Consider the following 88,041-nt stretch of genomic DNA (forward strand, 5'->3'; position numbering starts at 1 on the left):
ATGTATGGGTCCCCGCCTGCGCGGGGACGACAGTCGAGGGGCGGGATGCTGACCGCGTTCGTTCGGCTGGCTCGATATCGCGGTGTCCGAAAATTCCCGTCGTCCCTGCGCAGGCGGGGAGCCATAACCACCGCACCGGCGGTTACGCGATGACGTTGCAACGCCCTGCCTCGACAGGAGAGCGCGGGATGTATGGGTCCCCGCCTGCGCGGGGACGGCTTGTGTGGCGTCGGGCTCACCCCAGCCGCCAGCCGGCCTCGGCTGCAAAGCTCTGGTAGAACTCCAGATCGTAGGCTTTCTCCGGGTCCTGCCGCACCCTCTCGTCGAGGCGGTGGGCATCGTCGCCGACCAGGATACGCCAGCGCTCGGCCTTGACGCCATCGAGGATAACCGTTGCGGCCTCGGCCGCGGTCATCGGTGCATCCTCGCGGAAACTCCGCGCCCGCTCGGCTGCAAAGGCCTGCACGTCCTCATCCGACATTTTCGACGAGTCGACGCCGGCCATGCCAAGGCGCGTACGCGCCAACGCGATCTCGTTATCGGTGAGGCGTTCGGACCCGGTGCCGCTCTGGATCTTGCGCGAGTTCGACAGGATCGAAGTGCCGATATGACCGGGCATCACCACCGAGCATTTGATATGCGGCGCGTTCAGCCGCAGGTCGTTGATCAGCGCTTCGGTGAACCCCTTCACCGCGAATTTAGCCGCGCTATAGGCGGTGTGCGACTGCAGCATCCCGATCGACGCCCAGAATCCGTTGACGCTGGAGGTGTTGACGATATGGCCCTCGTCGGCCTTTTGCAGCATCGGCAGGAAGGTGCGAACGCCGAGATAGACGCCGCCCCAGCAGATATTGAAGGTGCGCTCCCACTGCTCGCGGGTGTTGGTGAACAGGCTGCCGCCGCCGCCGATGCCGGCGTTGTTGACCAGCAAATGGATGTGACCGGTGGCCTGCTGCTCGACGACCTCGTCGCGAAATCGCAGCAACTGATCCTCAATCGAGACGTCGGCGACGTGGGTGGTGATGCGAAGGCCTTGCGGCAACCGCTCAACCTCGCAAAGCCGCCTGGTTTCCGCCATCGCGTCGGCGGAGACGTCGCACATCGCGACATTGCACCCCTCGGCGACGAGCAGGCGCGCGAGTTCGCGGCCCATGCCCGTGCCGCCGCCGGTGATGACAGCGATTTTTCCAGCAAAATCCTTCATGCGAGATCGCAGGCCTTTCCGTCCCGATCAATTGAATTTGGCCGGAGCGGGAGAATTTGAAAACCTGCCGACCGTGGTTCCAGACTGATATCACATCGTTCCCGAGGTGTCCTGCTCGCTATCGCACGAGAAAGGGTGCATGCGGCCGGCGCAGTATGATTGCAGCCGGGACGGCCTGCAAAGATACGCCGAATCAGAGTCAGGGCCGTCAAAGCCCCGCACCGGCCATGCCTCGCCATTGCCACTTATTCCCGAATAGCGTTTGATAGCGCCGTATGACATGCGCTGGCGGGGCTATGGGATGACCGAATATCGGGCATATTTCGTCGGGACCGACGGACATTTCGTGAGGTTCGCGGGACTGTCTTGTTCGGGTGATTCAGAAGCAATCGAACAGGCCCGACAACTGGCGGATGACCAGGAAATAGAACTCTGGAGCGGGGATCGCTTCATTATCCGGCTGGCACGCAGCCAGATCCGGCGCGATCCATCTTGACAGGCCGATCAGTTCCGCGTGGTTCAAGCGGCGCAACGGCCCAACGGCGCGCACCGCGTATAAAGGATTTTGCCGGTGTCGCTGAAACGGAAGTGTATCCGCACTGGCCGGCCCTCGAAGCTCTGGTAATCCAGGGTCACGCCGTCGGTTTCTGCGGACACGTCATCCATGGCAAAGGATCCGGGCGACGGATGCGCCAGCTTGGGCCGCCAATAGGCTTCCAGCGCCGCGCGTCCGGTCAAGCTCTGGGTTCCGTGGCAGGCGCATTCGATGGTCGCGGCTTCGTCATACAGGTCCAGAAGCACATGGACGCTGCCGCTCCTGCATGCGTCCAGCCAGTCGACGACCGTCGCTACAGGATCGGATTCCTCCCTGGAAATCGACATTTTGTCCACCTAACATCCACGCCTTGCCCCGGGCGCGGACTTAGATGGTTAATCATGAACTGGCGCTGAACCCGGTATTCAGCAGCCGTTGGATTAGGTCGGCAAGGCGGCAATGTGCCGTAACCCCTCACCAGCCGGCCAGAGAGATGGTGCTGTCCGAATTGACGGCATAGGTAACAGGCGAACTTCTGCGCTCGCGGCTGTGCGTCGCCACCCTGGACTTGGCGATTTTCTTCGACCGGGCAACTGGCAAATCGCCGGGAGTATCTGCTTTTGCCGAACGCGCCGCCTTGGCTGAACTCGGCACAGGATCCACGCTGCGCTCGACCAGGCGCGGCTCGACGATGTCCGCCGATCCGCGGAGACAGGCTTTGGAAAAGAAAGGCCAATGCTGGTCTGCGCAGGAGTCCCGGCGGGCGACAGCCGCCGGTACAGGGGCTGTCACGACGCCGTCCGATCGCTGGACGGCTCTCGCACCCAATCCCAGTTGCGCATCCGCGATCAGCGGGAAAGCCACCACCGATATCAGCGCGATTGCGCGGATAACATCGTTTCGGCCAATGCTTGGTAGCGCTTTCATCACATTGCTCGACGTCGTTGACGATGCATCTCAACCGCGCCGCCGTAAGTTGGTTCCCGGGATAATCCGGCAGGCGGCGCGAGATTTTACAGCATCACGTTCGTTCCCTGCCTGTTATATTTCGGGAAAAACATGCAAACCGCTGGAACGATCCGGTGCTCGGGAAGTTCGGCTTCTTTACCCAGAAAACGGAGGCGATCTTGAAACGAATATTGATCACAGGCGCGCTGCTGGCGTCGGCTCTTTCGATGTCGACCATGGCTCTTGCCCAGAGCGGAGTGGCGGGCGGAGCCGTCGGAGGCGCCATCGTGGGCGGAGCCGTCGGCGGTCCCGTCGGCGCTGCGGTGGGCGCTGCGGCCGGTGCTACCGCGGGCGGCATTGCCGAGGACGCGCGGCCGCGCTTCCGCAGCTATGTCGTCGAACGCAAACATCCGTCCTACCGCTATCAGAACGAAGTGCGGGTGGGAGCGGAACTTCCGAGCAACGGCGTCACCTATTATGAGGTTCCAAGCGATTACGGGACCACGCAATACCGCTACACCGTGGTCAATGATCGAACCGTGCTGGTCGATCCGGGAACGCATCGGATCGTTCAAGTCATTGACTGAGCAATCTGCGACCAAGCGCTCTGCGTGACGGAGGGCCGCCCGGCCGGGGCGGCCCGCTTGACCGAAACTCCGCCGGAAAAATGCTGTGCCCATCATCCGCTATGTCTGTCTCGTTGGCTCACTTCTGTTGGGGATGCTTTTTCTGCTAGCGGACCAGGACAAGCCTCCGAACTCACTGACCCCGGATCGCTGGACGGTGATGGACTCGCTCCGCGCCATGGCGCACCTCGGAGAACCGGTTCAAGGACGCCTCGGACCGCAGCATTTCATCCGGTCTGAAACGGTCAAGCCTGATCCGGTTGCGGAAATTACGGACCGGGAAAGGCCGGCAATGATGAATGCCCAGGCGAGCATGGACCCGCCCAAGACGGCAAGACCATCGATAGCGGCCAAACCGCGAAAACAGAAGCTGGCAACCCGGCAGGCTCGGGTCCGCACCGCCGCTGCAGAAAACGCCCAGCGAGTACCTTTCGATAGCTTTCGGCGGCCGTACTGGTAGTTTGCATGATTGGATCCGGCAACCGAACAGCGACAGGTGTACCATGACTGACCGCTTTCAGCTCACGACCCTCATCGCCACGGCGATTAGGGAATGCCGGCTCGACACACTAAATCAGAAAGGCGCTCCACACGAGCCGAATCCCAATGATATGGAAGAGGCACATTGTGTGGCCAAGGCCGTGCTGGCAGCGTTGACCGACGCGGGTTACGAGATATCTCCGAAATAACCCGGGGTCAGCCGATTTCCAGTTCGGCGGCCGCGGGCGGCAAGTTGCACCGGACAAGCGTCCGGCCGTCATTGCGCCAGAACTCGAACGTTCCGCCCAACGCCCGCACCCTCTCCCGCATTCCGGTCAGACCGCGGCCGATCACAGCGTCGGCGGCCATGCCGACGCCGTTATCGGAAATCTCCACAAGCACCTGACCGCCGCTGACCTTCGCCACCAGCCGCATTTGCGTGGCATGGGCATGGCGCAGCACGTTTGTTATTCCCTCCTGCAGAACCCGGTAGACCGTTTGCGCCACGACGCTGTCAACGGAGCCGAGCGCGGGGTCGATGTCGAATATCACCTCGATACCTGCGACCTGCGGCCGAAAATTGCGCAGCAGTTTCCGGACGCTGGATTCCAGTCCCAGTTCCTCGATATGCAGGGGCCGCAGCCGGTCCAGAATTCGCCGGTTGGTGGATTGCAAGGCTTCGACGGATTGCAGGGCTTTCTGCGACGGAGAATCGGCGTTGTCGTGATCGGTCCCGCCACTGTCCACCATCGCGATGACGTTGGCGCGGATTGCAAACAGCAACGGGCCGAGTTCGTCGTGAAGCTCGCGCGAGATGTCCCGCCTCTCTTCGTCCTGGATCGAAACGATCTTACGCAGCAGATTGCGATTTTCGTGATTAAGGTGCGTCAGGGTCGCGGCAAGTTCATTGGCCGCGTCACAGCTCACGCGAATTTCCGGAGGGCCCGAGCAGGCGATCCTGCCGGTGTATTGGCCGTCACGAAGCCGGGCCAGCCCGGCGCCGAGATCGCGCAGAGGCTTCAAGGCGGCATCCACCGTCAGAAAGGTGATCGACAATGTCAGAACCGTAAGCACGGTGCCCGCCGCAAGAATGGCCAGGAAGCCGACCCATTTCTCATAGATATCAGCCCCCATGTCCGGCTCGAACACCAGATTCCCGACACGCCTCCCTTCGATCACGATGGGACTGGAACGCGCGGTTTCAGGCAGCGCCAGCAGGCGGACAAACCATGCCGGAACTTTTGCCCGGCCGCCGCCGACGTAGTTTTCCGGCCGGGATAGCGAAGCGCCGGCAGGCCGGAACTTGATGACGTCGGCGTTCGACGTATTCAACTCGCCAACGAACGCATCCAGCGTCGCTTGCGGATTTGCCGACACGCTCAACGCCCGGTTCAGCGCGGCAGCGATCTGTTGCGAAGACCGTCCCGCCGGCTCGTTTTCGTCGGCAAGTTGATCGGCCGCAAAAATCCGCAGCAGGACCAGACCCGTGACCAGGGCGGCCAGAAACATCGTGCAAAGAAAAATGCACAAACGGGTTCGAAGTGAGTATGTTGTCCACATGCGGATTATTGTAACCTCAAATGCGTTTCGACGCCTGTTCAAGCATCGATAAATACATACCTGTCGGAGACACGGTTGAACCCGATCCGCGATTGCGACGGCATTCATGAAGATACTTATTGTTGACGACCACCCCATGATCGTTTCCGGCTGTCGCTCGTTGTTCGCGTCGGACGCTTCGATAAAGATCGAAGAGGCGAGCGATGAGAAATCCGGTCATCGCGCATATCTTAGCAAGCGTCCCGATGTGACGATTATCGACATCAACCTCCCCGATTTGTCCGGATTCGAACTGATGCGGCGGATTCGGAAGGAAGATCCGGCCGCGAAGATTATCATGCTTAGCATGAATGACGATCCGGCATTCGTCGTCCGCGCCGTCGAGCTCGGCGCGCAAGGTTATGTTTCAAAGGGCGATGATCCGCGTCTGCTGATGAAGGCCGTCAGGAAGGTCGCCGCAGGCGAAAATTTCATTACGCCGCATCTGGCCGAAACCATCACATTTTCGGCGGCAGCGATCCGGGCAAGTCCGGCTTCGCAGATGACGCCGCGCGAACTCGAAATATTGCGGCTTCTGGCGCGCGGAGACAAGATTGTCGAAGTGGCCGACGCCCTTGAGATCTCCTACAAGACGGTCGCCAACACGACTTCGCTCCTGAAGCAGAAGCTCGGCGCCAAGAACCATTCCGACCTCATTCGGATCGCGGTCGAGATCGGGATGGATTAGGCGGCTACCATGGATCGTCCGGCTGGTACGCCAGCGCGCTTCGTGCGCTGCTGAGCGGTAACAGGCGGCTGAAACGCCTGCCGTCCGACCGCTCATACGTTCGCAAAACCATCAGTTCCAATTTGCGGACCGGAGCCCGTTCGACCCGCTTGCGAGGGACGGATCTGGTTTTCGGCGGCGTCGGCTCACGTTGCGCCACGCGAAAAGGTTCGGCGGCAACCCGCGCCGACGTTGCGATGTGCTGTTCGAGGGAACGTGACGGTTGGGCTGGCCGCGAGGGTTCGATTGCCGGTATTGCCGGTAAAGACGCTGGAATTTCGGCGCTCGCCAGTTCGGCTGATGCCGCCGGAACCGATGCTGTTAATTCAGGAGCCGCTTCAGCCTCAACCGGCCTCACGAGCGGCATGCGTTTCTTCGCGGCAAATTGCTGTGTGCTCGTTTTCGATGTCCTAGGATTGGACTGCCAGGGATCCGGCGGCGTAACCAGCCAATGCAGTCCGACGAGATAGCCGCCCAGCGTTACGACGATCGCAAGCATATATCCTAGCAACCCGGGCATGGCGCCTACCTCTGTCGGCATCAACAGGATCGGATGAGCGCGGCGCGGAAACGGCCCCCGCTCATCTGGACATCAATGGTGATGGCGATGTCGACCGCGTGACCAGCCGTAGTGGTGGCCGTGCCCGCGGCCCCATCCATAGTGATGGCCGCGGCCGCCGCGGCCCATATGACCGTGGCCATGGCCACCTTTAACCTGGATTACCGTGTCGGGGGCAAGCGCGTCTGCTGCAACGCGGGGCATGGCGGATGCGGCGGTAGCCACGACGGTGAGCGCTGCGACGACGAGACTTGCTCTGATCAATCGGTTCATGGGGATTCCTCCACCGCACACCGCGGCAATTAGCACAAGTTCCCAGGTAGTTTTTTGTTCCGGGAGCTTCGGCAGCGCTGCCTGCGTATTAAAACGGGTTTCGCGCTTGCCGTTTTTTCCCGATTATTTTCTTGCTCCGGGAACTTTAGCAAGAACCGAAAATTAGCCAGCGACGAACCGGCTTGTCGGTTTCCATCAAAGAGGACATCTCGATGAAGAATTCACTGTTGGGCTCCGTAGCAGCCCTTGCTTTGATAATCGGGGCAGGCTCTGCGTTTGCCCAGGGCACCGGCATGAAGGACGCTCCTGCGGCAGCGGCGCCGAAAGCCGATAGCGCCACGCCGTCACGCGATAGCGCCGCGCCCGCGCGCGATAGCGCCGCGCCCGCGCGCGACAGCACGACCTCCACGCCGAAGGCCGAAACCGCGCCTCCGACGAGTTCCTCGAAGGGATCGGCCGCCGAAACCGCACCGGCTTCCGGCGCGAAATCCGGAACAACCGCTCAAGACAAAGGAGAGCCGAAGGGATCGAAGGCTGCGAACGACACCAAGTCCGGAACCAGCCCGGCAACGACCAGCAACGCGAAGGATGCCAAGAATCCGACGGCTGACAGCAAGTCACCCGGCAGCGACGCCAAGACCACCGGCAACGCCGCAACTTCGGCGACAGCAGCGCCGCCGGCGGAAAAGCGCAGCCAGATCACCTCCGCGATCAAGCAGGAGAAGGTCGAAGAGGTCACCAACGTCAATTTCAATATTTCGGTCGGCACAGCAGTGCCTTCATCGGTGCGCTACCACCCGCTGCCGTCGCGGATCATTGAAATCTATCCGGAATGGCGCGGCTACGACTTCATCGTGGTGCGCGGCAAATACATCATTCTTCGGCCGCAGACCCATGAGATCGTTTACATCATCGAGGGTTAGGCTCGCCTAGGCTTGCACCCCACCGACCGAGACTACGCCCCGCCCGGCAATCCACACTCCCCACGGGCGGGGCTTTTTTGCTTCCGGCTGGCGTTGCGTCGGCACCGCGATTGCGACTATTAAGGTGGCGGCCCCGCCCCGCGGCCAAACGCAAGCCTCGCACCGAAATCAAACCATAGCAGCGCGATGACAGTCTGGTGGGCCGCAGGCGTTCTTTATCAAATCTATCCGCGCTCATTCCAGGACTTAAACGGCGATGGAATCGGCGACCTCCAGGGTATCATCGACCGGCTGCCATACCTGCGCGCGTTGGGTGTCGACGCGATCTGGCTGTCGCCGATTTTTCCCTCGCCTATGGCCGATTTCGGCTATGACATCGCCGACTACACAGGCATCGATCCGACTTTCGGCACGCTGGATGATTTCGACCTGCTGGTGAGATCGGCCCATGCCAGCAACCTGAAGGTCATACTGGACCTGGTCCCGAATCACACCTCGGACCGGCATCCATGGTTCATTGAAAGCCGCCGTTCGCGAGATAATCCAAAGCGCGACTGGTATCTTTGGCGCGAACCGCGTGCCGATGACGGCGCTCCTAACAACTGGATGTCCGAGTTCGGCGGCAGCGCGTGGACGTACGATACCCGCACGCAGCAATATTACTACCACGCCTTCCTCGCCGAGCAGCCCGATCTCAACTGGCGCAATCCGCAGGTGCGTCAGGCCATCTACGACGTGATGAGGCTGTGGCTGCGGCGTGGCGTCGACGGCTTTCGCGTCGACGTCATCTGGCATTTGATCAAGGACGCCGAATTCCGCGATAATCCGCCCAATCCAGACCTTCGACCGGGCCGGCCGCCGCACGAGGCGCTGCTGCCCGTCTATTCCACCGACCGGCCCGAAGTGCTCGAGGTGATCGCGGAAATGCGGCGCGTGGTCGACGAATTCGACCATCGCGTGCTGATCGGCGAAATCTACCTGCCGGTCCAGCGCCTCGTCGCCTACTACGGCAGCAATCTGAGCGGCGCGCATCTGCCGTTCAACTTTACCCTGCTCTCGGCGCCGTGGAACGCGCGCGGCATCGCAACGCTGATCGACGATTACGAGCGCGCCCTTCCTGGCGGCGCGTGGCCGAACTGGGTGCTGGGCAACCACGACCGGCCGCGGATCGCAAGCCGGGTCGGCCGCGCGCAGGCGCGCGTGGCGGCGATGCTGTTACTGACCTTGCGCGGCACGCCGACGATGTATTACGGCGATGAGATCGGTATGCAGCAGGTCGCCATCGCCCCCGACCAGGTGCGCGATCCCTTTGAAAAAAACGTTCCGGGCATCGGCGTCGGACGAGACGGTTGCCGGACGCCGATGCAATGGGATGCCGGTCTGCACGGAGGATTTACGACGGGTACGCCCTGGCTGCCGTTGGCCGGGGACCATCCGCATCAGAATGTCGCGAGCCTTGCCGCCGATCCCAATTCCATCCTGAAGCTTTACGGGGCGCTGATCGATCTGCGAAAGAACATGCCCGAACTGACATCCGGAAACTACACCGCGGTCGCCGCCACCGGAGACCTGCTGGCATACCGGCGCGAGCATGATGGAAAAGCTCTTTTGGTGGTTCTCAATTTCGGCAGCGAATCCTGCGCAGCAGCGCTCGACGCAATCGGGCGCAAGGCCGACATAGTGCTATCCACGAATCTGGATCGTAGCGGCGAAGCATTGTCCGCGAGCGTCGATCTGCGCGGCGATGAAGGCCTGATCATACGGCTGGGATCGGCCGGTCATTCGGGGTGATTGACGTTGACGCCGTCGATATCGGTCCGCTTCAGCAGATAATCCAGCCCGCCGACCCTATACCATCGATAGGCGTACGCCTCGAGCATCACGGTATGCCTGCCCTGATCGTTGGCTTCGCTGTGATCTTCCGACAGCAGGTTGATCAACTGCCGGCCTCGGTCATCTGAAAGTCCGACCGAGAACGACGCCTCCTTCGGCTTTTCGTCGAGATTATGCACAAAGACCACTGAATTGTTGCGCCAGTCGTATCGCATGGCGAAAACGGCGGGATCGCGCGTGGCGATGATGCGGAAGTCGCCCCAGCCGATTTCCGGCACCTCCTTGCGCATGCGGATGATGCGTTCGGTCCAGTTCAGCATCGAGTTGGGATCGCGGCGCTGCTTGGCGACATTGACGTGCTGATAGCCGTAAGGACCCTGGTCGATGACCGGCGAGCAAGGCTTGTCGCTTTCGGTGAACCCGCCATGCGGTTCGGTCGACCATTGCATCGGCGTGCGGGCGCAATTGCGTTCGGGCAAATCGAGGTTGTCGCCCATCGCAATTTCGTCGCCGTAGCGGATCACCGGCGTACCCGGCAGCGTGCACATCAGGCTGTAGGCAAGCTCCAGTCGCCGCCGGTCGCCGCCCAGCATCGGCGCAAGGCGGCGGCGGATACCGCGGTCGTAGAGTTGCATGTTCTTGTCCGGGCCGAAATTCTTGAACACCAGCTCCCGTTGCGCCTTGGTAAGGCGGCCGAGATCGAGTTCGTCGTGGTTGCGAAGGAACAGGCCCCATTGGGCGGTTGCGGGACGCGGTTTGGTCTGCTTCAGCGCCGCCGCGAGCGGCCGCGAATCCGCCGACGCCATCGCATAGAACAAATGCTGGTTGACGTGGAAATTGAACATCATGTGCATGCGGTCGCCGGTTTTGCCGAAATATTCCATATCGGTTTTGGGCAGAACGTTGGCTTCGGCCAGGATGATCGCATTGCCTTGCCGCCATTGCAGGAATTCACGCAGCGATCGCAGCATGTCGTATTGCTCGACCGGCTTCCGCACGTTCGGGCCTTTGGTCGCGATCACGAACGGCACCGCATCCATCCGGAAACCGGAGACGCCGAGTTGAATCCAGAAACCCATGATCTTGAGGATCTCGGCCTGAACGTAGGGGTTCGAGGTATTGAGATCGGGCTGGAAATCATAGAAACGATGGAAGAACCAGGCCTTGGCTTCCTTGTCGCGCGTCCATGTCGATTTCTGCACGCCGGGGAACACCATGCCGGTATTGGCATTGGCGGGCCGCTTGTCGGACCAGACGTACCAGTCCCGATACCGAGAGTCCGGCGAGCTGCGCGCTTGCCGGAACCATGGATGCGCATCCGAGGTGTGGTTGACCACGAGATCGATAATGACGCGGATGCCCCGTTGCTGGCAGCCATGGGTGAATTCCACGAAGTCGCCCAACGTGCCGTATCGCGGATCGACGCCGTAATAGTCGGAGATGTCGTAGCCGTCGTCGCGTCCCGGGGACGGCTGAAACGGCATCAGCCAGATCGCGGTCACGCCCAGCCCGTGAAGATAATCAAGACGCCGCGACAGACCTTTGAAATCGCCGACCCCGTCGCCATCGGCGTCCATATAGGTCCCAACCGACAAGCAATAAAATACGCCGTTCTTGTACCAGAGGTCGTCAATCATGAACGGTACCGGTGAAGGAAATTCGAAATCGTTCAACAGCGTGACGGGCAACCGGTTCCAGTGCCCGATCCGGCACGGACTCATCGGCGGAACTTTTAACCCATTGCAACATTTTCCCGATGGCTAATTACAGCCGCTGGGAGTTAAACGATGGAGCAAGCATTGAGGACGCCGACGCAGGCGGATATTGTTGAACCGTCCATATCAGGGGTGTCCTGGGCTGCGGTGCTGGCCGGCGGGACAGCCTCCGGCGCGCTGACACTGGTTCTGCTTTCGCTGGGCACGGGACTGGGATTATCGGTGGTTTCGCCGTGGGGAAATTCGGGCGTTTCCGCAACGACATTCAAAATCGGGACGGGCCTGTATTTCATCGTGATGGCGATGATTTCATCGGCGATCGGAGGCTACCTCGCAGGGCGCCTGCGATCGAAATGGGTGGGCGTCCATACCGACGAGGTTTATTTCCGGGATACCGCGCACGGCTTTCTGGCCTGGGCATTTGCATCCGTCATCGGCGCGATCTTGCTGGCCGGTCCGGCAAGCTCGCTGATCGGCGGGGCGGCATCCGGAGCAACGCAGGCCGCGGCCAATGCCGCTCAGGCTTCCGGACCCATGGATGGTTACGTCGATACCCTGCTGCGTTCCGACAATCCGTCCGCCTCCGCAAATCCCGCCGATTCCCGCAGCGAAATGATGCGGCTGTTCACCACCGGCTTTCGCAACGGTAGTGAATTCAATCCCGCCGACCGGGCTTACGTGGCCAAGGTGGTGTCGGCACGTACCGGTCTTAGTCAGGCGGACGCCGAGAAGCGCGTCACCGAGGTCACCGCTCAGGTCAAATCCGACCTCGACAAAGCCCGCAAGGCGGCGGCGCAGTTGGCGTTATGGCTGACGGCCTCGCTGTTGATCGGCGCATTCTCCGCCTCTCTGGCGGCAACCGAGGGCGGCGGCATTCGGGACGGCACCTGGGGCAAGAAACTGCTGCGTCGCTGAAACCAACCGAAAGGAACAGATCATGCCGATTCTTCTATGGCTCGTGGGTATTCCGATTCCGCTCATCCTGCTCATCCTGCTGTTGCGCTGAGCAGCTCATCATTGCGAGAAGCAGCGACGAAGCAATCCAGTCCCGCGCCTGCGGCTCTCGGTTGCTTCGCGCCGCCGCAATGACGAGGCGATAACACGCATTCTGCTTCAAACCTGCGTCGACGATGGTTCAGGCGTCAGCCGATCTCGATGCCCGGCTTCCGGCATTATCGGCCACGACCATGTCGCGTGCGCGCGCCGGTTCAGCACCGGCGAGATGCCCGTTCAACGGCACCGATAACCGGCAAATCAAACCCTCGGAACGCCAGTCGAAATCCGCGCGGCCTCCGAGTTGGGACTCGATGCTTGCAATCACGCTCCTCGTTCCGAACCCCCGCGAGATCGGTTTTTGCACCAGGGGCCCGTCGCTCTCTTCCCATGCCAATGTAAGGGTATTGGCGTCGCTTTCCCACCTGATGGAGAGGCGGCCTGACAAGGTGGAAAGGGCGCCGTATTTCGCCGAATTGGTGACCAGTTCGTGCAGAGCAAGCGCCAGGGTCTGCGCCGTCGCCGGCTGCAACTGGATCTGGGAGCCGTCGCGGGCGACCTGATGGCCGGTCGAATAAGGCGCGAGTTCCTCCTCGACCAGCTTGCCGATCTCCGCGCCCTGCCAGCTCGACAGCGACAGGACCGTATGCACCCGCGCGAGTGCACTGATCCTTCCTTCCACCGCGCGCACGTAAGCCTTGACGCTCTCGCCTCGCGTCAGGCGAACGATCGACTGCGCCAGCGCCAGTGCGTTTTTCGCGCGATGGTCGACTTCCCGCGCAAGCAGGTTCTGACGCTCCTCGGCCTGCTTACGTTCGGTGATGTCGACCGTAACGCCGCTGACCCGCACCACCCGGCCGCCCTTGTCGACCGTCGCAGCGGCAGTGCCGACACACCAGCAAACCCCGCCGTCGGGCCGCAGAATGCGGAATTCTGCTTCATATGTAGTTACACCCTTGGCGAACTGGGCCATGGCCTTGCGCAGTTCGTCGATATCGTCCGGATGAAGCAAGGCCTGAACGTTTGCCGGCGTGACTTCAAACGTTTGCGGATCGACTCCGAAGATACGGAACTGGCCTTCGTCCCACATCCAGTCGCCATTGACCCAGTCCCAATCCCAAGATCCCATCTTGCCTGCTGCGATCGCAAGGCTACGGCGCTGCTCGCTCTCGATCAGCCTTCCGTTCGATTCCTCCAGCTCCGCGGTGCGCGCGCGCACGCGATCTTCAAGCTCGGCGTTGAACCGCTCGAGCTGCCGGGTCTTGCGGTACAGCTCGGCGAAAACCTTTACCTTTGCGCGCAACACCTCCGGAATGACGGGGACCGGGACGTAGTCCACGGCTCCCATCTCATAACCGCGCAGCCGATCGATGTCGCTGACCTGGATCGCGGAGATGAAGATCATCGCCGTCTTCTGAAAACGCGGATGCTCGCGAATCATGGCGGCAAGTTCGAACCCGTCCAGCTCGGGCATGCAGACGTCGACCAGGATGACCGCCACTTCGTTCTTGAGCAGGCATTCCAGCGCCTCCCGCCCCGAGGTGGCGACGACGAGATTCTCGTCGAGCTCCTTCAGGATGACTTCATAAGCAAGCAGCTTCGCCGGTTGATCGTCGACCAGCAGAATGTTGACTTTCTCGTGGTCTGTCATCTTGCTCACGTCAGCGGTGCAGCCACATACGGATAGCGAGCAGCAACTGTTCGGTGTTGACCGGCTTTGCCAGGTAATCCGAAGCGCCGGCCTCCAGGCATTTCTCCCGGTCGCCTTTCATCGCCTTGGCGGTCAGGGCGATGATGGGCAGCCGGCGAAACGCCGGATTTTCGCGAATGACGCCGATGGTCTGATAGCCGTCCATCTGCGGCATCATGATATCCATCAGAACAATGGCGATCTGGGGACTGGATTCGACCAGGGCCACCGCCTCGCTGCCCGTCGTGGCGGTGAGAACCTTCATGCCGCGGCGTTCCAGCACGCTGCTCAGCGCGAAGATGTTGCGGGCGTCGTCATCCACCAGCAACGCGGTTTGTCCGACCAGATCCTCGTCGGAGCTGTTGAGTTTTTCCAGCATGCGCTGCTTTTCGATCGGCAGCTCCGTTATCACGCGGTGCAGGAACAGCGAGGTCTCGTCCAGCAGACGCTCGGGCGATTCCACGCCCTTCACCACGATGCTGCGCGCCATCGTGTGCAATTCGGCGTCTTCTTCCACCGAAAGCTCGCGTCCGGTGAAGACCACCACCGGGACATTGGACAACGAGTCATCGCTGCGGATCTTGTCGAGCACATCGAACCCGCTCATGTCCGGCAGACGCAGATCGAGAACAACGCAGTCGCACGGGTTATCGCGCAACGTCGACAGCGCATCCGCGCCGGTCCCGGTTGTGACGATCTCGATATCGTTGTGATCGAGCAATTCCCTGATGCTCATCTGTTCCGCCGCGTTGTCCTCCACGATCAGCAGCCGCTTGCGGCGGGGCTTGGCGTACTCCTTGATCTGGGACAGCGCCGCGCTCACGCCTTCGGTGGTGGTCGGTTTGCTGACGAACGAAAACGCGCCGCGCGCTAAGGCGTGCTGGCGATCCTCGTCCAGCGTGATGATCTGCACCGGAATGTGCCGGGTAAGAGGGCTGTGCTTCAATTGGCTGAGCACGGTCCAACCGAGCATGTCGGGCAGGAACACGTCGAGCGACACCGCCGTGGGCTGGAACTGCTTGGCCAGGTCCAGAGCTTCGGCGCCGCGCGCCGCGCTCAGGACCTTGAATCCCTTGTCGCGCGCCAGATCGATCAGCACCCGCGCATAATGCGGATCGTCTTCGACGATCAGAAGAATCGCGTCCCCCGGTTCGAGATTCAGCCGGTCGTCGGGCAGTTGCTCGACGACCCGCTCTTGCGCGGCGACCTGGAGCGCCGGCGCAGCGGTGTACGGAACCGCCGCCTGGGTTCGCGGCGCCACCGTCGGTCCGGAATATTTCAGCGGAAGATAAAGGGTAAAGGTGCTGCCTTTTCCCGGCGTGCTTCGCAGGTGTATTTCGCCGCCCAGCAGGCTTGCAAGCTCGCGGCTGATCGCCAGCCCGAGGCCGGTGCCGCCATATTTCCGGCTGGTGCCCGCGTCCGCCTGCTGGAAAGCCTCGAAGATCAGCTTCTGTTTTTCCAGCGGAATGCCGATGCCGGTGTCGGAAACCTCGAATGCGACCACCGCCGGCGAATGGTTCAAGACCGGATGTTCGGCGCTCCAGCCGCCGACTGCGGCTGACACATTGAGGCGGACACCGCCCTCGGCCGTGAACTTGAATGCGTTCGACAGCAGGTTTTTCAGCACCTGCTGCAGCCGCTTCGAATCGGTAACGATACTCCTGCCCAGATTGGGATCGACCTCGACATTGAAGGACAGCTGACGGTTTTCGGCTTCGTGCCGGAACGGGCGTCCAACCGTATCCAGCAGGTTGCCGGTGAGGATTTCCTCCGCATCCACCGTCACGGTCCCGGATTCGATCTTGGACAAATCGAGGATGTCGCTGATCAGATTGAGCAGGTCGGTGCCCGCGCCGTGGATCGTGCGCGCGAATTCGACCTGCTTGGGCGACAGATTTCCGTCGGGATTTTCCGTGAGCTGCTGGCCCAGAATCAATATGCTGTTGAGCGGCGTCCGCAGCTCATGCGACATATTGGCCAGGAATTCGGACTTGTATTTCGAAGTGAGCGAAAGCTCGGTTGCTTTTTCTTCCAGCGCGCGCCGGGCCTGTTCGATTTCCTGATTCTTCCGCTCGACTTCGACGTTGCGTTCGGCGAGCTGTTGAGCCTTCTGTTCGAGTTGCTCGTTGGTCTGCTGCAGCTCTTTTTGTTGCGTCTGTAATTCTCCCGCCAGTTGCTGGGATTGTTTCAGCAGGCCTTCGGTCTGCATCGTCGCCTCGATCGAGTTGAGCACGATGCCGATGCTGTCGGTGAGCTGCTCGAGGAAGGTCATCTGCGAGGTCGTGAACGAACTGACCGACGCGAGTTCGATGACGGCCTTGACCTGGTTCTCGAACAGCACCGGCAGCACGACGAGGTTTTTCGGCACGACCCGCAGCAGCGCGGAATTGATCGGGATGGTCTCGGTCGGGATGTCGGAAACCAGCCGCTGGCGCCTGTCCATCGCGCACTGCCCGACAAGGCCTTCGCCGAATTGCACGAACTGCTGATGCGGATGGATCGCATCGCCGGCATAGGCGGAAAGCAGGCGCAAATGCGGGCTGTCCTCGTTTTCGACCTGATAGATCACCCCGATATGGGCGTTCACCAGCGGCGTCAGCTCGGTCAACAGCAGCCGGCCCACCGTGGTAAGATCGCGCTGGCCCTGCAGCATGTTGGTAAATTTAGCCAGGTTGGTCTTCAGCCAGTCCTGCTCGGTGTTGACATCCGTCGTGAGCCTCAAATTGCCGATCATCGTATTGATGTTGTCTTTCAGCTCCGCCACTTCGCCGCGGGCGTCGACCTGGATCGACCGCGTCAGGTCGCCCTTGGTGACGGCGGTCGCGACTTCGGCGATGGCGCGGACTTGCGACGTCAGATTGGCCGCGAGCAGGTTTACGTTGCCGGTCAGGTCCTTCCAGGTGCCGGCCGCACCCGGCACGTTGGCCTGGCCGCCGAGCCGGCCTTCGACGCCGACCTCGCGCGCCACCGAGGTGACCTGATCGGCGAAGATCGCGAGCGTATCGGTCATGTTGTTGATGGTTTCGGCGAGCGCGGCGACCTCGCCCTTGGACTTCACGGTGAGGTTCTGCTTGAGGTCGCCGTTGGCGACGGCGGTAACCACCTTGACGATGCCGCGGACCTGTTCGGTAAGGTTGGCCGCCATGAAATTCACGGTGTCGGTCAGGTCCTTCCAGGTGCCGGCGACGCCGGGCACCTCGGCCTGTCCCCCGAGCTTGCCCTCGGTGCCGACCTCGCGCGCGACGCGCGTCACTTCGCCGGCGAAGGCGTTGAGCTGGTCGACCATGGTATTGATGGTGTTCTTGAGTTCGAGAATTTCGCCCTTCACGTCCACCGTGATCTTGCGCGACAAGTCGCCGCGCGCCACCGCGGTGGTCACCTCGGCGATGTTGCGCACCTGGGTGGTGAGGTTGGCGGCGAGAAGATTGACGTTGTCGGTCAGATCCTTCCAGGTGCCGCCGACGCCGGGGACCACGGCCTGCCCGCCCAGCCGACCCTCGGTGCCGACCTCGCGCGCCACGCGCGTCACTTCGGCTGCGAACGAGCGAAGCTGCTCGACCATGGTGTTCAAGGTGTCCTTCAGCAGCAGGATTTCACCGCGAACGTCCACCGTGATCTTTTTGGACAGGTCGCCGCCGGCGATGGCGGTCGCAACCTCGGCGATGTTGCGGACCTGCGCGGTCAAATTGGACGCCATGAAGTTGACGTTGTCGGTGAGGTCCTTCCAGGTGCCGGCCACCTCCGGCACCTCGGCCTGGCCGCCGAGCTTGCCTTCGGTTCCGACTTCACGCGCCACGCGCGTGACTTCCGACGCGAACGAGTTGAGCTGGTCCACCATGGTGTTGATGGTGTTCTTGAGTTCGAGAATTTCGCCCTTCACGTCCACCGTGATCTTGCGCGACAAGTCGCCGCGCGCCACCGCGGTGGTGACTTCGGCGATGTTGCGGACCTGGGCGGTGAGATTGCCCGCCATCGAGTTCACCGAGTCGGTCAGGTCCTTCCAGGTGCCGGCGACGCCGGGCACGTTGGCCTGGCCGCCGAGCCGGCCTTCGGTGCCGACCTCGCGCGCCACCCGCGTCACCTCGCCGGCGAACCGGTTGAGCTGATCGACCATGGTGTTGAGCGTTTCCTTGAGCTGCAGGATTTCACCGCGGACGTCGACGGTGATCTTGCGCGACAGGTCGCCGCCGGCGATGGCCGTGGCCACCTCGGCGATGTTGCGGACCTGGCCGGTCAGATTGCCGGCCATCGAGTTGACCGAGTCGGTCAAATCCTTCCAGGTGCCGGCGACGCCGGGCACCGCGGCCTGGCCGCCCAGCCGGCCTTCGGTGCCGACTTCGCGCGCCACGCGCGTCACTTCCGAGGCAAACGCATTGAGCTGATCGACCATGGTGTTGAGCGTCTCCTTCAATTGAAGGATTTCGCCGGACACGTTGACGGTGATCTTTTTCGACAGGTCGCCCTGCGCCACCGCGGTTGCGACCTCGGCGATGTTGCGGACCTGGCCTGTCAGGTTGGAAGCCATCGAGTTCACCGAGTCGGTGAGGTCCTTCCAGGTGCCGGCGACGCCGCGCACCAGCGCCTGACCGCCGAGCTTGCCTTCGGTGCCGACTTCGCGCGCGACACGCGTCACCTCCCCGGCGAAGCCGTTGAGCTGATCCACCATCGTATTGATGGTGTCCTTCAGCTCCAGAATTTCGCCGCGCACGTCGACGGTGATCTTTTTCGACAGGTCGCCATTGGCGACCGCGGTCGTCACCTCGGCGATGTTGCGGACCTGGCCGGTCAGGTTGCCCGCCATCGAGTTAACCGAGTCGGTCAAGTCCTTCCAGGTGCCGGCCACGCCGAGCACGTTGGCCTGGCCGCCGAGCCGGCCTTCGGTGCCGACCTCGCGCGCCACCCGCGTCACCTCGCCGGCAAAGGCGTTGAGCTGGTCGACCATCGTGTTGACGGTTTCCTTGAGCTGCAGAATCTCGCCTGAAACGTTCACGGTGATCTTCTTGGACAGGTCGCCGCCCGCGATCGCGGTGGCCACCTCGGCGATGTTGCGGACCTGCGAGGTCAGGTTGCCGGCCATGGAATTGACGCTGTCGGTCAGATCCTTCCAGGTGCCGGCAACGCCCGGCACCGCGGCCTGACCGCCGAGCTTGCCTTCGGTGCCGACCTCGCGCGCAACCCGCGTGACTTCCGAGGCGAAGGCGTTGAGCTGGTCCACCATGGTGTTGATGGTGTCCTTCAGCTCCAGGACCTCGCCCTTCACGTCCACCGTGATCTTGCGCGACAGGTCGCCGCGCGCAACCGCGGTGGTGACCTGCGCGATGTTGCGCACCTGCGTGGTCAGGTTGCCTGCCAGCAGGTTGACGTTGTCGGTAAGGTCCTTCCAGGTGCCGGCAACGCCGGGCACGATGGCCTGACCGCCAAGCTTGCCTTCGGTGCCGACTTCGCGGGCGACGCGCGTCACTTCCGAGGCGAACGAGCGCAACTGGTCCACCATGGTGTTGATGGCTTCCTTCAACTGCAGAATCTCGCCGCGCACGTCGACCGTGATCTTCTTGGACAGATCGCCGTTGGCGACCGCAATGGTGACTTCGGCGATGTTGCGAACTTGGCCGGTCAGGTTGTTGGCCATCGAGTTCACGCTTTCGGTGAGGTCTTTCCAGACGCCGGTGACTTCGGGGACCTGAGCCTGACCACCGAGCTTGCCCTCGGTGCCGACCTCCCGGGCGACGCGCGTCACCTCGGAGGTGAACACGCTGAGCTGCTTGATCATGGTATTGACGATGTTGGCCGACTGCAGAAATTCGCCGCCCAGCGGGCGGCCGTCGACATCGAGTTGCACGGTCTGCAGCAGGTCGCCTTGGGCGACGGCGGCCACGGCGCGGGTCACTTCACGCGTGGGCCAGAGCAAGTCGTCGATCAGCGTATTGACCGACCCTTCCATGTCGGCCCAGGAGCCGCTGGTAAGGCCGAACCTGACGCGCTGCCGGGTCTTTCCTTCGCGGCCGACCACTTGACCGACGTGCTCCAGCTGCTGTGCCATCCGCTGGTTGGCGGAGACGATTTCATTGAACGTATCGGCAATCTTTCCCTCGATGCCGAGATGGTTGCCGGTCATCCGTACCGAAAAATCGCCGCTTCGCATCGCCTGCAGGGCCTGCAGCAGGTCCTGCGATGGATCTGGCTTTGCGAAGGATTTGTTCTTAGCCGTGCGGCGCGTGGTCGGAGTCGTGGTAGGACCGAGATCGCTCATGGATTTCCCCTGGGACCGATGCGCCCGAATCCGAGCGTTTTGCCATAGAAACGACTGCGGACTCGCAGATCAAGTGGGAAAAGTTGGCGCAGGTAGGCCCCAATTGAACGCGGTTACGTCAAATCTCCGGAAAGGCATTTGTTCCGAACTGCGACAAATATTAATGGGGCAATACCAAGCGGCCGCTTAGCCTGAGAGGCTACCATAATGTCGGGGCGAATGTGGGACTATGCGAGGGCAACGCGCCATACACCCCGCACCGTCGTGCGTTCAACGTGGAATTATCCACTGGCCAACGTGTTGCTGATCCGCGTGACGATGCCATCCCATCGGCGTTTTTCGGCCGCCGGATAATTGATCAATACACAATTGGCAAAGCGGCCCGCGAAATTGCAACGATTGTACCAAATCATGCCGTTACGAAAGCTGGAAACGACGAAAAACCGTCCAGTGATCCGCTTATAGACGATATCGGAGGGAGGATTCTTCCGGGCCAGGAAGGTTGCCGGCGAATAGCCGGTGTCGTTCGGTATCGACTGGATGGTCAGGTTGGCGCGCCGGTCCGCGGTCAGGAAGCGCCGCCCATATCCCGTCTCCGGTTTGCCCGCTTCTTCCGAGAAAACGGTTCGCGGAATATCGGCGCCGGCTCCGGTTTCCGGCACCACGTATCGCTGCCATCCGGCCGGCTGCGCTGCCGCCGCGATGGGCGCCAATGTCAACGCCAACGCCGCAAAACAACATTGCATTTTCATGATCGCCTCTCCGCCTGTGCACGCGATGAAAAGCGGAATCTCGCCAGTCGACATTGCCTCCGCCAAGCATTGAAAGGCCGTAGATCCCTACGGCCTTCTCTCTCTTGTTCACATCGCGCCTTACCAGCGCGGGCCGACACCAACGCCGACGCCTACACCGCCGGGACCGACGCCGACGCCGACGCTCGGTCCGCCGCCGTAATATCCGCCGTCATAGCCGCGGCGTTCGATATAACGCTCGCGCGGCGCATAACCGTACGAGTCCTCTACGACCACGCGGCGCGCGCCACGTTCGCGCCAGCACCGTCCATCTTCATTGCAAACCATGCGAACATTTTCGATGCCGTTGTCCGGAATAACGGCCGGCCCGCTGGACAGCGGAGCAGCCATCGCCGCGGTCGAGCACATTGCGCCAACGCCGATCGCCAACGCGATGATGATCTTCTTCATCCTGAACTCCTCTTGGTTGCCTGTGGGATGTGTAACCTGCAGGATTGCCGAATGTTCCCGACGGACATGGACTTCCCTGAACCGAGGCAAACGAGACGGTGCGTGCCGGTTCATTGATGCGATCCGGCCCCGCCGTGGCTCGATGCCGGAAATTCCCCGCAAACCAGCGGGGCGCGGGGCGCCGGGCCGCGGCAACATATGCAGGAACGGGCAGGAACCGGTGCAGGGCGACGGCGTTTGCCCCCGGATCCCCATTGGCTCCTGGAGGCTACTTGAACCGAAGAGACCTACTCCGTGCTTCGGCTGTACTGCCGTTGGCGTCATTGGCGCGCGGGGTGCTGGGGCCGGCAGGGGCCCAGCCGCTGGCTTTTGATCGATCGATCGTTCGCCAGATGGCGCGGGATGCCGCTGCCAAACCGTTCAAGGCGCCCGACAGCAAGCTGCCGGATAACCTGAAAGACCTCGACTACGATCGCTACCGCGCCATACGCTTCCTGCCCGAGCGGGCGCTATGGCGCGGCGAAAAGCTGCCGTTCGAGGTTCAGTTTTTTCACCGCGGGTTCTTTTATGCAAACCGGGTCGATATTTACGAAGTTGCCAACGGTCAGGCGGCGAAAGTCGTGTATCAGCCCGATGCCTTTTCGTTCGGAGACAACACACCGCCCAAGCCGGGCGTGGACCTTGGCTTTGCGGGGTTTCGGCTTCACGCCCCGATCAATCGATCCGATTATTATGACGAGGTATGCGTCTTCCTCGGCGCGAGCTACTTCCGCGCCGTCGCCAAAGGCCAGTTATACGGACTTTCGGCACGGGGTCTATCCATCAATACCGGCGAAGCCAAGGGCGAAGAATTTCCGCTCTTCAAGGCATTCTGGATCGAAAAGCCGGGCGCGAACGCGACCTCGATCGTGGTCCACGCATTGCTGGACAGCGAGAGCGCGGCAGCGGCCTATCGCTTTACCATAAGGCCGGGCGGCACCACGATCTTTGACGTGGAAATGGCCGTTTATCCGCGGGTCGACCTCGAACATGCCGGACTCGCGCCGATGACCAGCATGTTCTTTTTCGGACCGAACGACCGGATCGACGTCGACGACTTCCGGCCCTCCGTGCACGATTCGGACGGCCTTGCGATTTTCAACGGCAGGGGCGAAGAGTTATGGCGTCCTCTCAACAATCCGAAGGATCTCCAGATCAGCACTTTTTCCGATCTCAATCCACATGGCTTCGGATTGATGCAGCGGCAAAAAGACTTTCTCGCCTATCAGGACCTCGAGTCGAGTTTCGAGCGGCGCCCGAGCCTTTGGGCCGAGCCGATCGGCGACTGGGGCGAAGGCTCGGTTCAACTGATCGAGATACCAACAAAGGAAGAGGTTCACGACAACATCGGCAGCTTCTGGCATCCGAAAATGCCTTTGCAGGCGAAAGGCGAGCATACCTATACTTATCGGCTGCACTGGGGGCCCGATACGCCCAAGCTTTCGGCATTGGCGCGCTTCTCGCGCACGAGCATCGGCGCGAAGGGCGAGGACAACAAGATATTCGTGCTCGATCTGATCGGTGACAAACTGAAATCGGTCGATCCCAAGAGCGTGCGCGGTCTTGTCTCGGCGGAAAAGGCCAAGGTCCAGAACATCGTCACCCAGCCCAACCCCGCGACCGGAGGCTGGCGGCTGAGTTTTGAACTACCGGTCAAGGAAAAGATCCCGATCGAGCTTCGCGCGTCGCTGATGCAGGGCGACGACCCGATCTCGGAGGTTTGGGTTTACCGATGGACACCCTGACCCGCGCTGCAGGGCCTGAAGCCTCCATCCAGGATCGGCGAGACGAATTCCTTCCGCCGGAAGCGCCGATGGCGATGTCGACGCAGGCGCTGCGCGATTTTCGCAGACAGAACCGTGTCACGAAATCCGCGCCGGTCCGCCTTTTGATGCGGCGTGCCTATATCTTCGGTGGAACGGCGGCGCTGACGTCGGCGGGCTGTTACGAAATGTACGACGTTCTCAAGGTCGGCGGCATCACGATCCTCGAATCGATGGTGCTGATGATGTTCGTTCTGCTGTTCGCATGGATCGCATTCTCGTTCATGTCGACATTGGCCGGCTTTTTTGTGCTGTTGTTCCGGATGCGCGATCCGCTCGGCATCGATCCGAAGGCCCCGCTTCAACCGATACGCAGCAGGAACGCCATGCTGCTGCCGACCTATAACGAAGACCCTTATCGGATCATGGCCCGGCTGCGGGCCATCTGCGAGTCGATCGAACAAACCGGATATGGTCCGCAATTCGACTGGTTCGTTCTCAGCGACACCACCGATGCTTCGATCTGGATCGCGGAAGAGCGATGTTTCCTGAACCTTCGCCGCGATCTCGATGCAGGGCGAGTGTTCTATCGCCACCGGCCACAAAATACCGCGCGAAAGTCGGGCAATATCGAGGATTGGATCAAACGGTTCGGCTCGGGCTATGACCATATGATCATCCTCGACGCCGACAGCCTGATGACGGGCGACACCATCGTGCGGCTGGCCGGAGCCATGGAGCGTAATCCCGCGGTGGCTCTTATCCAGACGCTGCCTGTCGTCGTAAACGCCAGGACGCTGTTTGCCCGGCTGCAGCAATTTGCAGGCAGGCTCTACGGCCCGCTGATAGCTGCCGGAATTGCGTGGTGGCACGGCTCCGAAGGCAATTACTGGGGGCATAACGCCATTATCCGCGTGCGCGCTTTTGCACAGGACGCGGGGCTGCCTGAGCTGCACGGCCGCAAACCGTTTGGCGGCCATGTCCTGAGCCACGATTTTGTCGAAGCGGCCCTGATGAGGCGCGGCGGATGGGCCATCCGAATGGCCGCTTCGCTCGGCGGCAGTTTCGAAGAATGCCCGCCGTCGCTGCTGGATTTCGCGGCACGGGACAGGCGATGGTGCCAGGGCAACCTGCAGCATCTCGCCGTTCTTCCGGCGCGCGGGCTGCATTGGGTTTCCCGGCTTCATCTGCTCACGGGAATCGGCGCCTACCTCACCGCGCCGCTGTGGCTGATGTTTCTGGCGCTCGGGATCCTGATATCGCTGCAGGCCCAATTCGTGCGGCCCGAGTATTTTTCAAAAGGATTTTCGCTGTTTCCGACCTGGCCCGCACAGGACCCGGTGCTTGCGGCCTGGGTTTTCCTCGGTACGATGGGATTGCTGCTCGTGCCAAAAGTTCTCGCTTATGTCCTGCTGCTGACGCAGGGCGAATTGCGGAGACAATTCGGCGGCGGCCTTATCGTCCTGGCCGGCATTCTGATTGAGACATTGCTGTCGGGCCTGATCGCGCCGGTGATGATGATCTTTCAATCGTCTGCGGTGGGCGAAATCCTGCTGGGACGCGACGCCGGTTGGCAGGTCCAGCGTCGGGACGATGGCGGCGTGCCGCGCCGGGAGATCATCCGCAAATACGCACCGCCGACCGTGTTTGGCGTGCTGTTGGCCATTAGCGCATATGCGGTTTCGGTGCCGCTGTTGCTCTGGATGGCTCCGGTGATTGTCGGCCTGCTGCTCGCCATTCCGATCGCATTTGTTTCGTCCGCGTCCGGCGCCCGATCGCGCGATGGGCGCTCCCGGCTGTTTGCAACACCGGAGCAGACTGCCGCGCCGGATGTCCTGCGCCGTGCGAATGAATTGATGAACGCCGCGGGCCACGACACTTTCTGTCCGTTGCGGGAGCTTCGCAACGATTCCGATCTGCTGGCGGCACACCTGAGGGGGCTGGCGGTCGTGCCCCGAGCCCGCGGACACGTCGATCCGCATCTGGCGATTGCGCGGGCGAAGATCGACGATGCGGAAAGTTTCGACGACGCACTGGACTATTTGAATGCGCGGGAGACGTTCGCTGTCCTTAACTCCGGAACTGTGCTTGCGGCACTGCTGCAATTGCCGCTCCGCCATCACCGGGACGGTTGAGCCGATGCAGGGTTCAGGACTTTGCTCGTTTGCGCCGCGACGCCGCAAGCCGCCCATGCAACGCCCGGGGCGCCGAACTGATCGATTTTCTCGTCGCCGGCGCTGCGGGATCGGCAGACTGTGCGCTGGCAAAGGACTGCCGCAGCGTGTCGATCGCGCCGGTAAGCCCTCCGACCTGTTCTGACAGCCGTTTTGCGTCGGCCTGCTGCGCGGTGACGAGGCGCTTCAAGGCCTGCAATTGTTCCTGAACCGCCTGCAACTGGTCGATCGACTCCTGCTGCGAGACTTCCAGACTTCTGGTTTTCTCGACCAGTTGTTCGGACGCCTGGGTAGCGCGGGTCTGCATCAGGCGAAGCGATGTGATGCGTTCCGGCTCCGGCGACGAACCGGTATAAACCCGCCACAGGCCGATCGAACTCGTCCCCAGCACTACGACGATCAGCGCCCCCGCAGCCAGCGCAACCGGCTGCGAGCCGATACGCCGCAGAACGTTCGTCTTCAAATCCTCAGATGTCACTGTCATGAAGGTTCCAACGGTGGCCCGGGGTGAAGGTTCCCTGCGCCTTGCACGCTGGTATGGCCTGCCCTGCCGTCACCAAACTAAACCGGACCGTAACGATTATCACCGCTACTTCGGCGCGTGCAGATTCGAATCGCGCCAGCCTTTGGCGTGCGCACTGGACTCGTGGTCGCGGGCCTTTTTCAAATGCGATTCTTTCGCGGCGCCGTCCGGGAGTTTATCGGCTTTGCCGTTTTGAATGTCCGCAAGACGGCGATTTTCGTCGGCGTCCGGCACTGGCTTCATGACACACCTCCGATTTTTTCAGACCGGATAATGTGGTTTTTGCGAATTGGTTCCAGGATCGACCTAGAATGGCCTTGGTAGAAACGAGGCTCAGCCGATTGGGCCTACCGACGCGGTGTTATTCGCCGCAGCTCGTGACCATGGCCAGCGGATAGCGACCGTCCGATTGAACTTTGGTCGGAGCGAGAGGATTTGAACCTCCGACCCCTAGTCTCCCAGACTAGTGCGCTAACCGGGCTGCGCTACGCTCCGATGCCATGACGGCTCCGTTCCATTAGCTTCTTGCAGCCACCGGCGCAAGGCGCGTGGCAAGAGCGTCGCAAGCGCGGTTCCGGCCATCTCGTCATTCGGGGGCGCCTCCTGGCGCTGGCCCGAATCATAACCGCCAATCGTGGTCATGGATTCCAGGCTCGCGCTTCGCGCGCCCCGGAATGACGAGGCAGAAGTGTCACCCTTCCTTCAGCGCCGCCTCCAGCAATTGCCGGCAGACGATCAGGTCCTGCAGCGTAATCTGGAGTTTGCCGACATCGAGCTTATGCGTGTCGGCCCTGCCCGCCGCGGCCTCCTTTGCCCGGGCAGAAACCGGTGCCGGCGCCGGCGCATCGGCGACCTCGATCTCGTCGTCTCCGGCCTCGACATCGGGCGTGTCGGCGCCGGCCTCGGCCGCCCCGCGCAACGCGCCCTCATCGACCGCGCCGAAGGCCGGCAGTGCCGCCGATCCGTCCCCCAACCCCTGCACCGCCTTGATCCCGTGCTCCTTGAGGATGCGCTGCACGCCGCGGATGGTATAGCCCTCGCCATATAACAGCCGGCGGATGCCGCGAAGCAGGTCGACGTCGTCGGGGCGATAGTAGCGGCGGCTGCCGCTGCGCTTCATCGGCTTGATCTGTGCGAACCGCGTTTCCCAGAAACGCAGCACGTGCTGGGGAATGTCGAGGTCGTCGGCGACCTCGCTGATGGTGCGGAATGCATCCGGCGCCTTATCCAAGGCCGCGCTCCTGTTTCAATCGATGGTTGAACGCAGAACCCGCCGGATCAGTTGTCTTTGCCGTCGCCGCCATTGCCGTTAATCCGCTGCTTCAGGATCGCAGACGGCTTGAACACCATCACGCGGCGCGGCGAAATCGGCACCTCGGTGCCGGTCTTCGGATTGCGGCCGATGCGCTGACCCTTCTTGCGCACCATGAACGAGCCGAACGAGGACAGCTTCACGGTTTCGCCCTTCTCCAGGCAATCGGTGATCTCTTTCAGCACCAGTTCAACGAAAGCGGACGACTCCGTGCGCGACAGGCCCACCTTCTGGTAGACGGCTTCGCACAGATCGACGCGTGTGACTGTCTTTCCGGTCCCGGTCATCGCCTGCCCCAAACTCACGGCGAACAATTATGTGGCTGAAAATATGAGCTTAACGACCCATGGTCAACAGCGCTCATCCATGCATTAGCATGAAAGAACAGCCCAATGTACATAGGCATTTTAACGCCGCGCTTACCAGCGCAGCAGCGCCGAACCCCAGGTGAAGCCGCCGCCCATGGCTTCAAGCAGCACCAGATCGCCCTTCTTCACCCGGCCGTCCGCAACCGCAACCGCCAGCGCCAATGGAATCGAGGCCGCCGACGTATTGCCGTGGAGATCGACCGTCAGCACCACTTTCTGCGGCGCAATATGCAGCTTGTGCGCTGAAGCATCGATGATCCGCTTGTTGGCCTGGTGCGGAATGAACCAGTCGATGTCGTCGGCGGTTATCCCGCTGGCCTTGAACGCGTCCACGATCACATCGGTGATCATGCCGACCGCATGCTTGAACACCTCTTTGCCTTCCATCCGGAGATGGCCGACAGTCTGGGTCGAGGACACGCCGCCGTCGACATACAATTTCGACTTGTGGCGGCCGTCGGAGCGCAAATGCGTCGTCAGCACGCCGCGGTCCGGTTTTATGCCGGACTGGGGTTGCGCGTCGAGCACGATGGCGCCGGCTCCATCCCCGAACAGCACGCAGGTGCTGCGGTCGTTCCAGTCGAGAATTCGCGAAAACGTTTCGGCGCCGATGACCAGCGCGCGTTTGAAGGCGCCGCCGCGCAAAAAATTGTCGACGGTCGCCAGCGCGAAAACAAATCCCGAACATACCGCCTGCAGGTCGAACGCGGCGCCATGGTTGATGCCCAGCGCGTTCTGCACCACGACGGCCGTTGCCGGAAACGTATTGTCCGGCGTCGAGGTGGCTAGCACGATCAGGTCGATCGATTGCGCCTCGACGCCCGCGGCGGCAAGCGCCGCCTGCGCCGCCTTGATCGCCAGATGCGAGGTGAACTCGCCTTCCGCAGCGATGTGACGCTGCCGGATGCCGGTGCGCTGGATGATCCATTCGTCCGAGGTATCGAGCTTCGTCGCCAGTTCGGCATTGGTCAGGATCCGCTCCGGCAGATAGGAGCCGCAGCCGAGCACGACCGAACGGTTCGCAGTCACGAGACAGCCTCCTGGGCAGCCGGCGCCGTTACGAGCGCGCTGCCGTCGCGGTTGAGCATTTGATTGATCTTGGTAAGGAGATCGTAGCGGACCATTTCATAGCCAACATCGACCGCGTAGGCAAAGCCGTCGGCATCGGTGCCGCCGTGGCTTTTGACGACGATGCCGTTCAATCCAAGCAGGACGCCGCCGTTCGACTTGCCGGGGTCCATTTTGTCGCGCAGCGACTTGAAAGCTTGGCGCGCGAACAGATAGCCGATGCGGGAGCGCCAGCTCCGCGCCATGGCGCTGCGCAGATATTCCGAAATCTGCCGGGCGGTCCCCTCCGCCGTCTTCAGGGCGATATTGCCGCTGAAACCCTCCGTGACGATGACGTCCGCGGCGCCCTTGCCGATGCCGTCGCCTTCGACAAAGCCGATAAAATCCAGATTGGGAAGATCCATCGCCCGCAACATCTCCGCGGCCTTGCGGATCTGTTCGCCGCCCTTCACTTCCTCGACGCCGATATTGAGCAGTCCGACCGTGGGCCGCTCCAGATCGAACAGCACCCGCGCCATCGCGCTGCCCATCACGGCCAGCGCCGTCAGATGCTCGGCGTCGGCGCCGATGGTGGCGCCGAGGTCCAGCACCACGGAATCGCTGCGTACGGTCGGCCACACTCCGGCAATCGCGGGACTGTCGATGCCGGGCAACATGCGCAGGCAAAACCGCGCCATCGCCATCAGCGCCCCGGTATTGCCGGCCGATACCGCGACGTCGGCCTCGCCTTTCTTGACCGCGTCGATCGCCAGCCACATCGACGACGTCTTGCGGCCGCGGCGCAGCGCCTGGCTCGGTTTATCGTTCATGCTGACGGCAACGTTGGTATGAATGACGCGTGAGGCGGCCTTCATTGCCGGATGTTTGGCAAGGTGAACGTCGATGACCGCACGGTCGCCGAACAACAGGAATTCGGTATCGGGATGTCGGCTCAACGAAATCGCGGCGCCGGGAATGACGACCGATGCGCCGATATCGCCACCCATGGCGTCAAGCGCGATTCGAACCTTCTGAGGCATGAACGTCCCGGAAACCTGATCTCTTGCGGCCTTGAAGCGCTCGGCTGCGGACTAACAAATTGCCGCAGACGTCAGCGATCGGCGAAGCACCGCGCTATGCTCCGGCCGGGCGGCGACAATAGCCTTTCCCGGCTCTGATACAATATCTCGATCGCAGGCTCCGGTGCCGGTCGCTGTTTCGCCGCCGCGGTCGGCTACCTTGAAAGTTTAAGTTAATTCAGATGGTTAGCGCGAATTATAGGGCTTGTCAGGCCTCGGGCGGCGCCGAGTCGGTTCCAGTTACTTGTCGGTGGACTTGCGGGAATTCGGTGAATTGGCGTCGGGCTTCAGCACTTTGAGCGCGGCAAACGGATGATCCTCCGGATCGTCGGGAATCGACGGCGGCTCGAAAACCGCGCCGGGCTTGCGCGGATAGGGATCAACTCCTAAGAACAGCGCGTCGGTCGCGACCCGTCCGAGATCGATTACGCCGTTCAGGATCGGCTCCGGCGGATCGGGAATCTCGGCGTCGCTCTCGGCTGCTTCGTCGACCAGATCCGCAAGCGCCGGTATTTGCTCCGGCGGCGCAAAGATCAGATCGATCGCCTCATCAATGTCATTCTCGATCGCGTCGAGCGTGACCACGCAGGTTTGTCCGATCCGCGCCTTGACGCGGCCGGTGACGTGCACGCGCCCCTCGCGCATGAGCGTGAGATCGAACGACGCATCGGCCGACTTGATCTCGCGCAGGCCGCCGAGATCGGCGAGCGCGCTTCGCTCGCCGGGGCCGGTGTCGATGTCTCGATGCATTCCGGTGTCCGGAATCTGCGCCACCACGATCGGAACGCTCCAGGGATTTGCATCGTCGGTCATCTGCTCACTCGCTCATTCCACCGCGGCAAACGGCGCCGGCGAGGGAAATCGCCACGCCCCGTTAACGACAGCCGCGTTATCCAGTCCGGCCAAGTCCGCGACGGCCGCATCGGCATAGGCAGCAAGCTGCCGCGCATGTCCGATGCCGCGTGCATCCAGGATATTCTTGCCCAGCGCCTGCGCCAGAGCCTCTGCGCCGGCCTCAAAGGCCAGATCGTAGGCCGCCGCCCGGCCATAAAACGCTTCGCCGAACTTCTGCATGCGCTTGGGCACCGTGAGATCGCCGACGCCCAGTTCGCGCAGATTGCCATCCATATCGGCGCAGAACTGATCAAACAGCGCTTGGGAAAGCGCCGCGCCGCGCTCGATCGGCCGCAGCCGCCGCAACACCATCCAAAGATGCAGCAGCACCATGTCGAACCGCCCGTTAACCGTGTCCGGCACCCCCATTACCTCGTAAAACAAGGGTTCTCGCGCCTGCGCCACGATCATGCCATAGATGGCCTCAATGGTGCCGGGCGTCCGAGGTTTCCTGAAGTGATTGAACGGCCAAAGCATTGTGGGTTCCGCAAGCGAGCCCCGGAGGTTTCCCTGATGGGCGCTCACGCTTGTTGCAATCCGCGTTGCTGCCCGGTACGTCAACGCCTCGCGCGATGCAAGAGGATGGGTCCAATCCCGCAATGACACTTTCGGCCCAGATACGTCAACGCGCCCGTCGTCCGCGCGGCCTCGTCGTGCGTTGGCGCGGCCTTGTCGCGCGTTGGCGCGGCCTCGGATCGGTCGCAGTCCTTGCGGTGGTGTATATGAGCTTGAGTGCCTGCACCGGGGAGCAGTTCCAAAAAGGCTACATCCTGCCGCCCGGCGCACTCGAGCAAATTCCGATCGGCGCCAGCCAGGACCAGGTGCTGATCGTGATGGGCACGCCCTCCACCGTGGCCACGCTGAATGGCGAGGTATTTTATTACATCTCGCAGCGTGCCGAGCGCAAAGTTCAATTCATGAACCAGCAGATCGTCGACCAGCGGGTGATCGCGGTTTATTTCGACAAAAATCGCCAGGTACAGAGGCTCGCCAATTACGGATTGCAGGACGGCAAGATATTCGACTTCATCAGCCGCACCACGCCGACCTCCGGTCAGGAACTCAGCTATCTCGCGCCGCTGTTCAAGCTGCTGAGCTTCCATTAGCTCCGTTGTGTCCCCAGGCGCGATGCAGCGCTCTTCGCGCTGCGCCGCGTCCGGAGCACGCGCCTGCGCCAAGACGTCCGCTTGCCGGTCGTCCATACAGCCCCTAACCTCCGCAACAAGAAATTCCATGCAGGGAGAAACACCGTGACTCACGCAGTTTCCCGCCGCCGCGTGCTGACCGCAGCAGCAGGACTTTCCACGGCTGCCCTCCTGCCACGCACCAGCCACGCCGACTGGCGCCCGACCGAAACCGTCCGCATTATCGTGCCGGCCGCGGCTGGAGGCAGCACTGATGTGATGGGACGGCTGCTGGCGCAGCATCTGCAGGCGGCCTGGGGCCAGTCGGCGGTGGTGGAAAACCGCTCCGGCGCTGGCGGCACCATCGGCACCGCCGAGGTGATACGCCAAAAGGGCGACGGACATAACATCCTGATCGGCAATCCCGGGCCGAATGCCATCGCCTACAGCATCTTTCGCAACCTGACCTACCGGGCGGATCAGTTGCAGGCGGTGAGCAACCTGATCCGGATTCCGAACATCGTCTCGGCGCATCCGTCGACGGAGATCAAATCGATTGCCGAACTGATCGCCTATATCAAGGCGAATCCGGACAAGCTCACCTACGGCTCGTCCGGCATCGGCCAGAGCCCTCACCTCACCTTCGCGTGGTTTCTGCAACTCACCGGGCTGAAGATGGTGCATGTGCCGTTCCGCGGCGCCGGGCCTGCGCTGCAGGCAGGCCTCGCCGGCGACATCCAGATCCTCTCGGACAATCTCTATCCATCGCTGCCGCAGGTGCAGGACGGCAAGCTCAATGCGCTGGCGGTGACCACGCCGGAGCGCAGCGCAGCGGCGCCGGGGATTCCGACCATGCGCGAGGGCGCGCCGGAGCTCGCCAAATTCGATGTCTCGTCATGGTTCGGCGTGTTCCTGCCCAAAACCACGCCCGGGCCAATCGTCGATGCGCTCAATCTCCAGATCAAGGCCATGCTGGAACGCGACGACATCAAGAAGAACATCGCCAACATGGGCGCGCGCGCCGACTACGGCACGCCGCAGCAGTTTTCCGATTTCGTCGCGGCCGAAACCACGAAGTTCGCCGGCATCATCAAACAGGAAGGCCTGCAGATGGATGTGAATTAATGGGACGAGCGCGTCGTGTCCCGGGCGGGGAGGTGGCACACTGTTCACTGTTAGTGTGTTAGTTCGGATTGAAACGCTCTATCAACGCGTCAGAACCCCACTTGGGGAGTTTTGGAGACTCTTCCGCCAAATAAGTCCACCATAACCCCGGCTCGTCACGCTGCTGGCACTCCATCAGCTCTAGAAGTGTTTCGATTTCCCCGCGAGTACATTTGCTATAGTCTATGATCAAAATACTGCGCGGCCCTGCCGATAACATCATCAGACCCATAATGCTATCGAGCCCAACTGCGTCTGAGCTTCCCTCGCGCCGAGCAGTAACAACAGGTGTTTCTCGACCGATAAAGTCTTTACTCCACTTTTCAAAAGCTCGGCATATTTTTGCAGACGCTCTTGCGTGAAGACCTCTATTGTTCAGAATGCAGACTCGTATTTCTGCCCATTTGTCTGTTTCTACTCTTTTGAGAACTGCATTTATGATTATTCTAAGATTTCCGCGTGCCTGATCGTATTTCGTCCGTATTTTGCTTTCGTGTTGGTCCTTCGCATTCAAAAAAGGCCAATTCCAGTTCACGGAGGGTAAATGATAGATGATGTTCTTCGGATCAAGCGTAATTGGATCATAGAACTCCGGTAAATTCTGAAGTTCAAGATCCTCCAAGTATTTTCCGGCGTCGAAAGCTAAACCCTTTTTTTGAGTTTCCGCTAGTCCGGACCACATTGAAACTTGGTCCGCACTCGGCAGCCGGTTCGGTCGATTATCGCCGAAAGAGGCGTGAAAAAATCTCTGCACAACAAAATAATCCAGGAAACCGGGAGCAAAGAACTGAATGACGTTACCAAAAGAATTGAAAATACCGGTTGTTTGAAGATCAAGAGCGAGAGAAATGTAATCGTCGTCCTTCGCGCCTGCACCAATAAAGTTTTGAACACAAATATCGAATTCAGCAAACGTTAGCGCGTGGCGCTTCTCTTGAAACATTTTCCAAGCAATATCTGCCATGAAATCCAATCGGTCGTCTGTTGTCAGTCCCCATCGCGACCGCCCCTTCTCAATGTCACGCTCAAGCCAATATTTGACAAAAAGGGAGAAGACGTCAGCAAGGCAATTCACGTCTCGGCTAGCCCATGGACGGCTATTGGCAAGAAGAAAAAGATACAGCGGGCTGCGAGCAAGCATTATGTAGTTAAATCCAAAATCATGCGACTTCATCTGCACAAGAAATTCGTCGGCAAACGATTTATCAAGCTCCCGGCTAAGCGCGAACCGCTCGATGTAGGTTTCGATTTGATCAGTATTGAACTCCCGAAGGATCATAGCTCCGACACTGGGTCGTCGACCGCCTTCAGGGATAAATCTCGCCATTTCGTTCCAAAGGGACATGTCTTGCGGCCTTCTAAAGAGCCGCCAGAAGTCCTCAACGCCACGAAAATATGACGTACGCGCGGTTATGAGAAGTTTGTCAGCACGGGTTGCCGCCTCTAGAAGTCGAAGCATATTCTGCTTCTTTTCCTCCCCGTTCATCGCGTTGGGCAGTTCGTCTAGCCCATCCAGGATCACGAGCGACTGTCGTTTTCCCTCTCCCAAAGTCTTCGCGAGTTGCTCAGCCTTAGTGACGACTTTTAGCAAATCGTCGGCGTTCCTTAGTTGTCGCAACGCGAAATAAACCGGTGTGACCTCCATTTCCTGCAGCTCATGCATTAAATGTGCACAGAACGCCGATTTTCCGCTGCCATAACCTCCGAGGACAAACATGATGTTGGCATCATCTTTTTGGAGGAAGGCTTCTACGAGCTTTGTTGCCGACTGCCTTGTGTCAAGAAAACGATCCTCCATTTGGTCGCCGGGGATAACGGGGACCGCATCGGGCTGAATGTAAATATCGTGAATATTAAGGCTTTCGGCGAGAGCGCGCGAGGCGAGTCCGCCTAGGACATATCGCTCCAACGGCGACAGCTTGAAAAAAGTCTCTTTGAACTCTTTGAAACTGTTTACGGAAATACGACGGCGTTCTGCAGATTCCGCGATTTCGTAAGTCAGAGGAGACACAGCAACGAGCAACGTGTTCGATATGTTCGGGTACAATTTCGAAATGGCTGCGATCTCATCGACCGCTTCTAAGGTATCGATCCGGCCGCGCACGCAAAGAATAAAACGATTTGGAAAAACGCTTGATGGATCAATGACCAGGATGTCTATCCGATCCGACCGCTCCTCGATAAGTTCGAATGGTATGTTGAGAACAGTCAGAAATGATCTGACCTCTTTTGAAAGTGATAGTCGGGAAGGTTTTGGTTTTTCCTCTGTGTTGGTCGCGCGAGATGCGTTCAATGCCGTTCGTATATCCAACACGGTCTTTAGAATTTCCTTTGAAGTGTCGGCGACGCTTAGGGTCGAAAGAAGTGGATCATTTGACAGAAAATACCGCTGATACGCGTCTAGAAAATCATCAATGAGAGAGGTAAAGAGATTATCATTTGGTCGATTGTAAACCCAGGATTCCGATCGCTTGAGAAGCTGTTTGCGAAGATGATCTACTAACGACCCCGTCGGTCGGCTCCGAAAATACTGAACAAAATCGTCGCGGGTAAGCCGAAGGTTACTAACAACGCCCTCGTAAGAAGCCGGGAGGAGTTTTTTTTCATATCCTTGCCGCAGTTCTTCGCGGGCAAAAGTGAACGCGTGTTCGTTATTCAAGACACCGTGTAACGCATCCAAAATTTGGTCGAAAACCTTTTTCGTGCTGTAGGATGCTAGCTGCCCACCGATAAATTCGAAAATCATCTTGGTAACCCCCAAGCCTTGGGGTGGACGAGACTACGGGGTCAATAGATGCTGGCGAGTGCCACCAACTTAACCCCTCGTTACGGACCTAAAGTGAATTTCCTGCTTACAGTCGTAAGCAAATTCTACCGTCCTCAGCACGAAAGCGAATCCTGTCTCCATGGCCCGTTGGGACAAGTATAGGAGATTAACGCGTCCCGCAACACGCGGGACGCATTCTTGTCGCGCGCTCAGTGCGCCAAAATCGCCAGCAGCAGCAATGCCACGATGTTGGTGATCTTAATCATGGGATTTACGGCCGGACCGGCGGTGTCCTTGTACGGATCGCCGACGGTGTCGCCGGTCACCGCGGCTTTGTGGGCCTCGGAGCCCTTGCCGCCGTAATGGCCGTCCTCGATGTACTTCTTGGCGTTATCCCAGGCGCCGCCGCCCGAAGTCATCGAGATCGCGACGAACAGACCCGTCACGATCACGCCGAGCAACATCGCGCCGACCGCGGAGAAGGCCGCCGACTTGCCGCCCGCGCCGCCGCCTGCGATTGCATAGATTGCGAAGTAGACGAAAACCGGCGACAGCACCGGCAGCAGCGATGGGATGATCATTTCCTTGATCGCCGCCTTGGTCAGAAGGTCCACCGCCCGGCCGTAATCCGGCTTGTCGGTGCCCTGCATGATGCCGGGCTTTTCCCGGAACTGGCGGCGAACCTCCTCGACGATCGCGCTGGCGGCACGTCCAACCGCGGTCATGCCCAGGGCGCCGAACAGGTATGGCAGCAGGCCGCCGAACAACAGACCGACCACCACGTAGGGGTTGTTCAGCGAGAAGTCCGGCAGCACGCCCTGAAAGTACGGATACTTCGCGGCGTTGGCGATGAAGAATTTGAGGTCCTCATTGTAGGCGGCGAACAGCACCAGCGCGCCGAGGCCCGCCGAGCCGATCGCATAGCCCTTGGTGACGGCCTTGGTGGTGTTGCCGACGGCGTCAAGCGCGTCGGTGGCTTTACGGACTTCTTTCGGAAGACCCGCCATTTCAGCAATGCCTCCGGCATTGTCGGTCACCGGACCGAAGGCGTCGAGCGCCACGATCATGCCGGCCAGCGCCAGCATGGTGGTGGTCGCAATCGCGATGCCGAACAGGCCGGCGAGGCTGTAGGTGACGAGGATGCCGGCGATGATCACGAGCGCCGGGCCGGCGGTGGATTCCATCGAGATTGCCAGTCCCTGGATCACGTTGGTGCCGTGACCGGTGACCGAGGAGGCCGCAATCGACTTCACCGGACGATATTCGGTGCCGGTGTAGTATTCGGTGATCCAGATGATCAGCGCGGTAACGGCGAGGCCGACGACGCCGCATTCGAACAGCGCCATGCCGGTATATTTTACGCCGGCCAGCGGACCGAAACCGATCAGCCAGTAAATGACAGCCGCGACCCCCACAAGCGACAGCACGCCGGTGGCAATCAGGCCCTTGTACAGCGCGCCCATGATCGACTGGCTGGCGCCTAGCTTGACGAAGAAGGTGCCGGCGATCGAGGTCAGGATGCAAATGCCGCCGATGGCGAGCGGCAGTATCATCATGTTCACCAATAGCGGCGAGGTCGCGAAGAAGATCGCGGCCAGCACCATAGTGGCGACCGCGGTCACCGCATAGGTTTCAAACAAGTCGGCGGCCATGCCGGCGCAATCGCCGACATTGTCGCCGACATTGTCGGCGATGGTGGCCGGATTGCGCGGATCGTCTTCCGGAATGCCGGCTTCGACCTTGCCGACCAGATCGCCGCCGACGTCGGCGCCCTTCGTGAAGATGCCGCCGCCCAGACGCGCGAAGATCGAGATCAGCGAGGCGCCGAAGCCAAGCGCCACCATCGCATCGACCACGGTGCGGCTGTTGGCGGCGTAGCCCAGGCCGTGGGTGAGGACGGCGAAATAGATGGTGACGCCGAGCAGCGCCAGCCCCGCGACCAGCATGCCGGTGATGGCGCCGGCCTTGAAGGCGAGTTCGAGTCCGCCGGCCAGCGACGTCGTCGCCGCCTGCGCGGTACGGACGTTGGCCCGCACCGAGACATTCATGCCGATGAAGCCGGCAGCCCCCGACAGCACCGCGCCGATCAGGAATCCGACCGCCACCAGCATGCCGAGGAAGTAAGCGAGCAGCGCGAAGATCACGATGCCGACCAGGCCGATGGTCATGTACTGGCGCTTGAGATACGCCTGCGCGCCCTCACGCACGGCGGCTGCGATCTCCTGCATCCGCGCATTGCCCGCATCTGCCTTCAGGACCGATGCCGTCGCCCAAGCTGCGTAAACGATGGAAAGCGCTCCGCAGAGCACAATCACCCATAATGCTGTCATTGAATTTGCCTCAGATTAGGATTCTACCCCACGCCATCGCCGCAGGTGCGGCGGGCGCATAAAAAGGAGGCCTGCCCTGCCCAAAAGGGCGGCCTCAAATCGGCGGGACCATGCCAAAATCGCATCCGCGGCGCAACGCCGTGGACGGCCTAATCGGTCGATTTTGAAAGGTTTCACGGATAAAGCGCTGTCAAGCATGCTTGACAGCGGAAATCTCAGAAATGGCTGTACGACAGGCTTTTCAGCGCCATTTCGCGGCCTTGCGCGTCAATGAAGCTCGGAACTGCCGGCCCGGCGATGACGGTGCCGATCGATCTCACGGCTACCCCGGCCAGCGATGCCGCCGCCGCGAACGCCTCGAAGCGATTCTCCGGCAAGGTGCATAGGATCTCGTAATCATCACCGCCGGAGAGGATGGATTCGATGCTGGCCGTGCCGTTCGCAAGCAGCGCTCGCGCCGCGTCCGACAAGGGGACGCTCGCGGCATCGATCGCCGCGGAAACGCCGGACGCGGCGCAGAGCTTGGCGAGATCGCCGGCCAGGCCGTCGGACACGTCCATCGCCGCAGTGGCGTGATCGCGGACCGCCTGCGCCAGCGCCATGCGCGGCTGCGGAATCCGGTAACGGCCGACCAGCATGTCGCGAGCGGCGGCATCGCTCGCAAGCGCGGCGGCCCGGCCTTTCAGGATTTCGAGTCCCAACGCCGCATCGCCGATGGTTCCCGACACCACCACGCGGTCGCCGGGTTCGGCGCCGGCGCGCCGGATCATCCGGCCGGGCAGCACCCGTCCGAACGCCGTGATCGAAATCATCAGCGGTCCCGGCGTGGCGACCGTATCGCCGCCGAGCAGCGGACATTGAAACCGCGCCGCGTCCTCGCCGAGCGCATGCGCGAACGGCGTGAGCCAAGCATCGTCCGTCTCGCGCAGCGCCAGTGTCAGCACGAAGCCGGCGGGCTCCGTCCCTTTCGCTGCAAGATCCGACAGGTTCACCCGCAGCGCCTTGCGCGCAATGGTGTCCGGCGGATCGTCGGCGAGAAAATGCACGCCCTCGACAATGGCGTCGGTGGTGACGACGATGTCGTCGCCCTTCTGCTTCAGGATCGCCGCGTCGTCGGTGAGATCGAACGCGCCGGGATCGGTGGCGAGCGGGCGGAAGTAGCGGGCGATCAGGGAGTCTTCACCTGTCATGGGTGCCGCCCACCCTACCCTCGTCATCGTCCGGCTTTACCGGGCGACCCAGTATGTCGCACCGCCGGTGATCATGCACGAAGGCCGCGGAGTGCCGGGTCATCCGCCTTCGCGGATGATGACGGCGGCGATCGGAGCGGACGCTAGCGTCCCACATGCAAAAACTCGTCGCCGCGAAACTGGCGGGCGATCTGGTCGAGCACGGCGTTGATCATGCCGGTCTCGTCTCGGTCGACGAAGGCGTGGGCGACATCGACATATTCCGACACCACGACGCGCGCGGGCACATCCTTGCGGTGTTCGAGTTCGTAAGACCCCGCGCGCAGCACCGCGCGCAGAATCGCGTCGATGCGTTTGAGCGGCCATCCGTTCGCCAGCGCCTCGTCGATCAGCGGATCGAGCTTCGATTGATCCCTGACCACGCCGGACACCACGTCGCGGAAGAACGCCGCTTCGGCCGGCAGGTATTTGTCGCCTTCCACTTCGCCGCCGAGCCAATGGCTTTCGAACTCGGCGAAGATGTCGTTGATGCCGGCGCCGGCGATGTCCATCTGGTACAGCGCCTGCACCGCGGCGAGCCGCGCGGCGCCGCGCCGGTTGGCCTTTTTGTCGGCCGGTTTCTTATGGGGATCATTCGTCATCTTCGAAGCTCCGCATCAGAGCGTCCGGATAGCGACGTTTGATCCGCAGCATCGCAAGGGCGGCGCGCGCGGCGTCGCCGCCCTTGTCGAGTTCGCTCTTTCGGGCGCGGGCCCAGGCCTGCTGTTCGGTATTGACCGTGATGATGCCGTTGCCAAGCGGAACGGCGCGATCGACGGAAATCTGCATGAGCGCGCGGCAGGATTCCATGGATACGATTTCGAAATGAATGGTGTCGCCGCGGATCACGCAGCCCAGCGCGATGACCGCATCGAAATCCTCGCCGCTGTCCTCGGCGGAATTCAGCGCGATCGCGACCGCCGCCGGAATTTCCAGCGCGCCGGGCACGGTGATGATTTCATGGATCGCCTTTGCCTTTTTGATCTCGGCCAATGCGCCTTCCAGCAGCGCATCCTGGATATCGTCATAGAAGCGCGCTTCGACGATCAGAACGCGCGCGCCGGAGATATCGGTCTCGTCTTTCAGCGCTGCGCGCCGCGCGTCTGCCATTGGGCCGTCCTCGTCATTGCCGGGCTTGACCCTGCTAGAGTCACACATCTCGTAATACGCGGGCTTGACCCGCATATCCATCCACTTCGCAACACAGTCGCGTCGAATGGGATGGATTGCCGGGTCAAGCCCGGTAATGACGGCAGAGATCTGCGCATCCGGTAGGGCTTGATCCGGCAATCCATCGTGATTCAGAAGCCATCTTGTTAAGAGGATGGATACGCGGGTCAAGCCCGCGTATGACACATTCGTCGTTTCAGCCTCATTCCGGCTCGCGTGTTCGGCGCGTCCCGCGATGACGGAACTCTACTTCATTTCGCTCAGCCGGGCCGCATAGCGCGCCATCAGGTCGACTTCGAGGTTGACCTCGCTACCCGCTTGCCAGTCGCCCAGCGCGGTGACGGCAAGCGTATGCGGAATGATCAGCACCGAGAACCGGACATCATTGACCGTATTGACGGTCAACGACACACCGTCCAGCGTCACCGAACCTTTTGCGGCGATGAAGCGCGCCAGTTCGCGCGATGTGCTCAATTCAAACCGCGCCATGTCGGTAAGGTCGTCACGCGCAACGATGGCGGCGATCCCATCGGCATGGCCGGCGACGATATGACCGCCGAGCTCATCGCCGATTTTCAACGCACGTTCCAGATTGAGCCTGGTGCCGGCGCTCCAGTGTCCGGCGGTGGTCATGGCGAGGGTTTCGGCGGCAGCATCGACGTCGAACCAGGTCTTGCCGTGCTCGATCCCTGACGCAACCACGGTGAGGCAGACCCCGTTGCAGGCAATCGAGGCGCCGTCCGCGATCGTCGCCTGATCGTAGCGGCAGGTGATGCGCAGCCGGTGCAACTGCCCCTGCGCCACCGGCGTCAAAGCGACGATCTCGCCGATATCGGTGACAATGCCGGTGAACATGAATTTCCTTACCGTCATGGCCGGGCTTGTCCCGGCCATCCGCTAGGCGCGCTCGTAAATCGTCAGGCTATCCCGCCCCAGCATTTCGCTAGCATGAAGTTTCAAGCCGGGCGACTGCGTGATCGCCGACAGCGGCAATGCGTCCAGCGCCGGAACGCCGTCGGCGCCGATCGCTTCCACCCCGCGCAGCAGCCACATCTCGTCGACGAGGCCGGCCGCTGCGAACGACGACGCCACACGCGAACCGCCCTCCACCAGCAGCCGCGTGACGCCTTTTTCGGACAAGGCATGCAGCACTGCCGCAAGATCGAGCCCCGCCGATGGCGCAGAAGTGGCTGTGACGCGGATTACCTGCGCGCCGGCAGCGCCGAGCTTCATCGCCGCCGGCGCCTCCGCAAGATTAGAGGTCATGACCCACAGCGGCGTCTCCCGCGCCGAATGGACAAGCCGGCTGTTTCCGGGAATCCGCAAGCTCCGGTCCAGCACCACCCGCGCCGGCGACTGCGCCGCCATGCCCGGCAGCCGGCAGGTCAGCAGCGGATCGTCCACAAGCACCGTGCCGATGCCGACCAGGATGGCGTCGCATTGCGCGCGGAGCAGATGCACGCGCGCCCTTGCGGCTTCGCCCGATATCGCGACCGGCTTGCGCCCGGCCGCGGCGATTTTGCCGTCGGCCGAGACCGCCAGTTTCAGAATGACGTGCGGGCGCTTGTCACGCATCCGCCGGAAATGCCCGGCGTGATCGTGCGCCGCTTCCCGGGCGCCCAGGCCAACATCGACAACGATCCCCGCCGCGCGCAGCCGTGCATGGCCCTGGCCGGCTACTTCCGGATTGGGATCGTCGATCGCCGACACCACGCGCGAAATGCCGGCCGCAATCACCGCATCGGCACAAGGCGGCGACTTGCCGTGATGCGCGCATGGCTCCAGCGTCACGTATAACGTCGCTCCCTGCGTCGCATCCTGTGCCCGCGCCAGCGCCTCGGCCTCGGCATGCGGCCGGCCGCCGGGCTGGGTCCAGCCCCGCCCGACGATCACGCCGTTCCGAACCACCACGGCGCCGACGGCCGGATTAGGCCAGGTTCGGCCCTGTCCGCGCCGCCCCAGTGCCAGCGCCAGCGCCATAAAGCGCCGGTCGGCGGCTTTCAACGCTCTGGATTTTTCAGCATATTGATCTTCCAGAATCCGGAAGATCATTTGCGTATCGTCGCCGGACGATTGTCGTCGTCGCCGGAGAGTTCGCCGAGCACGGCTTCAAAGTCTTTCGCCTCGCGAAAATTGCGATATACCGAGGCAAAGCGCACATAGGCGACATCATCGAGCTGGCGCAGGTGCTCCATCACGATCTCGCCGATGGTTTCCGAGGAAATCTCCGCCTCGCCGCCGCTTTCAAGTTCGCGCACGATGGCCGACACCATCTTCTCGACGCGTTCGGGATCGACCGGGCGCTTGCGCAGGGATATCTGCAGCGAGCGCACCAGCTTGTCGCGGTCGAACGGCACCCGGCGGCCGTTGCGCTTGATCACCGTGAGTTCGCGCAACTGCACACGCTCGAACGTCGTGAAGCGGAAATTGCAGGCCATGCAAACCCGGCGCCGCCGGATCACCGCGGAATCCTCGGTGGGACGGGAGTCCTTGACCTGGGTATCGAGGCTGTTGCAGCTCGGGCAGCGCATTCCTTAGCTTGCTCCGTCATGGCCGGGCTTGACCGGGATGGATGCGCCGCTCATGCGCGCGCATGACGCCGAGAATGTGGAAACGCCTGCCAATTCCATCGGCCTCCGTTTAATCAATAAATCGGAAAACGATCAGTCAACGCCTTCACCTTTTCCTTCACCGCAGCCTCGACCAGCGGCGCCTTGCCGTCGGGCGATTGCGCCAGCGCATTGAGCACTTCGGCGATCAGTCCGCCGACCTGCCGGAATTCGGCGACGCCGAACCCGCGCGTCGTGGTCGCCGGGGTGCCGAGGCGCAGTCCCGAGGTGACGAACGGCGTTTCCGGATCGAACGGGATGCCGTTCTTGTTGCAGGTCAGCGCTGCGCGCACCAACGCTTTCTCCGAGACATTGCCCTTAAGACCCTTGGGCCGCAGATCAACCAGCATCAGGTGATTGTCAGTGCCGCCGGAGACGATGTCGAGGCCGTTGGCGCGCAGGCTTTCGGCCAGCGCCTTGGCATTCTCGACCACGTTCCTGGCATAGACCTTGAAATCCGGACGCAGCGCTTCAGCGAAAGCCACCGCTTTCGCCGCGATCACATGCATCAGCGGGCCGCCTTGCAGCCCCGGGAAAACAGCCGAGTTGAACTTCTTCGTGAACGCCTCGTCGTTCCACAGCATCAGCCCGCCGCGCGGGCCGCGCAGCGACTTGTGGGTGGTGGTGGTTACGATATGCGCATGCGGAACCGGCGAGGCATGCACGCCGCCGGCGACGAGGCCGGCGAAATGCGCCATGTCCACCATGAAATAGGCGCCGACATGATCGGCAATCTCGCGAAAACGCTTGAAGTCCCACGGCCGCGAATAGGCCGAGCCGCCGGCGATGATCAGTTTCGGTTTCACCTCTTCGGCGCGGCGCGCGACCACGTCCATGTCGATGATCTGATCGTCGCGGCGCACGGTATAATGCTGTGCGTTGAACCATTTGCCGGAAACATTCACCGGCGAGCCATGGGTGAGATGGCCGCCGGCGGCGAGATCGAGGCCCATGAACGTGTCGCCGGGGGCGAGCAGCGCCAAGAATACCGCCTGGTTCATCTGGCTGCCCGAGTTCGGCTGCACGTTGGCGAAGCCGGCGCCGAACAGTTTTTTGGCGCGCTCGATCGCCAGCGTCTCGGCGACATCGACGAATTCGCAGCCGCCGTAATAGCGCGCGCCGGGATAGCCCTCGGCGTATTTGTTGGTCATCACCGAGCCCTGCGCCTCCAGTACCGCGCGGCTGACGATATTTTCCGATGCGATCAGCTCGATCTCATGGCGCTGGCGGCCGAGTTCGCCGCCAATCGCTGCGGCGATTTCGGGATCGGCCTCGGCAAGCGTGGCGGTGAAGAACGAGTTGGGCGTCGAAGCGGTCTTGGCGCTGCCGGACAAGGAGCTCATGGGCAAATATCTCCACCGCCGCAGGCTGTTAGACGAGGCTGCGGGCGGTCATGGTTAGCGCTCGAAAGCAGAACTGGCCAGATACCATATTGGGTAGGCAAGGCCAAGCTGTTGCGGCTGCTGCCCGGTATTTATTCCACATATAGTGGGATGCCAGGCATGTCATCTCCGCGCAGGCGGTTATTTCGCGAAGCGATACGCCCCGCCCTTTTCGACCGAGCGCTGGAACGCCGGCCGCGCATGCATGCGCGCGATCCAGGCGCCCAGATTCGGATACGGCCCGATCCTGTCGAATATTTTCGCCATCTCGGCGACAAAACTCATTTGAATATCGGCGCCCGACAGCGAATCGCCGACGAAGAACGCGCGCCCTGCAAGCGCGCGGTCGGCATAGCCGAGATGGTTGGCCATCTCGCTGTCGATGCGTGGATGCAGCGGCGCGCCCGCCTCCTTCAACCGCGAGACGTAGAGATGCATCATCAGCGGCAGCATTGCCGAGCCTTCCGCGTAATGCAGCCACTCGTTGTAAGCTTCGTAATCGGCACTATCCGGCGCCGGCATCAGCCTGCCGCCTCCATGGCGGCGGATGACGTAATCGACGATGGCGCCGGACTCCGCGATCGTAACGTCGCCGTCCGTTATCACCGGCGACTTGCCGAGCGGATGCACCGCCTCCAGCGCCGGCGGCGCCAGCCGCGTCTGGGCGTCGCGCTGGTACTGTTTCAGTTCATATGACGTGCCGAGTTCTTCCAGCAGCCACAGGATCCGCTGTGAACGGGAATCGTTGAGGTGATGGAGGGTGAGCATGGTGGGTCCCCGGGGCCGCGGCGGTATATAAAGGATGAAACAAACGTACGGATCGAGCGTCGTTACCTCCCGAACCGTAAGCCTTCAAAATAGCATGGTATCCGGCAGGGAAGTAATCCGAAAACGACCGCGAACGCGGCGTCTGCCCGGAATCGCTAAGCTCGATCCGGATGCTCGCAGGATCGCCCGCTTATGCCGGCCCCGGCTCTGCAGCGCATCGCGTCGCATAATCTACGCGTTGCGCTGCGTCCGCACGCCACGTCCTACGCGGGCTTGACCTCCATCCATTTTCAGGAAATGGATTTTTCGAACAGGATGAATTGCCAAGTCAAGCCCGGCAACGACAACCGAGACAGTTGCCTCCAGGGAATGCGCCTCCGGGAACGTACCCCTACAGGCCGGTAAATCCCGCCTTCACCGGATCGCTGCTGCCGTCCAGTTCGCGCAGGTAGGTCAGCCCGCACACGGTAAGGCGGTGGGTGTCCTTTTCGCCGGCTTCGAACAGTGAGGCGAGATACGCGGTGACCTGGACGCGGGCCTCGATGCTGGCCGCGGCGGACCGGTTCATCAACAGATCATAGGTATGCATGATGCGTTCGATCGCGGAATCCATCGAATCCTCGGAGCTGTTCATGGGAAGTTGCAAAGTTAGCCGAGCCGGCTCGCCTCGAACTGCGAGATCGCTTTGTTGGCAAGGCGGATTTTGTTGAATTCGCCGCGATGAAACATCTGAACGATGATTTCGAGCAGACAGTCATTGGTGGCGAACGTATCGGGGATGACGCCGGTTTTGCGCAGATAGTTCGACGCGATCGCATAGGCGTCGCCAACCGACTCGACATTCATCACCCGCAAGCCGCGCTCGACCAACATGACTTCAGTCCTCCAATATCCGACTAATAAAGCACATGGCCCGGACAAGTTCCCGTAGCCGAAACTTTATGTTGCAGCGAACAAAAAAGCGCACCGGCCGGGGCCGATGCGCTTGTCGGTGGGGCTGCCGGTCTTTTGAGACGCCGGCTTGGCCCGATAAAGGGGTGGCTCAGAGCCGGTACAGGATCTGGTCGGTCCAGAACCGCTCCAGCCGGTGCAGCGACTTGTTCAAGGTTGCGAATTCCTCGTTCGAGATGCCGCCGACCTGCTCGACGGTCTTGACATGCTTCTGATAGAGCGCGTCGACGATGCGGCGGATTTCCTGGCCCTGCGCGGTCAGGCGGATGCGGACCGAGCGGCGATCGACGCGGCTGCGCTGATGATCGAGGAAGCCGAGTTCGACCAGCTTCTTCAAATTATAGGAGACGTTGGAGCCGAGGTAATAGCCGCGGGTGCGCAGTTCACCCGCGGTCAATTCCTTGTCGCCGATATTGTAGAGCAACAGCGCCTGCACGGAGTTGATGTCGGCGCGGCCGCGGCGGTCGAATTCGTCCTTGATCACGTCGAGCAGCCGGCGATGCAGCCGCTCCACCAACGTCAACGCTTCGAGATAGAGCGGCTGCACCGGCGCCTGGCCGGCGGTTCGTTCAGCGGTTTCCGCCGCCGTTGCAACGGCTTTCATCATGACACGTCCCCTGTTGTCTTTTTTATCGATTTATTTCGACGAAACTTGTGTCCCGCCTGATAGCCAAACCATAGGCAGGGCGTTTGAAGATCAGCTTAAATAAGACAATAAAGAGATCATGAATTTAAGACAGTGAATCGCGGATTAAGCCCGCCGATAAAGGACTTTTCGCAACCTTTCATTGACGGTGCGCGTCCCCTGTTCACGCTTCGTCTGGGCCGGATGTCGCATTTAAGAACACACCGGCTGCAATTCGAAACACTCGCGTAATACAGATGACCAAGCCATTAGGGTGACTGAAACATTACCCTGAAAAACAGCGGAAAATTTTAGGCGACCCGTCATTTCTCTCGTCATTCGCGGCGCGCCGTGCGCGCGAACCCGGAAATCCAGAGGCCTGCGCTGTTGCTGTAGTCTGCGTGCTTCGCACGCATCCCGGAATGACGAAGAGCCGGTTTACGGCGGCCGTTCCCGCGCGGCCATCCAGGCCAGCGCGAGATAGGCCGCCAGCATCGCCGCCTCGACTGCGACGATCGCGATGCTGCCGCCGTAGATCGCGGGAAACATCAATTCGATCACCGCCATGGATACGACGGTGGTGAGCCACACCACGGCGCCCCAAGGCGTGGCGAGCCAGAGGCCCACCGCGGCGACCAGTTCGATGACCGCGAAATACACCGTCGTGGTTTGCCAGGCCATCGACTGGTTTTCGAACGCGTCGTCCTCGCCGCCGACGAAGCCGGTCACCTGCGCCCAGTGATAAAGGCCCTTGGCGACCGACACGACCGCCATGATGCGCAGGAACAGCACCAGCCGCCGGGTCCATACGTTGTCGCCGGACTCCACCCGCCCGGACGAGATCGCCGCCACCGACATGGCGTTGTCCCTGGGCGTTTGGTCGCGCGACGGGGTTTCAGACATGCGGGCTGAAGCTCATGATCCAGGAGTTGCTCATCGGACGACTGTCGAGACGACTCTTGGCCCGTCGGCCGGCTAAAATCAATCGGGCTCGCGGTGGATCGGGCGCGGAATGCCGCTCCTCGTCATTGCGAGGAGCGCAGCGACCAGGCAATCCAGCCTTCCGTGCTTCCGACTCTGGATTGTTCGCTCCGCCCGCCAATGACGTGGTAAACTTGGTGCTGGCTCTCTTGCAGCGGAGCGCGGCCGTTCCCATGTCCTGCGCGGCAACAAAGGACTGATTCATGTCTGACAGCGGTTCATATGGCAGCGGCACCCGGCCGGGCGGCCCTCCCCCGCATGCCCCCGATCCCTGGCTGCAGCCCGAGCTGTTTCGCGGCGTGCTGACGCGGCGGGCATTCGCGTTCCTGATCGACCTCGTGGTCCTGTCGATCCCCGTGGTGCTCGTCTGCATGTTCATCGCCGCCTTCGGCATAGTCACGCTGGGACTCGGCTGGGGCCTGTTCTGGCTGGTGTCGCCGGCCTCGGTGATCTGGGCGATCGTCTATTACGGCGCGTCGCTGGGCGGGCCGCATTCGGCGACCCTCGGCATGCGCGTGCTGGATCTGCAGATGCGCACCTGGAACGGCTCCTCCGGCTATTTCATGCTGGGCGCGGCGCATGCGGTGCTGTTCTGGGTCTCGGTATCGTTCTTCACGCCCCTGATTGTGCTAGTTGGCCTGTTCAACGGGCGCCGCCGGCTGTTGCACGACATGATCCTGGGAACGGTAGTTATCAACAGTTCGGTGTTGACCCAGGTCGCGCAGCCGGCCCGGACCTGGTGACATCAGGGCAAACCGATTGACCATCGGCCTCCGCGGCGCGATGCTCGGCATGATTGCTTCGGAGACTGACGGCACAACGTGACCCAGCACTCGCGCGACACCCCGCAATTCTATCTGACGGCGCCCTCGCCCTGCCCGTACCTGCCGGGCCGGCATGAGCGCAAGGTGTTCACGCATCTGGTCGGCGACAAGGCCGGCGATCTCAACGACCTGCTTACCCATGGCGGTTTCCGGCGCAGCCAGTCGATCGCCTATCGCCCGGCCTGCGACCAGTGCCGGGCCTGCGTGTCGGTCCGCGTGATCGCCAACGAGTTCCGCCCCTCGCGCAACTTCCGCAAGATTCTGGCGCGCAACGCCGATATCGTCGGAGAGCAGCGCAGCGCGGTGCCGACTTCGGAACAGTATTCGGTGTTCCGCGCCTATCTCGACCAACGTCATCGCCACGGCGGCATGGCCGACATGACCGTGCTCGATTACGCGATGATGGTCGAGGACAGCCATGTCGAAACCCGCATCATCGAATACCGCAAGCGCGGCACCGACAGCGGCATCACCGGCCGCGGCGAAAGCCTGGTCGCGGTCGCCCTGTCCGACGTGCTCAGCGACGGGCTGTCGATGGTGTATTCGTTCTTCGAGCCTTCCGAGGAAAGCCGTTCGCTAGGCACTTTCATGATTCTCGATCACATCGCCCGCGCCCGGCGGCTCGGATTACCGTACGTCTATCTCGGTTACTGGATCGAAGGATCGAAGAAGATGGACTACAAGGGCCGCTTCCTGCCGCAGCAGCGGCTTGCGCCCTCGGGCTGGCTGCGCATCGACGCCGCCGGCGAGACGCCGAGTGAGCCGCAGGATTGACGCTGCGCGCGCCCTACTCTCCGCGTCATGGCCGGGCTTGACTTGGCCATCCATCCGCTCTGCGAGACTCTTGTCGAAGATTGGGGGATACGCAGGTCAAGCCCCGTATGACGAATTGCCTCACCCCGTGATCGTATCGAACAGCAGCTTGACGTTCAGCGTCACGATGATGCCGGCGACGATCCATGCCGCGATGGCCAGCGGACGCGGAATGACAAAGTCGCCCATCTTGCGCCGGTCCGAGACGAACCGCACCAGCGGAATTACCGCGAACGGCAGTTGCATCGAGAGGATGACCTGGCTGAACACCAGCAATTGTCCCGTGCCACGCTCGCCATACAGCGCCGTGACCGCGATCACCGGCACGATGGCGATGCCGCGGGTCACCAGCCGGCGCGCCCAGCTCGGCATCCTTAAGCGCAGAAACCCTTCCATGACGATCTGGCCGGCCAGCGTCGCCGTGACCGTCGAGTTGAGGCCGGACGCTAGCAGCGCGATCGCAAACAGTGTCGAGGCGATGCCGAGGCCGAGCAGCGGCGACAACAACTCGAACGCGCGGCCTATCTCGGCGACATCGGCGTGGCCGCTGTCATGAAATGTCGCCGCGGCGACGATCAGGATGGCGGCATTGATGAACAGCGCCAGCATCAGCGCGATGGTCGAGTCGGCGGTCGCCCATTTGATCGCGTCGCGGCGGCCTTCATCGGTGCGCGGATAGGCCCGGGTCTGAACGATCGACGAGTGCAGATAGAGGTTATGCGGCATCACCGTGGCGCCGATAATGCCGATGGCGATGTAGAGCATCGCCGGATTGGTGACGATGGCGGCGGATGGCGCAAAGCCGCGCAGCACCGCTGCCACTGGCGGCGCGGCGGCGACGATCTGGACCGTGAAACAGAGCGCAATGACGATCAGCAGTGCAATGACGAAAGCTTCGAGAAACCGGAAACCCTTGTTCATCAACAGCAGCAGCAGGAACGCATCGAGTGCCGCGATCAGCGCGCCGCCGATCAGTGGAATGCCGAACAATAGTTGCAGCGCGATCGCGGTGCCGATCACCTCGGCCAGATCGCAGGCGATGATCGCGGCCTCGCAAGCCAGCCACAGCATGATATTGACGGGTTTCGAAAAACTGTCGCGGCAGGCCTGCGCGAGATCACGGTCGGTGACGATGCCTAGCCGCGCGGCAAGCGCCTGCAGCAATATCGCCATCACATTCGACAGCAGGATCACCGACAGCATCGTGTAGCCGAACTGCGCGCCGCCGGCGAGATCGGTGGCCCAGTTGCCGGGGTCCATATAGCCGACCGAAACCAGGTAACCGGGACCGGCAAAGGCAAGCAATCTGCGGAACCAGTGCCCGCCGACCGGGACCCGGATGGTCGCGTTGACGTCGGCCAGGCTACGCTCGGTCTCCGGCCCGTTGCTTGAACGCCAGCCCGACGCACCCAGCACGCCGCGCACGGCGGACGGAGCCGGAGGGTCGGGTATTATCTTGGGCGAAAGCGCATCCATCTTCCCAGGATGAACTATTTCCGGGTTTGTTGCAACTAATTTGCAACTGCATCTGGGATAGGCGAGGAATTTCGCTCCCATAAGTGCACGACACTTTGTCGCGCCGCGACCCTGCATATGGCGAGCTGGGGCGCGCCATCGCTGACCCTGCAATCGCCATATCCGAGCCGGCGCGCCAATGCGGCACCGGAGTCATCGGAAGATGACACGATCAGGATATGCGGCGCTCCACGATTAACTTTGCGGAAGTTGGCCAGCGAGGCTGCATCCGGCTCGGACTCCCAGTCCGGTGCCGCGCGCATAAAATCATGTGCTTGGATGTATTGCAGTGGGAAATAGCCGAAATACCGGGTTGAGGGCAGTGGCGACGACAGTCCGGCACCGTGCGCGGCGAGTGCTGCGGTCTGGGCCGCGTGAAGCGTCGGTCGAACCCGCCAGGTGAACAATGCGCTGCTGCGCTGTGGGATAAGGTCGGCGTTGACAAAGGTTTCACCCGGGTTGGCCCGGCCGGCGTCGAGTTCGCTGTCCAGCGTGGCCGACCAGTTCTTGTAAGCCGCCGAGCGGATCGCGGTCTGGCCGATCAGTCCGGCGAGCGCGGCGAGGCAAAGCGTACGTACCAGCGCGGCACCGGGTTGCCGGCTTGCGATCGCCATCACCACGGCGATCCAGGTGAAGGGCGCCAGTCGCTCAGAGAGCGAAGCCGCCCCGGTCTTCAGATCGAGCAACGACAGCACGACCACCAGCGCAAGGAAGACGGGCCAAATCAGATCGCCGGATCTGATCCGGCGCAACGCCGCCGCGCCCGCGATCAGCAGCGCGGCCAACAGGGGAGCAAGGCCTACGATCTCCCACCTCGTAAAGCTGAACAGGTAGGTCGCTGCCATGATCCGGCGCAGGATCTGCAGCAGCCCGCCCTCGCTGCCCGCGGCTTCGCCGGGAATATTCTGGTACGCCATCAAGAAGCTGGCGGTTATCAGCAGTACCGGAATCGCGGCCCCGGCCGCCCAGGCGCCGTCGATGCACAATTGCCGCATGGCGGTGCGAATGCCGGACTGATCCAGCGTCCGGACGGCGCGGGCGAGACCATCGGCGGCAAGCAGCAGGCAGGCCGCGACGACGGCTGTGATGTGTGTCAGGCAAAGCGCCGCCAGGAATAATGCGGTGGTCAGGAAGGTGACGACATTGCGACGTTCTCCGGCCTTGCGCCAGAAGCTGGCGAACAGCAGAAACAGCGGCACGCCGAGCGCATAATTATAGAACCCCCAATGGATGAAGACCCCGAAGGCGAGCGGCAGCAACAACAGCATCGGCAATGCCGGGTGTTGGGTTTCCCCGCGACAGACGGCAAACGCGGCGGCGATCCAGAGCAGTCCATACAGATTGAGGAAAAGTGTGTTGGCCATCAGCGCGTCGCCGCTCAGCCTGATCAGGCCCGCAAGCACGAAGTAGATGGCGGAGTTGGGCTCGAGGCGCGGATTCCATTGATAAAACGACGCGGCGGGCTCCTGCAGCGCGCCACCCCAGCCGAAACGCGCGATCAAGTCGGCTTGTGCGAGATGCACCGGGCCATCTTGCGTCGGCACCAGCTTCACCAGCCAGATCGGGCCATCGAGCAGCGCGACCAGCATCGTGAATAACAGCAGCGTCGCGGCTGCCGCTACGCTGTTTTTTGGAACTTCATAGTGGGCTGCAGCCGGCATGTCAGCGCGCCAGCCCGAGATGGATCAGATCGGAACTGGTCAATCCGTTCAGCCAGGGCAGATCGACGAAGGTCAGGATGCCGAACAGCGCCATCGTGACCGCAGCACCGATCAGCATCGCCGGCTGCCGCATCAATTCCTCCGGCCGCGCGGCGGCCGAGTCCGGCGTCAGGGCAAGCCGCATATAGGCCGCGAACAATGCGATCAGCAGCGGAATGACGACGAGGTATTCAATCCTGTATTTCAGCAAGAAGATCGCCATCATGAATGCAAAGCCCTGGGCATGAACAAGGCAGCTCGTCACCAGGCTCGACTGCGTATAGACGGCAAAAGACGGGCGATATGCCGCAAGGCTTGCGGTGCCGCCCGCCTCGACGATGGCGCGATGTTCCGAGACGCGTTTGGCCGCCATCAGGAAAGCGCCGCCGAACCAGTAAGCGAGCAGGATCGAGGCCGGTGGCGCGACATGCGCGGTGACCGCGAACCAGCCGAACAGGAAACGCAGCGGATTGTTGAGCGATTCAACGATGACATCGAGAAAGGCGCGATCCTTGGCGCGGATCGGCCGCACGTTGTAGATCACGCCGAAAATCGCGAACACCACCGCAACCAGGCTGAAGCTGCCGCCCAGAGTATTGGCGGCGAGCATGCCGGTGGAGGTCAGCAGGATATATTGCGCGAAGACGATGGCGGGAGACATCGTGGTCTGGACCGCTGGCCGCGCACGCTTGGTGGGATGCATGGCATCGAACGGCGCGTCGAGCCATTCGTTGATGGTGTAGTTGGCCGACGACAGCGCCATCGCCACGAACAGGCAGGTGATCAGGCGTCCGGCCAGCGCCGCGACGTCGATCGGCGCGGCCGCGGACATGATGAGCGCGAACGCGACGCCGGGAATGATCAGCACATGTTTGATCCAGTGATCCGGCCGCGCGATGGCCAGATAATCCGCAAGCCTAGCCGCTGGCAGGGCGGCGTGATTTGAAACCAGCATGAAATCCTCCAAGCCTCTCGTGTGCCGCATCGGGTCGGATGCCGGCGAAGATGAGCTTGAAAGGCAGCGATCATGCCGCCCCGCGCCGATCGGCGGCCCACCGTAAAAACGTGGCCGAACGCGGTTAATGCCGGTCCGTTGCACCGGATTCAGCGGGATTCCCGCGCCGCCGTCGGCCGCCGTTTTCAATGCCTCGCTCGGTCGGGCCCTGCGTCGGATACCGGTCCCCGGGCGAACCTGCGCCGGAATGACACAAGCTGTCTCCGGTCGGGAAGCGGGTGGTTTGACCGCAGCCGGAGGCGGAGAGTGCCGAGCAGGAAACGACTGTTCAGGAAATCGACCATGTCCGCTTTTCAGACCCCATGGCTGCCCCCGACCTTCAATCGTCTGGCCTGGTCCAACCTTGCGGCGCAGTCGGCCGAACAGATCGCGCTGGCCGCGGCGCCGATCGCCGCGGTGCTGATGCTCGGCATCGGCGAAGGCCAGACCGGACTGCTGCAGACCGCGCTGACGCTGCCGTTTATCCTGTTCGCGATTCCGGCAGGCCTGCTGGCGGACCGCATCCCGCGGCGCGCGCTGATGGCAGGCTCGGAGGCACTGCGCGCCGCGGCGCTGCTTGGCATCCTGGCGCTGATATCGCTCGACATGCTGACACTGCCCCTGCTCGCGCTGCTTGGCTTTGTTTCCGTATGCGGAACGGTCGCCTACAGCGTGGCGGCGCCGGCGCTGGTGCCTTCCCTGGTGCCGGCGCAATCGCTGCCATCGGCCAATGCGCGTATCGAGCTTGCGCGCACGGTTGCGTTCGCGGGCGGCCCGGCCTTGGGCGGCGTGCTGGTCGGATGGGCGGGTGCCGCGCCGGCGTTCGGTTTCGCCGCGGCGCTGTCGATATCGGCGGTGCTGCTGCTGTCGGGGATTTACGAACCCGCGCGGGAGGCCGCGGCGAAGCGGCATCCGCTGCGGGAAATCAAAGAAGGTGCTGCGTTTGTGTTCCAGCACTCCCTGCTGCGGCCGGTGTTCGCAACGCAGTTCATTTTCAACATTGCATCGTTTCTCGTGCTTTCGGTGTTCGTACCCTATGCGATCCGTCATCTCGGACTGTCGGCGTCAGGCGTCGGCACCACGCTGGCGATGTACGGCGTCGGCATGGTGGTCGGCGCGCTGTCGGCGACAAGCGTGTTGCAACGCCTGCGGTTCGGCACCGTGATCGCGCTCGGTCCTGTCACCGGCTTCACTGCCGCCATGGTCCTGGCGTTGACCACCGTTGTTCCGAGCCCGCTGCTCGCGGGACTGGGCTTCTTCCTGCTCGGCGCCGGCCCGATCCTGTGGGTGATCTCGACCGCCACGCTGCGGCAATCGGTGACGCCGCCGCGGCTGCTCGGGCGCGTGTCCGCGATCAACATCATGAGTTACGGCGCGCGCCCCATAGGCGCTGCACTCGGCGCCACCGTCGGCGGACTCCATGGCGCCGAACTTTGTCTCTATCTCGCCGTCGCGATCTTCGCCGCGCAGGCGCTGGTGATCCTGCTGTCGCCGGCGGTCGGCCTGATCCGGCAACCGGACATGGTCGACGATGGCGGAAAGGAACTGCGTACCTGTTGAGCCGCACGCGCAGGGTCGCCATGGCCGGGCTTGTCCCGGCCATCCACGTCTTTGCACGGCGAGGACGTAAGACGTGGATGCCCGGCCCCGAGGCCGGGCATGACGCCGTGAAATTCTAAAAACGGCCCATCGGCGCTGTTGCCTTCCGATTTATATGATATACATCATCCAATATCGACCCGGGAGCTTCCATGACCGACCAGACCGTCGCCACGATCACGACCGTACCGAGCCCGGAAGCTTCTTCGACCACCGCGCAAATAGCCGTGCTCGCCACGCTGGCCGCGATCGGCACGCTCGCCACCAACATCCTGCTTCCGTCGCTGCCGCAGATGGCGGCGTCGCTTCATGTTTCAACGGCCGAAGTGACCGCCTCGATCACCGTATTCCTTGCGGTATTCGCGATCGGACAGCTGGCGGTCGGACCGATCTCGGACCGTTACGGGCGGCGCATGCCGGTACTGGCAGGATTTGCCGTGTTCATCGCCGGCAGTATCTGGTGCGGCTTTGCCAGCGATCTGCCGGGCATGCTGATCGGGCGCGCGATCCAGGCCGGCGGCGCCTGTTCGACCTCGGTGCTGTCGCGCGCCATCGCCCGCGATCTCTTCAGCGGCGCCGCGCTCGGCCGCGCGATGGCGCTGATCATGATTGCAATGGCGGCCGCCCCCGGCTTCTCGCCACTTCTGGGCGGCGCGCTCGCTCACACTTTCGGCTGGCGTTCCGAATTCGTGTTCGTCGCGCTGTTCGCCGCCATCGCCGCGGTGGCCTACGGCGCGGTGCTCGGCGAAACCCATACCTCGACGCCGATTCCGCTCAACCCGCTCGCAATCGCCAGGACCTATTTCGGTCTGAGCGTCGATCGCCGCTTCCTGATTCCGGCGGTAACCGTAAGCCTGATCATGGGCGGCTTGTTCGCGATGTTTTCGGCGGCCCCGCGGGTGCTGATCGAGGGACTGCACTTCACGCCGATCCAGCTCGGCCTGTTCTTCGCAGGCACCGTGCTGGTCGTGTTCGGCGCCGGCATGCTGGCGACGAAACTCGCGCCGCGTTTCGGGCTCGACCGTTCGATCCGGGGCGGGCTGTGGCTGGCGGCAACCGGCGGCATCGCGATCCTGCTGGTCGCGGCGTTCAATCCCGCCTTCCTGCCCTTCCTCGGGGGAATGCTGGTGTTTCTGCTCGGCATGGGCATCGTCAACCCGCTGGGCACCGCCCAGGCGCTCTCCCCGTTCGGCGAGAAAGCCGGTGCGGCGTCGGCGCTGCTCGGATTCTGGCAGATGATGGCAGCAGCAATCGGGGTGTGGCTCGCAGCGACGATTTCGCACCAAGCGATGTCAGCGCTTGGCATCGTACTGACCGCGGGCGCGCTGCTGGCACTGGTTCTCTACACCATGCGGAAGAAGACGAGCTAGCAGCTTGACCTGTCGCCGACCAGGCTCCAGCATCGGGAAATGGAAAACGAATCCGGCTTGGCGGCAGCGATCGGGGGTTTTATGCGGTGGGCGATCACCCCGCCGCAATCCTATGCGGTGTATCTGGTCTGTCTTTTTCTGGTCGCCGGATTGTCGTTCTATGCCGGCTCGCTGAAACCAAAGAAAGCCGTCAGCATCGGACCTCCGCCCCTCTCCGCACCTCGCAATTGAAGCCGGCCGGCGCCTTAGTTCGAGAGTTGGGCCGGGTGCGAACAATCCGGGCACTGCTCGACCTCGACCGTGACATGGCTCAGCCCCCGCAGGCCGCCGAGGCGGCGCTTGTAAGTCGCCGGCGGCAGCGGATTGTCGGATACGACCGAGATGACGGCGGCGCGATGGCCGGGCCCGACCTGCCAGAGATGGAGGTCGGTCACGCGATCGCCCTTGGTTTCCAACCGGTCGCGGATCACGGTCTCCAGATGCTTGTCGACGCTCGCATCGAGCAACACCGCGCCGGAGGCCTTGATCAGGCCGTAGGCCCAACCGGCAATCACGAGGCTGCCGACGATTCCCACCGCCGGATCGGCCCAGACCCATTGCAAGCTCGCCGCCAAAATCAGCGCCGCGATGGCAAGCACCGAGGTTGCGGCGTCGGCAAGCACGTGGACGTAAGCCGCGCGAAGATTGTTGTCGTGGTGATGATGCCCCGGGGAATGGCCATGGCCGTGCAGCTCGTGGTCATGCGTGTCGCGGAGCAACCACGCGCTGACGAGATTGACGACGAGGCCAAGCACGGCGACCAGTATGGCCTCGCCATAGGCAATCGGGACCGGATGAACAAGACGGACCGCGCTCTCATAGGCGACCTGAACCGCGATCATCGCTAAAATGATAGCGCTGGAAAAAGCGGCGAGATCGCCGAACTTGCCGGTGCCGAAGGCGAACCGGGAATTGCGCGCGTGCTGACGGGCAAACAGGTAAGCGAGCGCGGCAATCCCAAGCGCGGCGGCGTGGGTCGCCATGTGCCAGCCATCGGCGAGAAGCGCCATCGACCCGAACAACGAGCCTGCCACGATCTCGCCGACCATCATGACGGCGGTGATGACGGCAACCAGCCACGTCCGGCGCTCGTTGCGCAGGTGCTGTTGACCAAGGAAAACGTGATCGTGCGTCCATCGGTCGACGGAATGCGAGTGCATTGGCTTATCCTTGATGCGGCGTTCCTTGCACGAATTATATAGCCGGCAAGCGCAAAAGTTCCACCGCACGGTAAACCTGAATCTACGACGCGTTCTATCGCAGGTGCCGCGACCCCACCGGGGAAACCCATAACTGGCCGGGCCGCAAGGCAAAGCCATGACCGAACTCGCCGCGAACCACAAGGTAACCGCATCGGATGCCGGTCACGGCATCAGCTTCGGAGAGGCGTTCCGGTCCGGCTGCGAATTGCGCTGCTCTCCTTTGGCGGCCCGGCGGGGCAGATCGCGTGATGCATCGCATTCTGGTCGAGGAAAAACTGATATCCGAAACCGGTTCTTGCACGCGCTTAATTACTGCATGCTGTTGCCGGGTCCGGAGGCGCAGCAGCTTGCGACCTATATCGGCTGGCTGCTGCATCGGACCGCGGGAGGCATCATGGCCGGCGGCCTGTTCATCGTACCCGGCATCGTTTCCTTCATGCTGCTGAGCATCGTCTTACGCAGCCTATGGCAACGGCGGCTTCATCGAGGCGTTATTCTTCGGCTTGAGCAGCGGTACTTGCGACGGCTTCGCCTGATCTGCCCTACTCCACGCCCCGGCCAAACCGGTTCGATTTCGGCAGGCCATGCGCGAGGCGGCCGGCGTCGGCGCGGTTGCCGCGCCAGTCCGTCAATTCCTTCCAGCTCATGCTCTGGTCGCGGCCCGCCGAATCCTTCCAGGTCAACCCGGCCTTGGCATCGAAGGTCGCGACGTCCGACAGCCCGCCGCCTTTGTATTTCTGCAGCCGGACGCCGCGGCCGCGCGCCATCTCCGGCACCTGGTCGACCGGGAAGATCACCATCTTGTGGTTGGTGCCGATCACCGCAACGGTATCGCCGTTGACGGTCGCAAGCGCCCGCGCCTCGTTCGGCATCTCGACGTTGAGCACCTGCTTGCCCTTGCGGGTGTTGCCGACGCAATCGTCCTCGTTGACGATAAAGCCCTGCCCCTCGTGGCTGGCCACCAGGAACTTGCGGCCGCCGGTATTGACGAACAGCGACACGATGGCGGCGTCCTGCTCCATGTCGATGAACATCCGGATCGGCTCGCCATGTCCGCGCCCGCCCGGCAGCTTTGCAACGTCCAGCGAATAGAATTTTCCGTTGGTGGCGAACAGCAGGAGTTTTGACGTGGTTTCGGCAAAGAACGCCTTGTCCAGCTTGTCGTCGGTCTTGAACGTCAGTCCGGACAGATCGGCGACGTGACCCTTGAGCGTGCGCACCCAGCCCTTGTCGGAAACCACCACGGTGACCGGCTCGCGCTCGACAAAAGCTTCCTCGATCGCGGCCAGATCGTGCTCCGGCGCGTCGGCGAACAAAGTGCGGCGCTTGCCGAGCGGCGTCTTCGGTCCGAAGATGTCGCGCACTTTTCGGACCTGATCGCCGACCTTGGTCCACTGTTCGGATTCGGAGCCGAGGATGCCCTTGATGCCTTTCAATTCGCTGCGGAGATTCTTGTCTTCGGTGCGGATTTCCATTTCCTCAAGCTTGCGCAGGGAGCGCAGGCGCATGTTGAGGATGGCGTCGGCCTGGATATCGGTAAGCCTGAACGCCCTGATCAGCGCCGGCTTCGGCTCATCCTCGCTGCGGATGATCTTTATCACCTTGTCGATGTTCAGGTACGCGATCAGATAGCCGCCGAGCACCTCGAGCCGATGCTCGATCTGCTGCTTGCGGTAATTGGAACGGCGCAACAGCACGTCGCGCAGATGGTCGAGCCATTCGCGCAAGGCTTCAGCGAGCCCAAGCACCTTTGGGATGCGGCCCTTTACCAGCACATTGAGGTTCAGCGGGATCCGGCTCTCCAGCTCGGTCAGCCGGAACAACGATTCCATCAGCAGTTCAGGATCGACCGCGCGCGACTTTGGCTCGATGACGACGCGGATGTCCTCGGCGGATTCGTCACGGACGTCGCCGACCAGCGGCAGCTTCTTCTCGTTGAGAAGCTCGGCGATCTTTTCGATCAGCCGCGATTTCTGCACCAGCCACGGAATTTCGGTGATGACCACCACCCATGTGCCCCGCGCGCCTTCCTCCTGGCTCCACTTGGCGCGGGTGCGGAACGAGCCGCGCCCGGTCATATAGGCCTCGGCGATGCTCTCCTTGGAATCGACGATGATGCCGCCGGTGGGGAAATCCGGACCCTTGACGAAGCGCAGCAGCGCCTTCGACTTCGCATCGGGCTTGTCGATCAGATGCAGGGCGGCGTCGCAGAGTTCGGCTGCATTATGCGGCGGGATCGCGGTCGCCATGCCTACCGCGATGCCCTGGGCGCCATTGGCCAGCAAATTGGGAAACCCGCCGGGCAGCACGATCGGCTCTTTCGACTGACCGTCGTAATTGGCGCGGAATTCGACGCCGTCCTCGTCGATGCCATCGAGCAGCAGCCGCGCGACCTCGGTCATGCGCGCTTCGGTGTAGCGATAGGCGGCGGGATTATCGCCGTCGATATTGCCGAAATTGCCCTGCCCGTCCACCAGCGGATAACGCGAGGAGAAATCCTGCGCCAGCCGCACCAGCGCGTCGTAGATCGACTGATCCCCGTGGGGATGGAACGAGCCCATCACGTCGCCGACGATTTTCGCGGATTTCTTGAACGGCGTACCGGGATCCAGCCGCAGCAGCCGCATGCCGTAGAGGATGCGCCGATGCACCGGCTTCAGGCCGTCGCGCGCATCCGGCAGCGCGCGGTGCATGATGGTCGAGAGCGCATAGGCGAGATAGCGCTCTTCCAGCGCCTCGCGCAGCTGAACCTCGTGAATCTCCGCCGGTTCTGGCGGAATCAGTGTTTTTCCCATGAGGAGGAGTTAAGCTTTCGGGCTCAATCGGGCAAGCCGCGAATCACCCTTACGTCGTTCCGGCGCAGGCAGAGATCCGTGACCCCTGGCGGCCGCGATTGAAGAAGGCATTGGCCGTTGCCGGGACGAGACGACATGGCGTATGGGTCGCCGCCTTCGCCGGAACGACCCGTTAGAGTGACGCGGTGCCTACCCTCGCCCGGTGTCTCGCCACCGCATTGATGAAGCCCTCGCGCGCGTCGGAATGGGCTTGCCCGCGCGGCTCCAGCACGTGGCGCATCAGGAACAGTCCCGTCAGATGAAACCCGTCCATCAGATCCTGGTCCGACCAGCCGTTACGGCCATCATCGCTCTCGCGCAGAAAAGGCGGCAACCGCAAGAGCTTGTCGCGCCATGGCTCGCCAGCCTGCCGCGACACCGCGCCGCCGGATTTCGGCGACACGTAAATCAGCTCAGTGGTCACCCCGCTCGCCGCACAATTTTCAAGGTCAAGGCCGAAACCAAGTTCGGCCAGCATCGCCAGCTCGAATTTCACCAGATGCACCGCGGCTTCGCCGATGTCGTCGAAATCATTCAGAGTGCGCTCGAGCATGTCGTAGATGTCTTCATGCGGGTCGCGCTCGGGCAGCAGCCGCGCCAGCGAGGCGAGATGCGTCACGCCGTAGACCGCGTGGCTTGACGCCAGCACGGTGGCGGCGCGCAGCCGCGTGGCTTCGATGACGTACGTGCCGAGATGCTCGTCCAGCCGCGCCCGCCACACCGCGCGCACGCTGTTGCCAGGCTGCAGCAGCGGCCGCATCCTCGAACCCGAGCCGCCGCGCACCAGACCGAGGTGCCGGCCATGGCCGCGTGTCAACAGCTCGACAATGGCCGAGGACTCGCCATGCCGCCGCGCCCCCAGCACGATGCCGTCGTCGGTCCATTCCATGAAGAGAGCCTAGCACGTAGGGCGGCCACTGCGACTACGAATTGAACCAGCCCTTGGCGTCTCCCGTGAAGGAAGCATAAAGCCCGACAGCGGTCAGGGCGCAGGAAACCGCCTCGATGGCGCTGTCCAACTGCAATCCGTTGTCGCCGATGACCTGCATCAGCGAAATCACCGAGAACGACAATGCTGCGGCCAGCACCCAGCGCGGCCAGTTCTTGCGCTGTCGCGCCGCGAGCCCGACCAAGTGGACCAACAGCAGGATCATGCAGGCTGCGATCACGTTGGCGGCCAGGATCGTGGTTTCCGGAATCGCCGCCGTCGGCGTGCGGTCCTGAAAGGCGACCGACAGCGCGTCGAGCGCGAGCGACAGGTAGAGCAGCACCTGAAACCATACGACATGCCTGGGGAGGGTCATCGAGGCGCCGGCTATTCCTTGGGAAATTCAAGACCCATTTCGCGGTAGCGATTGGGATCGTCGCCCCAGTTTTCGCGGACCTTGACGAACAGGAACAGGTGCACGGGAACGCCGACGATCTCAGCGATTTCTTTCCGCGAATCCGCGCCGATCGATTTGATCGTAGCGCCGCCCTTTCCGAGCACGATCTTGCGCTGGCTCTCGCGCTCGACGAAAATCGTCTGCTCGATCCGGATCGACTTGTCCTTGCGTTCGGTCCAACTGTCGGTCTCGACGGTGGATTGATAGGGCAGCTCCTGATGCAACTGCCGGAAGATCTTTTCACGGGTGATCTCGGCCGCCAGATGCCGCATCGGCGCGTCCGACATCTGGTCTTCCGGGTAGTGGAACGGCCCTGCAGGCACCATCTCCGACAGGGCCCTGCGCAAATCATCCACCCCATCACCGGACAGCGCCGAAACCATAAAAGTCTTTTCGAATTCCAGGCGCGCATTGGCCGCCTGGGTGAGCGCCAGCAGCTTTTCCCGCGGCACCAGATCGATCTTGTTCAGCACCAGGATTTTCTGGTGCCGCACCGTTGCGAGTCGGGTGAGGATGGCCTCGGCTTCCTCGTCGATACCCGCGCGCGCATCGAGCAGCGCACAGACCAGATCGGCGTCATGCGCCCCGCTCCACGCGGTCGACACCATGGCCCGGTCCAACCTTCGTTTGGGCAGGAAAATGCCGGGCGTATCGACCAGGATGATCTGCGCGTCGGCTTCGATGACAATGCCGCGGATCAAGGCGCGCGTGGTCTGCACCTTGCGCGACACGATGGTGACTTTCGAGCCGACCAGGGCATTGACCAGCGTCGACTTGCCGACGTTGGGCGCGCCGATCAGCGCGACGAAACCGCAGCGCGTCGGCAGCGCAGCCGCCGGTACGTCACTGCTCATTATTTGACGCCTTCGCGCGCGATCATCACCGATGCCGCCACCTTCTCGGCGGCGCGTTTGCTGCCGCCGATGCCTTCGGCCGGCGCCAGTCCCGGCAGATCCACCGCAACACGAAATTGCGGATCGTGATGCGGCCCGGTACGCTCGACCTCGCGATAGACCGGCGTCGGCAAGCCCTTGCCCTGCGCCCATTCCTGCAGCACGGTCTTGGGATCGCGCAGCGGACGCTTCAAGGTGCGCATCCGCTCTTCCCAGTTACGCTGGACGAATTGCGCCGCCGCGGGATACCCGCCGTCGAGATACACCGCGCCTATCACCGCTTCGCAGATATCGCCGATCACCGATTTGCGCAGGCGCGCGCCGGCACCGGCGCCGACGGCGCCGAGCTTGATACCTTCGAGCAGGCCGAGCGATTTGGCCACGTCGGCGCAGGTTTCCTTGCGAACGAGATCGGCCAATCGTTTCGACAATTCGCCTTCGTCGGCTTTCGGAAACGCGCGATACAGCATGTCGGACACGATCAGTCCAAGCACGTGGTCGCCGAGGAATTCGAGCCTCTGATAGCTGTCGCTGCGGCTGCGCGCCGATTTCAGAGCGGAAACGTGGGTGAAGGCAGTCGCCAGCAGCGACGGGTCCGCGAAGTTGTGGCCGATCCGCGCCTCGATGGCCGCAGCTTCGGCCGTGGCCGCGGCCTTGCCGCGTCTTTTTTTGGCCGCCGGAGGCTCTGCGCCGCCGTCGGCTTCAGGGCGCGCCCCGACTGACGTCGATAAGGTCTGGATGTCAGGTGATTCGTCGTTCATCGCACGATGGAGAATATGCGATTCCAGCGCACCGCGGTGGGCCAGCGCCATATCTCCCAGGCATGTTCCCCCTCTGCGATCGAGAAAAAGATCATCTGGGCCCGGCCTACGATGTTCTCGAACGGCACGTAGCCGACCGCCGACAGCACCCGGCTGTCGGTGGAATTGTCGCGGTTGTCGCCCATCATAAAAAAGTGATTGGCGGGCACGGTATAGACGTTGGTGTTGTCGTAAAAACCGTTGTCGACGCAGTCCAGCGACTCATAGGTCACGCCATTCGGCAGCGTTTCCCTCCAGCGCTTGACCCTTGCCGTCGCGTCCGACCCGCAAGGGTCCTCCCCGACGAAGTCGGATAAGCGTTCGCGAACGACGGGCTTGTCGTTGATGTAGAGCAGACCCTCTTTCATCTGGATGCGGTCGCCAGGCAAGCCGATCACGCGCTTGATGTAATCGGTCGAATCGTCTTTCGGGAGCCGGAACACCACGACATCGCCGCGCGAGGGCTCCGAGCCGAAGACGCGGCCGGAAAACAGCGGAGGCGACAGCGGAATCGAATAATGGCTGTAGCCGTACGAGTATTTCGACACGAACAAATAGTCGCCGACCAGCAGAGTCGCCTTCATCGATCCGGAAGGGATATTGAAGGGCTGGAACAGGAAGGTGCGGATCACCAACGCGATCAGGAGCGCGTGGATAACGACGCGGATGGTTTCGCCGATGCCGCTTTCAGATTTTGCCCCGGATGTCACGCTCATCGCTTTCCCAATTCCCGTCGCGACCGCGCGCGGTGGCAGAGCATTTTCTTTACGCGAACCGGCCGTCGTTTCGCGTCGAAAAATGCCGCTTGTTCTGAAGATTTAGAACGACATCCGGTGCGGACCTGAAATCGCCCTGGCTCGAAGTACACTCGCGCGAGGTTTTAGACCGTTGTTCGCAAGCGCGCAATCAACGCGGCTGTGAAAACTTTCTAACCCGTTGAAAAAACAATTATTTTTAGTTTTCCGCATGGTGCCGGGCGATGCTGGTCCGGCGCCTTGGGATTTGCCTGGAAGGACCGCCGAAATTATGACCGAAGCTTCGCAAACGGCGAATCATCGGTAAGGTGGTTAGCGGCTCTGCCGGATCCGGGCCGAGCGCCCAGGAGCAGGCTTGCTCGGCGAATCGCTCCGCCGGTCGCGACCACCATCTTCCCGGAGGCTTGGCGCCTCGGTGCGTTCCGGCCCGCCGATGATCACAAGTCGATTTCGAGCTTCATGCGCCCGCGGTTCATCGCCGCCCGCATGGTCCGCACCGTCTCGGCAAGACCGACGAACAGGGCTTCGCCGATCATGTAATAGCCGATGTTGAGTTCGACGATCTGCGGCAGCGCAGCGATGCTCTCGGCGGTTGCATAATCGAGGCCGTGCCCCGCATGCACTTCAAGCCCGGCGGATTGCGCAAGCTTCGCCCCGACGACGATGCGCTGCCATTCCGCTTCGGCCTTCGCCGTCTCGCCCTCCACCACGGCGTCGCACCAGGCGCCGGTGTGGACTTCGATCACCGGCGCACGCAGCCTTGCCGCCATCTCGATCTGAGCCGGATCTGCGGCGATGAACAGCGACACCCGCACGCCGGCGTCGTTCAGCCGGCTGATAAACGGAGCCAGCGCGTTGTGCTGGCCGGCCACGTCGAGGCCGCCTTCGGTGGTCAATTCCTCCCGGCGCTCGGGCACCAGGCAAACCGCATGAGGTTTAGTCGCCAGCGCAATCCGCAGCATGTCTTCGGTCGCCGCCATCTCGAAATTCAGCGGCTTCGAGATTTCGGCCTTCAGGCGTGCCATGTCGGCGTCGCGTATGTGGCGGCGATCCTCGCGCAGATGCGCGGTAATGCCATCGGCGCCCGCTTCGATCGCGGTCAGCGCCGCGCGCACCGGATCCGGACGCTCGCCTGCCCGCGCGTTGCGAAGCGTGGCGACGTGATCGACATTGACTCCGAGACGCAGCGGAGGAGCTTCGGTTCTAGGCATGCGCGATAACCCGTTGGCTGTCGTGCGCGGGCTTTGCCCCGCGCCTCCATCAAATTTTCGCAAAGAGTCTTTGTAGTGGATGGATTGTCGGGTCAAGCCCGGCAAAGACGAACTTGGCTATCCATTGACGCGTTCGACCCGTGCGACCACGGCTTTGGCGCGCAACTGGGCGATGATAGCGCTGAGATGCTTCAGATCATAGACTTCGAGATCGATAGTGAGTTCGGTGAAATCCGGCGAGCGCCTGGACATACTGATATTGTCGATATTGCCGTCATGTTCGGCGATGACGGTCGCCACCTGCGCCAGACTTCCGGGCTCGTTGACGTTGTCGACCATGATCCGCGCCGGAAAACGCTGCGGCGTCGACTCATCGACGTCCCAGCGCACATCGAGCCAGCGCTCCGGCTCGTCCTCGAAATCCTTCAGCGCGGGCGACTGGATCGGATAGATCGTAATGCCCTGCTTCGGCGACACGATGCCGACAATACGGTCGCCCGGAACCGCCCCACCGTTCGGCGCGAATTTCACCGGCAGATCGGAGTTGATGCCGCGGATCGGTATCGCCGACGGGCTGCGGGGCGGTTCGGGCGGCGATTTGAGCCGCAGCTTGACCGCGAGACTCTTTTTCGCGCCGAACCTGCCGACGCGCTCTTCCTTGTAATCCGGATACATCGCCCGCGCGACGTCGGAGGCCCGCATCTCGCCGCGCCCGACCGATGCCATCACGTCGTCGATCGAGGCACGCGCCAGCCGTGGCAACGCGCCTTTGAGCTTGTCGTCGGCGTATTCGATTTTGGCGCGCGTGAACAACCGTTCGACGATGCGCCGGCCCAGTCCGGCATACTGATCGCGCACGGCGGTACGGGTCGCGCGACGGATCGCCGCCCGCGCCTTGCCGGTCACCGCGAGCGACTCCCATGCCGACGGCGGCGCTTCCTGGGCGGCCGAAGTCAGAACCTCTACCTCGTCGCCGTTCTGTAATTCCGACGACAGCGGCGCGAACTTGCCATTGATCTTGCAGCCCACCGCGCTGTTGCCGACGTCGGTATGCACCGCGTAGGCGAAATCGATCACGTTGGCCTGCCGCGGCAGCGCGATCAATTTTCCCTTCGGCGTGAAGCAGAATACCTGATCGTGAAACAGCTCGAGCTTGGTATGCTCGAGAAACTCCTCGGGGTTGGAGCTCTCGGAAAGTACCTCGACGGTATGGCGCAGCCACGCAAAGGCGCTGGATTCACGATTGAGCAATTCGGTCGGAGAGCCGACGCCATCCTTGTAGAAGGCGTGCGCGGCGATGCCGTATTCCGCAATCTGATCCATGTCCTCGGTACGGATCTGCAGTTCGACGCGCTGCTTGCCGGGACCGATCACGGTGGTATGAATCGAACGGTAGTCGTTCTGTTTTGGCGTCGAGATGTAATCCTTGAACCGGCCGGGCACCACCGGCCACGTGATGTGCACGACGCCGAGCGCGCGATAGCAGGCTTCGATGTCGTTGAGCACGACGCGAAATCCGAAAATATCGGACAGTTGCTCGAAGCCGACCGACTTGCGCTCCATCTTGGTCCAGATCGAAAACGGCCGCTTGCGCCGGCCGTAAACGTGCGCAGTCATGCCGTTTTTCTCGAGATTCTTTAAGAGCTGGCTTTCGATCTCCCCGATCAGGTTGCGGTTGCGCTCTTCCAGCCCATCCAGGCGCTTCATCACGACCGCATGGGCTTCCGGGTCGATCGTACGGAACGACAAATCTTCGAGTTCCTCGCGCATTTCCTGCATGCCCATGCGGCCGGCAAGCGGCGCATAGATGTCGAGGGTCTCCTCGGCAATGCGGCGCCGTGCCGCCGGCGGCACGAATTCCAGCGTGCGCATGTTGTGGAGACGGTCGGCGAGCTTGATCAGCAGCACGCGAACGTCGTCGGAAATGGCCAGTAGCAGCTTGCGCAGGTTTTCGGCCTGCTTGGCCTCCCGCGACACCAGTTCCAGCCGCTTCAGCTTGGTGAGACCTTCCACCAGGGCGCCGATCTCGTGGCCGAACACGGAATCGATTTCGCCCCGGGTCGCCTCGGTATCCTCGATGGTGTCATGCAGCAATGCGGCGACGATGGTGGCGTCGTCAAGCTTGAGGTCGGTCAGGATAGCCGCGACTTCCAGCGGATGCGAAAAATACGGGTCGCCGGAGGCCCGGGTTTGAGCGCCGTGCGCCTTCATGGCGTAAACATAGGCGCGGTTAAGCAAATCTTCGTTGGTGTTCGGGTTATAGGCACGGACCCGATCGACCAGATCGTATTGCCGCATCATGCGCGACCGCGGCGCCCGGACCGGCCTGGTCGCCGGAACAGGGACAGGAAGCGTCACGGCGACCGAATCGGCCGCGGCCTGCATCTGCCGGGGGGTGCGGCGCCAATACGCCATCGATTGCTGCCTTCATCCGCGGTCCGAGTCCGCCCGCTTACAATCGCCAATGTACCCCAGAGCGCGCGTGCGGGAAGCGGAATCCGGTCTGAATTCGCTCAAGATTTCGAGCTTTCCGATGCTGGGGGCCGCATTGACCCCATGTTCCGGGCAGGACCGCCATCATACATTAAATTTTCTTCATAAATGCAAAAACCCGGACCTGCGGGTCCGGGCTTTCGAAACGTCATAACCGCCTTGGGCCTGATATTATTCGTCTTCTTCCGGCTGCTCTTCCGGAGGCGCCAAGCCTTCGAGGCCCTTCAAAAGTTCCTCCTCGGTCATCCGCTCGACCGCGACCTCGGTATCATCGGCATCCACGCTGGCGCCGGCTGAGCCGATCAAAGGCACGGTATCGGGTTCCGGTTCGTCGACTTCGACGAACTTTTGCAAGGAATGGACCAGTTCCTCCCGCAAATCTTCCGGAGAGATGGTCGAATCCGCAATTTCACGCAAAGATACAACTGGGTTCTTGTCATTATCACGGTCAACTGTAAGTTGTGACCCAGACGAAATCATACGGGCGCGGTGGGCCGCCAAAAGGACCAGATCGAATCTGTTGTCGACCTTATCAATACAATCTTCTACCGTGACGCGCGCCATCGACCGTCGCTCCGTAAAATGGGATCGAATTTGTTGATTATGCGCGGTAGGTATAGCGACTGGGAGTATTTCGCAAGCCAAATTTGTAATTTGGCCTCGTCAGAACGCTCTGCTAACCCATCTGAATCTGCAGACCGGGTGCCCTGAGACTCGTCCAAACAGCCTCTCGGACAAGAATTCGCTTCATTGCTTGACCTAGTATCGACCTGAAGCTTTTGCCTCACTCTATCGACGGTGGTGTCTGGTCCGGTTGACCGTCCATCAGGCAGCCAAGTTCTTTGGAATGCGCGGACGCTGCCGCCGCGCCAAGAAAACGCTATAGCAACAACAACCGTGAGAAACTTATGTCACCTGTCTCCAACAAGATCGCGCTTTTCATCGATGGCGCCAATCTGTATGCGACCGCCAAGACGCTCGGCTTCGACATTGATTACAAGCGCCTTCTAAAGGAATTCCAGAGCCGCGGCACCCTGGTGCGCGCCTTCTATTACACCGCGATTATCGAGGATCAGGAGTATTCGTCGATCCGGCCTCTGATCGACTGGCTCGACTACAACGGCTACACCGTGGTCACCAAAGCGACCAAGGAATTCATCGACGCCAGTGGGCGGCGCAAGGTCAAAGGCAATATGGACATCGAGCTGGCGGTCGATGCGATGGAACTCGCCGAGCACGTTGACCAGATCGTACTGTTTTCAGGCGACGGCGATTTCCGCTCGCTGGTCGAGGCCGTGCAGCGCCGCGGCGTTCGCGTCACCGTCGTCTCCACGATATCAAGCCAGCCGCCGATGATCGCCGACGAGTTGCGACGTCAGGCCGACGTGTTCACCGATCTGGTGGAACTGCAGCCCAAGCTCGGCCGCGATCCATCGGAACGTCCGGCGCCGCGCGAGCCCCGTCACCATGCGCCGCAGTTCCTGCAGCGTGCCACGACCATGGCGCCACGAGGCGATGACGACGATTTCGACGACTGAGGACGAGGCTAGACCGGCATCCGCCCCCGGTATCCGCATCAACCCCGATCGCAATTGTCCATTATGTCCACGGCTCGCGGGCTTTCGCGAGGCCGCTCGGGCGCGTGAACCGGACTGGTTCAATTCGCCGGTACCTTCGTTCGGCGATCCCAGCGCGGCCCTGCTGATCGTTGGGTTGGCGCCGGGCATGCGAGGCGCCAATCGCACCGGGCGACCCTTCACCGGCGATTATGCCGGCGACCTGCTGTACGCGACACTGCTGGAATATGGCTTTGCCAGGGGTGTCTATCAGGCGCGGCCCGACGACGGATTGATGCTGGTCGATTGCCGGATCACCAATGCGGTGCGCTGCGTGCCGCCGCAGAACAAGCCGCTGCCGGTCGAGATCAACACCTGCCGGCAGTTTTTGACCGCCACCCTGGCGGCGATGCCGCGGCTGCGCGCCATCGTGGCGCTCGGGCGCGTGGCGCATGAAACGACGGTGAAAGCCTTGGGCCTTCGCGCGGCGTTGGCGCCATTTTCGCACGGCGCCGTGCATCAGGCCGGTAAGCTCCGCCTGTACGACAGCTATCATTGCTCGCGATACAATACGAATACGGGGGTGCTGACGCCGGAGATGTTTCGCAGTGTATTCGCGCGGGTTCGTGCGGATCTGGAACTCCTACGATCATAAGGGAATTAGCGACTCCATACGCCGTAGTTCAACGAGCGAAGCCGGAAGCGTAATCCGCCACGCGCCGCGCCCGTTTCGCGACCGGAGGGTTGCGCTTCGCTAACCGCCTACGAAGCCGGACTTTCCTTCAGCCATTCCAGCACGTCCGCCGCGTTGCGATCCGGCGGAAACACCGGGTAGAACACGTGGGTTATGCGGGCGTCGTCGATAATGAGCGTCAGCCGCTTGATCATGGTCAGTCCCGCAATGTCCATGGTCGGCAAATCCAGCGCCCGCGTGAGCAGCAGTTTTTCATCGGACAGAACCGGAAACGGCAGATGCAGCCGCGAGGCCATCTCGGTCTGGTAGGCGTTGCTCTGGGTCGACAGTCCAAACACATGCGCCGCGCCCGCGGCTTTGAGTTCCGCGTGGAGATCGCGAAACGCGCAGGTCTGCGGCGTGCATCCGCGCGCGCCGGGTATCATGTCCCAGTCATCAACGAGGCTGATCTTGCCGGGTTCGCCGGTGCGCGGATAGGCGAACAGCACGGTGCGTCCGGGCAGCGCCGACAGCGTCACCGAGCTATCGTCGGTCGCAACCAGGTCGATCGCCGGGATCGTCATGCCTTTCAGATGAGCGGCAGCACCGTCGTCCGTCGGCGCCGGGATCTTGCTCCAGTCGACCTCAAGCAGGTTTTTTTGATTCATCGCGGCATCCTCGTCTTCGCCTTTGTAGGGTGGATGCGAAGCGTAATCCACCGCGCTCGGTTGCTGAACGCGGGTTACGCCTTCGTCATCCCCTCGCCCGCAGCAGCCGTCCCTTCTCCCTGCCCCAGTCGCGCTTCTTTTCGCTTTCGCGCTTGTCGTGAAGCTTCTTGCCCTTCGCCACCGCGAGCAGGAGCTTCGCCCGGCCGCGCTCATTGAAATAAAGTTTGAGCGGTATCAGCGTCATGCCGTCGCGGTCGACCGCACCCATCAGTTTGTTGATCTGCTTTTTATGCAGCAACAGCTTGCGCGGCCGCTTCGGCTCGTGGTTGAAGCGGTTGGCTTGCAGATATTCGGGAATGTTCGCGTTGATCAGCCAGATCTCGCCGCCCTTGGAATCGGCGTAGGATTCCGCGATCGTGGTCTTGCCATTGCGGATCGACTTGACCTCGGTGCCCGTCAGCGCGATGCCGGCCTCGATGGTGTCCTCGATCGCATAGTTGAACCGCGCCTTGCGGTTCTCGGCGACTACCTTGATGGCGCGCTCGTTCTTTGCCGCCACGTCAGGCTTTCTTGAGCAGGTCGCGGATTTCGGCCAGCAGCACGATCTCCGAGCTGGGTCCGACCGGTTCCGGCTTCTTCTCGTCCTTGCGCTTGAGCTTGTTCATGGCGCGGATCACCAGAAACAGCACGGAAGCGATAATGATGAAATTGATGGTCAGCGTCAGGAAATTGCCCCACGCCAGCACCGCGCCCTGTTTCTTCGCATCGGCGAGATTTGCGGCCGTGACGCTGGTCGAAAGGGGCGTGAAATAATTCGAAAAGTCGAGGCCGCCGGTGATCGCTCCGATGATCGGCATGATGATGTCGCCGACCAGCGAGGTCACGATGCCGCCGAATGCGGCGCCGATGATGACGCCGACCGCGAGATCGACCACATTGCCCTTCATCGCGAATTCGCGAAATTCCTTCAGCATCCGCAGTCCCTTCGCTTCAACCCCGCGTACCGGGGGGTCGTGACGGCAGCGGCGGCCTTAATTGAGCAGCCCGGCATGCACCATGGCATCGCGGATTACCTTGCCGGTCGGCGGCGTCACCGCCATCAGCGGCAGGCGCACTTCTTCCTCCAGCCGGCCCAACAGCTTGAGGCCATGCTTGGCGCCGGCAAGCCCCGGCTCCTTGAAAATTGCGTCATGCAGCGGCGTCAGCCGGTCCTGGATCTTCAGGCCGGTGGCGTAATCGCCCTTCAGGACGGCGGACATCAGATCGGCACACAGTTTTGGCGCCACGTTGGCGACGACCGAGATGCAGCCATGCCCGCCCGCCGCCATATAGGCCAGCGCCGTCATGTCCTCGCCGGACAGCTGGATAAAATCCGGACCCATGGCGTGGCGTTGCTGCGACACGCGGGCGAGATTGGCCGTGGCGTCCTTGACGCCGGCGATGTTCTTCAGCTCGAACAACCGTGCCATGGTTTCGACCGACAGATCGACAACGGAGCGCGGCGGAATATTGTAGATGATGATCGGGATGCCGATCGCATCGTTCACCGCCTTGAAGTGGTGGTACATCCCTTCCTGGGTGGGCTTGTTGTAATAAGGCGTCACTACCAGCACCGCATCGGCACCAGCCTTCTCGGCGTGGACCGCCAGATCGACGGCCTCGCGTGTCGAGTTCGAACCGGCTCCGGCGATCACCGGGACGCGCCCCTTGGCTTCGTCAAGACACAACTCGACGGCCCTGTGATGCTCCTCATGACTAAGGGTTGGACTCTCCCCGGTGGTGCCGACCGGGACGAGACCATGCGAACCTTGCTCGATTTGCCAGCTTATGAGTCCGCGAAAGGCGGCCTCATCGAGCGAACCATTTTTGAACGGCGTGACCAAGGCGGTCAAAGACCCCCGGAATTTTGTCTCGGCTGCCATGGCTTCCTCCGCACGCATGAATAGAGGTCAAATTCATACCGGGTCTGACGGCATGGCGAAAGGCCCGAGCCTGCAGGCGTTAGCCGCGATTTTGCCGTGGTAGTGGTGCAGACCGTGGGCGATTCCCGGGCGAAATTAGTATTTTGTCTACATAATCAGTGAAATACAGCTAGGACGACCCCGATTGCTTGATTCGCTGCGAAAGAGAGCCGTGACGCCATTTGCCCGTGCGAAAGCGCCCCGATCCGCCGCCCTGGCAAGCCTGGTGCTGGCCGTCGGGCTCTCGGTATCCGCCCGAGAGGCCGCAGCCACGGTTCCGCTGCCGAAGCCCCGACCGATCGCGCGCAACGTCATACCCAGGATCACGGTCGCGACCAGGCCGCCGGCGCAGCCCGCCGACGCCGCTACCCCGGCACCTGTGATTCAACCTGCCACCCGGCAGCATGCGGTGCTGCCGCCCGCGCGAAAACCGCCGCCGCCGGCGATGGCAGCCACGTCATCGACACCGCAGGCCGATGCCGACGTGGTGGCAAATGTCATCGAACTGGTGCGCAATCACAAGCCGGCAGATGCAACCCAGGCCGCCGCATCGATATCCGATCCGGTCGCGCGAAAGCTTGCCGAATGGATCATCCTGCGCAGCGACAACAATGGCGCATCGGTAGAGCGCTATCGCGCCTTCATCGATGCCAATCCGAGCTGGCCGTCGCAGACATTTTTGCGCAGGCGGATCGAAGCAGCGCTGTGGGATGATCATCGTGACGACGCCACGGTGATGGCGTGGTTCGCAAACGAGAAACCGCTGTCGGCCAAAGGCAAATTCACGCTTGCCAAGGCGTTGATCGCGCGCGGCGATCGAACCGGCGCCGAACGGCTGCTGCGCGACGCGTGGCGGTTCGACTCGATGTCCTCCGACACCGAAGAAACCGCGCTCGATCTGTTCGGTGCGTTGTTGACTCCGGGCGACCAGAAAGCGCGGATGGACTCGATGCTTTACGGCAGCGAGCAGGACGCCGGAATGCGCGCGGCGAACCGGATCGGTCAGGTCGCCCTTGCCAAGGCCCGCAACGCGGCATACCGGAAAGCGCCCAATACAAAAGCCCTGCTTGATGCAGTGCCGCAGGAGTTGCACGGCGACCCAGGCTACATGTTCGCACGGATTCAGCTGCTCCGCCGCGAAGACAGGTTTCAGGAAGCCGCGCAACTGATGCTTAACGCGCCGCGCGATCCGAACAGGCTGTACAATCTCGACGAATGGTGGGTCGAACGGCGGCTGTTGGCGCGCAAGATGCTTGACGTCGGCGAGCATCGTAGCGCCTACCTGATCGCCCGCGACGCGGCACTTCCCGCGCGCGACATCTACAAGACCGAGCAGGAATTCACCGCGGGCTGGATCGCGCTGCGCTTCCTGCACGACCCCACTACCGCCGCCCAGCATTTTGCCCGCATCGGCGTAGGCAGCGTCAACCCGACCGCGCTGGCGCGCGCCGGTTACTGGCAGGGCCGCGCCGCCGAGGCCTCGGGCCGCGCCCAGGATGCCCGTGCCGCCTACGCAGCGGCGGCGGAACACTCAACCAGCTACTACGGCCAATTGGCGCGGGCGAAGCTCGGGTTGCCGCAAATCGAACTGAACGGCGTTCCCTCAAGCCGTTCGCGCGGCGTCGAGCGGCTCGAGGTCGTTCGCGCGGTCCAGCTTCTCTACGCGCTGGACGAGCGCGAGATCGCGATTCCGATTCTCGGCGACATGGGCGAGAACGGCGATCCGGACGTACTGCTGGGACTGGGCGAACTGGCCGGACGCAATGGCGACGCGCGCGGCATGCTGCTGATGGGCAAGGCTGCGCTCAATCGCGGCCTGCCGTTCGATTTCTACGCCTATCCGGTGATCGGGATCCCGCCATTCAAATCGATCGGCCCCGACGTCGAGCAAAGCATCGTCTTTGCGATCGCACGGCAGGAAAGCGCGTTCAATCCTTCCGTGGTTTCGCCGGCGCAAGCCTATGGACTGATGCAGGTGACGCCCGACGCCGGCCGCTACGTCTGCAAGAAATACGGAGCCAATTTCGATCTCGGCCGCCTGAAGAGCGATCCGGTGTATAACGCCGCGTTGGGCGCCGCCGAACTCGGCGGCCTGATCGAGGATTATCGCGGTTCCTATATCATGACCTTCGCAGCCTACAACGCCGGCCGCGGCAGCGTGAAGAAATGGATCGAACGTTATGGCGATCCGCGCAATCCCAAGGTCGATGCCGTCGACTGGGTCGAACAGATCCCGTTTTCCGAAACCCGCAATTATGTGCAGCGGATCATGGAAAACCTGCAGGTCTACCGCGCGCGCTTCGGCGGCGGATCGCGGCTGCAGATCGAGGCCGACCTGCACCGCGGCGCGGCCGGTGCGGTCGTGGAATAACGCATTACGTTCCTGAATTGCTTGGTTCACCCGGCCAAGCATCGTTAACTGATGTGAATTGATCGAGCGGCAACGTCGCGGCATTGGTCAAAAAGTTTGGATCAACTACTTCAACCGTCAATTGGCGCCTGGGCCGGAACTCACTGACAAGCCGATTGCGGCCAGTCGCGCCGAACCGGTAGAGCATGCGCAGCCGGGTTATTGAGTGCCATTCAAGCGGGGCAAGCGATGATCAAGGCTTGAACCGCATTTGCCTTTTCCAAATGACAAAATCGGGATTTTTGCAATATGAACTACCCTGCCGTTTTACGACATTGATTGCGGCGCGGTTTTCGCAATTCGGACCACACAGCGAAATCCGAGATGACTGGTTGACGTATCGATCGCCTCGGCGTGGCGCGCGGCAGGCCGATATCGCCGGCAATAGTTCGGTGCGCAGAGGTGCGAGCCGCCCTTGATTACCTTGCGCGGAATTCTGATGTTCGGCTGACAGGGATCATAGCTTGCGGCTTCGGCGCCCCCGCGTGGATTTTCAGGAATGCAGCACGTCTTCGGCGCGTCGGCATCGTGCTTTTGCGAATACCAGTCGGACGTCCACTCCCAGACATTGCCGATCATGTCGTGAACGCCATAAGCGTTCGGCGGAAACGCGGTGACCGGCGAGGTGCGCTCAAAACCGTCGTCGTTCGAATTCTGCCGCGGAAACTCGCCTTGCCAGGTGTTGGCCTGGTGCCTGCCGCCCGGCGTGAACTCGTCGCCCCAGGCGTATTCGGCGCCGTCCATTCCGCCGCGCGCAGCGTATTCCCACTCTGCCTCGGTGGGCAAATCCTTTCCGGCCCAGCGCGCATAGGCCAGCGCGTCCGTGAATGAAACATGCACCACCGGATGATCGTCCAACATGTCGATGTTGCTGGTCGGACCATAGGGGCGCCGCCAATCGGCATTTTTCAGGAAAACCCACCATTCTCCCCAGTTGCGCAAATCGACCGGACCTGATCGCGGCGTGAACACCAGCGAACCGGCGTAAAGCATGTGCGGCAGCGCGCCGGGATAATCCCTCGGATCGGGAGGAATCTGCGCAAAGGTGACATGACCGGTGGCCTTCACGAATTCCCTGAATTGCCGGTTGGTGACCGGCGTGCGATCGATAAAAAACGAATCGATCCTGACGCGATGAACCGGCGCTTCCTCGGGGTAGTGCTGGTCCGATCCCATGCGGAAAGTGCCGCCGGGAATCAGAATCATTCCGGCATGACCAGCGCGTTCGCCGGCTTTGGCGTCCACGGTGTCGTTGTCAAACTGAACTGTGCGCACAGCCGATCAGAAGTTACGTTGCGCGCGAAGCTGCAGCGATACCGCGTCCTGGTCCTTGAATTCGTAGCGTGCGCCTTGCGCCGCGCCAGGCTCGACGACCAGTGCGCATCCCAATTGTGTGCCGGGGATGTACCAGAACCCGGCACCGTCAGCCGGGCAGATCCGCGCATATCCGACCGCCTTGACCGTGACCGGAAGATCCGCTGCTTGCGCGTCGGCAATGGCAAGAAGACTTGCAGCGGAGCGCAGGATCATGCCAATGACGACGTTCATGTAAATTTTCCGACTCCACGATACGCCGGTCAAGCTAGCATCTTACGCAGCGACCGGCCCGTTTCCGATGACGGCGCCGTGACGGAGCTGCGTTGTCGGCTTATGTATTTCGCGCAACGGATCGTGGAACGGTTCATCATCACTGCTCCGGCTTGACCCGCCAGCCATCAAAAGCAGCGCCGGAGCTGATCAGCAAATCCTCGATCGCGGCAGCGCACGCGTGAACTGCAGGACTGGGCGCAGCCCGAGAATGCTGTGTGCTCCTGCACAAAAAACCCCGGCAGTTTCCTGCCGGGGTCTGTTGGACAATGGCTCGACGATGCGATCAGAAGTTACGCTGAGCGCGGACGTTGAGCGAGTAGGCGTCCTGGTCCTTGAACTGATACACGGCGGCGGGTTTCGGCCCGTTCGCTGCGAAGGTTGCCAGACCGGAGAACTTCTGGTCGAGGTGGAACCACTGCACTTCCGCCGAGAACGTGAGGTTCTTGACAGGAGTCCAGCGGGTCACCACGCCGAGCTGCGATACGTTAAAGTCCGGATCGCAAGTTGCACCAGCAAGCGGAGTGATCGCGATTCTCGAGCAGATATTTGCCGTCTGGGTGTTGTCGTACCTGACGCTCGCATAGCTGCCGAAGAGGCTCGTTGACCAGTAGGGATCCCAATTATGGTTGAACGCACCGCGGACACCATAGGCTTCCGTCAGATGGATCGTTCCATCACCGCCTGCCGCGACGGAAAGGTAGGTACCGTCCGTCGTTGCGCCGAAGCCGATGCTGTCATAGCCGGCACTCGCACCAACACCGCTGGCCGCACCGTAGATCAGGAAGCTCGGCGAGGCCGCGCTGGTCGAGATCACATTCTTCGTATCGCCCTTTGACCAGCTCGCGTCGATCTTGATGTCATCGCCCGGACCGGTGGGGATGTTCTTGATCTGCAAGGCTGCCATCACCGAGCCGCCCCACTTGGTTTCCGGGTGACCGGTCAACTCAGCGCCGGCAGTGCCGGACGGTGCGAAGTAGGCTGCGCGAACCTCATGCAAGGCGCCTGAAATCTGGAACAGACCCCAAGCCTGATCGACACGGATGTTGCCGACGACGTCAGGAGCATACCAGCCCGCATAGCCCTGGGTACCTGCGCCGAACCCGCTGACGCCAGCAAGCGACGCGGTGCCTCCACCAAACGACGCACCGGCAGGAGTAAGTGCTAAGCCGGCGCCAAGATTGGCCAGGGTGGTACGGTTGAAGACCGTCGGATCATCAAGACCGATGGTGCCCGACACGCCGTTGCCGAACTGCGCGGTGTACTGGATGTTGTTCACGCCGGTGACGGTGTCATGACCGCCGAGCAAGAACGACGAGTTGTTGCCCGGATACCCATGCCACGGCGTCGCGTAAGCCGAAGCCGACTTACCGAAGGTGAAGCCTGCGAACTGGATGAACACGAACTCGACCGCGACATAGCCGCCGCCCGGATTGTTCAGCAGCGAACCGCTGATCCCGGTAGTCGCTCCAACGTTCAACGGAGTGCCGAGAGTCGTCGGGCTGGTGCTGCCGAAGTTGTTGAACTGGAAGTCACCCTGGGCGAACGTGCGAACAACGCCATACTCGGTGGCGGTACGGGTATCGACCGTCAGCGCCATACGGGAACGGGAGTTGATGTGATCAACGTACCGGTTGTTCTGGCCGAGATCACCAGCCCACGCTGGCTGGTCATAGATACCGCCATTGAACGTGGTATCGATGCGCAGATAGCCGCCGATCTTCATGCAGGTGTCGGTGCCCGGGATATACCAGAAACCAGCACCATAAAGGGAGCAGATCCTCACGTACTCGACCGCTTTGGCCTTGACGGGAAGATCAGCTGCCTGGGCTCCGCTCATGGCGATAAGACCCGCCGCTGAGCCGAGGATAAGGCTCTTAACCATCTTCATGTTAACCTCCAAGTTGCTCTGTTGGGAAGGTTCCGGATCCGCTGGGTGCGACACACCCTAAGGTTGGTTCCCTTAATCCCTTAAAAAACCGCCTAGTCGTTTCGCGTTCTTCGGACACACCCGCATCAACGCGAGGGACTTAAGCGAACCACTTAACGGGACGACCTCGGGATGCCCCCCTCCGTCGCCTGATCAACATCCCTGAACACCTCTGCACACGCAACAACAGAACGACGCAGAAGGGCCCGGTTTGAGCCGTTTTCAAAAAGGTGTTGCACAAATAACACGCAACCGTGATCAAGGTCTCCCTGTAACCGATTGATTGAATTATGAATTTAAAAAAGTTCCTTTATGGCGATGGATTAGCGCGTGGGCACTGCCTGTCCACGTCGATCCCAGCCGCGCCGTGTTTCCGCGCCGAATCGACCGTGGACGTCGGCGATTCTGTTATCTCACATGCGTTTTCGGAACTTGCCGCATCAACACAACTTTTCGACACGCGCCAAGCCAACATCAAAGGTTTATGAGGCGTTAAGCGATCTGCATCGCGCCTTGATACTCGCATGATGACGGCAACTGCGACGCGGACCGGTTCCATGTTCGCGCGCCGTTACGGCAGCCATTGTGGTTCCGTCTGATAGCGCCGTATTTGGCGCACCAGCGTAATGTGCCGTTCCTTCAACGTGTTTCCGGGCGGCAGGTCGCCGCCGGTCGGCAGACATCCGGCCTGCGACCCGGTCCTTGAACGAGAGGCCATCATGGGAATTTTCCGGCATCTCCCCGCTGCCCATCCTTTATATAACCAGCCGTTGCAGCGCTGGCCTCCGATCAGCCAAGAGACGCCTAGATCGGCAGCATTCTAGAATCTCATGTCCGCATCGCCGCCGACCTTGTCGATCGTGCCTCTGGGCAAGGACGCTTCGGTCAGCGCCGAGAGATACCGTGGGATCTGCCGCACCCGCCCCATCGGGATGAGCCTGCTCCGCGAGTGTGCTAATTCCTGCGCGGCGGGTGAAGAGCAGCGCGTGATCTCCTGATCGGCGCCGCCGGGCATGGGTGGAGAAGAATGGCCGGCGACCCGGCAACCCATCTCCTTGGAAACGAAGCGCGCAAACGACAATATCGCGCGCTCGGCGAGGCGACTCATGCTGCCGCTTCGTGAATCTCTTCAATACGCGCGGCCTGAACGGCGCCCGGTTCAGCCAGGGTTCGGATTTGCACGCCTGCGCCGAACGTCGCCGATATCTGGATCGCAAGCAGCGGCGGATAGATCGCCGTCTTGAGCGGATCATTCGTCGTGTCGCACAGATGATATCAGTTCATCCGCCGCCTAAAGTAGACCCGGCGGTCGGCCCGTTCCGGCCGATGCCTCCATTTGTCCATTTATGCTATTTCAGTCCTTCGCCGCTTGCGGTTAGCCACCGCGTCGGGCATATCCAGCCTACCGGAGCTGTGGCCGAGTGGCTGAAGGCGGCGGTTTGCTAAACCGTTATAGGGTTGTAAAGCCCTATCGAGGGTTCGAATCCCTCCGGCTCCGCCACCGTCATCGCTTGCGCTGCGAAGCGGCGCCGGCGGATGGCTCGAACTGAGCGAAACATTCCGTCGGCGATCTGTGCAAATCGCGATGCACCTTAGTGCGTCGTCATCCAGGCGCGGGCTTCGCGTTGCGCCGTGGCAATCTCGACGTCGGACATCATCTCGGCAACCTCGCGGCGCAGCGCAATCGCATCGACGCGGCCCTTGAGGGCAGCCAGATTGAACCATTTGTGCGCCGCCACCAGATCAACCACGCCCGAACGCCCGCTCGCATAGAGCATGCCGAGGTCGAACAGCACGTCGCCGTTCGCACCGGCTTCCACCGGCATCGCGGTATCCAGATTAAGGTGTCCCTGAAACATGTCATCGATCCTTTTTATTCTTGCCGCTCCCTTTTCCGGGCGCGGCTCCTGTCCACTTGTCGAACGTCCCGTTATCCCCACCGCGTTCTGCGCGGCTTGTTGGGATGATCATGACCGATCAAATTTGAAGAGCAGTTTAAGCATCGCGATGAATCGAATCTGAACGGGATCTGCACCGCGCTGATCGCAGCTTCGCAAAAACAGCGCGTTTGCTGGATTACCGCGGGATTTGCGGAATTCGATTTACCCTGCCGTTTGGCAAAGCGATAACCATTGCAGCAACGGCGCGAAGCATCGTGGGTCAGGACGTCGGAAATCCAGCAATCGCTAAGTGCAACACCGCTGGCGGCCCCCGGCTTGAAAGCGGTGAGCGGTCGAAATCGGCATGTCGAGGATTTTGAGAAGATCCGAACGCGGGCAATAGCGCGCCGGCGGGGAACGAGGGCGTCGGCGAACACGTCAGGACCAAATCTCACCTGAGGCTTTAGGCCGCCGGTGAAATTGCGGACCTCTGGATCCGCACCGATGAAGAAAACTTCTTTCTTCTGCCGGGCGGTTTTCGTCGGGGCTAACCCTGTCGAAAGTGCGGCCCAACCGTTTGACCTGATGTCTCGCCGACACCCTCTTTCGTCGACCAGAGCCGCCGGTTTTAAATTCGCTTCGAGAAGCAAACCGTCCTGACGGCTCTCGCGACGTCGCCGGCATCAGACCGCCGGCAATTCTTTTTCAGGCAAGATTACTTCTTCTTCTTTTTGTAGACCTTCTTCGCAGTCTTCTTCACTGCGCTCTTCGCCTTCTTTGCCTTCTTAGCTTTCTTGGCCATGTTGCCCTCCTATTGGTAGTGAGATGGCTTAGTCGCTGCGTGCATTCGGGAATCGATATGCACTGCATCCCGAATACACCAACACATTAGAAAAAACAGCGTCTCGCTTAAGGAAGTGTTGACGCAGCAACGTCGGCACGCGCCGCACGCGCTCAACGACAACATGACAATGTACGCTAGCGGCGATGCGAATAGTGCGCGAAAATCATACATCGGCAAATGTCAAGATTGCCGAAAGCCCCTGCGCCGCAGATGTTTTATTAATTCGTTCATAACGCGCTCCACGCGTCGCAGACGCCGTCGCGACTCGTCGCGGCCTATCGAACGCGGCTCGCGTGGACTCTGAGTCGCGGTTTTTGGCAACGAATAAATTTTCAGCGAAAGGCGCTTCGCATCTCATCACCGCTCGCCAAAACCGGATTTTTGCGCGAATCGCCGCCGACCGATTCGCGGGGCGCGCGTTCTCTCTCGCGATGCATCGCCCGGCGTTGCGAACGGCCGATGCGTGCTTACGCGATATTCAGAACCCAAGTTTCGATTTCAGCAGATCGTTCACCGCCTGTGGGTTGGCCTTGCCGCCGGACGATTTCATGACCTGGCCGACAAACCAGCCGACGAGTTGCGGCTTGATCCGCGCCTGCGCGACCTTGTCGGGATGTGCGGCGATGATCTCGTCGACCGCCGTTTCGATCGCACCGAGGTCAGTGACCTGCTTCATGCCGCGGGCTTCAACCAGCGCGCGGGGATCGCCGCCTTCCCGCCAGACGATCTCGAACAGGTCCTTGGCGATCTTGCCGGAGATGGTGCCCTCGCCGATCAGATCGACGATGTCGGCAAGTTGTGCCGATGACACCGGCGACGCGGCGATGATCCGGCCTTCCTTGTTGAGCCGGCCGAACAGTTCGTTGATGACCCAATTGGCGGCTAGCTTGCCGTCGCGGGTCCGGTCCGCCAGCTTTGCCAGCACGGCCTCGTAAAAATCCGCGCTCTCCTGCTCGCCGACCAGCACGCTCGCATCGTACAAGGTGAGGCCGAAGTCGCCGATGAAGCGCTGCTTTTTCTGATCCGGCAATTCCGGCAGTTCGGCTTTCAAGGCGTCGACAAAGCTTTGCGTGAACTCGAGCGGCAACAGGTCCGGATCGGGGAAATAGCGATAATCGTGCGCCTCTTCCTTCGAGCGCATCGACCGGGTTTCGCCCCTGGCGGGATCGAACAACCGGGTTTCCTGGTCGATCGAACCGCCGTCTTCCAGAACGCCGATCTGGCGCCGCGCTTCGTAGTCGATAGCCTGACCAATGAAGCGGATCGAATTGACGTTCTTGATCTCGCATCGGGTGCCCAGCGGATCGCCGGGCTTTCGCACCGACACATTGACGTCGGCACGCAGGCTGCCTTTCTCCATGTCGCCGTCGCAGGTGCCGAGATAGCGCAGGATCGCCCGCAATTTTGTCACATAGGCCCGTGCCTGCTCGGACGAGCGCATGTCGGGCTTAGAGACGATCTCCATCAACGCGACGCCGGAGCGGTTGAGATCGACCAGCGACATCGCCGGATCCTGGTCATGCAGCGATTTGCCGGCATCCTGTTCCAGATGCAGCCGCTCGATACCGACACGGATGCTCTCGCCGCCTTCGAGATCCACGATGACCTCGCCCTCGCCCACGATCGGCGATTTGTACTGGCTGATCTGGTAGCCCTGCGGCAAATCGGGATAGAAATAGTTCTTGCGGTCGAATACCGAACGCAAGTTGATCTGTGCTTTGAGGCCGAGGCCGGTGCGCACTGCCTGGCGGACGCAGACCTCATTGATCACCGGCAGCATGCCCGGCATCGCCGCATCGACCAGCGAGACATGGCTGTTGGGATCGCCGCCGAATTGGGTCGAGGCGCCTGAGAATAATTTGGAATTGGACGTGACCTGGGCGTGGACCTCCAGCCCGATCACCATTTCCCAGTCGCCGGTGGCGCCCTTTATGAGTTTCGCGTTTGCCGTACTCATGTTTGCTCACCTTGGAGAAATGCAGCAGTGATCCGTCCCCACTCGGCCTCGACCGGACCGCTGGCGACGGGCCTGCCGGCCCGGCGATACCAGTAGCCGGCATTGCCGAGATCGCCTTCGGCACGATGCAGATAGGCATGCACCCATGCGGCCTCCGCACCCTCCTCGTCCTGGACGATCGCGTGCGCTTTGCCCCAGTCACCCTTGGCGGCCCACCACAATGCAGCAAGCGGCGGCGCAACGCCGGGCGCGGGTGCCGGGCCTGAAAGGCTGGATTTGAAGTCGGCCATGATCATGGAGAAGGTTCGTTCAGCGGCGAGCGCCTGAATAAGCCTTTCGCGCCCGGTTTCCAAGAGCACCCGGCGGCGGATTACAGGCTAATTCGGTGCCGACCCCGGCATCGCATCGAACATCAGCGTGAACCAGGTGCCCTGGCCGCGCAGGCTCTCGGCGCGGAAGACGACGTTCTGGGCGTTTTCCCGCAGCGTCTGCAGGATCAGCGCCCCGAGCTTTCGCGGCGACGGCCATTCCTGACTTTCGCCGAGGCCCACGCCATCGTCGGATACGACTACCGATACGCGACCGTTCTCGCATTTGCAGATCAGCTTCAACAGACCGGTACTGCGTCCGACAAAGGCATACTTCAGTGCGTTGGTGAGCATTTCGTTGACCAACAGCCCGGCGGGCATCGCAACATTGATCGACAGCGGGCAGTAGCCGACCTGGAGATCGATCGCTACCCCGGGCATCGCGCTGGCCTGCACCACCGCGGTGGCGATATCGGACAGATATTGGCCGAGATCGATGTCTGCCGACGTGTTTTCCGCCGACAATATCCGGTACAACACCGCCAGCGCGTCGATGCGGCTTGCCAGCCGGCCCAGCGCCACCGACTCGCCCTCCACCGCCGACCGCGCTTCGAGACGCACCAGCGCGGTGACCAGCTGCAGGTTGTTCTTTACCCGGTGCTGCAGTTCGCGCATCAGCATGTCGCGATCGCGAATCTGGTTCTCGAACTGCTCGATCTGCGCCCGCTCCCGGCCGCCAACGTCGACCAGCGCCGCGATCCGGAAATTCTCGATACCGTCGTCGCTCTCGATCACCGAGGCGTAGGCTTGCACGATGACGAGACGGTCAACCGGCTGCGCGGGTCGGAACACGCCGATGAAATCCTCGCCGTCGCGGATCGCTTCGCCGAGAGTTTGGCTTGCATTGTCTTCGTTGAGAAAGCCGTCCAGACAGAGCCAGCTCTGGCCATCCACGTCGGCATGCGCGAGCGACAGCAATCCCTCGAACGCCTTGTTGGCGTAGACGACCTGCTGCTCCGCGCCGGAACCGCGCGATACCGCGACCGCAACCGGCGCGTGGTCGAGCAGATGTTTGTATTTGTCGTTCTCGATCGCCATGGCGAGCTTGGACGATGCCAGAATCTGATCGACCTGGTGGGAGGACGGAATGCCGTCGTCACCGCTCATACTCATGAAATCCCCCGTGATTCGAGCATGGCGAAGCGGCGCGGAAAACGCAATGCAAAAGCAGCCGCGGTCGAATGGAACTTCATGCCCACCATTTTGGCGGCGTGAACCGCCCCGCCGCTTGTTCGATCACCTCAGCCAGCGAGAACAACGTCTGCTCGTCGAACGGCCGCCCGATCAGTTGCAGCCCGAGCGGCAGGCCTTGAACGTCTCTGCCCGCGGGAACGGCGATTCCCGGCAGCCCCGCCATGTTCACGGTCACGGTGAAAATGTCGTTGAGATACATCTCCACCGGATCGGCGCCGCCCTTTTCGCCGATGCCGAATGCCGCCGACGGGGTCGCCGGGGTCAATATCGCGTGCACGCCCCGAGCAAAACAGTCCTCAAAATCCTTCTTGATCAGGGTGCGCACTTTCTGCGCGCGCAAATAATAGGCGTCATAATAGCCGGCCGAGAGCACATAGGTGCCGATCATGATGCGGCGGCGGACCTCCACGCCAAAACCCTCCGCGCGGGTCTTTTCATACATGTCGATGATGTTGCGCCCGGGCACGCGCAGGCCGTAGCGGACGCCGTCATAGCGGGCCAGATTCGACGATGCCTCGGCAGGTGCGACGATATAGTAGGCAGGCAGCGCGTACTTGGTGTGCGGCAGCGACACCTCGACCAGTTCCGCGCCCGCCGCTTTCAGCCAGTCGGCGCCCTGGCTCCACAGCTTTTCAATTTCATCGGGCATGCCGTCGAGGCGGTATTCCTTTGGAATTCCGATTTTCATGCCCCTGACGGATTTTCCGATCGCGGCTTCAAAGTCCGGCACCGCGCGATCGACCGACGTGGTGTCTTTTGGGTCGTGCCCGGCCATCGAGCGCATCAGGATCGAGGTGTCGCGCACCGTGCGGGCGAACGGTCCGGCTTGATCGAGCGAGGACGCGAACGCGACAATCCCCCAGCGCGAACAGCGACCGTATGTCGGCTTCATGCCGACGATGCCGGTAAACCCAGCAGGCTGGCGAATCGAACCGCCGGTATCGGTTCCGGTCGCGCCGAGGCACAATCGCGCCGCCACCGCCGACGCCGATCCGCCGGACGAACCGCCCGGCACCAGGCTGGTGTGCGAGCCGTCGCGGCGCCACGGATTGACGACCGGACCGAAACACGAGGTCTCGTTCGATGAGCCCATGGCGAACTCGTCATTGTTGAGCTTGCCGAGCAGCACGGCGCCGTCGCGCCATAGCTGCGAGGTTACCGTTGATTCATAAGACGGCACGAAATTGCCGAGAATTTTTGAGCACGCGGTGGTGCGCACGTCCTTGGTAGCGAACAGGTCCTTGATCCCCAACGGGATGCCGCCCAGCGGCCCGCCTTCGCCCCTGGCGATCCTGACGTCAGCCTCGCGCGCCATGGTCCGGGCCAGATCCGGCGTCTCCAGCACGAACGCGTTGAGCGCGCGCGCCGCTTCGATCGCCGTGATGTACGCGTTCGTCAGCTCAGACGACGTGAACGATCTTGCCGCGAGGCCGTCACGGGCCTCGGCGAGGGTCAGCGAAGTCAGATCCGTCATTTATTGACCGGGCTGCAGAAGAATGGCGACAGTGTCTTGTCGTTGGCCGGGTCGTCGCCGACCATCCTGTTTTTCGCTTTATCTGCGGCTTCAAGCTGATCAAGCACGACATCCATCGCCTTGCCGGGATCGGCGACCTTGCCCTGACGCTCCATCGCGTCGAGATAATTCATGTAGGCCTGATAAGCCTTTTCATCGTCGCAAAGCATGCACATGGGCGATTCCGCCTCACTATCCGGATTAATTATTCGACGACTTTGGGCACCAGAAAGAAATGATCTTCAGTAGCCGGCGCGTTCTTGACCACTTCCTCGGCGATGCCGCCGTCATCGACGACATCGGCGCGCTTCTTCATCTCCATCGGGGTCACCGAGGTCATCGGCTCGACGCCCTCGACGTTCACCTCCGACAACTGCTCGACGAACGCCAGCATCGCATTCAGTTCGCCTTGCAGGTGAGGAACCTCGTCCTCGGCAACGGCGATCCGCGCAAGATGCGCGATACGGCGAACGGTGGCGGCATCGACGGACATGACATGAGCCTCTGGCGGCAATCAGCCCGCCGTATAGCAGATGCAGCTTTCACGCCGCAACCGCGCGATCATGTCGCAAGTTCGCCTAGCCCGGATTCACGCATCTCGTCCTACGCGGGCGCGGCCCGCATATCCATCCATCTTCGCAAAAGTCCGTGCGAGGGGGAAGGTTGCCGGGTCAGGCCCTACTGGATGCACACATCCCGAACGTTACGCTTACCCTTGTCGAGGCGCGGGAAGTCGATCCTCCGGACGATGTCACGCCGGTGCATTGGCGCGGCCGCTACAGGATGCGATCGACCCGCAAGACCAGCCCGCGCTGGAAGCAATCTGCCAAAGCCTTCAGGGCAAGACCGACAAGCAGAAAAATCCGCATCCCAAAGGATCGCTGGCTTACGCCAGTTGGGTCTGCGCCCGCCTTGGCGGCTGGACAGGGTACTATGGCAAACCCGGACCTGTCGTGATGATGCACGGACTGCAGTCCCTCAATGCCATGCTCCGCGGCTGGAAACTCAGAACAGATGTGTGAATCCAGTAGGGTCAAGCCCGGCCATGACGACCTCCCCGTGTCCCGGGCGCGATGCGGCATTCTTCATGCCGCTTCGCAGAACCGGGACCCCGGTTCCTTTGCAGCCGCAACAACCGAAACCCCGGTTTCTTCGCGTCGCAAACAACCGGGACCCCGGCTCTGCAGCGCACCGCTCCGCAAGGGCTGCGCGCTGCG

82 protein-coding genes, 2 tRNA genes and 1 pseudogene are annotated in these 88,041 nt (G+C 61.8%); 24 read left to right on the forward strand and 61 right to left on the reverse strand.

Going from position 1 to position 88,041, the window contains the following annotated elements; genetic code table 11:
* Positions 1-235: 235 nt before the first annotated feature.
* The 3 genes from ACFE72_RS10935 to ACFE72_RS10945 all read right to left on the reverse strand — a co-directional run bounded on the left by ACFE72_RS10935 (position 236) and on the right by ACFE72_RS10945 (position 2,666).
* Entirely contained in the window at positions 236-1,204 is a 969-nt protein-coding gene (locus tag ACFE72_RS10935; RefSeq protein ID WP_375413114.1) for an SDR family oxidoreductase, read from the reverse strand.
* A gap of 519 nt (positions 1,205-1,723) precedes the next feature.
* A complete protein-coding gene (locus ACFE72_RS10940; protein WP_375413115.1) occupies positions 1,724-2,086 on the reverse strand; it encodes a nuclear transport factor 2 family protein in 363 nt (120 codons plus the stop codon).
* Between the two features lie 127 nt (positions 2,087-2,213).
* Positions 2,214-2,666: a hypothetical protein gene (locus ACFE72_RS10945; RefSeq protein ID WP_375413116.1), complete on the reverse strand. Its 453-nt coding sequence runs from the start codon at positions 2,664-2,666 to the stop codon at positions 2,214-2,216.
* 197 nt (positions 2,667-2,863) lie between these two features.
* On the opposite strand from ACFE72_RS10945, the gene ACFE72_RS10950 reads away from it, so the two are divergent.
* Both ACFE72_RS10950 and ACFE72_RS10955 read left to right on the forward strand, forming a co-directional pair.
* Positions 2,864-3,274 carry a DUF1236 domain-containing protein gene (locus ACFE72_RS10950; protein ID WP_375413191.1) on the forward strand — a complete coding sequence of 137 codons (411 nt, stop codon included), beginning with the start codon at positions 2,864-2,866 and terminating at the stop codon, positions 3,272-3,274.
* A gap of 85 nt (positions 3,275-3,359) precedes the next feature.
* Positions 3,360-3,773 carry a hypothetical protein gene (locus ACFE72_RS10955; protein WP_375413117.1) on the forward strand — a complete coding sequence of 138 codons (414 nt, stop codon included), beginning with the start codon at positions 3,360-3,362 and terminating at the stop codon, positions 3,771-3,773.
* A gap of 236 nt (positions 3,774-4,009) precedes the next feature.
* On the opposite strand, the gene ACFE72_RS10960 is transcribed toward ACFE72_RS10955, so the two are convergent.
* Positions 4,010-5,302, reverse strand: coding sequence for a histidine kinase (locus tag ACFE72_RS10960; RefSeq protein WP_375413118.1), 1,293 nt, complete (start codon positions 5,300-5,302; stop codon positions 4,010-4,012).
* Positions 5,303-5,459: 157 nt separating this feature from the next.
* Between ACFE72_RS10960 and ACFE72_RS10965 the strand changes: the two genes are divergently transcribed.
* The 3 genes from ACFE72_RS10965 (at position 5,460) to ACFE72_RS10975 (ending at position 9,665) form a co-directional block, all read left to right on the forward strand.
* Positions 5,460-6,080 carry a response regulator gene (locus tag ACFE72_RS10965; RefSeq protein WP_375413119.1) on the forward strand — a complete coding sequence of 207 codons (621 nt, stop codon included), beginning with the start codon at positions 5,460-5,462 and terminating at the stop codon, positions 6,078-6,080.
* A 1,083-nt stretch (positions 6,081-7,163) separates the two neighbouring features.
* Entirely contained in the window at positions 7,164-7,874 is a 711-nt protein-coding gene (locus ACFE72_RS10970; RefSeq protein WP_375413120.1) for a DUF1236 domain-containing protein, read from the forward strand.
* A 186-nt stretch (positions 7,875-8,060) separates the two neighbouring features.
* Positions 8,061-9,665 (forward strand): alpha-amylase family glycosyl hydrolase, encoded by a 1,605-nt coding sequence (locus ACFE72_RS10975; RefSeq protein ID WP_375413121.1) that lies wholly within the window; start codon positions 8,061-8,063, stop codon positions 9,663-9,665.
* On the opposite strand, the gene ACFE72_RS10980 is transcribed toward ACFE72_RS10975, so the two are convergent.
* Entirely contained in the window at positions 9,653-11,344 is a 1,692-nt protein-coding gene (locus tag ACFE72_RS10980) for an alpha-amylase family protein (RefSeq protein ID WP_375413122.1), read from the reverse strand. The genes ACFE72_RS10975 and ACFE72_RS10980 overlap by 13 nt on opposite strands.
* Positions 11,345-11,494: 150 nt before the next feature.
* Here ACFE72_RS10980 and ACFE72_RS10985 point away from each other — a divergent pair, with 150 nt between their 5' ends.
* Positions 11,495-12,337 carry a hypothetical protein gene (locus tag ACFE72_RS10985; protein ID WP_375413123.1) on the forward strand — a complete coding sequence of 281 codons (843 nt, stop codon included), beginning with the start codon at positions 11,495-11,497 and terminating at the stop codon, positions 12,335-12,337.
* A gap of 220 nt (positions 12,338-12,557) precedes the next feature.
* On the opposite strand, the gene ACFE72_RS10990 is transcribed toward ACFE72_RS10985, so the two are convergent.
* The 4 genes from ACFE72_RS10990 to ACFE72_RS11005 form a co-directional block, all read right to left on the reverse strand.
* Positions 12,558-14,066 carry a sensor histidine kinase gene (locus ACFE72_RS10990; RefSeq protein ID WP_375413124.1) on the reverse strand — a complete coding sequence of 503 codons (1,509 nt, stop codon included), beginning with the start codon at positions 14,064-14,066 and terminating at the stop codon, positions 12,558-12,560.
* A gap of 10 nt (positions 14,067-14,076) precedes the next feature.
* The gene (locus ACFE72_RS10995; RefSeq protein ID WP_375413125.1) at positions 14,077-20,355 is read right to left on the reverse strand and encodes a HAMP domain-containing protein; all 6,279 of its coding nucleotides are present in this window, start codon (positions 20,353-20,355) and stop codon (positions 14,077-14,079) included.
* A 281-nt stretch (positions 20,356-20,636) separates the two neighbouring features.
* Positions 20,637-21,107: a hypothetical protein gene (locus ACFE72_RS11000; protein ID WP_375413126.1), complete on the reverse strand. Its 471-nt coding sequence runs from the start codon at positions 21,105-21,107 to the stop codon at positions 20,637-20,639.
* Between the two features lie 120 nt (positions 21,108-21,227).
* Positions 21,228-21,557 (reverse strand): hypothetical protein, encoded by a 330-nt coding sequence (locus tag ACFE72_RS11005; protein WP_375413127.1) that lies wholly within the window; start codon positions 21,555-21,557, stop codon positions 21,228-21,230.
* Positions 21,558-21,829: 272 nt separating this feature from the next.
* On the opposite strand from ACFE72_RS11005, the gene ACFE72_RS11010 reads away from it, so the two are divergent.
* On the forward strand, positions 21,830-23,341 hold the full coding sequence (locus tag ACFE72_RS11010; RefSeq protein WP_375413128.1) for a glucan biosynthesis protein G: 1,512 nt from the start codon (positions 21,830-21,832) through the stop codon (positions 23,339-23,341).
* A complete protein-coding gene (gene mdoH, locus ACFE72_RS11015; protein ID WP_375413129.1) occupies positions 23,329-25,494 on the forward strand; it encodes a glucans biosynthesis glucosyltransferase MdoH in 2,166 nt (721 codons plus the stop codon). Before ACFE72_RS11010 ends, mdoH begins: the two co-directional genes overlap by 13 nt.
* A 13-nt stretch (positions 25,495-25,507) precedes the next feature.
* Here mdoH and ACFE72_RS11020 read toward each other — a convergent pair whose 3' ends face one another.
* From ACFE72_RS11020 to ACFE72_RS11060, 9 genes are all read right to left on the reverse strand, one after another.
* Complete coding sequence (locus tag ACFE72_RS11020) at positions 25,508-26,017, reverse strand: hypothetical protein (protein ID WP_375413130.1); 510 nt, start codon at positions 26,015-26,017, stop codon at positions 25,508-25,510.
* A 105-nt stretch (positions 26,018-26,122) separates the two neighbouring features.
* Entirely contained in the window at positions 26,123-26,299 is a 177-nt protein-coding gene (locus ACFE72_RS11025; RefSeq protein WP_375413131.1) for a hypothetical protein, read from the reverse strand.
* Between the two features lie 174 nt (positions 26,300-26,473).
* Positions 26,474-26,551: transfer RNA gene (locus tag ACFE72_RS11030), tRNA-Pro, on the reverse strand.
* 196 nt (positions 26,552-26,747) lie between these two features.
* Positions 26,748-27,287 (reverse strand): MerR family transcriptional regulator, encoded by a 540-nt coding sequence (locus ACFE72_RS11035; RefSeq protein ID WP_375413132.1) that lies wholly within the window; start codon positions 27,285-27,287, stop codon positions 26,748-26,750.
* Between the two features lie 47 nt (positions 27,288-27,334).
* A complete protein-coding gene (locus ACFE72_RS11040) occupies positions 27,335-27,655 on the reverse strand; it encodes an integration host factor subunit alpha (RefSeq protein WP_375413133.1) in 321 nt (106 codons plus the stop codon).
* A gap of 132 nt (positions 27,656-27,787) precedes the next feature.
* Positions 27,788-28,765 (reverse strand): beta-ketoacyl-ACP synthase III, encoded by a 978-nt coding sequence (locus tag ACFE72_RS11045; protein WP_375413134.1) that lies wholly within the window; start codon positions 28,763-28,765, stop codon positions 27,788-27,790.
* Positions 28,762-29,823, reverse strand: a complete 1,062-nt coding sequence (gene plsX, locus ACFE72_RS11050; RefSeq protein WP_375413135.1) for a phosphate acyltransferase PlsX — start codon at positions 29,821-29,823, stop codon at positions 28,762-28,764. Before plsX ends, ACFE72_RS11045 begins: the two co-directional genes overlap by 4 nt.
* Before the next feature lie 279 nt (positions 29,824-30,102).
* Complete coding sequence (locus ACFE72_RS11055; protein ID WP_375413136.1) at positions 30,103-30,675, reverse strand: DUF177 domain-containing protein; 573 nt, start codon at positions 30,673-30,675, stop codon at positions 30,103-30,105.
* Positions 30,676-30,687: 12 nt separating this feature from the next.
* On the reverse strand, positions 30,688-31,233 hold the full coding sequence (locus tag ACFE72_RS11060; protein WP_375413137.1) for a ubiquinol-cytochrome C chaperone family protein: 546 nt from the start codon (positions 31,231-31,233) through the stop codon (positions 30,688-30,690).
* 122 nt (positions 31,234-31,355) lie between these two features.
* Here ACFE72_RS11060 and ACFE72_RS11065 point away from each other — a divergent pair, with 122 nt between their 5' ends.
* Together ACFE72_RS11065 and ACFE72_RS11070 are read left to right on the forward strand one after the other, a co-directional pair.
* On the forward strand, positions 31,356-31,862 hold the full coding sequence (locus ACFE72_RS11065; RefSeq protein ID WP_375413138.1) for an outer membrane protein assembly factor BamE: 507 nt from the start codon (positions 31,356-31,358) through the stop codon (positions 31,860-31,862).
* 144 nt (positions 31,863-32,006) lie between these two features.
* Positions 32,007-33,005 carry a Bug family tripartite tricarboxylate transporter substrate binding protein gene (locus tag ACFE72_RS11070; protein WP_375413139.1) on the forward strand — a complete coding sequence of 333 codons (999 nt, stop codon included), beginning with the start codon at positions 32,007-32,009 and terminating at the stop codon, positions 33,003-33,005.
* A gap of 58 nt (positions 33,006-33,063) precedes the next feature.
* On the opposite strand, the gene ACFE72_RS11075 is transcribed toward ACFE72_RS11070, so the two are convergent.
* The 14 genes from ACFE72_RS11075 to ACFE72_RS11140 all read right to left on the reverse strand — a co-directional run bounded on the left by ACFE72_RS11075 (position 33,064) and on the right by ACFE72_RS11140 (position 47,778).
* Entirely contained in the window at positions 33,064-35,790 is a 2,727-nt protein-coding gene (locus ACFE72_RS11075; protein WP_375413140.1) for an NACHT domain-containing protein, read from the reverse strand.
* A 230-nt stretch (positions 35,791-36,020) separates the two neighbouring features.
* Entirely contained in the window at positions 36,021-38,141 is a 2,121-nt protein-coding gene (locus ACFE72_RS11080; protein WP_375413141.1) for a sodium-translocating pyrophosphatase, read from the reverse strand.
* A gap of 215 nt (positions 38,142-38,356) precedes the next feature.
* Complete coding sequence (gene thiL, locus ACFE72_RS11085) at positions 38,357-39,331, reverse strand: thiamine-phosphate kinase (protein ID WP_375413142.1); 975 nt, start codon at positions 39,329-39,331, stop codon at positions 38,357-38,359.
* A gap of 143 nt (positions 39,332-39,474) precedes the next feature.
* Complete coding sequence (gene nusB / locus ACFE72_RS11090; protein WP_375413143.1) at positions 39,475-39,972, reverse strand: transcription antitermination factor NusB; 498 nt, start codon at positions 39,970-39,972, stop codon at positions 39,475-39,477.
* Positions 39,962-40,480: a 6,7-dimethyl-8-ribityllumazine synthase gene (gene ribH / locus ACFE72_RS11095; protein ID WP_375413144.1), complete on the reverse strand. Its 519-nt coding sequence runs from the start codon at positions 40,478-40,480 to the stop codon at positions 39,962-39,964. The genes nusB and ribH overlap by 11 nt, the downstream gene beginning before the upstream one ends.
* Before the next feature lie 306 nt (positions 40,481-40,786).
* Complete coding sequence (locus ACFE72_RS11100) at positions 40,787-41,395, reverse strand: riboflavin synthase (RefSeq protein WP_375413192.1); 609 nt, start codon at positions 41,393-41,395, stop codon at positions 40,787-40,789.
* Positions 41,396-41,437: 42 nt separating this feature from the next.
* A complete protein-coding gene (gene ribD, locus ACFE72_RS11105) occupies positions 41,438-42,592 on the reverse strand; it encodes a bifunctional diaminohydroxyphosphoribosylaminopyrimidine deaminase/5-amino-6-(5-phosphoribosylamino)uracil reductase RibD (RefSeq protein ID WP_375413145.1) in 1,155 nt (384 codons plus the stop codon).
* The gene (gene nrdR / locus ACFE72_RS11110; protein WP_375413146.1) at positions 42,589-43,071 is read right to left on the reverse strand and encodes a transcriptional regulator NrdR; all 483 of its coding nucleotides are present in this window, start codon (positions 43,069-43,071) and stop codon (positions 42,589-42,591) included. The genes ribD and nrdR overlap by 4 nt, the downstream gene beginning before the upstream one ends.
* Positions 43,072-43,184: 113 nt before the next feature.
* On the reverse strand, positions 43,185-44,492 hold the full coding sequence (gene glyA, locus ACFE72_RS11115; protein ID WP_375413147.1) for a serine hydroxymethyltransferase: 1,308 nt from the start codon (positions 44,490-44,492) through the stop codon (positions 43,185-43,187).
* A 180-nt stretch (positions 44,493-44,672) separates the two neighbouring features.
* Positions 44,673-45,299 carry a glutathione S-transferase family protein gene (locus ACFE72_RS11120; protein WP_375413148.1) on the reverse strand — a complete coding sequence of 209 codons (627 nt, stop codon included), beginning with the start codon at positions 45,297-45,299 and terminating at the stop codon, positions 44,673-44,675.
* Positions 45,300-45,690: 391 nt separating this feature from the next.
* Positions 45,691-45,912: a hypothetical protein gene (locus ACFE72_RS11125; protein WP_375413193.1), complete on the reverse strand. Its 222-nt coding sequence runs from the start codon at positions 45,910-45,912 to the stop codon at positions 45,691-45,693.
* Between the two features lie 35 nt (positions 45,913-45,947).
* Positions 45,948-46,172, reverse strand: coding sequence for a hypothetical protein (locus tag ACFE72_RS11130; RefSeq protein ID WP_375413149.1), 225 nt, complete (start codon positions 46,170-46,172; stop codon positions 45,948-45,950).
* Between the two features lie 169 nt (positions 46,173-46,341).
* Positions 46,342-46,857 (reverse strand): transcriptional regulator LdtR, encoded by a 516-nt coding sequence (gene ldtR, locus ACFE72_RS11135; protein ID WP_375413150.1) that lies wholly within the window; start codon positions 46,855-46,857, stop codon positions 46,342-46,344.
* A gap of 456 nt (positions 46,858-47,313) precedes the next feature.
* Positions 47,314-47,778 (reverse strand): DUF6163 family protein, encoded by a 465-nt coding sequence (locus tag ACFE72_RS11140; protein ID WP_375413151.1) that lies wholly within the window; start codon positions 47,776-47,778, stop codon positions 47,314-47,316.
* Positions 47,779-48,059: 281 nt separating this feature from the next.
* On the opposite strand from ACFE72_RS11140, the gene ACFE72_RS11145 reads away from it, so the two are divergent.
* Both ACFE72_RS11145 and ACFE72_RS11150 read left to right on the forward strand, forming a co-directional pair.
* Positions 48,060-48,599 (forward strand): RDD family protein, encoded by a 540-nt coding sequence (locus ACFE72_RS11145; RefSeq protein ID WP_375413152.1) that lies wholly within the window; start codon positions 48,060-48,062, stop codon positions 48,597-48,599.
* 78 nt (positions 48,600-48,677) lie between these two features.
* Entirely contained in the window at positions 48,678-49,454 is a 777-nt protein-coding gene (locus tag ACFE72_RS11150; RefSeq protein ID WP_375413153.1) for an arginyltransferase, read from the forward strand.
* Between the two features lie 120 nt (positions 49,455-49,574).
* Here ACFE72_RS11150 and ACFE72_RS11155 read toward each other — a convergent pair whose 3' ends face one another.
* Genes ACFE72_RS11155 through ACFE72_RS11165 form a run of 3 tightly spaced genes read right to left on the reverse strand, consistent with a single transcriptional unit; the run spans position 49,575 to position 53,663 of the window.
* The gene (locus ACFE72_RS11155; RefSeq protein WP_375413154.1) at positions 49,575-50,969 is read right to left on the reverse strand and encodes an Nramp family divalent metal transporter; all 1,395 of its coding nucleotides are present in this window, start codon (positions 50,967-50,969) and stop codon (positions 49,575-49,577) included.
* Between the two features lie 35 nt (positions 50,970-51,004).
* Entirely contained in the window at positions 51,005-52,669 is a 1,665-nt protein-coding gene (locus tag ACFE72_RS11160; protein ID WP_375413155.1) for a hypothetical protein, read from the reverse strand.
* Position 52,670: 1 nt separating this feature from the next.
* Positions 52,671-53,663, reverse strand: a complete 993-nt coding sequence (locus ACFE72_RS11165) for a UbiA family prenyltransferase (RefSeq protein ID WP_375413156.1) — start codon at positions 53,661-53,663, stop codon at positions 52,671-52,673.
* Positions 53,664-54,005: 342 nt separating this feature from the next.
* Here ACFE72_RS11165 and ACFE72_RS11170 point away from each other — a divergent pair, with 342 nt between their 5' ends.
* The 3 genes from ACFE72_RS11170 to ACFE72_RS11180 all read left to right on the forward strand — a co-directional run bounded on the left by ACFE72_RS11170 (position 54,006) and on the right by ACFE72_RS11180 (position 56,902).
* On the forward strand, positions 54,006-55,262 hold the full coding sequence (locus ACFE72_RS11170) for an MFS transporter (protein ID WP_375413157.1): 1,257 nt from the start codon (positions 54,006-54,008) through the stop codon (positions 55,260-55,262).
* 191 nt (positions 55,263-55,453) lie between these two features.
* Entirely contained in the window at positions 55,454-56,671 is a 1,218-nt protein-coding gene (locus ACFE72_RS11175) for a multidrug effflux MFS transporter (RefSeq protein ID WP_375413158.1), read from the forward strand.
* Between the two features lie 39 nt (positions 56,672-56,710).
* Positions 56,711-56,902 (forward strand): hypothetical protein, encoded by a 192-nt coding sequence (locus ACFE72_RS11180; protein ID WP_375413159.1) that lies wholly within the window; start codon positions 56,711-56,713, stop codon positions 56,900-56,902.
* A 14-nt stretch (positions 56,903-56,916) separates the two neighbouring features.
* Here ACFE72_RS11180 and dmeF read toward each other — a convergent pair whose 3' ends face one another.
* Positions 56,917-57,870, reverse strand: coding sequence for a CDF family Co(II)/Ni(II) efflux transporter DmeF (gene dmeF / locus ACFE72_RS11185; RefSeq protein ID WP_375413160.1), 954 nt, complete (start codon positions 57,868-57,870; stop codon positions 56,917-56,919).
* A gap of 157 nt (positions 57,871-58,027) precedes the next feature.
* On the opposite strand from dmeF, the pseudogene ACFE72_RS11190 reads away from it, so the two are divergent.
* Positions 58,028-58,424, forward strand: a pseudogene (locus ACFE72_RS11190) (chromate transporter); the annotation flags it as partial.
* A gap of 30 nt (positions 58,425-58,454) precedes the next feature.
* Here ACFE72_RS11190 and parC read toward each other — a convergent pair.
* The 9 genes from parC to rpoZ form a co-directional block, all read right to left on the reverse strand.
* The gene (gene parC, locus ACFE72_RS11195) at positions 58,455-60,707 is read right to left on the reverse strand and encodes a DNA topoisomerase IV subunit A (RefSeq protein WP_375413161.1); all 2,253 of its coding nucleotides are present in this window, start codon (positions 60,705-60,707) and stop codon (positions 58,455-58,457) included.
* A 172-nt stretch (positions 60,708-60,879) separates the two neighbouring features.
* On the reverse strand, positions 60,880-61,635 hold the full coding sequence (gene recO / locus ACFE72_RS11200; RefSeq protein ID WP_375413162.1) for a DNA repair protein RecO: 756 nt from the start codon (positions 61,633-61,635) through the stop codon (positions 60,880-60,882).
* 34 nt (positions 61,636-61,669) lie between these two features.
* On the reverse strand, positions 61,670-62,050 hold the full coding sequence (locus ACFE72_RS11205; protein WP_375413163.1) for a hypothetical protein: 381 nt from the start codon (positions 62,048-62,050) through the stop codon (positions 61,670-61,672).
* A gap of 11 nt (positions 62,051-62,061) precedes the next feature.
* Positions 62,062-62,985 carry a GTPase Era gene (gene era / locus ACFE72_RS11210; RefSeq protein ID WP_375413164.1) on the reverse strand — a complete coding sequence of 308 codons (924 nt, stop codon included), beginning with the start codon at positions 62,983-62,985 and terminating at the stop codon, positions 62,062-62,064.
* Positions 62,985-63,785 (reverse strand): ribonuclease III, encoded by an 801-nt coding sequence (rnc, locus tag ACFE72_RS11215; protein ID WP_375413165.1) that lies wholly within the window; start codon positions 63,783-63,785, stop codon positions 62,985-62,987. Before rnc ends, era begins: the two co-directional genes overlap by 1 nt.
* Positions 63,782-64,540, reverse strand: coding sequence for a signal peptidase I (lepB, locus tag ACFE72_RS11220; protein ID WP_375413166.1), 759 nt, complete (start codon positions 64,538-64,540; stop codon positions 63,782-63,784). Before lepB ends, rnc begins: the two co-directional genes overlap by 4 nt.
* A gap of 476 nt (positions 64,541-65,016) precedes the next feature.
* Positions 65,017-65,790 (reverse strand): pyridoxine 5'-phosphate synthase, encoded by a 774-nt coding sequence (locus tag ACFE72_RS11225; protein WP_375413167.1) that lies wholly within the window; start codon positions 65,788-65,790, stop codon positions 65,017-65,019.
* Positions 65,791-65,907: 117 nt separating this feature from the next.
* Positions 65,908-68,205, reverse strand: coding sequence for a RelA/SpoT family protein (locus tag ACFE72_RS11230; RefSeq protein ID WP_375413168.1), 2,298 nt, complete (start codon positions 68,203-68,205; stop codon positions 65,908-65,910).
* Between the two features lie 249 nt (positions 68,206-68,454).
* Positions 68,455-68,847 (reverse strand): DNA-directed RNA polymerase subunit omega, encoded by a 393-nt coding sequence (gene rpoZ / locus ACFE72_RS11235; RefSeq protein ID WP_024512695.1) that lies wholly within the window; start codon positions 68,845-68,847, stop codon positions 68,455-68,457.
* Positions 68,848-69,191: 344 nt separating this feature from the next.
* Here rpoZ and ACFE72_RS11240 point away from each other — a divergent pair, with 344 nt between their 5' ends.
* On the forward strand, positions 69,192-69,821 hold the full coding sequence (locus tag ACFE72_RS11240) for an NYN domain-containing protein (protein WP_375413169.1): 630 nt from the start codon (positions 69,192-69,194) through the stop codon (positions 69,819-69,821).
* A complete protein-coding gene (locus tag ACFE72_RS11245; protein ID WP_375413170.1) occupies positions 69,799-70,494 on the forward strand; it encodes a uracil-DNA glycosylase in 696 nt (231 codons plus the stop codon). The genes ACFE72_RS11240 and ACFE72_RS11245 overlap by 23 nt, the downstream gene beginning before the upstream one ends.
* A gap of 107 nt (positions 70,495-70,601) precedes the next feature.
* Here ACFE72_RS11245 and ACFE72_RS11250 read toward each other — a convergent pair whose 3' ends face one another.
* The 4 genes from ACFE72_RS11250 to dapA form a co-directional block, all read right to left on the reverse strand.
* A complete protein-coding gene (locus ACFE72_RS11250) occupies positions 70,602-71,180 on the reverse strand; it encodes a peroxiredoxin (RefSeq protein WP_375413171.1) in 579 nt (192 codons plus the stop codon).
* A gap of 85 nt (positions 71,181-71,265) precedes the next feature.
* Positions 71,266-71,739, reverse strand: a complete 474-nt coding sequence (gene smpB, locus ACFE72_RS11255; protein ID WP_375413172.1) for an SsrA-binding protein SmpB — start codon at positions 71,737-71,739, stop codon at positions 71,266-71,268.
* Position 71,740: 1 nt separating this feature from the next.
* The gene (gene mscL, locus ACFE72_RS11260; protein ID WP_375413173.1) at positions 71,741-72,154 is read right to left on the reverse strand and encodes a large conductance mechanosensitive channel protein MscL; all 414 of its coding nucleotides are present in this window, start codon (positions 72,152-72,154) and stop codon (positions 71,741-71,743) included.
* A gap of 57 nt (positions 72,155-72,211) precedes the next feature.
* Entirely contained in the window at positions 72,212-73,102 is an 891-nt protein-coding gene (dapA, locus tag ACFE72_RS11265; RefSeq protein ID WP_375413174.1) for a 4-hydroxy-tetrahydrodipicolinate synthase, read from the reverse strand.
* Between the two features lie 211 nt (positions 73,103-73,313).
* Between dapA and ACFE72_RS11270 the strand changes: the two genes are divergently transcribed.
* Together ACFE72_RS11270 and ACFE72_RS11275 are read left to right on the forward strand one after the other, a co-directional pair.
* On the forward strand, positions 73,314-75,512 hold the full coding sequence (locus tag ACFE72_RS11270; protein WP_375413175.1) for a transglycosylase SLT domain-containing protein: 2,199 nt from the start codon (positions 73,314-73,316) through the stop codon (positions 75,510-75,512).
* Between the two features lie 58 nt (positions 75,513-75,570).
* Entirely contained in the window at positions 75,571-75,717 is a 147-nt protein-coding gene (locus ACFE72_RS11275) for a hypothetical protein (protein ID WP_375413176.1), read from the forward strand.
* Between the two features lie 101 nt (positions 75,718-75,818).
* Here the strand turns inward: ACFE72_RS11275 and ACFE72_RS11280 are convergent, their stop codons facing one another.
* The 3 genes from ACFE72_RS11280 to ACFE72_RS11290 form a co-directional block, all read right to left on the reverse strand.
* Positions 75,819-76,796 carry a formylglycine-generating enzyme family protein gene (locus tag ACFE72_RS11280; RefSeq protein WP_375413194.1) on the reverse strand — a complete coding sequence of 326 codons (978 nt, stop codon included), beginning with the start codon at positions 76,794-76,796 and terminating at the stop codon, positions 75,819-75,821.
* A gap of 36 nt (positions 76,797-76,832) precedes the next feature.
* A complete protein-coding gene (locus ACFE72_RS11285; protein ID WP_375413177.1) occupies positions 76,833-77,099 on the reverse strand; it encodes a porin in 267 nt (88 codons plus the stop codon).
* 325 nt (positions 77,100-77,424) lie between these two features.
* Positions 77,425-79,029: a porin gene (locus tag ACFE72_RS11290; protein WP_375413178.1), complete on the reverse strand. Its 1,605-nt coding sequence runs from the start codon at positions 79,027-79,029 to the stop codon at positions 77,425-77,427.
* A 329-nt stretch (positions 79,030-79,358) separates the two neighbouring features.
* Between ACFE72_RS11290 and ACFE72_RS11295 the strand changes: the two genes are divergently transcribed.
* The gene (locus ACFE72_RS11295) at positions 79,359-79,556 is read left to right on the forward strand and encodes a hypothetical protein (protein WP_375413179.1); all 198 of its coding nucleotides are present in this window, start codon (positions 79,359-79,361) and stop codon (positions 79,554-79,556) included.
* 332 nt (positions 79,557-79,888) lie between these two features.
* On the opposite strand, the gene ACFE72_RS11300 is transcribed toward ACFE72_RS11295, so the two are convergent.
* Entirely contained in the window at positions 79,889-80,176 is a 288-nt protein-coding gene (locus ACFE72_RS11300; protein WP_375413180.1) for a hypothetical protein, read from the reverse strand.
* Positions 80,177-80,187: 11 nt separating this feature from the next.
* Here ACFE72_RS11300 and ACFE72_RS11305 point away from each other — a divergent pair, with 11 nt between their 5' ends.
* Positions 80,188-80,514 carry a hypothetical protein gene (locus ACFE72_RS11305; RefSeq protein ID WP_375413181.1) on the forward strand — a complete coding sequence of 109 codons (327 nt, stop codon included), beginning with the start codon at positions 80,188-80,190 and terminating at the stop codon, positions 80,512-80,514.
* Positions 80,476-80,569: transfer RNA gene (locus tag ACFE72_RS11310), tRNA-Ser, on the forward strand. Before ACFE72_RS11305 ends, ACFE72_RS11310 begins: the two co-directional genes overlap by 39 nt.
* Before the next feature lie 91 nt (positions 80,570-80,660).
* On the opposite strand, the gene ACFE72_RS11315 is transcribed toward ACFE72_RS11310, so the two are convergent.
* From ACFE72_RS11315 to gatC, 8 genes are all read right to left on the reverse strand, one after another.
* Positions 80,661-80,927 (reverse strand): hypothetical protein, encoded by a 267-nt coding sequence (locus ACFE72_RS11315; RefSeq protein ID WP_375413182.1) that lies wholly within the window; start codon positions 80,925-80,927, stop codon positions 80,661-80,663.
* A 71-nt stretch (positions 80,928-80,998) separates the two neighbouring features.
* The gene (locus ACFE72_RS11320) at positions 80,999-81,598 is read right to left on the reverse strand and encodes a hypothetical protein (protein ID WP_375413183.1); all 600 of its coding nucleotides are present in this window, start codon (positions 81,596-81,598) and stop codon (positions 80,999-81,001) included.
* Positions 81,599-82,270: 672 nt separating this feature from the next.
* Entirely contained in the window at positions 82,271-83,749 is a 1,479-nt protein-coding gene (gatB, locus tag ACFE72_RS11325) for an Asp-tRNA(Asn)/Glu-tRNA(Gln) amidotransferase subunit GatB (protein WP_375413184.1), read from the reverse strand.
* Positions 83,746-84,045 (reverse strand): hypothetical protein, encoded by a 300-nt coding sequence (locus tag ACFE72_RS11330; RefSeq protein WP_375413185.1) that lies wholly within the window; start codon positions 84,043-84,045, stop codon positions 83,746-83,748. Before ACFE72_RS11330 ends, gatB begins: the two co-directional genes overlap by 4 nt.
* A gap of 81 nt (positions 84,046-84,126) precedes the next feature.
* Positions 84,127-85,224, reverse strand: coding sequence for a histidine kinase dimerization/phosphoacceptor domain -containing protein (locus ACFE72_RS11335; protein ID WP_375413186.1), 1,098 nt, complete (start codon positions 85,222-85,224; stop codon positions 84,127-84,129).
* A gap of 82 nt (positions 85,225-85,306) precedes the next feature.
* Positions 85,307-86,785: an Asp-tRNA(Asn)/Glu-tRNA(Gln) amidotransferase subunit GatA gene (gatA, locus tag ACFE72_RS11340; protein ID WP_375413187.1), complete on the reverse strand. Its 1,479-nt coding sequence runs from the start codon at positions 86,783-86,785 to the stop codon at positions 85,307-85,309.
* On the reverse strand, positions 86,782-87,000 hold the full coding sequence (locus ACFE72_RS11345; RefSeq protein ID WP_375413188.1) for a hypothetical protein: 219 nt from the start codon (positions 86,998-87,000) through the stop codon (positions 86,782-86,784). The genes gatA and ACFE72_RS11345 overlap by 4 nt, the downstream gene beginning before the upstream one ends.
* Positions 87,001-87,029: 29 nt before the next feature.
* Positions 87,030-87,317 carry an Asp-tRNA(Asn)/Glu-tRNA(Gln) amidotransferase subunit GatC gene (gatC, locus tag ACFE72_RS11350; protein ID WP_375413189.1) on the reverse strand — a complete coding sequence of 96 codons (288 nt, stop codon included), beginning with the start codon at positions 87,315-87,317 and terminating at the stop codon, positions 87,030-87,032.
* A gap of 271 nt (positions 87,318-87,588) precedes the next feature.
* Here gatC and ACFE72_RS11355 point away from each other — a divergent pair, with 271 nt between their 5' ends.
* Complete coding sequence (locus tag ACFE72_RS11355) at positions 87,589-87,846, forward strand: hypothetical protein (RefSeq protein ID WP_375413190.1); 258 nt, start codon at positions 87,589-87,591, stop codon at positions 87,844-87,846.
* Positions 87,847-88,041 lie beyond the last annotated feature (195 nt).

The organism is uncultured Bradyrhizobium sp. (assembly GCF_964252615.1).
In the GTDB taxonomy this organism is placed as follows: Bacteria; Pseudomonadota; Alphaproteobacteria; order Rhizobiales; family Xanthobacteraceae; genus Bradyrhizobium.

Bases quoted from the DNA above. Each gene is read 5' to 3' on its own strand.
- ACFE72_RS11300 (WP_375413180.1), bottom strand. From the start codon at position 80,176: ATGAGTCGCCTCGCCGAGCGCGCGATATTGTCGTTTGCGCGCTTCGTT.
- ACFE72_RS11225 (WP_375413167.1), bottom strand. From the start codon at position 65,790: ATGCCTAGAACCGAAGCTCCTCCGCTGCGTCTCGGAGTCAATGTCGAT.
- ACFE72_RS11330 (WP_375413185.1), bottom strand. From the start codon at position 84,045: ATGATCATGGCCGACTTCAAATCCAGCCTTTCAGGCCCGGCACCCGCG.
- parC (WP_375413161.1), bottom strand. From the start codon at position 60,707: ATGGGAAAAACACTGATTCCGCCAGAACCGGCGGAGATTCACGAGGTT.
- ACFE72_RS11000 (WP_375413126.1), bottom strand. From the start codon at position 21,107: ATGAAAATGCAATGTTGTTTTGCGGCGTTGGCGTTGACATTGGCGCCC.
- ACFE72_RS10945 (WP_375413116.1), bottom strand. From the start codon at position 2,666: ATGAAAGCGCTACCAAGCATTGGCCGAAACGATGTTATCCGCGCAATC.
- ACFE72_RS11055 (WP_375413136.1), bottom strand. From the start codon at position 30,675: ATGACCGACGATGCAAATCCCTGGAGCGTTCCGATCGTGGTGGCGCAG.
- mdoH (WP_375413129.1), top strand. From the start codon at position 23,329: ATGGACACCCTGACCCGCGCTGCAGGGCCTGAAGCCTCCATCCAGGAT.
- ACFE72_RS11205 (WP_375413163.1), bottom strand. From the start codon at position 62,050: ATGACCCTCCCCAGGCATGTCGTATGGTTTCAGGTGCTGCTCTACCTG.
- ACFE72_RS10965 (WP_375413119.1), top strand. From the start codon at position 5,460: ATGAAGATACTTATTGTTGACGACCACCCCATGATCGTTTCCGGCTGT.
- ACFE72_RS11245 (WP_375413170.1), top strand. From the start codon at position 69,799: ATGACGACGATTTCGACGACTGAGGACGAGGCTAGACCGGCATCCGCC.
- plsX (WP_375413135.1), bottom strand. From the start codon at position 29,823: ATGCCTCAGAAGGTTCGAATCGCGCTTGACGCCATGGGTGGCGATATC.
- mscL (WP_375413173.1), bottom strand. From the start codon at position 72,154: ATGCTGAAGGAATTTCGCGAATTCGCGATGAAGGGCAATGTGGTCGAT.
- ACFE72_RS11005 (WP_375413127.1), bottom strand. From the start codon at position 21,557: ATGAAGAAGATCATCATCGCGTTGGCGATCGGCGTTGGCGCAATGTGC.
- ACFE72_RS11240 (WP_375413169.1), top strand. From the start codon at position 69,192: ATGTCACCTGTCTCCAACAAGATCGCGCTTTTCATCGATGGCGCCAAT.
- ACFE72_RS11075 (WP_375413140.1), bottom strand. From the start codon at position 35,790: ATGATTTTCGAATTTATCGGTGGGCAGCTAGCATCCTACAGCACGAAA.
- ACFE72_RS11065 (WP_375413138.1), top strand. From the start codon at position 31,356: ATGACACTTTCGGCCCAGATACGTCAACGCGCCCGTCGTCCGCGCGGC.
- ACFE72_RS10975 (WP_375413121.1), top strand. From the start codon at position 8,061: ATGACAGTCTGGTGGGCCGCAGGCGTTCTTTATCAAATCTATCCGCGC.
- dapA (WP_375413174.1), bottom strand. From the start codon at position 73,102: ATGGCAGCCGAGACAAAATTCCGGGGGTCTTTGACCGCCTTGGTCACG.
- ACFE72_RS11290 (WP_375413178.1), bottom strand. From the start codon at position 79,029: ATGAAGATGGTTAAGAGCCTTATCCTCGGCTCAGCGGCGGGTCTTATC.
- ACFE72_RS11020 (WP_375413130.1), bottom strand. From the start codon at position 26,017: ATGACAGTGACATCTGAGGATTTGAAGACGAACGTTCTGCGGCGTATC.
- ACFE72_RS11175 (WP_375413158.1), top strand. From the start codon at position 55,454: ATGACCGACCAGACCGTCGCCACGATCACGACCGTACCGAGCCCGGAA.
- ACFE72_RS11345 (WP_375413188.1), bottom strand. From the start codon at position 87,000: ATGTGCATGCTTTGCGACGATGAAAAGGCTTATCAGGCCTACATGAAT.
- ACFE72_RS10980 (WP_375413122.1), bottom strand. From the start codon at position 11,344: ATGATTGACGACCTCTGGTACAAGAACGGCGTATTTTATTGCTTGTCG.
- ACFE72_RS11155 (WP_375413154.1), bottom strand. From the start codon at position 50,969: ATGGATGCGCTTTCGCCCAAGATAATACCCGACCCTCCGGCTCCGTCC.
- thiL (WP_375413142.1), bottom strand. From the start codon at position 39,331: ATGACAGGTGAAGACTCCCTGATCGCCCGCTACTTCCGCCCGCTCGCC.
- lepB (WP_375413166.1), bottom strand. From the start codon at position 64,540: ATGAGCGTGACATCCGGGGCAAAATCTGAAAGCGGCATCGGCGAAACC.
- ACFE72_RS10990 (WP_375413124.1), bottom strand. From the start codon at position 14,066: ATGACAGACCACGAGAAAGTCAACATTCTGCTGGTCGACGATCAACCG.
- ACFE72_RS11100 (WP_375413192.1), bottom strand. From the start codon at position 41,395: ATGTTCACCGGCATTGTCACCGATATCGGCGAGATCGTCGCTTTGACG.
- ACFE72_RS11295 (WP_375413179.1), top strand. From the start codon at position 79,359: ATGAATTTAAAAAAGTTCCTTTATGGCGATGGATTAGCGCGTGGGCAC.
- nrdR (WP_375413146.1), bottom strand. From the start codon at position 43,071: ATGCGCTGCCCGAGCTGCAACAGCCTCGATACCCAGGTCAAGGACTCC.
- ACFE72_RS11040 (WP_375413133.1), bottom strand. From the start codon at position 27,655: ATGACCGGGACCGGAAAGACAGTCACACGCGTCGATCTGTGCGAAGCC.
- recO (WP_375413162.1), bottom strand. From the start codon at position 61,635: ATGGAATGGACCGACGACGGCATCGTGCTGGGGGCGCGGCGGCATGGC.
- ACFE72_RS11125 (WP_375413193.1), bottom strand. From the start codon at position 45,912: ATGGATTCCGCGATCGAACGCATCATGCATACCTATGATCTGTTGATG.
- ACFE72_RS11250 (WP_375413171.1), bottom strand. From the start codon at position 71,180: ATGAATCAAAAAAACCTGCTTGAGGTCGACTGGAGCAAGATCCCGGCG.
- ldtR (WP_375413150.1), bottom strand. From the start codon at position 46,857: ATGATGAAAGCCGTTGCAACGGCGGCGGAAACCGCTGAACGAACCGCC.
- ACFE72_RS11130 (WP_375413149.1), bottom strand. From the start codon at position 46,172: ATGTTGGTCGAGCGCGGCTTGCGGGTGATGAATGTCGAGTCGGTTGGC.
- ACFE72_RS11335 (WP_375413186.1), bottom strand. From the start codon at position 85,224: ATGAGCGGTGACGACGGCATTCCGTCCTCCCACCAGGTCGATCAGATT.
- gatA (WP_375413187.1), bottom strand. From the start codon at position 86,785: ATGACGGATCTGACTTCGCTGACCCTCGCCGAGGCCCGTGACGGCCTC.
- ACFE72_RS11080 (WP_375413141.1), bottom strand. From the start codon at position 38,141: ATGACAGCATTATGGGTGATTGTGCTCTGCGGAGCGCTTTCCATCGTT.
- ACFE72_RS10940 (WP_375413115.1), bottom strand. From the start codon at position 2,086: ATGTCGATTTCCAGGGAGGAATCCGATCCTGTAGCGACGGTCGTCGAC.
- ACFE72_RS10985 (WP_375413123.1), top strand. From the start codon at position 11,495: ATGGAGCAAGCATTGAGGACGCCGACGCAGGCGGATATTGTTGAACCG.
- ribH (WP_375413144.1), bottom strand. From the start codon at position 40,480: ATGGCAGACGCGCGGCGCGCAGCGCTGAAAGACGAGACCGATATCTCC.
- ACFE72_RS10995 (WP_375413125.1), bottom strand. From the start codon at position 20,355: ATGAGCGATCTCGGTCCTACCACGACTCCGACCACGCGCCGCACGGCT.
- rpoZ (WP_024512695.1), bottom strand. From the start codon at position 68,847: ATGGCGCGCGTCACGGTAGAAGATTGTATTGATAAGGTCGACAACAGA.
- gatC (WP_375413189.1), bottom strand. From the start codon at position 87,317: ATGTCCGTCGATGCCGCCACCGTTCGCCGTATCGCGCATCTTGCGCGG.
- ACFE72_RS10970 (WP_375413120.1), top strand. From the start codon at position 7,164: ATGAAGAATTCACTGTTGGGCTCCGTAGCAGCCCTTGCTTTGATAATC.
- ribD (WP_375413145.1), bottom strand. From the start codon at position 42,592: ATGATCTTCCGGATTCTGGAAGATCAATATGCTGAAAAATCCAGAGCG.
- glyA (WP_375413147.1), bottom strand. From the start codon at position 44,492: ATGAGCTCCTTGTCCGGCAGCGCCAAGACCGCTTCGACGCCCAACTCG.
- ACFE72_RS11060 (WP_375413137.1), bottom strand. From the start codon at position 31,233: ATGCTTTGGCCGTTCAATCACTTCAGGAAACCTCGGACGCCCGGCACC.
- era (WP_375413164.1), bottom strand. From the start codon at position 62,985: ATGAGCAGTGACGTACCGGCGGCTGCGCTGCCGACGCGCTGCGGTTTC.
- ACFE72_RS11315 (WP_375413182.1), bottom strand. From the start codon at position 80,927: ATGTTTCAGGGACACCTTAATCTGGATACCGCGATGCCGGTGGAAGCC.
- ACFE72_RS11230 (WP_375413168.1), bottom strand. From the start codon at position 68,205: ATGGCGTATTGGCGCCGCACCCCCCGGCAGATGCAGGCCGCGGCCGAT.
- ACFE72_RS11120 (WP_375413148.1), bottom strand. From the start codon at position 45,299: ATGCTCACCCTCCATCACCTCAACGATTCCCGTTCACAGCGGATCCTG.
- nusB (WP_375413143.1), bottom strand. From the start codon at position 39,972: ATGACGAATGATCCCCATAAGAAACCGGCCGACAAAAAGGCCAACCGG.
- ACFE72_RS11165 (WP_375413156.1), bottom strand. From the start codon at position 53,663: ATGCTGGTTTCAAATCACGCCGCCCTGCCAGCGGCTAGGCTTGCGGAT.
- gatB (WP_375413184.1), bottom strand. From the start codon at position 83,749: ATGAGTACGGCAAACGCGAAACTCATAAAGGGCGCCACCGGCGACTGG.
- ACFE72_RS10935 (WP_375413114.1), bottom strand. From the start codon at position 1,204: ATGAAGGATTTTGCTGGAAAAATCGCTGTCATCACCGGCGGCGGCACG.
- ACFE72_RS11285 (WP_375413177.1), bottom strand. From the start codon at position 77,099: ATGAACGTCGTCATTGGCATGATCCTGCGCTCCGCTGCAAGTCTTCTT.
- dmeF (WP_375413160.1), bottom strand. From the start codon at position 57,870: ATGCACTCGCATTCCGTCGACCGATGGACGCACGATCACGTTTTCCTT.
- ACFE72_RS11170 (WP_375413157.1), top strand. From the start codon at position 54,006: ATGTCCGCTTTTCAGACCCCATGGCTGCCCCCGACCTTCAATCGTCTG.
- ACFE72_RS11140 (WP_375413151.1), bottom strand. From the start codon at position 47,778: ATGTCTGAAACCCCGTCGCGCGACCAAACGCCCAGGGACAACGCCATG.
- ACFE72_RS10960 (WP_375413118.1), bottom strand. From the start codon at position 5,302: ATGTTTCTGGCCGCCCTGGTCACGGGTCTGGTCCTGCTGCGGATTTTT.
- ACFE72_RS11145 (WP_375413152.1), top strand. From the start codon at position 48,060: ATGTCTGACAGCGGTTCATATGGCAGCGGCACCCGGCCGGGCGGCCCT.
- ACFE72_RS11160 (WP_375413155.1), bottom strand. From the start codon at position 52,669: ATGCCGGCTGCAGCCCACTATGAAGTTCCAAAAAACAGCGTAGCGGCA.
- ACFE72_RS11025 (WP_375413131.1), bottom strand. From the start codon at position 26,299: ATGAAGCCAGTGCCGGACGCCGACGAAAATCGCCGTCTTGCGGACATT.
- rnc (WP_375413165.1), bottom strand. From the start codon at position 63,785: ATGAACGACGAATCACCTGACATCCAGACCTTATCGACGTCAGTCGGG.
- ACFE72_RS11180 (WP_375413159.1), top strand. From the start codon at position 56,711: ATGGAAAACGAATCCGGCTTGGCGGCAGCGATCGGGGGTTTTATGCGG.